The organism is Erythrobacter sp. JB1-4, assembly GCF_057365025.1.
Window position 1 is genome coordinate 3156045 of record NZ_CP200292.1, and the last position, 113397, is coordinate 3269441.

The 113397-nt window shown below is 56.2% G+C and carries 109 protein-coding genes and 4 pseudogenes (2 of these 113 running past the window's edge); 47 read left to right on the forward strand and 66 right to left on the reverse strand.

Features of this window, described 5'->3' with window-relative positions:
- The 7 genes from AC0V61_RS14770 to AC0V61_RS14800 all read left to right on the forward strand — a co-directional run.
- A protein-coding gene (locus AC0V61_RS14770; protein WP_486158754.1) for a peptidylprolyl isomerase crosses the window boundary here: on the forward strand, positions 1-344 show its 3' end. 349 nt of this gene lie to the left of the window's left edge; 344 of the gene's 693 nt are visible here — the last part of the coding sequence; the start codon falls outside the window, past its left edge; the stop codon is at positions 342-344.
- A gap of 66 nt (positions 345-410) precedes the next feature.
- A complete protein-coding gene (gene queA / locus AC0V61_RS14775) occupies positions 411-1448 on the forward strand; it encodes a tRNA preQ1(34) S-adenosylmethionine ribosyltransferase-isomerase QueA (RefSeq protein ID WP_486158756.1) in 1038 nt (345 codons plus the stop codon).
- An 11-nt stretch (positions 1449-1459) separates the two neighbouring features.
- Positions 1460-2413, forward strand: coding sequence for an ABC transporter ATP-binding protein (locus AC0V61_RS14780; RefSeq protein WP_486158758.1), 954 nt, complete (start codon positions 1460-1462; stop codon positions 2411-2413).
- Positions 2413-3192: an ABC transporter permease gene (locus AC0V61_RS14785; RefSeq protein ID WP_486158760.1), complete on the forward strand. Its 780-nt coding sequence runs from the start codon at positions 2413-2415 to the stop codon at positions 3190-3192. The genes AC0V61_RS14780 and AC0V61_RS14785 overlap by 1 nt, the downstream gene beginning before the upstream one ends.
- A gap of 8 nt (positions 3193-3200) precedes the next feature.
- Complete coding sequence (gene tgt, locus AC0V61_RS14790; protein ID WP_486159586.1) at positions 3201-4325, forward strand: tRNA guanosine(34) transglycosylase Tgt; 1125 nt, start codon at positions 3201-3203, stop codon at positions 4323-4325.
- A gap of 62 nt (positions 4326-4387) precedes the next feature.
- The gene (locus tag AC0V61_RS14795) at positions 4388-6391 is read left to right on the forward strand and encodes an alpha/beta hydrolase family protein (protein ID WP_486158762.1); all 2004 of its coding nucleotides are present in this window, start codon (positions 4388-4390) and stop codon (positions 6389-6391) included.
- 55 nt (positions 6392-6446) lie between these two features.
- Positions 6447-6761, forward strand: coding sequence for a chorismate mutase (locus AC0V61_RS14800; RefSeq protein WP_486158763.1), 315 nt, complete (start codon positions 6447-6449; stop codon positions 6759-6761).
- Here AC0V61_RS14800 and AC0V61_RS14805 read toward each other — a convergent pair.
- From AC0V61_RS14805 to rpiB, 7 genes and pseudogenes are all read right to left on the reverse strand, one after another.
- A complete protein-coding gene (locus AC0V61_RS14805; RefSeq protein ID WP_486158765.1) occupies positions 6758-7387 on the reverse strand; it encodes an NAD(P)H-dependent oxidoreductase in 630 nt (209 codons plus the stop codon). The genes AC0V61_RS14800 and AC0V61_RS14805 overlap by 4 nt on opposite strands.
- Positions 7388-7489: 102 nt before the next feature.
- The gene (gene rpsD / locus AC0V61_RS14810) at positions 7490-8104 is read right to left on the reverse strand and encodes a 30S ribosomal protein S4 (RefSeq protein ID WP_486158767.1); all 615 of its coding nucleotides are present in this window, start codon (positions 8102-8104) and stop codon (positions 7490-7492) included.
- A 153-nt stretch (positions 8105-8257) separates the two neighbouring features.
- Positions 8258-9022 carry an RNA methyltransferase gene (locus AC0V61_RS14815; protein WP_486158769.1) on the reverse strand — a complete coding sequence of 255 codons (765 nt, stop codon included), beginning with the start codon at positions 9020-9022 and terminating at the stop codon, positions 8258-8260.
- Between the two features lie 5 nt (positions 9023-9027).
- Positions 9028-9505, reverse strand: a pseudogene (nrdR, locus tag AC0V61_RS14820) (transcriptional regulator NrdR).
- A gap of 12 nt (positions 9506-9517) precedes the next feature.
- Positions 9518-9790 carry a hypothetical protein gene (locus AC0V61_RS14825; RefSeq protein WP_486158770.1) on the reverse strand — a complete coding sequence of 91 codons (273 nt, stop codon included), beginning with the start codon at positions 9788-9790 and terminating at the stop codon, positions 9518-9520.
- 27 nt (positions 9791-9817) lie between these two features.
- Positions 9818-11127 (reverse strand): annotated as a pseudogene (glyA, locus tag AC0V61_RS14830) (serine hydroxymethyltransferase).
- Entirely contained in the window at positions 11124-11603 is a 480-nt protein-coding gene (gene rpiB, locus AC0V61_RS14835) for a ribose 5-phosphate isomerase B (protein WP_486158772.1), read from the reverse strand. The pseudogene glyA and the gene rpiB overlap by 4 nt, the downstream one beginning before the upstream one ends.
- A 155-nt stretch (positions 11604-11758) precedes the next feature.
- Here rpiB and AC0V61_RS14840 point away from each other — a divergent pair, with 155 nt between their 5' ends.
- Entirely contained in the window at positions 11759-12442 is a 684-nt protein-coding gene (locus AC0V61_RS14840) for a hypothetical protein (RefSeq protein ID WP_486158773.1), read from the forward strand.
- Positions 12443-12457: 15 nt separating this feature from the next.
- On the opposite strand, the gene parA is transcribed toward AC0V61_RS14840, so the two are convergent.
- The 5 genes from parA to AC0V61_RS14865 form a co-directional block, all read right to left on the reverse strand.
- Positions 12458-13105, reverse strand: a complete 648-nt coding sequence (gene parA, locus AC0V61_RS14845) for a ParA family partition ATPase (RefSeq protein WP_486158775.1) — start codon at positions 13103-13105, stop codon at positions 12458-12460.
- A 10-nt stretch (positions 13106-13115) separates the two neighbouring features.
- A complete protein-coding gene (locus AC0V61_RS14850) occupies positions 13116-13706 on the reverse strand; it encodes a DUF2059 domain-containing protein (RefSeq protein ID WP_486158776.1) in 591 nt (196 codons plus the stop codon).
- An 11-nt stretch (positions 13707-13717) separates the two neighbouring features.
- Complete coding sequence (gene rpoD / locus AC0V61_RS14855) at positions 13718-15736, reverse strand: RNA polymerase sigma factor RpoD (protein ID WP_486158778.1); 2019 nt, start codon at positions 15734-15736, stop codon at positions 13718-13720.
- Positions 15737-15853: 117 nt separating this feature from the next.
- The gene (gene dnaG / locus AC0V61_RS14860) at positions 15854-17710 is read right to left on the reverse strand and encodes a DNA primase (RefSeq protein WP_486158780.1); all 1857 of its coding nucleotides are present in this window, start codon (positions 17708-17710) and stop codon (positions 15854-15856) included.
- Between the two features lie 75 nt (positions 17711-17785).
- Complete coding sequence (locus AC0V61_RS14865) at positions 17786-18238, reverse strand: GatB/YqeY domain-containing protein (protein WP_486158782.1); 453 nt, start codon at positions 18236-18238, stop codon at positions 17786-17788.
- Positions 18239-18388: 150 nt separating this feature from the next.
- On the opposite strand from AC0V61_RS14865, the gene carA reads away from it, so the two are divergent.
- Positions 18389-19570, forward strand: coding sequence for a glutamine-hydrolyzing carbamoyl-phosphate synthase small subunit (gene carA, locus AC0V61_RS14870; RefSeq protein ID WP_486158784.1), 1182 nt, complete (start codon positions 18389-18391; stop codon positions 19568-19570).
- Positions 19571-19593: 23 nt separating this feature from the next.
- Here carA and AC0V61_RS14875 read toward each other — a convergent pair whose 3' ends face one another.
- The gene (locus AC0V61_RS14875) at positions 19594-19929 is read right to left on the reverse strand and encodes an endonuclease domain-containing protein (RefSeq protein WP_486158786.1); all 336 of its coding nucleotides are present in this window, start codon (positions 19927-19929) and stop codon (positions 19594-19596) included.
- A 113-nt stretch (positions 19930-20042) separates the two neighbouring features.
- On the opposite strand from AC0V61_RS14875, the gene AC0V61_RS14880 reads away from it, so the two are divergent.
- From AC0V61_RS14880 to greA, 3 genes are all read left to right on the forward strand, one after another.
- Positions 20043-20597 carry a hypothetical protein gene (locus AC0V61_RS14880; RefSeq protein WP_486158788.1) on the forward strand — a complete coding sequence of 185 codons (555 nt, stop codon included), beginning with the start codon at positions 20043-20045 and terminating at the stop codon, positions 20595-20597.
- Positions 20597-23920, forward strand: coding sequence for a carbamoyl-phosphate synthase large subunit (carB, locus tag AC0V61_RS14885; protein ID WP_486158790.1), 3324 nt, complete (start codon positions 20597-20599; stop codon positions 23918-23920). The genes AC0V61_RS14880 and carB overlap by 1 nt, the downstream gene beginning before the upstream one ends.
- A gap of 128 nt (positions 23921-24048) precedes the next feature.
- Positions 24049-24525, forward strand: a complete 477-nt coding sequence (greA, locus tag AC0V61_RS14890; protein ID WP_486158792.1) for a transcription elongation factor GreA — start codon at positions 24049-24051, stop codon at positions 24523-24525.
- Between the two features lie 19 nt (positions 24526-24544).
- Here greA and AC0V61_RS14895 read toward each other — a convergent pair whose 3' ends face one another.
- The 6 genes from AC0V61_RS14895 to AC0V61_RS14920 form a co-directional block, all read right to left on the reverse strand.
- A complete protein-coding gene (locus tag AC0V61_RS14895; protein WP_486158794.1) occupies positions 24545-25021 on the reverse strand; it encodes a GNAT family N-acetyltransferase in 477 nt (158 codons plus the stop codon).
- Between the two features lie 17 nt (positions 25022-25038).
- Positions 25039-25269: a DUF4170 domain-containing protein gene (locus AC0V61_RS14900; RefSeq protein ID WP_486158796.1), complete on the reverse strand. Its 231-nt coding sequence runs from the start codon at positions 25267-25269 to the stop codon at positions 25039-25041.
- Between the two features lie 121 nt (positions 25270-25390).
- Positions 25391-25999: a hypothetical protein gene (locus AC0V61_RS14905; protein ID WP_486158798.1), complete on the reverse strand. Its 609-nt coding sequence runs from the start codon at positions 25997-25999 to the stop codon at positions 25391-25393.
- Positions 25989-26351 (reverse strand): hypothetical protein, encoded by a 363-nt coding sequence (locus tag AC0V61_RS14910; protein WP_486158800.1) that lies wholly within the window; start codon positions 26349-26351, stop codon positions 25989-25991. Before AC0V61_RS14910 ends, AC0V61_RS14905 begins: the two co-directional genes overlap by 11 nt.
- Positions 26348-26797: a phage holin family protein gene (locus AC0V61_RS14915; RefSeq protein WP_486158802.1), complete on the reverse strand. Its 450-nt coding sequence runs from the start codon at positions 26795-26797 to the stop codon at positions 26348-26350. The genes AC0V61_RS14910 and AC0V61_RS14915 overlap by 4 nt, the downstream gene beginning before the upstream one ends.
- 32 nt (positions 26798-26829) lie before the next feature.
- Entirely contained in the window at positions 26830-27486 is a 657-nt protein-coding gene (locus AC0V61_RS14920) for a hypothetical protein (protein ID WP_486158804.1), read from the reverse strand.
- A 212-nt stretch (positions 27487-27698) separates the two neighbouring features.
- Between AC0V61_RS14920 and eno the strand changes: the two genes are divergently transcribed.
- Positions 27699-28988 (forward strand): phosphopyruvate hydratase, encoded by a 1290-nt coding sequence (eno, locus tag AC0V61_RS14925; protein ID WP_486158806.1) that lies wholly within the window; start codon positions 27699-27701, stop codon positions 28986-28988.
- A 22-nt stretch (positions 28989-29010) separates the two neighbouring features.
- On the opposite strand, the gene AC0V61_RS14930 is transcribed toward eno, so the two are convergent.
- From AC0V61_RS14930 to AC0V61_RS14970, 9 genes are all read right to left on the reverse strand, one after another.
- A complete protein-coding gene (locus AC0V61_RS14930) occupies positions 29011-29643 on the reverse strand; it encodes a winged helix DNA-binding protein (protein ID WP_486158808.1) in 633 nt (210 codons plus the stop codon).
- A 464-nt stretch (positions 29644-30107) separates the two neighbouring features.
- Positions 30108-30320, reverse strand: coding sequence for a hypothetical protein (locus AC0V61_RS14935; RefSeq protein WP_486158810.1), 213 nt, complete (start codon positions 30318-30320; stop codon positions 30108-30110).
- Positions 30321-30534: 214 nt separating this feature from the next.
- Complete coding sequence (ribH, locus tag AC0V61_RS14940) at positions 30535-30957, reverse strand: 6,7-dimethyl-8-ribityllumazine synthase (RefSeq protein WP_486158811.1); 423 nt, start codon at positions 30955-30957, stop codon at positions 30535-30537.
- Positions 30958-31123: 166 nt separating this feature from the next.
- Positions 31124-32374 carry a 3,4-dihydroxy-2-butanone-4-phosphate synthase gene (gene ribB / locus AC0V61_RS14945; protein WP_486159588.1) on the reverse strand — a complete coding sequence of 417 codons (1251 nt, stop codon included), beginning with the start codon at positions 32372-32374 and terminating at the stop codon, positions 31124-31126.
- Between the two features lie 1259 nt (positions 32375-33633).
- The gene (gene rodA, locus AC0V61_RS14950) at positions 33634-34761 is read right to left on the reverse strand and encodes a rod shape-determining protein RodA (protein WP_486158813.1); all 1128 of its coding nucleotides are present in this window, start codon (positions 34759-34761) and stop codon (positions 33634-33636) included.
- Complete coding sequence (gene mrdA / locus AC0V61_RS14955; protein ID WP_486158815.1) at positions 34758-36929, reverse strand: penicillin-binding protein 2; 2172 nt, start codon at positions 36927-36929, stop codon at positions 34758-34760. Before mrdA ends, rodA begins: the two co-directional genes overlap by 4 nt.
- The gene (locus AC0V61_RS14960; RefSeq protein WP_486158817.1) at positions 36926-37483 is read right to left on the reverse strand and encodes a rod shape-determining protein MreD; all 558 of its coding nucleotides are present in this window, start codon (positions 37481-37483) and stop codon (positions 36926-36928) included. Before AC0V61_RS14960 ends, mrdA begins: the two co-directional genes overlap by 4 nt.
- The gene (gene mreC / locus AC0V61_RS14965) at positions 37483-38388 is read right to left on the reverse strand and encodes a rod shape-determining protein MreC (RefSeq protein ID WP_486158818.1); all 906 of its coding nucleotides are present in this window, start codon (positions 38386-38388) and stop codon (positions 37483-37485) included. Before mreC ends, AC0V61_RS14960 begins: the two co-directional genes overlap by 1 nt.
- Before the next feature lie 48 nt (positions 38389-38436).
- On the reverse strand, positions 38437-39480 hold the full coding sequence (locus tag AC0V61_RS14970; RefSeq protein ID WP_486158820.1) for a rod shape-determining protein: 1044 nt from the start codon (positions 39478-39480) through the stop codon (positions 38437-38439).
- A 193-nt stretch (positions 39481-39673) separates the two neighbouring features.
- Here AC0V61_RS14970 and mutL point away from each other — a divergent pair.
- Positions 39674-41561, forward strand: a pseudogene (mutL, locus tag AC0V61_RS14975) (DNA mismatch repair endonuclease MutL).
- 760 nt (positions 41562-42321) lie between these two features.
- Here the strand turns inward: mutL and ychF are convergent.
- From ychF to AC0V61_RS15040, 13 genes are all read right to left on the reverse strand, one after another.
- Positions 42322-43422: a redox-regulated ATPase YchF gene (gene ychF / locus AC0V61_RS14980; protein WP_486158822.1), complete on the reverse strand. Its 1101-nt coding sequence runs from the start codon at positions 43420-43422 to the stop codon at positions 42322-42324.
- 72 nt (positions 43423-43494) lie between these two features.
- Positions 43495-44487 carry an SDR family oxidoreductase gene (locus tag AC0V61_RS14985; RefSeq protein WP_486158824.1) on the reverse strand — a complete coding sequence of 331 codons (993 nt, stop codon included), beginning with the start codon at positions 44485-44487 and terminating at the stop codon, positions 43495-43497.
- Between the two features lie 20 nt (positions 44488-44507).
- Positions 44508-45143, reverse strand: coding sequence for a CPBP family intramembrane glutamic endopeptidase (locus AC0V61_RS14990; RefSeq protein ID WP_486158826.1), 636 nt, complete (start codon positions 45141-45143; stop codon positions 44508-44510).
- Positions 45140-45709, reverse strand: coding sequence for an aminoacyl-tRNA hydrolase (pth, locus tag AC0V61_RS14995; protein WP_486158828.1), 570 nt, complete (start codon positions 45707-45709; stop codon positions 45140-45142). Before pth ends, AC0V61_RS14990 begins: the two co-directional genes overlap by 4 nt.
- A gap of 203 nt (positions 45710-45912) precedes the next feature.
- A complete protein-coding gene (locus AC0V61_RS15000) occupies positions 45913-46572 on the reverse strand; it encodes a 50S ribosomal protein L25/general stress protein Ctc (protein ID WP_486158830.1) in 660 nt (219 codons plus the stop codon).
- Between the two features lie 132 nt (positions 46573-46704).
- Positions 46705-47652 (reverse strand): TraB/GumN family protein, encoded by a 948-nt coding sequence (locus tag AC0V61_RS15005; protein WP_486158832.1) that lies wholly within the window; start codon positions 47650-47652, stop codon positions 46705-46707.
- The gene (locus AC0V61_RS15010; RefSeq protein ID WP_486158834.1) at positions 47652-48578 is read right to left on the reverse strand and encodes a TraB/GumN family protein; all 927 of its coding nucleotides are present in this window, start codon (positions 48576-48578) and stop codon (positions 47652-47654) included. Before AC0V61_RS15010 ends, AC0V61_RS15005 begins: the two co-directional genes overlap by 1 nt.
- Positions 48579-48657: 79 nt before the next feature.
- Positions 48658-49278 (reverse strand): hypothetical protein, encoded by a 621-nt coding sequence (locus tag AC0V61_RS15015; protein WP_486158836.1) that lies wholly within the window; start codon positions 49276-49278, stop codon positions 48658-48660.
- On the reverse strand, positions 49265-49459 hold the full coding sequence (locus tag AC0V61_RS15020) for a helix-turn-helix transcriptional regulator (protein WP_486158837.1): 195 nt from the start codon (positions 49457-49459) through the stop codon (positions 49265-49267). Before AC0V61_RS15020 ends, AC0V61_RS15015 begins: the two co-directional genes overlap by 14 nt.
- Positions 49456-49914 (reverse strand): hypothetical protein, encoded by a 459-nt coding sequence (locus AC0V61_RS15025; RefSeq protein WP_486158839.1) that lies wholly within the window; start codon positions 49912-49914, stop codon positions 49456-49458. The genes AC0V61_RS15020 and AC0V61_RS15025 overlap by 4 nt, the downstream gene beginning before the upstream one ends.
- The gene (locus AC0V61_RS15030; protein ID WP_486158841.1) at positions 49914-50291 is read right to left on the reverse strand and encodes a hypothetical protein; all 378 of its coding nucleotides are present in this window, start codon (positions 50289-50291) and stop codon (positions 49914-49916) included. The genes AC0V61_RS15025 and AC0V61_RS15030 overlap by 1 nt, the downstream gene beginning before the upstream one ends.
- Positions 50292-50302: 11 nt before the next feature.
- On the reverse strand, positions 50303-50833 hold the full coding sequence (locus AC0V61_RS15035; protein ID WP_486158843.1) for a hypothetical protein: 531 nt from the start codon (positions 50831-50833) through the stop codon (positions 50303-50305).
- A 211-nt stretch (positions 50834-51044) separates the two neighbouring features.
- Complete coding sequence (locus tag AC0V61_RS15040) at positions 51045-51398, reverse strand: UrcA family protein (RefSeq protein WP_486158844.1); 354 nt, start codon at positions 51396-51398, stop codon at positions 51045-51047.
- Between the two features lie 301 nt (positions 51399-51699).
- On the opposite strand from AC0V61_RS15040, the gene AC0V61_RS15045 reads away from it, so the two are divergent.
- The 3 genes from AC0V61_RS15045 to ppdK all read left to right on the forward strand — a co-directional run bounded on the left by AC0V61_RS15045 (position 51700) and on the right by ppdK (position 57569).
- Entirely contained in the window at positions 51700-52566 is an 867-nt protein-coding gene (locus tag AC0V61_RS15045; protein ID WP_486159590.1) for a glycine--tRNA ligase subunit alpha, read from the forward strand.
- Positions 52567-52683: 117 nt separating this feature from the next.
- Positions 52684-54906 carry a glycine--tRNA ligase subunit beta gene (gene glyS, locus AC0V61_RS15050; protein ID WP_486158846.1) on the forward strand — a complete coding sequence of 741 codons (2223 nt, stop codon included), beginning with the start codon at positions 52684-52686 and terminating at the stop codon, positions 54904-54906.
- Positions 54906-57569 (forward strand): pyruvate, phosphate dikinase, encoded by a 2664-nt coding sequence (ppdK, locus tag AC0V61_RS15055; protein ID WP_486158848.1) that lies wholly within the window; start codon positions 54906-54908, stop codon positions 57567-57569. Before glyS ends, ppdK begins: the two co-directional genes overlap by 1 nt.
- 3 nt (positions 57570-57572) lie before the next feature.
- Here the strand turns inward: ppdK and AC0V61_RS15060 are convergent, their stop codons facing one another.
- Positions 57573-58304: a class I SAM-dependent methyltransferase gene (locus AC0V61_RS15060; RefSeq protein ID WP_486158850.1), complete on the reverse strand. Its 732-nt coding sequence runs from the start codon at positions 58302-58304 to the stop codon at positions 57573-57575.
- 56 nt (positions 58305-58360) lie between these two features.
- Between AC0V61_RS15060 and AC0V61_RS15065 the strand changes: the two genes are divergently transcribed.
- From AC0V61_RS15065 to AC0V61_RS15085, 5 genes are all read left to right on the forward strand, one after another.
- Positions 58361-59083 (forward strand): ComF family protein, encoded by a 723-nt coding sequence (locus AC0V61_RS15065; RefSeq protein WP_486158852.1) that lies wholly within the window; start codon positions 58361-58363, stop codon positions 59081-59083.
- A 424-nt stretch (positions 59084-59507) separates the two neighbouring features.
- Positions 59508-59909, forward strand: coding sequence for a phosphoribosyl-AMP cyclohydrolase (hisI, locus tag AC0V61_RS15070; protein ID WP_486158854.1), 402 nt, complete (start codon positions 59508-59510; stop codon positions 59907-59909).
- 46 nt (positions 59910-59955) lie between these two features.
- Positions 59956-60420, forward strand: coding sequence for a MerR family transcriptional regulator (locus tag AC0V61_RS15075; protein WP_486158855.1), 465 nt, complete (start codon positions 59956-59958; stop codon positions 60418-60420).
- Positions 60421-60480: 60 nt separating this feature from the next.
- Positions 60481-62286, forward strand: coding sequence for an acyl-CoA dehydrogenase C-terminal domain-containing protein (locus tag AC0V61_RS15080; RefSeq protein ID WP_486158857.1), 1806 nt, complete (start codon positions 60481-60483; stop codon positions 62284-62286).
- A 150-nt stretch (positions 62287-62436) separates the two neighbouring features.
- On the forward strand, positions 62437-64734 hold the full coding sequence (locus tag AC0V61_RS15085; RefSeq protein WP_486158859.1) for a penicillin acylase family protein: 2298 nt from the start codon (positions 62437-62439) through the stop codon (positions 64732-64734).
- A gap of 9 nt (positions 64735-64743) precedes the next feature.
- Here the strand turns inward: AC0V61_RS15085 and cysK are convergent, their stop codons facing one another.
- The 4 genes from cysK to tyrS form a co-directional block, all read right to left on the reverse strand.
- Positions 64744-65664 (reverse strand): cysteine synthase A, encoded by a 921-nt coding sequence (gene cysK, locus AC0V61_RS15090; RefSeq protein ID WP_486158861.1) that lies wholly within the window; start codon positions 65662-65664, stop codon positions 64744-64746.
- 4 nt (positions 65665-65668) lie between these two features.
- Positions 65669-66889: an MFS transporter gene (locus AC0V61_RS15095; protein ID WP_486159592.1), complete on the reverse strand. Its 1221-nt coding sequence runs from the start codon at positions 66887-66889 to the stop codon at positions 65669-65671.
- Positions 66890-67061: 172 nt separating this feature from the next.
- Entirely contained in the window at positions 67062-67400 is a 339-nt protein-coding gene (locus AC0V61_RS15100) for a PilZ domain-containing protein (RefSeq protein WP_486158862.1), read from the reverse strand.
- Between the two features lie 158 nt (positions 67401-67558).
- Entirely contained in the window at positions 67559-68785 is a 1227-nt protein-coding gene (tyrS, locus tag AC0V61_RS15105) for a tyrosine--tRNA ligase (protein ID WP_486158864.1), read from the reverse strand.
- An 88-nt stretch (positions 68786-68873) separates the two neighbouring features.
- Between tyrS and AC0V61_RS15110 the strand changes: the two genes are divergently transcribed.
- Positions 68874-69392, forward strand: a complete 519-nt coding sequence (locus AC0V61_RS15110) for a DOMON domain-containing protein (RefSeq protein ID WP_486158866.1) — start codon at positions 68874-68876, stop codon at positions 69390-69392.
- A gap of 194 nt (positions 69393-69586) precedes the next feature.
- Here AC0V61_RS15110 and AC0V61_RS15115 read toward each other — a convergent pair whose 3' ends face one another.
- Positions 69587-70078: a TspO/MBR family protein gene (locus AC0V61_RS15115; RefSeq protein ID WP_486158868.1), complete on the reverse strand. Its 492-nt coding sequence runs from the start codon at positions 70076-70078 to the stop codon at positions 69587-69589.
- Between the two features lie 101 nt (positions 70079-70179).
- Between AC0V61_RS15115 and AC0V61_RS15120 the strand changes: the two genes are divergently transcribed.
- Positions 70180-71400, forward strand: coding sequence for an exo-beta-N-acetylmuramidase NamZ family protein (locus AC0V61_RS15120; RefSeq protein WP_486159594.1), 1221 nt, complete (start codon positions 70180-70182; stop codon positions 71398-71400).
- A gap of 120 nt (positions 71401-71520) precedes the next feature.
- On the opposite strand, the gene AC0V61_RS15125 is transcribed toward AC0V61_RS15120, so the two are convergent.
- Complete coding sequence (locus AC0V61_RS15125; protein ID WP_486158870.1) at positions 71521-72174, reverse strand: immunity protein Imm33 domain-containing protein; 654 nt, start codon at positions 72172-72174, stop codon at positions 71521-71523.
- Between the two features lie 29 nt (positions 72175-72203).
- A complete protein-coding gene (locus tag AC0V61_RS15130) occupies positions 72204-73388 on the reverse strand; it encodes a vWA domain-containing protein (protein ID WP_486158872.1) in 1185 nt (394 codons plus the stop codon).
- A 141-nt stretch (positions 73389-73529) separates the two neighbouring features.
- Between AC0V61_RS15130 and AC0V61_RS15135 the strand changes: the two genes are divergently transcribed.
- Positions 73530-74930, forward strand: coding sequence for a methyl-accepting chemotaxis protein (locus AC0V61_RS15135; RefSeq protein WP_486158873.1), 1401 nt, complete (start codon positions 73530-73532; stop codon positions 74928-74930).
- Between the two features lie 19 nt (positions 74931-74949).
- On the opposite strand, the pseudogene AC0V61_RS15140 reads toward AC0V61_RS15135, so the two are convergent.
- The 5 genes and pseudogenes from AC0V61_RS15140 to AC0V61_RS15160 form a co-directional block, all read right to left on the reverse strand.
- Positions 74950-75812 (reverse strand): annotated as a pseudogene (locus tag AC0V61_RS15140) (AAA family ATPase).
- A gap of 126 nt (positions 75813-75938) precedes the next feature.
- Positions 75939-77249 (reverse strand): serine hydrolase, encoded by a 1311-nt coding sequence (locus AC0V61_RS15145; RefSeq protein ID WP_486158875.1) that lies wholly within the window; start codon positions 77247-77249, stop codon positions 75939-75941.
- 43 nt (positions 77250-77292) lie between these two features.
- Positions 77293-77673 carry a hypothetical protein gene (locus tag AC0V61_RS15150; RefSeq protein ID WP_486158877.1) on the reverse strand — a complete coding sequence of 127 codons (381 nt, stop codon included), beginning with the start codon at positions 77671-77673 and terminating at the stop codon, positions 77293-77295.
- On the reverse strand, positions 77666-79642 hold the full coding sequence (parE, locus tag AC0V61_RS15155) for a DNA topoisomerase IV subunit B (RefSeq protein WP_486158879.1): 1977 nt from the start codon (positions 79640-79642) through the stop codon (positions 77666-77668). Before parE ends, AC0V61_RS15150 begins: the two co-directional genes overlap by 8 nt.
- 88 nt (positions 79643-79730) lie before the next feature.
- Positions 79731-80954, reverse strand: coding sequence for a penicillin-binding protein activator (locus AC0V61_RS15160; protein ID WP_486158881.1), 1224 nt, complete (start codon positions 80952-80954; stop codon positions 79731-79733).
- Positions 80955-80985: 31 nt separating this feature from the next.
- Between AC0V61_RS15160 and rsmI the strand changes: the two genes are divergently transcribed.
- Genes rsmI through gshB form a run of 3 tightly spaced genes read left to right on the forward strand, consistent with a single transcriptional unit; the run spans position 80986 to position 83180 of the window.
- Complete coding sequence (gene rsmI / locus AC0V61_RS15165) at positions 80986-81864, forward strand: 16S rRNA (cytidine(1402)-2'-O)-methyltransferase (protein ID WP_486158883.1); 879 nt, start codon at positions 80986-80988, stop codon at positions 81862-81864.
- Positions 81861-82217 carry a YraN family protein gene (locus AC0V61_RS15170; protein WP_486158885.1) on the forward strand — a complete coding sequence of 119 codons (357 nt, stop codon included), beginning with the start codon at positions 81861-81863 and terminating at the stop codon, positions 82215-82217. Before rsmI ends, AC0V61_RS15170 begins: the two co-directional genes overlap by 4 nt.
- 12 nt (positions 82218-82229) lie before the next feature.
- A complete protein-coding gene (gshB, locus tag AC0V61_RS15175) occupies positions 82230-83180 on the forward strand; it encodes a glutathione synthase (protein WP_486158886.1) in 951 nt (316 codons plus the stop codon).
- A gap of 2 nt (positions 83181-83182) precedes the next feature.
- Here the strand turns inward: gshB and AC0V61_RS15180 are convergent, their stop codons facing one another.
- The 3 genes from AC0V61_RS15180 to hemW are packed head-to-tail and all read right to left on the reverse strand — an operon-like array spanning position 83183 to position 85988.
- Positions 83183-83929: a hypothetical protein gene (locus tag AC0V61_RS15180; protein WP_486158888.1), complete on the reverse strand. Its 747-nt coding sequence runs from the start codon at positions 83927-83929 to the stop codon at positions 83183-83185.
- 11 nt (positions 83930-83940) lie between these two features.
- Positions 83941-84840, reverse strand: coding sequence for a tyrosine recombinase XerC (locus AC0V61_RS15185; RefSeq protein WP_486158889.1), 900 nt, complete (start codon positions 84838-84840; stop codon positions 83941-83943).
- A complete protein-coding gene (gene hemW, locus AC0V61_RS15190) occupies positions 84837-85988 on the reverse strand; it encodes a radical SAM family heme chaperone HemW (RefSeq protein ID WP_486158891.1) in 1152 nt (383 codons plus the stop codon). The genes AC0V61_RS15185 and hemW overlap by 4 nt, the downstream gene beginning before the upstream one ends.
- A gap of 49 nt (positions 85989-86037) precedes the next feature.
- Here hemW and AC0V61_RS15195 point away from each other — a divergent pair, with 49 nt between their 5' ends.
- Positions 86038-86598: a CAP domain-containing protein gene (locus AC0V61_RS15195; protein WP_486158893.1), complete on the forward strand. Its 561-nt coding sequence runs from the start codon at positions 86038-86040 to the stop codon at positions 86596-86598.
- On the opposite strand, the gene rdgB is transcribed toward AC0V61_RS15195, so the two are convergent.
- The gene (gene rdgB / locus AC0V61_RS15200) at positions 86595-87230 is read right to left on the reverse strand and encodes an RdgB/HAM1 family non-canonical purine NTP pyrophosphatase (protein ID WP_486158895.1); all 636 of its coding nucleotides are present in this window, start codon (positions 87228-87230) and stop codon (positions 86595-86597) included. The two genes, AC0V61_RS15195 and rdgB, sit on opposite strands and share 4 nt — an antisense overlap.
- Positions 87227-87940 (reverse strand): ribonuclease PH, encoded by a 714-nt coding sequence (rph, locus tag AC0V61_RS15205; RefSeq protein WP_486158897.1) that lies wholly within the window; start codon positions 87938-87940, stop codon positions 87227-87229. Before rph ends, rdgB begins: the two co-directional genes overlap by 4 nt.
- A gap of 83 nt (positions 87941-88023) precedes the next feature.
- On the opposite strand from rph, the gene hrcA reads away from it, so the two are divergent.
- The 3 genes from hrcA to AC0V61_RS15220 all read left to right on the forward strand — a co-directional run bounded on the left by hrcA (position 88024) and on the right by AC0V61_RS15220 (position 90627).
- On the forward strand, positions 88024-89076 hold the full coding sequence (gene hrcA / locus AC0V61_RS15210; RefSeq protein WP_486158899.1) for a heat-inducible transcriptional repressor HrcA: 1053 nt from the start codon (positions 88024-88026) through the stop codon (positions 89074-89076).
- 20 nt (positions 89077-89096) lie between these two features.
- Positions 89097-89687 (forward strand): nucleotide exchange factor GrpE, encoded by a 591-nt coding sequence (gene grpE / locus AC0V61_RS15215; protein ID WP_486158901.1) that lies wholly within the window; start codon positions 89097-89099, stop codon positions 89685-89687.
- Between the two features lie 178 nt (positions 89688-89865).
- A complete protein-coding gene (locus tag AC0V61_RS15220; protein ID WP_486158903.1) occupies positions 89866-90627 on the forward strand; it encodes a cobaltochelatase CobT-related protein in 762 nt (253 codons plus the stop codon).
- Between the two features lie 12 nt (positions 90628-90639).
- On the opposite strand, the gene AC0V61_RS15225 is transcribed toward AC0V61_RS15220, so the two are convergent.
- From AC0V61_RS15225 to AC0V61_RS15240, 4 genes are read right to left on the reverse strand one after another with little or no spacing between them, the layout of a single operon-like run.
- The gene (locus tag AC0V61_RS15225; RefSeq protein WP_486158905.1) at positions 90640-91215 is read right to left on the reverse strand and encodes a hypothetical protein; all 576 of its coding nucleotides are present in this window, start codon (positions 91213-91215) and stop codon (positions 90640-90642) included.
- Between the two features lie 21 nt (positions 91216-91236).
- Positions 91237-91755, reverse strand: a complete 519-nt coding sequence (locus tag AC0V61_RS15230) for a hypothetical protein (RefSeq protein WP_486158907.1) — start codon at positions 91753-91755, stop codon at positions 91237-91239.
- A gap of 30 nt (positions 91756-91785) precedes the next feature.
- A complete protein-coding gene (locus AC0V61_RS15235) occupies positions 91786-92265 on the reverse strand; it encodes a vgr related protein (protein ID WP_486158909.1) in 480 nt (159 codons plus the stop codon).
- A 59-nt stretch (positions 92266-92324) separates the two neighbouring features.
- Complete coding sequence (locus AC0V61_RS15240) at positions 92325-92807, reverse strand: copper chaperone PCu(A)C (RefSeq protein WP_486158911.1); 483 nt, start codon at positions 92805-92807, stop codon at positions 92325-92327.
- Positions 92808-93005: 198 nt separating this feature from the next.
- On the opposite strand from AC0V61_RS15240, the gene dnaK reads away from it, so the two are divergent.
- The 3 genes from dnaK to AC0V61_RS15255 all read left to right on the forward strand — a co-directional run bounded on the left by dnaK (position 93006) and on the right by AC0V61_RS15255 (position 97419).
- The gene (gene dnaK / locus AC0V61_RS15245) at positions 93006-94943 is read left to right on the forward strand and encodes a molecular chaperone DnaK (protein ID WP_486158913.1); all 1938 of its coding nucleotides are present in this window, start codon (positions 93006-93008) and stop codon (positions 94941-94943) included.
- A gap of 69 nt (positions 94944-95012) precedes the next feature.
- Entirely contained in the window at positions 95013-96158 is a 1146-nt protein-coding gene (dnaJ, locus tag AC0V61_RS15250; RefSeq protein WP_486158915.1) for a molecular chaperone DnaJ, read from the forward strand.
- Positions 96159-96162: 4 nt separating this feature from the next.
- Positions 96163-97419: a putative 2OG-Fe(II) oxygenase gene (locus AC0V61_RS15255; RefSeq protein WP_486158916.1), complete on the forward strand. Its 1257-nt coding sequence runs from the start codon at positions 96163-96165 to the stop codon at positions 97417-97419.
- Here the strand turns inward: AC0V61_RS15255 and AC0V61_RS15260 are convergent.
- Positions 97416-99743, reverse strand: a complete 2328-nt coding sequence (locus AC0V61_RS15260; RefSeq protein WP_486158918.1) for a patatin-like protein — start codon at positions 99741-99743, stop codon at positions 97416-97418. The two genes, AC0V61_RS15255 and AC0V61_RS15260, sit on opposite strands and share 4 nt — an antisense overlap.
- A gap of 98 nt (positions 99744-99841) precedes the next feature.
- Here AC0V61_RS15260 and AC0V61_RS15265 point away from each other — a divergent pair, with 98 nt between their 5' ends.
- From AC0V61_RS15265 to AC0V61_RS15310, 10 genes are all read left to right on the forward strand, one after another.
- Positions 99842-100465, forward strand: a complete 624-nt coding sequence (locus AC0V61_RS15265) for a hypothetical protein (protein WP_486158920.1) — start codon at positions 99842-99844, stop codon at positions 100463-100465.
- 45 nt (positions 100466-100510) lie between these two features.
- Complete coding sequence (radA, locus tag AC0V61_RS15270; protein ID WP_486158922.1) at positions 100511-101878, forward strand: DNA repair protein RadA; 1368 nt, start codon at positions 100511-100513, stop codon at positions 101876-101878.
- 14 nt (positions 101879-101892) lie between these two features.
- The gene (locus tag AC0V61_RS15275) at positions 101893-102423 is read left to right on the forward strand and encodes a CvpA family protein (protein ID WP_486158924.1); all 531 of its coding nucleotides are present in this window, start codon (positions 101893-101895) and stop codon (positions 102421-102423) included.
- Between the two features lie 11 nt (positions 102424-102434).
- Positions 102435-102887 (forward strand): iron-sulfur cluster assembly scaffold protein, encoded by a 453-nt coding sequence (locus tag AC0V61_RS15280; protein WP_486158926.1) that lies wholly within the window; start codon positions 102435-102437, stop codon positions 102885-102887.
- Between the two features lie 61 nt (positions 102888-102948).
- Positions 102949-104607, forward strand: coding sequence for an MFS transporter (locus tag AC0V61_RS15285; RefSeq protein ID WP_486158927.1), 1659 nt, complete (start codon positions 102949-102951; stop codon positions 104605-104607).
- Positions 104591-105628, forward strand: coding sequence for an alanine racemase (gene alr / locus AC0V61_RS15290; protein WP_486158929.1), 1038 nt, complete (start codon positions 104591-104593; stop codon positions 105626-105628). The genes AC0V61_RS15285 and alr overlap by 17 nt, the downstream gene beginning before the upstream one ends.
- 105 nt (positions 105629-105733) lie before the next feature.
- Positions 105734-106324 (forward strand): polyhydroxyalkanoate synthesis repressor PhaR, encoded by a 591-nt coding sequence (gene phaR / locus AC0V61_RS15295; protein ID WP_486158931.1) that lies wholly within the window; start codon positions 105734-105736, stop codon positions 106322-106324.
- Positions 106325-106389: 65 nt separating this feature from the next.
- The gene (gene proS / locus AC0V61_RS15300) at positions 106390-107934 is read left to right on the forward strand and encodes a proline--tRNA ligase (RefSeq protein ID WP_486158933.1); all 1545 of its coding nucleotides are present in this window, start codon (positions 106390-106392) and stop codon (positions 107932-107934) included.
- A gap of 30 nt (positions 107935-107964) precedes the next feature.
- On the forward strand, positions 107965-108507 hold the full coding sequence (locus AC0V61_RS15305; RefSeq protein WP_486158935.1) for a DUF805 domain-containing protein: 543 nt from the start codon (positions 107965-107967) through the stop codon (positions 108505-108507).
- A gap of 81 nt (positions 108508-108588) precedes the next feature.
- Positions 108589-110910: a ribonuclease R family protein gene (locus tag AC0V61_RS15310; RefSeq protein ID WP_486158937.1), complete on the forward strand. Its 2322-nt coding sequence runs from the start codon at positions 108589-108591 to the stop codon at positions 110908-110910.
- Between the two features lie 10 nt (positions 110911-110920).
- Here the strand turns inward: AC0V61_RS15310 and AC0V61_RS15315 are convergent, their stop codons facing one another.
- Positions 110921-111373, reverse strand: coding sequence for a universal stress protein (locus AC0V61_RS15315; protein ID WP_486158939.1), 453 nt, complete (start codon positions 111371-111373; stop codon positions 110921-110923).
- A gap of 51 nt (positions 111374-111424) precedes the next feature.
- Positions 111425-111586: a hypothetical protein gene (locus AC0V61_RS15320; protein ID WP_486158941.1), complete on the reverse strand. Its 162-nt coding sequence runs from the start codon at positions 111584-111586 to the stop codon at positions 111425-111427.
- Between AC0V61_RS15320 and AC0V61_RS15325 the strand changes: the two genes are divergently transcribed.
- Positions 111570-112970: a 2-oxo acid dehydrogenase subunit E2 gene (locus AC0V61_RS15325; RefSeq protein WP_486158943.1), complete on the forward strand. Its 1401-nt coding sequence runs from the start codon at positions 111570-111572 to the stop codon at positions 112968-112970. The two genes, AC0V61_RS15320 and AC0V61_RS15325, sit on opposite strands and share 17 nt — an antisense overlap.
- 22 nt (positions 112971-112992) lie before the next feature.
- Positions 112993-113397, forward strand: partial view of a hypothetical protein gene (locus AC0V61_RS15330; RefSeq protein WP_486158944.1) — the 5' portion only. 102 nt of this gene lie beyond the right edge of the window; only the first 405 of its 507 coding nucleotides appear in the window; it begins with the start codon at positions 112993-112995; its stop codon lies off the right edge, out of view.

A 113397-nucleotide genomic window follows, 5' to 3' on the forward strand; every position in this document is an offset into this window, starting at 1 on the left:
CTGAACTTCCTGATCTTGAGGCAGAATTCAACCCAATGCCCCACGTGCGCGGCTCGGTTGCAATGGCGCGTGCGACAGAAGAAAACAGCGCAAACAGCCAGTTCTTTATCGTTTTCTATCCGCGCTTTAGTCTCGATAAACGCTACACCAATTTTGGCCGAGTGATCGAGAATATGGCCGCTGTTGACGCGATCAACAGAGGGGAACCACCCGCAGAGCCTACGCGCATTGTGCAGGCCTCGCTTGCGAGTGATAACCGTGCAGCTCCTGTAGGTGGGCCGGCCCCGCGTGTGGAAGCCGATGTTACCGCTGACCTTTTGAACGCGCCGCTTGGTTCGCAATAGGCGTAGGCCATTCAGCCTGTAAAAAAGGCGTTTGCGAAGCGCTAAGTCGCTCCTATGGGGCTTTTTATGCGCGTTGACCTTTTCGATTTCGACCTTCCGCCTGAGCGAATAGCTTTAAGGCCGGTTCGCCCGCGTGATTCAGCACGCATGTTGGTCGCGCGCGGGCAAGACAATGGCCTTGAAGATAAGGGCGTTTTAGACCTGCCCGATATTCTTAGACCGGGCGATGTTCTTGTCTTCAACGATACGCGTGTCCTGCCTGCACAGCTTGAAGGGCGGCGCGTCGGAGGCCAAGCTCGTATCGGCGCCACATTGCATAAGCGTTTAGACCTTCGCCGGTGGCAAGCCTTTGTGCGCAATGCCAAACGCGTAAAAGAAGGCGACCAGCTGATTTTTGGAGGCGGCGTCACTGCGATTGCAGAAAGCCGCCATTCAGATGGCTCAATCACACTGGGTTTTGAAGGTGACCAGCCTGTTGAAGTCCTCCTCGACCGTGCTGGCACCATGCCGCTGCCACCTTATATCGCGGCGCGCAGGGGCGTGGATGAACAGGATTTGGCCGATTATCAAACCATGTTTGCCAGCGAAGACGGCGCTGTCGCGGCCCCCACCGCGAGCCTGCATTTCACCACAAGGCTTGTGTCAGCATTGGATAATGCCGGGATCAAGCGTGAGATGTTGACCTTGCATGTGGGCGCTGGAACCTTTCTCCCGGTGAAGGCGAACGACACCAAAGACCACCAAATGCATTCAGAATTTGGGCGCATTAATGCAGGCACAGCCATGCGTTTGAACGCTGCAAAGAAGGCTGGTGGGCGGATTATCGCGGTTGGAACAACATCGCTTCGTCTTCTTGAAAGCGCAGCGCATGATGATGGGCGCGTGCAAGAGTTTTCAGGCGACACCGACATCTTCATTACGCCGGGGTATAGGTTCAAGGCGGTGGACGGTTTGATGACCAATTTCCACCTGCCCAAGTCCACTTTGATGATGCTGGTGAGCGCGCTCATGGGACGCGAGCGCATGATGCAGGTTTACGCCCATGCGATTGAAAACGAATACCGTTTCTATTCCTATGGTGACTCGTCCCTTTTGCTGCCCTAGCGGGTGGAGCAATGTCTGATCCAATCCTCTCCATTCGCGGCCTTTCGAAGGTCTATTCCGGCGGCACAAAGGCGCTCGATAGCGTTGATCTTGATATTCGTGCCGGTGAGATTTTTGCGCTTTTGGGACCCAATGGCGCAGGCAAGACGACGTTGATTGGGGCTGTGTGCGGTCTGGTTAGGCCTACGTCAGGCACCATGACAGCGTTTGGGCATGACTTGGCCCGCGATTGGAGAGCGGCACGCGCGCGCATCGGTCTTGTCCCGCAAGAGCTTTCAACCGATATGTTTGAGACCGTGTGGCGCGCGGTTTCCTATTCGCGCGGGCTGTTTGGGCTTGCTCCTGATAAGGGGCGAATTGAGGATGTTCTCAAATCGCTTAGCCTGTGGGAGAAAAAGGATGCGCAAATTCGCGAACTTTCCGGCGGCATGAAACGCCGCGTCTTGATTGCGAAGGCCCTTGCGCATGAACCTGACCTCCTGTTCCTTGATGAGCCGACCGCTGGCGTTGATGTGGAACTGCGCAAAGGTATGTGGGAGCAAATCGGCGCTTTGCGCGAACGCGGAACGACGATCATTTTGACCACCCACTATATCGAAGAAGCCGAGCTGATGGCGGACAGGGTTGGCATTATCCGTAAGGGGCAAATCCTGATGGTCGATGATAAAGCCTCGATCATGCAGCACATGGGGAGCACCGAGGCGGTTCTAACTTTGGCACAGCCGCTTGCGGTCATTCCTGAAAGTTTAGCGTCGTTTCCCATTACCTTGGGTGAAGGTGGACGTTCGCTGATTTATCGAGGGGGAGGGGCCAATGAGGGCGAAAGCGGCAATAGCGAGGTCGCCGCTCTCACCAAGGCGCTCACCAATGCTGGCGTGGATTACACCGCGATCGACATTCACGATTCCTCGCTCGAAGATATCTTCGTTGATCTTGTCTCAGAACGCACACAGGACCCTTCGTAATGGCTGTTTTCAGCGGCTTTAACACGCGCGGCGCATGGTCGATTTATGTCCGGGAACTGATGCGCGCAATGCGCACTGCGTTCCAGTCAATCCTATCACCTGTGCTCACCACATCGCTTTACTTTGTTGTCTTCGGCACGGTCATTGGCGCGCGGATGGAGCCTGTGGATGGGGTCGCTTACGGCGCGTTCATTATACCAGGGCTGCTTATGCTCACCCTTCTTGGTGAGACGACCAGCAACTCCTCCTTCGGCATCTATATGCCGCGTTTTACCGGCACGATTTACGAGCTGCTTTCCGCGCCTGTTGGCGTGGCAGAGACGCTTGTGGGGTTTGTGGGGGCTGCTGCAACAAAGGGTCTTATCCTTGCGGCAATCATATTGGGCACAGCGACCCTGTTTGTGGATTACGAGATCAAATATCCGCTAGCAGCGCTGGGATACATCACTCTTATCGCTGCCAGTTTCTCGCTTTTTGGTTTTATCCTTGGGCTGTGGGCTGACAGTTTTGAAAAGCTCGGCATTATTCCGCTGCTGTTCCTTACCCCGTTGACGTTTTTGGGCGGCACTTTCTATTCGATCAATGACCTGCCCGGTGTCTGGTCGACGATTGCCTATGCCAACCCGATTGCTTTTCTGGTGAGCGGCTTGCGGTGGACATTTTATGGTACATCGGATGTGTCGATCTGGGTTTCGCTTGGTCTTACGATGGGATTTCTTGCCATCTGCATCGGGGTGATTGCCTTTATCTTCAAAACCGGTTGGAGGCTTCGAGAGTAATGGGCGAGATGACCCGCTTTTCCTTTGAACTCAACGCCACTGATGGACGGGCGCGCACTGGTAAGATCACCATGCAACGCGGCGAAATCCGCACGCCCGCCTTCATGCCTGTTGGAACGGCCGCCACCGTCAAAGCGATGAAGCCTGAAAGCGTGCGCGAAATCGGTGCGGATATCATCCTTGGTAACACTTACCACCTGATGCTTAGGCCCGGCGCGGAACGGATGGCGCGGCTTGGTGGCTTGCACAATTTTATGAAATGGGACCGACCGATCCTGACCGACAGCGGCGGGTATCAGGTGATGAGCTTGTCGGACTTGCGCAAACTCACCGAGGAAGGCGTCGAATTCCGTAGCCATATCGATGGCTCTAAACACATGCTGACGCCGGAACGTTCGATGGAGATCCAGCGCCTGCTCGGTTCCGATATCGTCATGTGTTTTGATGAATGCCCGCGCGCTGACCGGCCGCGCGATGAGATTGCTGCCTCAATGGAGCTTTCCATGCGCTGGGCCAAGCGCAGCCGAGAGGGGTTTAACAGCGGCGAGGAGCACGCGGGCCGCTCTGCATTGTTCGGCATTCAACAAGGTGCGCTTGACGAGGACCTACGCCGTGTGAGCGCTCAGAAACTCATCGATATCGGCTTTGACGGATACGCTGTGGGCGGTCTTGCCGTGGGTGAGGGGCAGGAGGCGATGTTTGGCGTGCTGGACTATGCGCCCGAGATGCTGCCCAAGGATCGCCCCCGATATTTGATGGGTGTGGGCAAGCCTGATGATCTGGTCGGCGCGGTTGAGCGCGGCATCGATATGTTCGACTGTGTGCTTCCGACAAGGTCAGGTCGCAACGGGCAGGCGTTCACATGGAATGGCCCGATCAATTTGCGCAATGCCAAGTTTGCCGAGGATCAATCGCCGTTGGACGAGACCTCGAATTGCTCGGCCTCACGCGACTATTCGAAAGCGTATCTGCACCACCTGCACAAGTCACATGAGATTTTGGGCGCGATGCTGGTGACAGAGCATAACTTGGCATTCTACCAAGCGCTGATGCAGGCGATGCGCGATGCAATTGCTGCGGGGCGTTTTACTGATTTTGCAAGAGAGTTTCGACACAATTATCTTGGGGAATGAGCTTTGACAAAGCTCTGATACTTGGCAATATTCTGATCTCAGATTGCTTGGGGTATCAATTCATGAAGTTTAATGGAAAAGTCCTTTTGGGCCTAATGGCCTGCGTGTCGCTCACAGGATTTTGGAGCGCTGCGCCGCTATCGGCTTCGGATGAACAGAATGATGCGAAGCGCTTTGGTGCACGCTCTTCTGTCCTTGATATAAGTCTTTCCCCCAATGGCACTAAGCTTGCCTGGATTGCACCTGGACCAGGCCACACCGAGCAACTTCTTGTGATCGACATGGCGTCCAATAAAGGCGTCACGCCGATCACGAACAATTCTGCGATCCATGCCGATCTGTCTCGCTGTGAATGGGCAACCGATGAACATCTGGTTTGCGAAGTGTATGGCATGGGAAAATCAGGTGACGGCATTCTCCTCCCTTTCTCACGCATGTTCACCATTCGCGATGATGGCACCGATCTCACGTCTTTGACGCCGCGTCGCAGCTTCCGGGCTCTTGGTTTTAATCAAGACGGCGGTGATCTTGTTGCTCTTGATATCGAGGGCGAGGAGGGACGGGTCCTCATCACGCGAAATTATATTCCCGAAAGGGAAGTTGGCACCCGGTTTGGCAGCGATAAGGAAGGGCTGGGGGTTGATCAGGTCAATATCACGAACGGCAAACGCCGCGTTGAGCTGCAACCTGATACCGATGCTGATTATTTCCTTGCCGATGACAATGGCAATATCCGCTTCAAGGCCCGCACGCCGACCGATGGTCGCGGCTATGAAAAGGGTGAGCGTGTTTACCTTGTGCGCGCGATTGGCGAGAAAAAATGGGAGCGGCTTGAGGATGTTACCCTCGATGGCGCGGCAATTGGGTTCACGCCTGTCGCCCTTGATGCAACGAGCAATCAACTGCTTGCCTACACCACAATTTCAGGTTTCCGCGCGCTGATCGGGATTGCGCTTGACGGTTCCGGTGCGGCCACGGTGATCGCGTCCAGAAGCGATGTTGACGTTGATGGTTTGGTGCGGTTGGGGCGGCAGCGCCGCGTGGTTGGCGTGAGTTTCGCGACAGAAAAACGCTCTGTTGAATATTTCGATGAGGAGCTCGCCAAATTGGCGCGATCTTTAGGAAATGCGCTCCCCAATCAGCCGCTTATCAATTTTGCCGGGGCAAGCGCTGATGAAAGCAAACTGGTGATTATTGCGTCTTCTGACACGGACCCGGGCACGGTCTATCTCTTCGATAAGGCGCAAAAAAAGCTCGAAGTGCTTTTAGCGATGCGTGATCCTTTGGTTGATCAATCAATGGGGCAAATGCGACCTGTCTCTTATCCTGCCAGTGATGGGACACAAATTCCGGGTTATCTGACTTTGCCTGCTGGCTCCGAGGGAAAAAATCTGCCGGCGATCGTGCTCCCTCACGGAGGCCCGGCAGCGCGCGATTATTGGGGCTTTGACTGGATCGTGCAGTTCTTCACCGCGAGGGGCTACGCCGTGCTTCAACCCAATTATCGCGGATCGTCAGGCTATGGCGAGGCCTGGTTTGGCCGCAATGGCTTTCAAGCCTGGGATCTGGCGATTGGGGATGTGAATGATGCCGGGCGCTGGCTCGTATCAGAGGGGATTGCTGATGCAGATAAAATCGCAATCCTTGGCTGGTCTTACGGAGGATACGCAGCGCTTCAGTCGCAAGTGGTTGACCCCGATCTCTATAAAGCGGTGGTGGCTATCGCGCCTGTGACTGACCTTGAATATCTGCGCTCAGACGCGCGCGCCTACACCAGCTTTCGTTCGCGCGACAGGCAATTGGGGCGCGGGCCCCACATCGCGGCGGGCAGTCCAAGACGCCATGCAGAGAAGTTTGCAGCACCCGTGGCGCTGTTCCATGGCACGCTCGATGTGAACGTTGAGGTTCGCCACTCCAGAGATATGGCCGACGCGCTCGAAGATGCGAAAAAGCGCGTAACCTATGTCGAGTTTGAAGACCTCCAGCATGGACTGGGAGACAGCGATGCGCGCACGCAGATGTTGGGCTCGATTGACCAATTCCTCACCGAAAGCCTCAATCGCTGATTTTTGGGTGTACAAACTCTCGACAAATCGAATGTGAGGGGCCAAGTGGCTTGGCATGACTGATGTGCCTGCGAAACAGCCCGAACTTTGCGAAACCATGGTGGATGTGCGCGCGGGCGTGGATGCGACTGACCGTGAGCTTGTGGCTCTTTTGGAACGCCGCTTTGGCTATATGAGAGCAGCGGCGCGGATTAAGCCGACGCGCGATGCCGTTCGCGATGAAGATCGCAAGGCAAGCGTTATTGCTGCGGCCAAGGCCGAGGCTGAGGCGCGCGGTTTACCCGGTGATTTGATCGCTGAGCTGTGGGAGCAGCTTGTCGAAGGCTCAATCGCATATGAATTCGACCATTGGGACGCGGTTCGCGATTAACCTTTCCCAAGGAACGCTGCGAGGCGGGCCTTTTTCTTTTCGGGAGACTTTGGACGGATCGAGCGCGCCATGGCTTCGATCTTGGGCGTCCATTTGCCGATGTTTTTCTCTGCCGCGCCGGCTTTGATGGCACCGCATGCGAGGAAACGCACAGGCTTAAATCCGACAAAGCCCAGCACCTGACCCTTCCAGCGTTTGACGATCGAATTGCCATAAAGAAGGCGCAGGAAAAAGGGCGGGGTGTCCATCGTCGCGATCACGTCAGCTGAGCGGCCTTCGAGATATTTGTCCCACATCATGCCCTCTTCATGGAATTGATACATAAAGCCGGGAAGGAACAGCCGGTCGATGAGGCCTTTGAGTTCCGCCGGTTCTGCGCCCCACCACATGGGAAAAGCAAAGACGGCATGGTCGCATGCGTCGAACTTCTCAGCGAGCGATTGAATATCGGGCTCCCAATCGGTCCGCTTGCGATAGCCATGACGCAAGATGGGGGTGAATTCCATATCACGCACATTAACCCGCGTGACCTGGGTCCCGGCGGGGAGGGCGGCCTGATACAGATCAAGCAAATGCGAAGAAAAGCGCGCCTCGTCAGGGTGGCCGTCTATCAGAAGTACATTCATATTTAAGTTCCTCTTTGAAACCTAATTTGCATATCAGCCCACAAAAGAAAAGGGCGGCCCCGAAGGACCGCCCTGAATTCTCTACTAACGACTTGTCGTCGATTAGCGCGAATAGAACTCGACCACGAGGTTGGGTTCCATCGTCACCGGATAAGGCACCTCGTCAAGCTTCGGTACGCGGGTGAACTGAACTTTGTCGTTGCCATCGGGGGCAACATAGTCCGGAATTTCACGCTCTGGCAGGCTTTGCGCCTCGATGATGAGCGCCATTTCTTTGGCTTTCGTGTTGAGGCTGATCACATCACCAACATCGCAGCGGCGCGATGGGATGTTACACTTAACGCCGTTCACAAGGATATGGCCGTGGTTGACGATTTGACGCGCGGCAAAGATCGTTGGCGCGAATTTCGCACGGTATACGATCATGTCCAAACGGCGCTCAAGCAGACCGATGAGGTTCTGACCTGTATCACCCTTCATGCGGGTTGCGTCTTTGTAGGTTGAGCGGAACTGCTTCTCGGTTACGTCGCCGTAATAGCCTTTGAGCTTCTGTTTTGCGCGAAGCTGAAGACCAAAGTCGCTCATCTTGCTCTTACGACGTTGACCGTGTTGGCCCGGGCCATAAGAACGCTTGTTAACTGGAGAATTGGGACGGCCCCAGATGTTTTCACCCATCCGGCGGTCGAGCTTGTGCTTGGCGCTTGTGCGCTTCGTCATGGTCTTTCCTTACATTTTGCAGGCCCACCCATTTGGCGAGCGTTGAACCCGGCAGCGCACCGTTGAGGCGTAAACTCTCAACGCGGCATCCGCTTCACCGGGGTGCGGAGCCAAACTTGCGTGAGCGCGCGTATACAGCGGTGGCTCGCGAAATCAACCCTTATCGGGCGCATCCTCGCCAGTGTCTTTATCCGGGCGGCCAAGCGAGGAAAGCACCCCGCGCAAGGTGCGTATCTCCAGATGGTTCCAGGCAGGTTTCGTCAGCACCGTGCGAAGGGTGCGCCGTGTGGCTTCTGCGCGCGCTTCGGGGAAAAAATACCCTTTGGGTGCAAGCATGCCTTCAAGATGGGTGATGAGGCCTTCTAAGTCTTCTTGCGGAGCAGGCGGAAGGGCCGCTTCCTCAGCGGTGGGTTGAACCAGCTCGCTGGCTTCCAATTCGCGGCCGATACGCGACCACTCATAGGCGGTGAGGATCACAGCCTGCGCTAGGTTGAGTGAACCAAATTCGGGATTGATCGGCACGGTCAGGATATGCCGGGCAAGCGCCACATCTTGCGTCTCAAGACCCGATGCCTCGCGCCCGAACAACACGGCATGACGGCCGCTTTGGGAGTGCATCAAACGCGCAGCGCCATCTGGTCCAACAACAGGCTTAGTCACCCCGCGCTTGCGCACCGTGGTGGCATAGACATGCTCGCAATCCGCAACAGCCTCTGCGGTGCTTTCGAAAATCTGCGCCTGATCCAGGACGATATCAGCCCCCGCCGCCGCTGGCCCGGCGCTAGGGTTTGGCCAACCATCGCGCGGGTTCACTATGCGCATTTCGGTAAGCCCAAAGTTGAGCATAGCGCGGGCCGCTTTGCCGATGTTTTCTCCCAATTGGGGGCGCACCAGCACGATAATGGGTTTGTCGGTCACGGGCCTTAGTCTTTAGCAGCGTCTGCCACAGTGCTCGCAAATTCTTCAAAGTCCTTGGCTTCTGAAAAATCGCGATACACGCTGGCAAAGCGAATATAGGCAACCGTGTCGAGTTGTTTGAGCCCGTCCATCACCATCTCACCAATGCGCGATGATGGGATTTCAGGATCGCCAGCGGTCTCAACTTGTCGCTGAATGCCTGACACCAATTGGTCAATCCGCTCAAGCGAGATATCGCGTTTGCGACAGGCGAGGGCGACGGACTTTTCAAGTTTGGAGCGGTCAAAGGGCTCGCGCTTGGGTTCTGTCCCATCCGGGCCTGCTTTGACGATAACCACTTCGCGCAATTGCACGCGCTCAAACGTGGTGAAGCGGGCGCCGCAAGAATTGCATTGGCGGCGCCGCCTTATCGAGGTGTTGTCCTCGGTCGGGCGCGAGATCCTTTACTTGCGTATCTTCATGGGCGCAGAAAGGACAGCGCATGGTGTAGGGTGCTTACTTTCGAATGGCGTGGTGAAGCGCAAGGCCAGCGCCTGCGACAACGCCAGCTGCCAGGCCGACACCTGGAAGAACAACGCCAGCAACCGCGCCAACAGCAGCGGCTTTCAGAACAGGTTTGGTGTTTTCGTGATCAAAGCCGTCCTTGACCATCATCGCGAGTTCATCGCGCGTGTCCTGGACCCAATCCTTCTCTGCCTTTTTCTTCTTTCCCATCGTATCCTCGTCTTGGTTGATAATGACAGCGTCATTTTTCACTAGTTTTGTCATAGCGGATATTCTTCTGTCTTAATGAATTTATCCTTCGGGATATACAGGGAAATTCTTGCAAAGTTGTGAAACTCGATTGCGAACGCTTTCTTCGACTTGCGCATCGCCTTCGGGTCCATTCTTCGAAAGGCCATCGACCACTTCGGCAATCAGCGCGCCGACTTGGCGGAACTCCATCGGGCCAAAACCGCGCGTCGTACCCGCCGGGGTCCCAAGGCGAATGCCAGAAGTCACAAATGGCGAACGTGTGTCGAACGGGATACCGTTTTTGTTGCAGGTGAGCCATGCCCGGTCGAGACCCGCTTCCGCTGCTTTGCCGGTCACATCTTTAGCGGTGAGATCAACGAGCATTGAGTGGTTGTCAGTGCCCCCTGAAACAATGCGCAAGCCGTTTTCCTCAAGGCTCGCGGCAAGCGCGCGGGCATTTTCAACAATGCGGTGTGCGTAGGTTTTGAACTCAGGGGCCAACGCCTCTTTGAACGCGACCGCTTTGGCCGCAACAACGTGCATAAGCGGACCGCCTTGAAGGCCTGGGAAGACCGCCATGTTCAAGGGCTTGGTGTACTTCTCATCATTCCAAAGAATAATGCCGGAACGCGGCCCACGAAGCGATTTGTGGGTCGTTGAGGTCACAATATCACAATGCGGGAAGGGGAGGGGTGCGCGCCGCCTGCAACGAGGCCGGAGATGTGGCTCATATCGCAAAGAAGGATAGCCCCCACTTCATCGGCGATTGCGCGGAACGCTGCAAAATCCCAAACCCGCGAGTAAGCAGTGCCGCCGCAGATAATCAGCTTTGGCTTGTGCTCGCGAGCGGTCGCGGCAACTGCGTCCATATCGATCAGCTCTTCACCCTCAGTGACGCCATAGCTGACCGGGTTGAACCATTTACCGCTCATGTTGACAGGAGAACCATGCGTGAGGTGTCCGCCTGAGTTGAGATCGAGCCCCATAAAGGTGTCACCCGGCTCAAGCATCGCCAAGAAAACCGCCTGGTTCATCTGGCTGCCGGAATTGGGCTGAACATTGGCAAAGTTGCATCCAAACAGCTGCTTGGCGCGCTCAATCGCCAGAGTTTCGACAACATCAGCATAATCGCAGCCGCCATAATAGCGCTTGCCGGGATAGCCTTCTGCGTACTTATTGGTGAACACGCTGCCGGTCGCCTCAAGCACGGCCTTAGAAGCAATGTTTTCAGACGCGATCAGCTCAATCTTGTCCTGCTGACGTGCAAGCTCTTTGCCGATTGCTGCCGCGATTTCGGGATCAGCGCTGGCAAGATCATCATGCCAAAAGCCTTGCATAAGGTCGGGTGTGTAATCTGGCTGAGTGCTCATTGATGGGTCTCGATATGGTCAGGGTCAATTGGCGGATTGCCGAGCTTTGCAACGCGGCGTTGATGACGGCCATTGGCATCGCCCTCATCAGCAAATTTCGTACTTAGGAATGTAGCTACGCAAGACTTCGCCATTTCGATGCCTGTCAGCCGCGCACCAAGCGCAATGCAATTGGCATCGTTGTGCTCACGGGCAAGGGCTGCGGACAAAGGTTCAGAGACCAGAGCGCAGCGAACGGCGGGATGACGATTGACGCTGATCGAAATGCCGATACCCGACCCGCAAAGGGCAACGCCATATTGAGCAGTGCCATCGGCAACCACATCGGCAAGTTTGTATCCATAGTCGGGATAATCGACGCTTTCGCCAGCTTCAGGGCCAAGGTCTGCGACCTCGTGTCCTTCTTCCATAAGCCACTCGGCAAGCTGAGATTTGAGCTCGGTGGCGGCGTGATCAGAGGCAATGGCTATACGCATAGGCACGCTACATAGTGTGCTCGCCAGCGCGACTCCACCCCGAAACATGTGCTTTTCGACGATTCTGGCTCGCCTTGGGACGCCCTATCTTGAAGCTATGCATCGCATGTTTCATGCCCTAATACGAACCTTGCGGGTCCTTTAGGTGTAATTCGATGCGATTTTTGTGTTTTCTTGCAGCTGCGCTTGCTCTTGCTTTGTCGGGAGCGAACGGCGCTTTGGCCCAGTCACCGGCTGTGAATGCAGAACAGATCAAGCGGGCATCAGCTCTAAACGAGGGCAATGGCGCTGTACTCATTTCGATCCGCAGCGAGCTTTACCTTGAAGAACCACTCGATGTGTATTTCCTGCGTGAAGGAGGCGATGTCTCAAACCCTGCTGACGTCATCAGCTTTGGCCGCAAGCAGAGCTTTTTCGCCTTTGGCAATTCGACCGTAAAGTATCAGGTGCGTGCCTATCAGCTGCCTGCGGGGACCTATCGTCTTGTCGCCCACGGTATTGAATGCCCCAAGATCCCGGCACAGGACGAACGCTGCCTGATTGATCGCCCCGGATTGTTGATGGGAACAGTAGAAGTCTCACGCCCGTCACGCGGATACCCTGAGGATGCGCCCCGCTTTGAGGTGAAAGCGGGATCGATGACAAACGCGGGCGATTTTGCGCTGACATCGCGCAATACGATTGAATGGTCTGAGATACCGGCAAGCGAATTGGGCAAAGATGCGCGCAGACTACGATCGCTTGCTAACGGGCCAAAGCCCACGATCCCCGAAGGCTATAAGCTAAAATACGGATTGTTCCCGCGCAGTTTTGAAGATGATCGCTATCGGCGGTATTGATGGGCTAACTTGTGCCTACTCTTTGGCCTTTTTGAGCGTTTTACCCAACCATTTCCAAAGCTTGTCGATTTCCTTCGCGGCCTTACCATCAGGGGCAAGTTCGCCTGCGGTTTCGCCTTTAGCGCTGGAGCGATGAAAGTCGGCACGCTCACCCAATTCCACAGGGCACATCTCCAGCCCCATTTCCTTGGCCGCCTTCTTTGCCTCTTTGGCGATTTTCGTTGCGCCCGACGGTACGCCATTAAGAACCACAAAAGCGGGCGTCTTGGCGTAATTGACAAGGTCAGCGATGGGCTCGAGCGCGGCCAAATCAAATGCGCGTGGTTTGGTTGGGATGAGGACGACGTCAGCGATTTTGATCGCCTCGCGCGCTGCTGCATCGGCATGAGGCGGGGTGTCGATTACGACGAAGTCCACGCCGTTTTTCCGGGCGCTTTCAATCGTGCGGCCAAGCCGGGCAGGGGGTGCGGTTACCACCACGGGGAGAAAATCCCCGCGCCAATCGCTCCATGCCGCAGCGGTCGCTTGCGGGTCGGTGTCGACGACGCAGCTTTCATGCTTAGCGTTTGCTGCACGCGTCGCGAGGTTGACGGCGAGAGTTGTTTTGCCCGAGCCGCCTTTTTGGCTGACGATAGCGATCGTGGTCATGTCAGATACGGGCACGAGACGGCCTTCACTGTTCGTCTGACTTAGACGTCTGATATTCCACCAACTCTTGCATTAGATTTGGTATGCTACCCATGACCAGCTCCATTGTTTGATCAATATGGACCTGATTTGCATCGGCGAAGGCTGTATGGGCCAAAACATCGGTTGAACGTTGCATAAACGCTTGCCCGGAAGGCGTGGAAACAAAGGCGAGGATGTCTTCAAGCTCTTTTTTGCTGTGCACCTCAGCATATGATGTTGCCCATGCATCCATGATGAGCGGGACATTTCGCTCCAGGATCGCTTGAGTTTGTGGCCGAATGTCTTCTTGCCACTTGGTGATCAAGGCGAGCGCGCCCTCATCAGTGATCTGCCGACTTAAGCTCTGCATCATCTGGGCTTCCATCTGCTCGCTGGTTTTTTCGAAGATAGAAAGCCGCATATCCTGCGGGAATGAGATGTCCATGATGGCAACGGCCAGAGCCAAACGCTCGGCGTCAGCGTTGCTTGGTCCTTCTCCCTCTTGGGCCTCAATCGCCTGCGCTGCAACGCCGGATGAGACCGAAGAAAAGGCAAGAGCCGACGAATACAGCAAGCATTTCAGGAGACTCTTCATGGCGTTATATCCTACTGATCCAAGAAGCTCCGCATCTTGCGCGAACGGCTTGGGTGCTTGAGCTTGCGCAGCGCTTTTGCCTCGATCTGACGGATACGTTCACGCGTCACGGAGAACTGCTGGCCGACCTCTTCGAGTGTGTGGTCAGTGTTCATGCCAATACCAAAGCGCATCCGCAAAACGCGCTCTTCACGCGGGGTTAGCGAGGCCAGCACACGGGTGACGGTTTCCTTGAGGTTTGCCTGAATGGCGGCATCCACAGGAATGATCGCGTTCTTGTCCTCAATGAAGTCGCCAAGGTGCGAATCTTCTTCGTCACCAATCGGAGTCTCAAGCGAAATCGGTTCTTTGGCGATTTTCATCACCTTGCGAACCTTCTCCAATGGCATGGAGAGGCGCGCTGCCATTTCTTCTGGCGTAGGCTCGCGGCCTTCTTCGTGGAGGAATTGGCGCGAAGTGCGCACCAGCTTGTTGATCGTCTCGATCATATGGACCGGGATGCGGATCGTACGGGCTTGGTCGGCAATCGAACGCGTGATCGCCTGACGGATCCACCAGGTCGCATAAGTGGAGAATTTGTAACCGCGGCGATACTCGAACTTGTCGACCGCCTTCATCAGGCCAATGTTGCCTTCCTGAATAAGATCAAGGAATTGCAGGCCACGGTTGGTGTATTTCTTGGCAATAGAGATCACCAGACGAAGATTGGCCTCCACCATTTCCTTCTTGGCAATCCGCGCCTCACGTTCGCCCTTTTGTACCATGTTGACGATGCGGCGGAACTCAGGAAGTGACATGCCGGTGTTTGCAGCAATATCGGTGATCTCGGTGCGGATACGGTCGACCGCGCCTTCCTCTTTCTCAAGGAAAGCGGCCCATTTCTTGTCCTTCGCCGCGCGCTCTCTAATCCAGCCATCGTCAAGCTCGTTGCCGACGTAGGATTTCAGGAAGTCGATGCGCTTAATCTTGTGACGCTCTGCCAGGCGCAGCATTTGACCACCCAAAGCGGTCAGGCGGCGGTTGAAGGCATAGAGATTGTCGACGAGGAACTCGATTTTCGCCGCGTGGAATTGCACGCTTTCGACTTCGGCCGTCAGCTCGTCGGAAAGCTGCTCGTACTTGTTTTCTTTAGCCTTGGGGAAGATGTCGCCAGCGGCCAAAGTGTCAACGCGCTCAAGCTGAAGTTTTTCGAACTTTTTGAACAGCTTGGTGATCCGGGCAAAACGCTCAATCGCGTCAGGCTTAAGGGCGGCTTCCATCTGAGCAAGAGAGAGGGTGTTGTCCTCCTCCTCTTCCTCTTCTTTCTTGGCGCCTTCGCCCTCTTCGCCTTCTTCGCCCTCTTCCTTGTGATCTTCGACTTCATCGTCGTCATCAACAATAGTAGGGCCAGCGGTCTCTTCGGAAATCTCGCCGCCTTTTTCAGCTTCCTCGTTCTCCTCTTCCATCTTGTCAGGCGGAGGCTCTTTGGAAAGCATCGCGTCAAGATCGAGGATTTCGCGAAGCTGCATATCTTCAGAATTCAGCGCTTCGGACCATTGGATGATCGCGTGGAAGGTGATCGGGCTTTGGCAAAGGCCCATGATCATCATGTCGCGGCCTGCCTCGATACGCTTGGCAATTGCGATCTCGCCCTCGCGGCTGAGCAGTTCCACCGCGCCCATTTCGCGCAGGTACATGCGAACCGGGTCATCGGTACGTTCGCCCGTGCCGGTTTTCTTTGCAGCAGGTTTGGCAGCGGCGGGCTTTTTCTTCTCGTCGTCGACTTCCATCGCTTCGACTTCGGCTTCTTGTTCAGCCTCCGCTTCTGCTTCCTCGTCATTTTCGACGATCTGGACGCCCATTTCAGACAGCGCGGTTTGAATGTCCTCGATTTTATCCGGGCTCATCTCTCCCGAAGGCAAAGCGGCGTTGAGCTCATCATAGGTGATGTAGCCCTTCTTCTTTGCCTTGGTCATAAGCTTCTTTACCGAAGCTTCATTGAGGTCGATCAGCGGTGCGTCGTCTTTGTCGGCTTTTGCGGTCGAGGCCATAAAATCTGTCAGTCCGTATCATGGGCTAGTCACGTCGGCTTAAGGTCCCCCTACTGAACCCCGGCCTTTGCAAGTCGCCAAACTGTTAATCCCGTTGCCGGAAGCGAAACTCCCAGCTTATTCCTGTGTCGCCGGAGCCCCGGCCTTTTTGCGCCCAAATTCCTTGAGGCGCTCATCAACTGTATGGAGCCGTTCTCGCAATCTGGCCTGCTCTGCCAAAGCCCCTTCCGGGTCTTCGTCAAACCGCGCGATTGTCGCTGCCATAGCAGCTTCAAGCGCTGGTTTGAGGGCCAGCAGCGATACAGCTTCGGACAATTCCTCGCGCGCTTCACCGGGGTCTGTGCCTTCTCGAAGAAAGGCGAACTGATGGTTTTCCGGTGGGGCAGGAATGCCTTCGAGCCTCGATATGGCGTTTGTGACACCCGAATCAAGTGTTTCTGACAGCTCCATCAACGATTCTATCGCAGGCGCAGCATTTGGGTCAGCAGAGGCGAGGCGCGAAAGAGCTTCGGAATGGACCGCGATTTCGTCTGGATGGCGCACAAGTCCGGCGATCACGGCTGACATTAAGGACGCGCGCTGGCCGCCTGACATCGCTCGCCCGAGGGTGTCGCGCGCTTCGCCTGAAAGGCCTCTGGGGGCGGCGCGGCCGCCTTGCCATTTGCCGCCAGAACCTTTGCTCCAAGCCTTGCCGCCAGAGCTTTCGCGCCGGGGGAAGGCGAATGCCGAAAAGCGGTCCAGCAATTCGCGGCGGTAGAGTGCCTGAATATCCTTGTTCTCGATGGTGTCGACATGGCTCATCAGCCGGGCTTTGAGCCCAGCTTTGGATTCTGGCGAGCTGAGAGACTGTGCATCGCGCTCGCCCTCCCACAAGGCGTCAAGCAAGCTCTTGGGATTGTCGAGCAATTCGCCCATCGCCTTGGGGCCTTGGGCATTAATGAGATCGTCAGGGTCCATACCGCTGGGTAGGCGGACGATGGAAAGAGAGCGCATCGGAGCAAGGAGGGGCAGGGCGCGGGAGATCGCTCGCATGGCTGCTCGTTCGCCTGCTTTGTCTCCATCAAAGCACAGAACCGGCACCTCAACCATGCGCCACAGCATCTCTAGCTGCGTTTCGGTAAGAGCGGTGCCAAGCGGCGCAACAGCATCCTCAAAGCCCGCCTGAGCAAGCGCCACCACATCCATGTACCCTTCGACCACCACAATCCGCCCCGATTGGCGCGAAGCGGGCGAAGCGCGGTGGAGGTTGTAGAGCGTGCGGCCTTTATCAAAGAGGGGCGTGTCGGGGGAATTGAGATACTTTGCGACGCCATCCCGCTTGTCCATGATCCGCCCGCCAAAAGCAATCACTCGGCCCCGTGCATCTTGGATCGGCAACATGACCCGGCCACGGAAGCGGTCATAGGTCGTGCCGTCATCGGTTTTGATCCGCATGCCGGTTTCAACCAGCATTTCGTCATCATAGCGTGCGAGGGCGCGGTTCAACGCCTGCTTGCTCTCAGGCGCATAGCCAAAGCCAAACTCTTGCAAGACTTCTGGTTTGAGCCCGCGATTTGTCAGATATTGCATGGCCTCGCGGCCATCGGAGCTGCGCAGATTATCATAAAACCACCCTTGCGCATCGGTGGTCACATCAATCAGCTCAGCGCGTTTCTCTGCCTTCTTCGCAGCCACTGGGTCCGGGGCAGGGACCTCCATCCCCGCTTCGCCTGCAAGCTCTTTACAAGCGTCGATAAAGGACAGCCCGCGCTGTTCCGTCATCCATGAGATCACATCGCCATGCGCCCCGCAGCCAAAGCAGTGGTAGAAGCCTTTCTGATCATTGACATAGAAGCTTGGCGTTGCCTCATTGTGGAAAGGGCAACACGCCTTAAACTCGCGCCCCGCACGGGTGAGCTTGGTCGAACGATTGATCACGGTTGATAACGTGATCCTCGCGCGCAGCTCATCCTTCCATTGCGGGGTGATAGACATAGGAACAAAATGCTCGCAAATGCGCCCCGCTTCAAGGCGGTGACGTGGACAAGTCTGTGCTTAGCGCACGAAAGCTTAGCTCAGTGCCGCCTTCACAAGCCCGCTCGCCAGTTTCCCATCGAGCACTGCGCCATGTTTCGCTTTCAAAGCGCCCATAACCTGACCCATATCCTTCATCGAAGAAGCGCCGGTTTCTGCCTTGATCGCCTCAATCGCAGCCTTGGTTTCCTCTTCGGACATCATCTGCGGCAGGAAGCCTTCGATCACCGCAAGTTCTGCCTTTTCCGCGTCGGCAAGCTCCTGACGGCCTCCGTTCTCGTACATCTCAATCGATTCGCGGCGTTGCTTGGCCATTTTCTGGAGCACGCTTGTCACCAGAGCATCGTCGTCGATATCCTTGCCCGACGTGCGCTCTTCAATATCGCGGTCCTTGATCTTAGCGCTCATCTGGCGAAGGGTTGCGGTGCGCTCCTTCTCCTTGGCTTTCATCGCGGTGATGGTGGCGGCCTTAATGTCGTCGCGGATCATGAGAAATTGGTCTTTCTTGTGGAAGGAATTACGTATGCGGGCCGCTTAGCCCAAATATGCGCTTCTAGATAGGTTGACGTGAGCCCCTCGCAAGCTTAGCGGGTGGGACTTAGCGACATTGCTGGAAAACCTTATCTCGGAGAGCCCCAAATGGCTTCTGCTGCCACTATTCCTGCGCAACCTGAAGGTGCGACGGGTTGTCTTGTTTTGGCCGATGGAACGGTGATCTGGGGGCGCGGGTTTGGCGCGGCCGGTGATGCAGTGGGTGAAGTGTGCTTCAACACATCGATGACGGGATACCAAGAGGTGATGACCGATCCCTCTTACGCGGCGCAAATTGTCACTTTCACATTTCCCCATATCGGAAACGTCGGCACGAACGGCGAGGATATTGAAAGTGTTGTTGAAGGCGCCGTCGGCTGCGTGGCGCGCGAGGATGTGACCGAGCCATCGAACTTCCGCAGCTTGGAGCGTTTTCAGGATTGGATGGAGACAAACGGCAAGATCGGCCTGTCGGGCGTCGACACAAGGGCGCTCACCCGCCGTATCCGCAAATCAGGCGCTCCCAACGCGGTGATCGCCCATTCGCCTGATGGCAAGTTCGACATTCCCGCCCTTATCCAACGCGCACAGGAGTGGGCGGGGCTAGAGGGCATGGACTTGGCCGTGCGCGTCACCCGCGAGCTTCAGGAAGATTGGGACGGAGCCCATTGGCGCTTGGGCCATGGCTATGGCCGCGCCGCCCACGATGCGACCCCGCATGTGGTGGCCATCGACTTTGGCGCGAAGGACAACATCTTTAGGAACCTCGTGCGCGCCGGTGCCAAGGTGACCGTGGTGCCCGCCAAGACATCCTATGACGAGATCATGGCGCTAAAGCCCGACGGCGTGTTCCTCTCCAACGGCCCCGGAGACCCGGCGGCGACAGGCGAATACGCGGTGCCGGTGATCCAGAAACTGCTCGAAGCCGACATGCCGCTTTTCGGCATATGCTTGGGCCACCAAATGCTGGCTCTCGCGGCAGGTGCAAAGACGATCAAAATGCACCAAGGGCACAGAGGGGCTAACCACCCGGTTCAGCGGGTCGGCGAGGGCTGGGGCGAGACCACGGGTCTCGTCGAGATCACCAGCATGAACCACGGTTTTGCGGTGGATGCGGACACTTTGCCCGAGACGCTGGAGCAGACCCATGTGAGCCTCTTCGACGGTTCCAACTGCGGGATTGCGGTGAAGGGCAAGCAGGCGTTTGGCGTGCAGTATCACCCGGAGGCAAGCCCGGGCCCGCAGGATAGCTTCTACCTCTTCGAGAAGTTTGTTGGGGGGCTGGGGTGAGACGTCTCTCGGCTATTCGGCAGCTATTGCAGCGCCTCGCGGATCGCATCGACGACTTCGTCAGTACGAGAGAGGACGTCGATCTCCCAGAAGTAGAGGACATCAAATTTCGTCCGTACATCGGGTGTTATTCTTCTGAAGGCATTGGGGCTGTTATTCGTGCCGCCACGATCAACCTCGACTGCCACATTACGCGAACGCGCTACGAAGGTTGCGTAACGGGTCCCAATACGTCCTTGGCGAATGAAGGTGGCTCCAAGTTGCTTCTTGGACAGGCGGTCCCAGAGAATCCTTTCCGCAGCGGTCGCGTTTTCCCTGAGTTGGTGAGCGAAATGGTTGCGGCCCGGTCTTCGTTTCACGTCATTTCCCCGGTCTCGCGCAACCTAAAACAAAAGCGTATCCCAATTTTCACAGAGCTAGCAAATATCCCGTCAGTAATATTCGCTCGCAACGCTGACTGCGGAGCTGTCCGATGATCCGCACTGCTTTGTCCTCAATCGCCCTCTTAAGCCTCACCGGCTGTCACATCCTCTTCCCCGAGGACCCGCGCGAAGGCACTGAACTGAGCGCAGAATGCCCGGCCCGTGTCGCTGGCCTCCTCGGTCCCATGTCCCAGTTCGCCAACTACACAGAGGAAATGGGCGTCCCCACCTTCACCTTCGACATCACCAAGATGGCGTTCGAGGACATGCAGCGCCTGATGGTGGAGGGAAGCGACGACACCGCTGGCAATCGTGCGATGACCTCGACCAATGAAACCTCCACGGCCGTCGATATCTTCATGCAAACACCCGTCGATGAGAAGGGCGCTTTCTTCACTGGCCGCGACCCTGCGCTTTATCGTGTGCGCGGCGGGCTCCAGCCCAAATCCACCATGATCGCAAGCGGCTGTGCCCGGCAGCAAGAGGGCATGCGTCTTATCATGATCGACGTTGGTCCTGTGCCCGCTGAGCCTGAGCCCGAAACTGACCCCGACACCACCGAAACAACTCCCCAAAACGCCAGCCCCCAAAACGAGAGCGAATAATGCCCAAACGTAATGACATCTCCTCTATTCTTGTGATTGGCGCAGGGCCGATCATCATCGGGCAGGCGTGCGAGTTCGATTACTCGGGCACACAGGCGATTAAGGCTTTAAAAGAAGAGGGTTACCGGGTCATTCTGGTGAACTCGAACCCGGCAACGATCATGACCGATCCTGAGTTCGCCGATGCGACCTATGTCGAGCCGATCACGCCGGAAATCGTCGCCAAGATCATCGCGAAAGAAAAGCCCGACGCGTTGCTCCCCACTATGGGCGGGCAGACGGCTCTAAACTGCGCGCTGGCTTTGGAGGAAATGGGCATCCTCGAAGAGCACGGTGTTGAGATGATCGGTGCAAAGGCGGACGCTATCGACAAGGCGGAAAACCGTCAGCGTTTCCGCGATGCTATGGATAAAATCGGGCTGGAAAGCGCTCGCAGCGGCGTTGCGAACACCATCGAAGAAGCCCGCGAAATTGTGAAGCGCACAGGCCTTCCCTCGATCATCCGCCCAAGCTTTACCCTTGGCGGCACAGGCGGCGGGATTGCTTACAACACGCAAGAATTCGACCGGATCGTGCGCGAGGGGCTCGATGCCTCTCCCACCACCGAGGTTCTGATCGAAGAATCGCTGCTAGGGTGGAAAGAATATGAGATGGAGGTTGTGCGCGACAAGGCGGACAATTGCATCATCATCTGCTCGATCGAAAACGTCGATCCCATGGGCGTGCACACTGGCGATTCCATCACGGTGGCCCCGGCGCTGACGCTGACGGACAAAGAGTATCAGATCATGCGCAACGCCTCGATTGAGGTGCTGCGCGAGATTGGCGTTGAGACGGGCGGCTCTAACGTCCAATTCGCGGTGAACCCCAAGGATGGGCGGCTCATTGTGATCGAGATGAACCCGCGTGTGTCGCGCTCATCAGCCTTGGCATCCAAGGCAACCGGCTTCCCCATCGCGCGCGTCGCTGCGAAACTGGCGGTGGGCTATACGCTCGATGAAGTCACCAATGAGATCACAGGGGCAACGCCTGCGAGCTTTGAGCCCACAATCGACTATGTCGTCACCAAGATCCCGCGCTTCACGTTTGAAAAATTCAAAGGCGCAGAGCCCTATCTTGCTACCGCGATGAAGTCGGTTGGCGAGGTGATGGCAATTGGCCGTAACTTCCAAGAGAGCGTGCAAAAGGCATTGCGCGGCCTTGAAACGGGGCTGGACGGCTTCAACCGGGTGACCGAGATTGAAGGCGTCCACAAAGATGTCATCACCGCCGCTTTGTCCAAGCGCACCCCGGATCGTTTGCTGCAAGTGGGGCAAGCGTTTCGCGAGGGGCTTTCCCTTGAGGATATCCAAAACGTCACCGGATACGATCCCTGGTTCCTGCGCCAGATCGAGGCGATTATCGCGGCTGAAAAAGGCGTTCAGGCCGACGGTCTGCCGCGCGATGCAGCGGGCCTTCGCAAGCTTAAATCGATGGGCTTTTCTGACAAGCGCCTTGCGACCCTTGCCGTGCGCTCGGTTGGTGTGAAAGACGGGCTTGCCGAAACACAGGCCAAGCGCTCAGGCCTTCTGCATACCGCGCTTCAAGCCATGGCTGGGGCGACCAGCGAAGAGGAAGTGCGTGAGCTTCGCCAAAAACTTGGCGTGACCCCGGTGTTCAAACGCATCGACTCTTGCGCCGCCGAATTCGAGGCGATCACGCCTTACATGTACTCGACCTATGAGGCCCCGACTTTCGGCAAGCCTGAGTGCGAAGCGGATGTTTCTGACCGCAAGAAAATCGTCATCCTTGGCGGCGGTCCCAACCGGATCGGGCAGGGCATTGAGTTCGACTATTGCTGTGTCCACGCTTGTTTTGCGCTGGCTGAGCAGGGTTTTGAGACGATCATGGTCAACTGCAATCCAGAGACCGTCTCGACCGATTACGACACATCCGACCGCCTCTATTTCGAGCCTCTGACAGCCGAAGACGTGCTCGAAATTTTGCGGGTCGAACAACAATCGGGAGAGCTTGTTGGCGTTATCGTGCAATTTGGCGGTCAAACCCCGCTCAAACTCGCACAGGCGCTTGAGGATGCTGGCATTCCGATCCTTGGCACATCACCCGATGCCATTGACCACGCCGAAGACCGCGAACGGTTTGCCAAGCTCGTTAATGAGCTGGGACTGAAACAACCCGATAACGGTATCGCATACACCCGTGATGAAGCAGCGGCGGCAGCGGCGCGTATTGGCTATCCCGTGCTTCTGCGTCCCTCCTTCGTACTCGGTGGCCGCGCGATGGAGATCGTCGATAGCGAGGCGCAGCTTGATGACTATATCAAGACCGCAGTGAACGTGTCCGGTGACAGCCCTGTACTCGTCGACCAATACCTCCGAGACGCAATCGAATGCGATGTCGATGCGCTGTGCGACGGCGACGAAGTCCGTATCGCAGGCGTCATGCAGCACATTGAAGAAGCGGGCGTCCATTCCGGCGACAGCGCCTGCACCTTGCCGCCTTATTCACTGCCGCAAGAGATCATTGAGGAAATGGAGCGTCAGGCGGAAGCGCTGGCCACCGCCCTCAAAGTGCGCGGCCTTATGAACGTCCAATTCGCGGTCAAAGATGGCGAGGTCTACCTCATCGAAGTAAACCCGCGCGCAAGCCGCACCGTGCCATTCGTCGCCAAAGCCATCGGACAACCGGTCGCCAAAATCGCAGCCCGCGTCATGGCTGGCGAGAAACTGGCTGATTTCGAACCCTTCCGCCGCGATCTGCCGTACATGGCAATCAAAGAGGCCGTGTTCCCCTTCGCCCGCTTCCCCGGCGCAGACCCTGTGTTGTCGCCCGAAATGAAGTCCACCGGCGAGGTGATGGGCATGGACGTCGCCTTTGAGCCCGCCTTCTTCAAATCGCAATTGGGCGCTGGGATGACCTTGCCTCAGAGCGGCACGGCGTTTGTCTCGGTCAAGAATTCGGACAAGGCGGTCATAATCCAAGCAGTGCAAGACTTACTCGAACACGGATTTAAAGTGATCGCCACGGCCGGTACGCAAAGCTATCTTAGCGAACAGGGCCTTGCGGTGGAACGCGTCAACAAAGTCGCCGAGGGACAGCCGCACATCGTTGATAAGATTATCGATGGAGAAATCGCGCTTATCTTCAATACGACCGAAGGTTGGCAATCGCTTCTCGATTCCAAATCGATCCGCGCTAGTGCGTTGGAAAAGAAGGTTCCTTACTACACAACAGCCACCGCCTCGCGCGCGGTCGCAGCGTCAATTAAGGCGCTTGAGCCCTCACAACTTGAAGTTCGCTCGTTGCAAGACTACTATAGCTGAGAATTACAGACGCTTTTCCCCTCATTTCGCATGTACGAGACCGCTTCTCATGAGGCGGTCACAGGCGAAATTTCCCGGATGAAATGGGGCCTAGATGGGACAGCGCGTCCAGAGAGAAAGAACGATGAATGGCTACGATGGATAAGGTTCCGATGCTCGCGGAAGGTTATGAGCGTCTAACCACCGATCTTAAGGCACTTCGCGAGGAGCGGCCAAGGATTGTTGACGCGATTGAGGAAGCGCGCGCGCATGGCGATCTTTCCGAGAATGCCGAGTATCACGCGGCGAAAGAGCGTCAGGGTCAGGTCGAGGCGCAAATCGGTGATCTTGAAGGTAAGATCAGCCGCGCGCAGATTATTGATCCGACAACCCTGTCTGGTGACAAGGTGATCTTCGGGGCGACTGTGACCTTGCTTGATGAGGACGACAAACCCGTCAAATATCAAATCGTGGGTGAGACCGAAGCGGATGCATCGCAGGGCCGCATTTCCTATTCCTCGCCAATCGCGCGTGCGCTTATCGGCAAGCAGGTTGAGGAAGAGATCGAAGTCTCTGTGCCGTCTGGCGATAAGTTCTACCTTATCGAGAAGATCGAATTTATCTAAAGTTTGGGGTGCGAAGGCCTTATTTCAAAGGCTTTTCCATCGCATAATTGTGAATGGCAACGCCGTGCATTTCAAAATCCCGGCGCTCTAGCATCACATATCCCGCACGCTCAAAGGGACCGCGCGCAAGTTCGCTTGCCTCGGTATAGAGCTTTCTCACACCCATTTTGATCGCCTCGCTTTGTGCATGATCGAGCAACCTTGCAGCCAACCCGCGACCAGAGTGGTCGGGCGAGCAATAGAGCATGTCCAGATGGCCATCAGGCTCAAGCAGGGCATATGCGGCAATCTCGCCGGTCTCATCGATCATCACATAAATGTGATGTCCTGCCTCAGCGCGCGCGGCAAACCGCTCTGCCTGGATATGCCCTGCTGACCAAACCTTCACCTGTTCAGGCGAATATCCGCGCGCACCAATAGTCTGGATCGCGTCCAAAGTAAGGGCGGCAAGGGCAGGGGCATCGCCCACTTCGTAAGGGCGAAGCGTGTAGGACATCTCAGTGAAAGCTGCGTTTAAGCGTCTGGGGTGAGCAGCTTGTGAATGTGCACGATGACATACTTCATCTCTGCATCATCCACCGTACGCTGAGCCTGCGCGCGCCATGCGTCTTCGGCGGCTTCATAAGAGCTGAATATGCCCACGACGTGCAGGCTTTCCGGGTCTGCAAAATCGTGACCGCGCGGGTCAGTGACACGGCCACCCATCACGAGGTGGAGGCGCTGGCTTGGGGTTGCTTCTTCCATTGAACTTTTCCTTGGGGAGGAGACAGAAAGGCGAGATGGAGGCGAAAGCCTCGGTTATGAATGCCGGTTAGTGGAACCAAACCCCAAGCACAAGTTCAGTGCATACTAATGTCTAACGCAGTTAGTGGCGCACTTTGTCGGTAAGGTCACGCACGGCGCGTTCTGCACGGCGCCTGGTCTTGCGCGTCGCAGTGCGGCTTTTGTCAGCGACATTGCCAGCCATATAGCTCGCCTCGCGCCGAAGGTTTCGTGCTTTGGAGGCTGCGCTGTCGCCAAGATCTTCAAGAGTATCTTTTCCTGCGTTTGCCCCGCCAAGCGCGTCATCGATCAGCTTGATCGCATAGCCGACGACTGCATCGGCAAAAAGCGTCCAGATCGCGCCTGTTCGGTCTTTGGCTGCATTCTTGACGGTATCAGCCGCGGTGCCCGCAGCGCTGCTTGCCGCGCCGCCAACCTTTGTGGCAGCACCCGTCGCAGCGTTCGCCGCACTGGTCGCAGCCTTGGCCGCCACGCGTTGCCCTGGCTGGGTCATGAGGCCAATTGCAACGCCCACCACGACTGCCCCGCCAATAACCTTCAGCGGGTTTTCACGTGTGTAATTCACAGCAGCATCGACAGTTTCCTTGGCCTGCTCGCCCAAAGTGCGTTCCGCAATTCGGCGCTCATTGGCCTCGATCTTCTGGCGCAATTCATCGCGCTTGATGGCGTCGGGGGTAGTCTCAATTGTCATTTGTATCTCCGGAAGAGGGCTCTTCTGGCATTGGGTCGGTTTCACTCAGCTGAACGTCGTCATTTGACATATCGTCCAGCTCTTCAGCCATAGCAGCTAACAAAGGTTCCCGGCCAAACCATAGGGCAAGGGCGCCAAGGACAATGGCGATGATCCCGCGATTATCGACCGTGTGGACTTTCGCGACTTCAAACACATCCTTAGCCCCCTCAGCCACGCCGCCGAGATAGCGTGTGGTGAGCCCCTTGGCAGAAAAAGTCGTCCGCGCGTGCTCGACCTCCGCCATGAGCTGTTCTTTCGAGGTATCGCGTAGCGCACGATAATCTGCGAGGCGCTGTTCGATATTGCTCATGCGCCCTCCTCTTTGGGGGATGCAAAAAGGGAGGCGAGCTTTTGAGCCCGTGTATATGCGCCGTAACCAAGGAGGCCTACAACCAGTATCAGCCCTCCAACGACGATCCCAATTGCTCCCCAAATGCCTACAAGCGGCGCAAGCGCGAGGACTAGGCCCACTGCAAGGGCCAAAAGTGCGATGTGGAGTATGACGATGGCCAGAATAACGAGGCCAAGCGAGACACCGATCAACCGGCCCGCAAAAGCGGCCCGGGTTTTCTGAAAACCCAGCTCTGCCTCGGCATAGGTGCGCGCATTGTCGATAAGCGCGCCCGCTTCTTCCAGCAAAGAAGGGTCAAAAGGAGGCTCAGGGTTTTCCTGCGCCTCCTCAAGATTGGTATCGTCCATTTCAGTAGCAGCACCTTCGACGCTTTTGACGTCAACGGGCTTTCGAGCCTCCTCCATTCAGTCCCCCTTTGGGTCCGCCAAATACGGTCTTAGCGGTTGCGGAATAGGCGTGCGATAAGGAAACCGACCACAGCGGCAATACCCACTGCGGTGGCAGGGCTCTTGCGGATGGCTGCTCGTGTGTCGTCGCCAAGCTCTTCGATACTCTTCGCCTCAAGCTTGGCCGAGGTTTCCGCCAGAGTACGCGAGGCTGAGCGGGCGTAATCGCCATATTGCTCGCCGAAACGCTCATCAATTTGGGCCGCGGTATCGCCCACAGCTTTACCGACCGAGGCAATCGCATCGCTAGCCGCAGCTTTGCCCTCTACTGCCAGGTCGCCTGCGCGCGCTTTGGCCTTGTCGCCATATTCTTTCACATCGGACATTACGTCATCTCCGCGGGTTTTTGCATTGTCACGCACTTCATTGGCTCGGTTGCTTGCTTCATCACGAAGCGCTGCGGCACCCGCTTTGGCTTCTGCAAGAGCGGCATTGAACCGGCTCTTCGCTTCGCCTGAACCGGTGCCAGCGCTTGCGGTTTGCGCCTCAGTTTTTTTGGCGGTCGCGGCGGTCTTAGTCGCGGGAGCCTTAGTCGCGGCAGTCTTCTTGGGAGCCGCTTTTCGTGTTGTTGTGCGTTTTGCGGTTGTCTTGGCGGGCGTCTTGCCAGCAGTTGAGCGCGTTGTCTTTGTCGTCTTTGTTTCTGCCATGGGGTCTTTCAGCCTTCGAATTTTGTGCGTTGCACTATAACCTAAGTGCAAGCGTGTGTCATGCAAGGTTGTCTCATGCAAACCTATGTGTCTTGCACCCTGAACCTCGCGCGCATAAAGGGCGGGGCGAAGCAGTGATGCGGGCATCCGGGGTAGGGGATAACACCGGGCGTCCCCTGGTTATATACGTTTCTCACCCCGGAGTTCCAATAATGACAACGATAATTGACATTCATGGCCGCGAAATTCTCGACAGCCGGGGTAATCCGACGGTCGAAGTGGATGTTTTGCTCGACGACGGTAGTTTTGGCCGCGCGGCGGTTCCATCGGGCGCTTCCACCGGAGCACACGAGGCGGTTGAACTGCGCGATGGCGACAAGTCCCGCTACATGGGCAAAGGCGTTTTGAAAGCTGTTGAAGCGGTCAACACCGATATCCGCGATCTGCTCGTTGGCGCATATGATGCCGAAGATCAGCGCGACGTCGATTTGTCGATGATCGCTCTGGATGGGACCGAGAACAAGGGCCGGCTTGGTGCAAACGCTATTCTTGGCACCAGCCTTGCGGTGGCAAAGGCAGCCGCCAATGCACGCGGCCTTCCGCTTTATTCGTACCTTGGCGGCGTGGCGGCGCACGTACTGCCCGTGCCGATGATGAACATTATTAATGGGGGCGAGCACGCCGATAACCCTATCGATATCCAAGAATTCATGATCATGCCTGTGGGTGCCAACAGCATTGCCGAAGCGGTTCGTTGGGGCTCTGAAGTGTTTCACACGCTGAAAAAGGGCCTCCATGATAAAGGCCTGGCAACCAGCGTTGGTGATGAAGGCGGCTTTGCTCCTGACCTTGCCAGCACGCGCGCGGCGCTCGATTTCATCATGGCCTCAATTGAGCAAGCAGGCTTTACACCAGGCGAGGACATCGTGCTCGCACTCGATTGCGCCGCGACCGAATTCTACCGCGATGGCAAATATGAGATTTCTGGCGAGGGGCTCAGCCTCGATGGACAAGGGATGGCGGACTATCTTGCAAAGCTGTGCGATGACTATCCGATCTTGTCTGTCGAAGACGGGATGAGCGAAGACGATTTTGAGGGCTGGGCAGCTGTCACCAAAGCTATTGGCGACCGGGTCCAGCTTGTGGGTGATGACCTGTTTGTCACCAACCCGGCGCGCCTGGGGCAGGGGATTGCAGACGGGCTTGCCAACTCGCTTCTGGTGAAGGTCAATCAGATCGGCACGCTGACCGAGACACTTGCCGCTGTCGATATGGCGACCCGTGCGCGTTACACCTCGGTGATGAGCCACCGTTCAGGCGAAACCGAGGATGCAACAATTGCAGACCTAGCGGTGGCCACGAACTGCGGCCAGATCAAAACCGGATCGCTCGCACGTTCGGACAGGCTGGCGAAATACAATCAGCTCATCCGTATCGAAGAAGAGCTTGGCGACAGCGCTGTGTACGCAGGTCGCGGTTGTTTTGGTTCGCTGAGTAAGTAGCGCTAGCAGCAAACCCCACAGCTTAAGCGGTGTGTGCGATGCTGTTGAAATATTCGTCCATTGCGCCAAGGCCTTTTTCCGTAAGACGCACCAGCACGCGGCGTTGGTCCTCGGGATCATGTTCGCGCAGGATAAGGCCATGGTCAGACAAGACGCCAAGCCAGCGAAGGCCCGTTGTTGGTGGAGCAGCTGAGCCAATACAGGCGCTAGAGACGGAAACCGGCTTGCTTTCGCTGTGCGCTATGTAGAGGTCCAGGAGAATATCCCAGGCAGGCTCGCCGAACAGGTCTTCGCTCTTAAAGAGGATGGCGCGCCTTCTGCGCACAGCGTAAGCTTCGCGGGCTAAGGCTGAAAACTTTCTGCGCCGCATTTTTGCATCAAAGTGCACATCCGCTGCAGGGGCCGTGCTGGGGCTAACGGCGTATTGTGCGACGGCTTTGGCGATGTCGCTTGAGGCTTTGACCAAGGCGCTTGTGCCATCCACTTGCTGTGTTCCTCCGGCATGGAGGTTGCTTTGGGTGGTCTTGCGCAAGGCATCGGCGATAACAGCCAAGTGTTCAGCCAATGCGCCCAGATCGGTTTCGGAAGCGGAGCCGTTAACTGTGGCAGTGTTTGGCGTAATTTCCGGCTGGGGTTGAGCAATGTCTTTAAGCATCAGCTCCTCCTTAAATATCTATCTCATCGAGCCGTGTGTGCCCGGTGCGATCTAGGGGATTGCTCTTTTTGCTAGCGCGAAGCTCGCCCGGCTTATCGAACAGCGCTTTCGCCAACATAAAAAGAGATGCGAAGGGCCCATTTAAATGAGCATTTTTGTGGGGTTGTGCCCGGCTTCTTAAGTAAAATAAGAAGTTGAGGGAGGGGGCGATAGGCCGCTCATCCGTATAACGGAACAACACCTTGCTCGGTGCCCTTGCGTTTTGAATGAAGACACAGTCCATTGCCCCAGCCCACCTTCAAGCGGGCGGCGCCAAGCCGGATTGGCCTGATTAAGTGGATCGCTCGCCCTCGGAAATGCTAGGCAAAACCACTAGAGCGTACATTACGGGACACTGCGTAGATTGGGCTTAAGTTTGCGCCGATTTGGCTCGAAAACGATGGTTTTAAGCCATTTCGGAGGAGTTAGCCTTTGTTTTCAGGAAAGAAGAACGGTCCCTCGCCGGGTCCATCTGATCCGCCAATCGCGTCAATGTTCTTCTTAAGCTGTTCGATCGCAGCATTGACATGGATGGCGGCGATGCCTGCGCCTGCCGCGTCAAGCAATCCCAAAACGCGCTCAAGCTCGCGTTCGCAATACTTTAGCTCATCGATTTCGCATGCGGTGAGTTGGATCATCCCCTCCTCCATCTCCATAACCGGTGGCTGATCGCGTCAGCACCCGTCTGTATTTGTGTGCACCAAGGCAATCCTAACCAGATCCCCAAGTAAGGAGTTATACGCGCCTGAGGTAAACCAGTATATACGCAAAATCACGTAGAGCGGTGCATAAGTCGAGGCACTTTAAAGGCTTTTACAACTCACAGCGCGATGGCGGCATGTCTGATGCGCTTTATGCATCAAAGCGCGATGCAAGCTCCAGTAATGCAATGGCCGCTTTGGCCGCCTCACCGCCTTTATCCTTTTGGGCAGGGTCAGCACGAACCTGTGCCTGCGCTTCATTCTCGACGGTGAGAATACCGTTTCCAATCGCGATCCCATCCATAGTAAGCGCCATGATGGCACGGGCGCTTTCCCCGGCGACAATTTCAAAATGGTAGGTTTCACCCCGGATCACCACACCGATGGCGACGAATGCGTCATACTCTCCGCTCTCGGCGGCAAGCGCAATCGCACCCGGGATTTCAAGCGCTCCAGGTACGCTTAAGACCTCACTATCATGCCCTGCAGCAGTGAGTGCGGCCTTCGCGCCAGCGATGAGTTGATCATTAAACGCTTCATAGAAACGCGCCTCGACAATGAGAAACTTCGCCATGGATGGATGTCCTTTGATTAAACGGGATGGGGCCTCACTGCGCCAAATGGGCGAAATAAAGCCAGAAAGCTAGTGAGGATGCGCGATGGCCGCTGGTTAAATCCAAACGCGGCTCATGGGCCTTGTTTTGGGCCTTGTCTTGGGCCTTGTCATGGGCCCTGCCAAATCAGCTGGGTATCGGCTGATGACCCACAACAGAGATGCCGTAGCCTTCAAGAGCCACGAGGTCCGGGCGCGAATTGGACAAAAGGGTCATCTCTTGCACACCCAGATCAGCGAGTATCTGTGAACCGATCCCGATGTTGCGGTGCTCTTCATCCGCGGTCCATTTCTCCCCCTGACCAACGCGCTGGGTAAGGATCACAATCACGCCGGCCCCTTTGTCGCCAATCGCACCCATTGCTCGCTGCAAAGTGCGCTTACGAGGCCCAGGAGCCCCAAGCACGTCGTCAAACACCGAAATCGGATGAACGCGGGTGAGGGTGGGCTCATCGGGCGTGATATGCCCTTTTTGCAGCACGTATGCCTCGTTATCGGACACCGTGTTGCGATATGTGATCATGCGCCATTGGCCGCCATAATCGCTCTCAAAACTGCGTTCATCGACGCGTTCAATCAAATGGTCGTTGCGCATCCGATAGGCGATAAGGTCGCGGATGGTGCCGATCTTCATGTCGTGCTTGCGGGCAAACTCAATAAGGTCATCAAGCCGCGCCATGGACCCATCATCATTCATGATCTCGCAGATGACGCCAGATGGGTTGAGGCCCGCAAGACGCGAAATATCAACCGCAGCCTCCGTATGACCTGCCCTTACCAGAGTGCCTCCTTCGCGCGCCATAAGCGGGAAGACATGGCCCGGTGTGACGATGTCATTGGCGCCTTTGCTTGCGTCAATCGCGACTGAAATCGTTCGCGCGCGATCTGCAGCTGAGATACCGGTGGTCACCCCCTCCTTCGCTTCGATAGAGACGGTGAAGGCGGTCTGCATGCTTTCCTTATTGTTTCGGCTCATCGGGTCGAGGCCCAATTGGTCCACCCGCGCTTTATCGAGTGCCAAACAGATTAGGCCACGCCCATAGGTAGCCATGAAGTTGACAGCCGCCGGTGTTGCCATTTGCGCAGGAATGATCAGATCGCCTTCATTCTCGCGGTCTTCATCATCGACAAGGATGTACATTCGTCCATTTCGCGCCTCATCGATGATTTCCTCCGCTCCGACGAGGACTGGAGAATTGTCATTTGCGTCGAGAAATTTCTGCAATTTAGCGAGAGTTTCGGCCGTGGGGTTCCAATCAGCCTCACTTGCATCGCGCAGTGTATTGGCGTGAAGGCCAGCAGCGCGTGCAATTCCGGCTTTTGAATGTGTACCTGATTCGATCAGGGTGCGGACTTGTGTGATTGTCGATGTGCTCATGGCGTCGGTGTAGCACATTTCAATGTGATCGCAAGTCTGGTGGTGTGAGCTGTTGGTGGAGCGTGGTCCTGAAAGCTTGCGAGCTGCTTTTGGTCGCTCTGACACCGTACCTGAAGTTTTTCCATCAACAAACTGCAAGTAAAGGATTTTTTGCAGGTCGTCCGTGTGCATGTCTTGGCTTTGCTGAGAAGCTGCACGATGGTCGAACGCTATGGAGTTTTGCGAAACTTTCGCCGCCAACCGGTCCAGGCCTTGGGCGGGCACTTCGGAGATGAAGGCCGGGTTGTCAAAGGGCGCTAGAGCGTTCCCTGCTTGATTGGACCGAACATCGAAGTGCTCCAGGGCCTTGTCGATCTTTCTCTCAAAGTGCTCAAGAACACCTTGGAGGCTGCGCGCACTGCCGGCAGATGTGTAAAAGATTGACCGGTTAGACCGCGCCGCTCTTGTGAACATTGGCGCCGCTGCACGGTTTGGATCACGGCTCCAAGCCGACATAAACCGAGAGGCGCCGCCGCTTCCAAGGAAATGTGCTAGGTAAAGTTCCGTGCTGTTGGCTGAACGTCCAAGGACATTCTTGAGCCGCTTCCCGTTTTCCATGGCGTAGGCGGCAGCGACCAGCGATGCGAGGCGAGGGTCGTGGCGAAGTTCAAGCAATTGCGTTCGAGAAGCGCCAGAGGCCTCAAACGCCATCGACCCCCAGAAGGTGTCATTGCCGTTTGACTGTTCTTCGCTTGCATAGGTGGCGAGTTGCCCTCGGTAACGCTCAAGGCTGCGCAACCAAGTGCCTTCGATGAATTGATAGAGCCCTGCCGCGCTAGACGTGCGGGCTTTTGCCTGCGGGTTAAGTCCCGATTCAAGGTGAGCTTGAGCAAGCAGGTAGTTGTAGTCGACCCCGGTGTGCTCTGCTGCACTCCAAATCGCATCCATTACCTGTTGTTGGGATACGGTTTTAGCCGATCCGGCAGAGCGTTTGATGGCGTGCTTTGCGGGCACAAGACTGCGATTTTGTCCCGGTTTTCCAAGAGTGTCATACAAGGATCGGTCAGGGTTGAACGCTGCTTGATCTTGAGCATTGGCGGGCAGGGCGGCGGCGAGCACCCACGCACTCAAAAGAACCCTGAAAATTGCTGCCACCCTAACCATCGCAGGTTTTTATCTGCGCGCGGGTTAAGATGTGGATGATGCAAAATAGTAAATTTCACCCAAACGACGCGGGACACTTGGCGAAAAATTTGCTCGGCGAAAAGGGGGGCGTGGGCTTAGCTCGAAAGCCCGGATCGAGGGGCCTCACGGTTCCAGCGGTTCACCATTAGCAGCGCGCCAATACAAATCATGTTGGTCATCATCGATGATCCGCCATGGCTCATAAAGGGCAAGGGGATCCCTACCACTGGCGCCATGCCCATCACCATCATGAGGTTCACCGCCACGTAGAAGAAAATCGTTGCCGTCATTCCAGCGGCGAGCAAGCTGGCAAATCGGTCGCGCGATGTTCGGGCGACGCGAAGGCCCCAGCTCAATATGATAGTGAAAACGGCAAGCACGAACAGTCCGCCCGCGAGCCCCCATTCCTCGGCCATGGTCGCAAACACAAAGTCTGTTTGGGGTTCGGGCAGATATTGCAAGTGGCTCTGCGACCCATTGTTAAAGCCTTTTCCGAAGACACCGCCAGAACCTATTGCAATCTTTGATTGATTAATGTGGTAACCAGCGCCAAGCGCGTCAGCCTCCGGGTTGAACATCGTCATGACCCGTCGCTGTTGATAATCTTGAAGGCCAAAGAAATAGACGAGAGGTGCCGCGGCCACAGCGGCTACTGCGCCGCCCGCAAACCACTTTAGAGGAAGGCCTGCAAGGAGCATGACGACCGCCCCGCCAAACGCAATCGCAAGTGAGGTCCCAAGGTCTGGCTGAAGCAGCACAAGCGACACTGGCAAGGCGATCAGCACTCCAGGGACTACCAAAGCGCGCCATCCGGTGATCAATCCGACAGGCAGGCTGGCATAAAACTGGGCAAGGGTCACAACGATGACAGGCTTCATCAGCTCTGAGGGCTGCAACACCATGAAGCCAAGATTGAGCCACCGCTGGCTTCCGCCCCGGACATTGCCCAGTATCTCCACACCGATAAGCAGTAACAGGACCACGACATAGGCGGGATATGTCATGAACCTCACGAAGTCCCTGGGAAGAGACGCGATGACCGAGGCCATGACAAGAAAGACGCTAAAGCGGATGAGGTGCGATGATGCGAAGGGGTCCATCTTCCCGCCGGCCGCTGAATAAAGAACCGCAGCTCCGAACGCGACGAGCAGGAACAAAGGTATCAACATGCCCCAGGGTTGGCGGGCTATCGGTTCAGGGATGACGCCAGTGCTGGTGTTCATTGCTGGGCTCCGGCAGGTGGCCCAGAAGTTGGCCCAGAAGTGGCAGGGGACGTTGGCCCAGTAGGAGAAGGCGAGGTTTCCGCTGTTGGAGGCAAAGGCGAAATCGCATCCGGGGGCGGCGAGCCGGATGCTGTCTGATCCTCGCGCGGTTTAACGAAGTTCTCTCCGATTTCCTGTGTTTGTTCAGCTTCAAGCCGCGCTTCTGCCTCAACTTTGTCGAAGATGTCCTCGTCGCGTTGAGGGGGCGGGGTGACCACTGCGCCGCGCTCAGCTGCGTAAGCGGCGTATCGCCTCTCCAATCGTTCTTGAGCAGTTCCACCCCATTGGCGCTCCAGGCCTTTGAGAGCATCGACGCCTTTGGCAGGGTCAAACATGAAGGTGACGACATCGCGCGCAATTGGGTATGCAGCGCCTGATCCGCCGCCGTGCTCGATTACGACGGCCCCGGCGTAACGTGGGTTTTCAGCAGGGGCATGGAAGGTGAAGAGGCCATGATCGCGAAATTTCCATGGACCACTTCGCCCGTCCGAAACACTCAGCGAGACAACCTGCGCGGTGCCGGTTTTTCCTGCAATCTTCACATTGTCGATGGGCAAGCGGGCGCGGCGGGCGGTGCCGGCACCGTTGACCACATTGCTCATGCCCTGATGGACATAGCCAAGTTGTTCAGGATCAAAGCCGTAACTTTCAGGCTTCACCACTGGATCGTCCAGAAGCAGACGGGGGCTCACGCGTTTACCGGTGGCAAGCCGCGCGCTCATCACGGCAAGCTGTAGGGGACTTGCCAGATAATAGCCCTGGCCGATTGAGGCGTTGACCGTATCAAACGTTTCCCACTCGCGTCCGAACTTGTTGAATTTCCAGTCTGATGTGGGGACGGTGCCATAAAACTGGCTGGTAACGGGAAGGTCGAATTCCTGCCCCATGCCCAAATCTTTGGCGAGCGCTGCCACCTTATCGAAGCCGATTTGCTGAGCGAAGTGGTAGAAATAGCTGTCGCAGCTTTGCGCGATGGCCTTGTCCATATTGACCACGCCGTGGTTGGAGTGGCAGTTGAAGAACCTGCTCCCGATCCGGCGCCCACCGCCGCAAACGATTGTGTCTTGCGGTGATACCCCGGCCTGTAGAAATGCCAAGCAGTGCATCGGCTTAACTGTTGATCCTGGCGGATAAAGTCCCTTCAGGACTTTGTTGCGCAAGGGCACGCGTTGATCCTCGCGCAGCATTGAATATTCAACAGAGCCAATGCCATCGGAGAAGCTGTTGGGATCAAAGCTTGGCATGGACGCCATGCACAACAGGTCGCCCGTCTCGCAGTCCATAACCACGACCGAACCGCTCTCAAGTCCAATGCGGCGTGCGGCATAATCCTGAAGCGGGCCATCGATCGTGAGCTTTACTGCATCGCCTTGGATATCGTCGCGCGTTTCCAGATCGCGCACAATCCGCCCGCCTGCGGTTACCTCGACGCGGCGCGCTCCGGGCGTCCCGCGAAGTCCTTGTTCAAATTGTTTTTCAAGACCATCCTTGCCGATCTTATAACCCGGTGTGATGAGAATGGGGTTGCGATCTTCCTCATACTCCTCGGCAGAGGCGGGGCCTACATAGCCTATGAGATGCCCGACAGAGGACGCTGTTGGATAATATCGTGAGAAGCCGCGCTGCGGCACAACGCCCTGCATGTCGGGAAGGCGAACGCTAAGGGCTGCAAACTGTTCGTATTTGAGGCCGCTTGCAACTTCGACCGGGGCAAAGCCGCGCGCGGTTTCAACTGTGTTCTGCAAATCAGCGATGCGGTCAGCTTCGAGCCCGAGGAGACCTCCGATTTGCGAGATCATTTGCTGAGGATTGGACAAGCGATCCGGGACAACATCGACGCGAAAGTCGGCTCTATTGGATGCAAGCGGTGCCCCATTGCGATCCAATATCCAACCGCGCCGGGGTGGAATGAGCGTCAGATTGACCCGGTTACTCTCTGATTCAAGGCGATATTTCTCATTTTCGGCAATCGCAAGATAGCCCATGCGTCCAGCGAGCAGCAATGCAACCGAGGCTTGGATACCACCGATCACCACGGCCCGTCGCTCAAATGTATTGCGCAAGGTGGACGCATTGACCACCGGGCCCGCGCGCCGGGTGCCAGTCTTCAGTTTGAAGAAACGCTTCATCCGATCCTCCGAGCTCGGGAAAGGCGGAAGCGGTCAGCGCGGGCAATAACGCGTGCAAGAAGTGGATAGAGCAAAACGGAAAGCGCGATCTGCGGTAAGATCACGCTGAGCAGTTTTGGGGATAGAGTGGCACCAGAAACTATCATCGCAACAACGATATAGATGGCAATTCCAAGACCTGCGGTGAACCAGTCTTGCCAGAACCCACGCCATGGAAAGCGCGTCTCGATCACCTCAAGCGCGATCATCGTGAGTGACCAAAGCAAAATGGCGCTGCCAAACGGTTGTCCGCTAAACAGGTCGTCCAACGCGCCAAGCGGAACGCCTGCCCACATCGGTATGAGCCCGGGACGCATGAGGCGCCACCCAAGAAAGATCATAAAGCCCAGCGGTGGAGCGATCGGCATAATATCGGCCATCACAAAGAATGGCAGCAGTGAGCCCAAAGCGATTGTAATGTAATGAACAGAGTTGGTGCGCCAGGGGTCTTGCACCCGGTTAATCTTGGCACCGCCATAGGCCCGGCGTTGGAGAGGGGGATCAAGCCCGTCCATCAGTCGGAAAGCTCTTCTTCGGTTAGCTGGTCGCGTTCTCTAACCCCTGCAGCTTCAACTGCTCTGGGCTCATAGATGGGTTCGACGCTGACGAAATTTGTCGCAGCCGGTTCTGCGATAAGCTGTGCGATACCGCCATCGGGGGTCACTTCTGATAGAACGGCAACCGCAACGCCCGGGCGGTAGTACCCGCCAGCCCCGCTGGTTACAAAAACATCCCCAACTTCAAGGGGATTGAGCCCAAGGTTGATAAGCCGAATACGCAAGAACCCGTCACCGCGCCCTTCTGCAAAAGCCACCGTTTGATCGGATGCGCGCCGGACTGGCAAGACACTCTCTGTGTCAGTGAGAAGCAAAACTCTTGATGAGGCAAGGGAGGTCTCTAGCACCCGCCCAATCACGCCGCGCTCTGAGTGCACGGGCATACCGATGACGACGCCATCGTTGTTACCCACTCCGATATAGGCGAAGCGGCGGACCGATGAGGCGCTCGATGCAACCAGCCGGGTTGTGGCAACCGGAGCGCTTTCTTCGCTGTAGAGCCCAAGCAATGCCTTTAGCCGGTCGTTTTCCGCCTCGACGGCTTGGGCCTCGGCTAACCTGATGCGGGCAAGTTCAACCTCTTCGCGTAAAGCTGCGTTTTGGCTTCCTGCTCTCCAAAAGCCGCTCACTGTAGCCCAAACACTTTGCCGCTCGGTGCGGACTGCCGCGGTCACCTGACCAGCAGGGCTGGCGACCGAAGTCGCACCGCCGCGCAGCGGCTGCATGATGGAGGGTTGCCAAAGGGAAATAGCAAGGAGCCCAAGACCAATCAAAGCGCCAAGGGTCGCCAACAAGTATCCGGTGAAGACCGAATATTGCTGCTTTTTCGAAAAGCCCGATCGACGCGATTTGGGCGACGCCATGGCCTTAGCTAATCCCTTGCTTCAAATGTTTCCAAAGACTGTATCCAATCAGGCGGTCATCAAAACGCCGCGGTACACCGGATCCTCCATCGCGCGACCGGTTCCGATAGCGACACAGGTAAGCGGATCTTCCGCGATTGAAACGGGCAAACCTGTCTCTTCGCGAAGATGTTCATCCAAACGGCGAATGAGTGCGCCCCCGCCGGTGAGGACAATACCCTGATCAACAATATCTGCTGCCAGCTCAGGGGCTGTGTTTTCAAGGGCAATACGAACACCCTCGACGATAGCGCCGATTGGTTCTGAAAGTGCCTCTGCGACATGCGCCTGGTTGATCGTAATTTCTTTTGGCACCCCGTTCACAAGGTCGCGGCCTTTCAACGTGATACTCTCACCAGCGCCATCTTCAGGGACCACTGCGATGCCATAGTCCTTTTTGATGCGCTCTGCCGTGGTGTCACCGATGAGCAGGTTGTGGTGTCGTCGCACATAGGAGACGATTGCTTCATCCATCTTGTCACCGCCTGTGCGAACCGACGTGGTGTAGGCAAGCCCGCGCAGTGACAGCACCGCAACCTCGGTTGTCCCACCGCCGATATCAACCACCATCGAGCCCACAGGCTCGGTCACAGGCATATCAGCGCCGATCGCCGCCGCCATAGGCTCAAGGATGAGATGCACTTCCGAGGCCCCAGCGTTCGATGCTGCATCGCGGATCGCGCGTCGCTCAACCGATGTCGAGCCAGATGGGACACAGATAACAATCTCCGGATAGCGGAACAGATTGCGTTTGCCGTGCACTTTGCGGATGAAGTGCTTGATCATTTCTTCCGCGATTTCGATGTCAGCAATAACGCCGTCGCGAAGCGGGCGGATGGCCTCAATCGTATCGGGCGTTTTGCCCATCATCATCTTCGCGTCATCGCCCACGGCTTTGACGCGTTTGATACCGTTGATCGTCTCAATCGCGACCACCGAAGGCTCATTCAAGATGATCCCTTGGTCCTGAACATAGACCAGCGTGTTTGCGGTCCCCAGGTCGATCGCCATGTTTTGCGATCCGAATTTAAAAAGATTGGCAAAGAAGCTCATTTTGCAGTGTTTCCGTGATGTCCCAAAGTGGCATGCCGCACAAACGGCTAGCCCCCCACTGATCGTGTTCACACGATGTATGCACTCCGCCTAGCGAAACACAGGCAAAAAGGGAAAATTTTTTGTTGAGAGTGGAGGGGATTTTCCCCGGTGATACTCGAAATTGCGCCGATTAAGCGCTAGCTTGCGACAAATGGCCCAAATCCGACGCCTTCCTGAAACGCTTGTTAACCGTATTGCCGCTGGTGAAGTGGTTGAAAGGCCTGCTGCGGCGCTCAAAGAGCTGGTTGAAAACGCGATTGATGCAGGCTCTTCGCGAGATCGCTATTGCTCTTGTGGATGGTGGCCTGACCCGGCTCGAAGTGACCGATGATGGCTGCGGGATGAGCCCACAGGATATGGCGCTGGCCCTTGAACGTCACGCGACCTCGAAACTCCCTGACGAGGCCATCGAGATGGTGGCAACTTTGGGCTTCAGGGGTGAGGCTCTGCCATCCATTGCAAGCGTTGCACGTTTGACAATGGAAAGCCGGGCAAGGGGCGCGCACGATGGCTGGCGCCGCGTCGTTGACCATGGGGAAGTGGTGGAAGAGGGCCCAGCAGCGTTGCCGCACGGATCGCGCATCCGTGTAGAGCAAATATTCGCCAAAGTGCCCGCGCGCCGCAAGTTCCTGCGCACCGCGCGTAGTGAGTACATCGCATGTCTGGACTGTGTCAGGCGTTTGGCCATGGCGCGGCCTGATATTGCGTTCACGCTTGAGAATGTGGTGGAAGGAAAGCTGCGTAAAGGTCTGACGACACAAGGTGAAGAAGAGCTTGCCACAAGAGTGTCGCAGATCGTCGCGCGCGAACTCAAAGACAATGCGGTCGAAATTGAGCTGACCCGCGAAGGCCCGCATGGCCCCTTGCGCCTGACGGGTTTGGCAGGCCTTCCCACGTTCAACCGCGGGGTCGCAGACCACCAATATCTTTTCGTGAACGGCCGCCCTGTCAAAGACAAGCTTCTGACAGGAGCGGTCCGCGGTGCCTATTCCGATATGCTCGCCCGTGATCGTCACGCGGTTTTGGCTCTGTTTCTTGAGATCCCACCCCAGGATGTGGATGTGAACGTCCACCCCGCCAAAACCGAGGTTCGGTTTCGGGATGCAAGCGGCGTGCGCGGTTTTATCGTATCAGGCCTGCGTCAAGCGCTCGCAACGGGGGACAGGCGCAGCGCGCAAGGGCCGGACCGTAACGCAATGGGTCGTTGGGAGGCGGAGCCCGTTAGCCCAACACCTCATGAAGAGCCTTCGCCTGCCCTGCGATCCATTTTCGACGACCAAGATTGGTCCGCCTCAAGGCCCCGTGTCGCTGATGCGAGACCCGCGTTTGATGCAATGGGCGCTGTGCAAGGAGCAGATCAACCCCATCCTCAGGCCCTTCCTCAGGCCCTTCCTCAGGGGCGAGCGGAGGAAGCCGTTCCCTTGTCACAAGAGACCCAAGACTATCCTCTTGGTATTGCGCGCGGCCAAGTCGCAAACACGTACATTGTCGCCGAAAGCAAAGATGGGCTCATCCTAGTCGATCAACACGCAGCTCATGAACGCCTTGTGTTAGAGCGCCTTAAACGGTCCGGAGCAGAGAAGGCGGTGCAACGCAGTCAGGCGCTGCTTGTCCCTGATGTGGTCGAAATGGATGAGGCGGATTGTGATCGACTTGAGGAAGCTGCTGATGGCCTTGCAAGGTATGGCCTATCGGTTGAGCGTTTTGGCCCGGCCGCCATGCTGGTGCGCGCGGTGCCTTCCGCGATTGCAAAAGCTGATACCGGCAAGCTGCTGCGCGATCTCGCCGACGACATCGCCAAGCACGGCAAACAGGAGGACAGCGGCTCGCTGCTTCTTGCTGAACGTCTCGAATATGTGCTCGCCACCATGGCTTGCCACGGATCAGTGAGGGCAGGGCGGGTCCTCTCGGTCGCCGAGATGAACGCCCTCCTACGCGAAATGGAAGCCACCCCAAGATCGGGGCAATGCAACCACGGGCGGCCCACCTGGGTGAAGCTTTCCATGGATGATGTCGAAAAGCTCTTTGGGCGGCATTAGCACGGTGCATGGCGAAGTTATGTGTCCAACAGGGGCGACAACATCCTTGCAAATTATTGAAACGAAACGCTCGATCTAAAGTGGACGAGAATAGCATCCATTCTCGACCTAACCATGGTATCGATGATCATAACGATGTCGGAAGACGCAGCGGGGGTGCCTGGGTGCGCTCCAAAAGGGGGTTATAATGCGGCCGGGTTGGACTCACACATTAGTCGATCCGATAGTTTCTCACGCTGAAAGAGTATTCGATCACAGGCAAGCGAGATGCACCTTTCTTGACGCGGACCTATTAGGAGAGCCTGCTTGGGATATTCTCCTTATCGCATTCATAGCGAACGCAAGAGGAGAGACACTCACCTGTGAGGAAGTGGCGAAAGAGCTAAGGCTTGGGCCTGACACCCTGAACAGGTGGCGCGCTGTACTCTCGGCGAGATGCCTGCTGGTCGACCACGCCGGAATTGTTGAATTGAGTGATCAAGGTGAGACACGCATGCGTAAAATGTTGGCCTCATCAATCAAAGATATGGCGCCCGAGTTTGGCGACGATGATGGTATTTTAAAATTCTCTAGCGGACCGATTTCATAGCTTCATCCAGCGAGATAAGCGCCATATCGTCCGGCTGTGTGCCCGTGCACGTCAACCTATGATCGACCGTGAGGTCTCTGCCATAGTTCCCAATCTCTCTCGCAAGGTCGCAAATTCGCCGTGCCGGTCCCTGATAAGGTCCTGCGACAGATACGGTGTGGAGCTTGAGAATTAGACGTTAAATTTGAAAAGCATGATATCCCCGTCTTGGACGAGATAGTCTTTGCCTTCCTGACGCATCTTTCCAGCGTCCTTTGCCCCTGTCTCACCGTTTAATTCGATGTAGTCATCGTAAGCGATGGTTTCTGCGCGGATGAAGCCTTTTTCGAAATCGGTATGGATTTCGCCCGCAGCCTGCGGGGCCCTTGCGCCATCGGGGAATGTCCAAGCGCGAGCCTCTTTGGGGCCTGCGGTGAAGAACGTCTTGAGACCAAGCAGGGTGTAGCCAGCGCGAATGACGCGTGCGAGACCGCTTTCTTCTAAGCCGAGTTCGGTAAGATACTCAGAGCGATCTTCTTGAGGCATTGCGACAAGTTCAGCCTCGATAGCTGCTGAGACGACCACCGCCTGGGCACCTTCGCTTTTCGCTTTTGCGAAGACTTGTTCCGAAAGGGCATTGCCGGTTGAGGCTTCGTCCTCGGCAACGTTGCAAACGTAGAGGACAGGCTTTGCGGTCAAAAGCTGTGCTTGCGAGAGGACGCGCGCTTCTTCCTCGTCATTGGGTTCGACTAGGCGTGCTGGCTTGCCGTCTTTGAGCAGTTCGAGTGCTTGACCCAATACGGAAGCCATAATCTTGGCTTCTTTATCGCCAGCGGTAGCGCGTTTTGCAGCGTTTGCGACGCGTTTCTCAAGGCTTTCAAGGTCGGAAAGCATAAGCTCCGTTTCGACCACTTCGGCATCGGCGATCGGGTCCACATGGTTCGAGACGTGCTGGATATCATCATCTTCAAAGCAGCGCAGCACATGCACAATCGCGTCAACCTCGCGGATATTGCCGAGGAACTGGTTACCCAGACCTTCACCTTGCGCCGCGCCTTTTACAAGACCAGCGATATCAACAAAGGAAAGCTGAGTTGCGATGACCTTTGCGCTTGAGGCGATTGCAGCGATTTTTTCCAAACGCTCATCGGGTACAGCGACCTGGCCTACGTTGGGCTCAATCGTGCAAAACGGATAGTTCGCAGCCTGCGCGGCCTGCGTCTCGGTGAGAGCATTAAAGAGAGTGGACTTGCCAACATTAGGCAGCCCAACGATCCCGCAACGGAAACCCATGGATCAGTTCTTTCGCTAGTGACGTTTCGGCCAATTAAACTCGCAGCGCCTTAGCCGCCGGTTTGCCTCAAATCAAACGTTATGGACTGACTTGATCCAGGGCCCATAGGGGCTCTCACCCAGCCATTCGACTTGTGTTTGTGCACTTACGGTATTGACCGCAATTTGCGGTTTGGCACCGGGGTGAACCGGACGGCGCAGGGGCCGCGTTCCTGCTGGCATTGAAATGATCTGTGCCATAGCATTTGGCACGTCCATCGGATCGGTTGAGCCACCACCCGTGCGCCCGCCCAGGCTCGATATCAACGCCTCATAACCGTCTGTATGCTTTTCTTCTGCTCGCTCGAGCAGCGCGAGGCTGTTCTCGTTTGAGTTTTTCCAGATCATGGTCGGATAGCCGCCGGGCTGAATGATATTTATATCAATGCCGTGTGGGACAAGCTCATAGGCGAGGCTCTCGCTCATCGCTTCAAGCGCAAATTTGGTTGGCGAATACTGCGCATAAGCAGGCACGATCACGCGGCCAAGCTGCGATGACACATTGATGATAAGGCCGCTTTTTGCTTTGCGCATTGCTGGAAGAACGGCGCGGGCCATACGGTGAGGGCCAAACACATTGACGTCAAAAAGGTGCTGCGTTGCCTCCATATCCTGTATCTCAATCGGCCCGCCATAAGACGTGCCCGCATTGTTGATCAGAACGTCGAGCGTACCGCCGGTTGCCGCAAGAGCCTGCGCAACGCCTTGCTCCACCTGTTCGTCCGAGGTCACATCAATCTCGATCACTTGAAGGTCGAGCCTTTCAGAAAGAGCGAGAACCCGAAGCTCCTCTGCTTCTTTGCGCGGCAGATTGCGCATAGTGGCAAACACCTTTGCCCCTTTGCGGGCAAAATCCTCAGCTGCGAGGCGTCCAAAGCCGGTTGAGCAACCCGTGATCAGGATCGATTTGCCTTCAAGATCAGGCTCAACGTCGATCATATCCTTGGCCGCGACGCCTGCCGTGGCAGCAAGAGCTCCGGTTGCGGCGGCACCTGCAAGAAGGTTGCGGCGATTGAGGTCAGGCATTGGGGGCTCCTTTGGGATAATTACTCTTGCGCTTTTAGCGCTTCTTCAGCTTCAAGCTTAGTCAATTCGCGCAAGAGATACCACAGCGCGAAAATGTCATAGAGGAAATGCGCCAGCATCACGCCCAGAAGGCTGCCTGTTTGCCAATAGATGGCACCGAAAAGACAGCCGATTAGGAATTGCAGAAAGCCGATGATGGGCTTGGTCAAATGGACCGCGGCAAAGACGGCGGATGCTATGAGGATTGCAAGCGGGGCGCCGATGTAATCGGTGAGCAAGACCTGTAAACCGCCGCGAAACAGCGCCTCTTCCCAAACGCCTGCGAAGAACGAAATAACGATAATCACGCGCCATGAATTGAACCGGGTGAGCCAGCCGTAACTCTCTCGCTGCATGCGGATGAGATATTCTGAAACGCGCGGGAAGAAGAACCCGGCAAGAGCAAGCGCGATTAAGGCGAGGGTGGTCGCGATCCCGATCAGGACATCTTGAAGGGTGAAGGTCACCCAATCTGCAGTCTCGCGTCCAGAAAGCCACCAGAGCGATAGGCCAAGGAAGGTCAAGCCGACCCCTTGAAGTGCGGTTATCCCAAGGAGCGATCCCTCGGTAAGATCGGCCTGCGACGTGCTGGCGGTATGGCCAGTCTCGGCGCTCATCCTTGCTGCCTGAGCGCCACATCGCTCATGAAGCGGGGCGCATTTCCTTGCGCCAACCACTGAGCCTCTGCTCCCACCGCGCCGAGCATATCGACGAGGGGGTTTTGTTCAGCCTTTGCGTAATTGCCCAGCACATAAGAGTTCACCGCGTCCTTGTGCCCGGGATGGCCAATGCCAAGGCGAATGCGGCGAAAGTCTGCACCCAGATGCTTGTCAATTGACCGAAGCCCATTGTGGCCAGCATGCCCGCCGCCCTGTTTGACCTTCACTTTGAACGGGGCAAGGTCGAGTTCGTCGTGAAAGACGGTGAGGGCGCTAAGATCGAGCTTATAAAAACGCATTGCCTCACCCACGCTGCGTCCGCTTTCATTCATGAAGGTCGCAGGCTTAAGTAGCAGCACTTTTTCGGTGCCAATGCGCCCCTCTTGCACCCAGCCTTGGAACTTCTTTTGCTCCGGACCAAACCCATGCATCTCGGCGATCACGTCGAGCGCCATAAACCCCACATTGTGCCGGTGAAGGGCATATTTGGGTCCGGGATTTCCAAGGCCTGTCCAGATCTGCATTGAGGTCCTTTAACTCGGTTGTTCAAGCAACCGCAAGGCCGACCGGCCGCCCGCAGGCGCCCCGCAGCGTAGCGGAGGGAATAGCGCCGAGGATGCTCGCCCGGATGGGTGAGCGTAAGTCAAAAACGCAAAACACCGAGCTCCTTGCGGAAGCCCGGTGCCTTGGTGATTTCATAAGGGAAAAGAGGCTTAGCCCCCAATGACTACTCGGCGTCATCACCCTTTTGCGAGGTTGCTTCAACTTCGTCAGCTGCTGGAGCTTCTTCGTCGGTGGTGTCACCTTCAGACTGCTTGAGAGCTGATGGTGCAACAAGCGTAACGATCGTGAAGTCGCGGTCTGTGATCGCGCTTTCGCTGCCTTCAGGAAGCTGAACTTCGCTGATGTGGACCGCATCGCCAACGTCTTTGCCAGCAACCGATACTTCGATTTCGCCGGGGATCTTGTCCGCTGCACAAACCAGTTCAAGTTCGTGGCGCACAACGTTGAGAACGCCGCCTTTAACAAGGCCGGGCGAGTCCGCTTCGCCAACGAAGACAACTGGGATCGACACGTCGATCTTGGCGTCTTTCGAAAGGCGGAAGAAATCAACGTGTGTCGGGCGGTCAGAGACCGGATGAAGAGCGACATCTTTTGGAATGGTGCGAACGGGCTTGCCGTCCAATTCGACCTGGACAATCGAGTTCATAAAGTGACCGGTCATCAGCTGACGGACCAGTTCCTTTTCCTCGACGTGGATCATTTGGGGTTCTTCCTTGCCGCCATAGATAACAGCGGGGACCCGACCTTCGCGGCGAAGTGCACGGGAGGCTCCCTTGCCTGCCCGTTCGCGCGCTTCAGCGGGCAAATTCAGAGCGTCGCTCATAACATTAGCCTTTCGAATGCATAATCATTTAAGTGCCTTGCGCGTCCCGCCTCCAGGGATGACCAGAACGCCAAGTTGGGCGCACATACAAGGTGGGGCGCAGAATACAACTCAAAAGTCGCAGCGCGAAGGTTAGGATGAAGGCAGGCGAGTGACCGTATACCCGGCCTTTTGTAATAGCGCGACCATCCCATCAGGCCCGACCAGATGTGCAGCGCCCACAGCGACCATGGGCCTTGGCTCTTCGCTCAGCAACGGCAGCAGCTGCTCCATCCAATCAGTATTGCGGTTCACAAGTAAGGCTGCGCGAAGCTCAGGGTCGCTCATAATGCCTTGCGTTGTCGCGGCCTCCAATATCGCCTCATCGCCAGAAAGCCATGCGCGCAAAAGTCGCTCAAGGGTTCCGTTTGAGGAAGACCACTCCTCGATTGTCCCTTCAAGAAGCGCGCGTTGATCCTCAGGCGCCAATTGATCGAAAATACCCAGCTGCTCGCCAGCTGTCTCGAACCCGGTGACATTGCGACCTTGAAAGTCTGCAATCAGGGCTCGGTCAACGCCAAACTCGGGCTCTCCGGGGGCATCGACCTGTGCCAGCATGATGGCTGCGGCCCAATCCTCGCTCGTTCGAAGATGCGCTCGTGAGACACTAGACCGCTCGACCATGGCCTTAGCATCAGCGCGAAGTTCTGGCTTAACGCGCTCAACAATCGGAGGCAGGCCTGGGCTGCGTGACAATTCGAGAAAGGTCTGCCTGATCGATGTATCCTGCCCAAGCCCTGCGACTTCGACGAGGAGGAGGTCTGCTTCCTCGGTCGCTTGTTCAATCGCAGCTGTGCGCCATAAAACGCCTTCGGGGAGGGCGTGGATGGTGCCTAGCAACCATCCCTCGACCTCCCCGTCATCGTTTGCGAGCTCATAAAAGAGCGGATCAGGGGGCGGGTAAGGCTTAGCTTCACCCGCCGCCGGTTCACTGCTGCACGCACCAAGCAAAAGCAGCAGGCCAAGGGTGAGTGCAGCCAGCGAAGCGGTCCAAGCCTTTGAGAGGTTGGATTGCGGCGTATTTGCACTCACCTTGCCCATTATTGGACGCGCTCGCTTTGGATGCCGCGCGCCTCGAGGTAGTCTTGCACGCTCTTATCGCCTGCAAGGTGCCCTGCGCCCACCGCCATAAAGACAGTGCCCGGCGTGCTTTCAAGACGGCTTTCAATCCATTCGGCCCATGTCGCATTGCGCGAATAAAGGAGCGATTCAGCCAGAGCCTCATCATCGAGGTCTTCGTTCATGATCGCAGCAAGGCCATCGGAATCGCCTTCGACCCATTCTGCCACCATGGCATCAATCGTGTCTTTGACCTTCGGCATGCCCTCAACCGCTTCCATCATGAAGGCGACTTGCGAGTCTTGGGGAAGACCATCGAAAATGCCGATCTGGAATTCTGCTGTTTCCAGCGCGTCTTGCGTTGCCTCACCGGCTTTTGAAAGGATCACCTTGTCGACACCTGAGTTGGGGTCATAACCCTGCTGCATCAGTGGGATGAGTGAAAGTGTCAGACCTGCAAGCCATGGTTTCATAGGGTCAAACGCCTGTGGCGGCGCGCCAAGCCCTGCGAGCGCTGCTTCATAGGTTGCCGTTTGCTCTTCGTTCAGAAGTGAGCGCAGCGTTGTTCCATCGGTGAATACACCGCGCGATTGCGCCAGCTGACCCATGGCTGCTTCGCTTTCGGGGTCCATCTTGATCTCGGTCACAACCGTGTCAGACGATTTCAGAGCCGTGTCGATTTCAGCATCATACCATTTGAGCTCTTTTGGCAGGACGTGAACCGTGCCGAAGAGGTAAATCGTCGTGTCTTCATCGGACACCTTCCAAAGGGCTGGACCGTCTGGCCCGCTTGGCAGTTCCATCGTCGCATCGGCGGTTGCCTCTGCGTGGTGATCGGCGAGGGCGGGACTTGACGCAAAAAGCGCAAGGCCTGCGACGCTGGCGGTTAGAATTGAGTTCAGTTTCATGGATGGGATCCTTTCTTGGGGGTGACTTAGAATTACAAAGGTGGGCAAGAGATGAATGAGATGTTTTGTCGGGCGAGCTTCAAGCAGAGCGCTTGTACGCCCATAGACCTGAGAAAGCCGTCAAAACGATGGCGAAAAGCACTAGGCTGTTAAGCGGTGGCAAAAGACCGGCGTACTCAGCAAAGGTCCAGCCAATATATCCGTAGAAATAGACGTAGAGCGCGGCCATCGCCGATGAGTTCGCAGCAGCTGCCTCGTGCTCATCGATAATACGGTGCCAGAAAAGCGCGACCGGAGCGAACGCGAACAGGATAACCAGACCAATTATAGCCTCTGTGCGTGCCAGCACGAATGTGCCCTCAAGCACATCATCAACGCGGCCGGTCAGGTTGAAATAAATTCCAATGACCAGACCTAAACCTGCCGAGCACAGCAAAATGACCTGATTGATGCCAGCCTTGCTCGACAAGTTGGGGGGATCAAAATTGCCGATCTTCAGCGCATATCGAACAAGGGCAAACCCGCCGATAGCAAAGAGCGCTCCAACAGTGATCAGAACCCAGTCAAACCCGCGCTCCATCCCTATTGCGACAAGAGAGGCAAGCGCGCCCGGCGTTCCAGCTGCTCCAAGATATAGCAATACCTGAGCCAGAAATGGACGGCTTGGGGTTTCAGTTTCCAGTTCGTCAGATTTCGTCATAGAATATCTCTTCAATTGGCATGGCGAACAAACGCGAGATGCGAAAGGCGAGGGGGAGGGACGGGTCGTGCTTGCCGGTTTCGATGGCATTGACCGCTTGGCGCGAGACATCGAGATGCCCGGCAAGGTCTGCCTGCGACCAATCGCGCTCGGCGCGCAGCACTTTGAGGCGGTTTTTCATTTGTCCGCCCCGATCGTATCCCTGGCCCAGGCAAAGGCGTAGCCAGCATAAAATGAAATGCTCAATGCTATTGCAACGATCAATCCATTGGTGGCGATCAATTGGGTTGAACTTGGTTCATCATCAGGCTCTGCCCCGCCCAGGATCATACCAAGATCATGCGCCACATCCCCGTTTGCTAAGATAAACAGGGCTATAAGATACACACCAAGGCAAGCACACATCCAGCGCACGCCCATCATTTGCAGGCTCTTCATATATTCATCCGCGCGGGTACTGAACGCGACTGTAAGGGGCCCGCCGGCCATGCCGCCAAATGCGATTGCGCTGAGCATATTGTCCATACCGATGAAGAGATTGGCCGCGCTGAACACCGCGCATCCCGCACCGAACCACATCCATTTATAGAGATGTGATCTTTGATCATAGTCATAAGCGGTTGGGTCATATGTCATCAGGCATCTCCCCTCATGCGTTTCCAAAAAAGGCCAATATAGAACGCTCCAAAGGCGAGGAGTGCGCCATGTTCGGGGCCAAGGTCACGCTTGGCGTCAGCGCCCATCAACCCATCAATCAATCCTTCGCTAAAAGGCATGGCGATTAGCAGAACCAAAAGCGATGCGAAGGAAAAGCTGGCACCTGCATTCCATAGACCAATAGTGTATTCGTCAGCCTTGCGGGATGAGAGCAGTGCGACGCTGCTCCAGAACACGACAAAAGCGCCCAGTGTAGCGAGGCTGTATGTGCCGGGAGCAAAAGGAGCGACCGCTACCAGGGCGACGCCAGCCAAACCGATCCAGCTTGCGCACATGAAGACTGTTGCTTTGGTCATTACCCGGGCCCTTACTCGCTCACCGCGCGCGCATCGCGCCAGCGGTTGAATTGAAAGAGGATCACGAAGCCGAGCGTATAGTACCGCCACAAGCCAAATACTGTGTCGAACCAATTTTGATCGGCATAAATGGTGTCTAGCCAATCAGGGCGATCAGGGTCTGGATCACCACCTGAAAGCATGAAATACAAAAGCCACAAGAGGCCGAAGGTCAATGGGGGCAGCAGAACAACCAAAACCGTCAATTGCTTGACCGTGCGGGTCCAAATTAGATCTGCATATTCATCCCTGATCCAAGGCACCACGATGAGCAAAGGCAAAATTATGACCGTCACAATCAGTACAAAGACGGCAATGCCAATGTTCAAGACCCTCGGTATCGTGTCCGGGTCGGTCCCAGTGACCATTATGTAAATGGCCATCGCAACAGCCAGAAGATACACGACAGAGGAAAAGTCCATCAACGGGAAATAAACCCGAAACCGGAGCGGCTCTTTGCGCACAGGAGCCTTTTCAGATGTGTTGTTGCCAAGATCAGTCACTGAAATTTACCTTGTCTGGAAACCGGGTTCATATCGATTGCCGCTCTGACGGACACAAGGTCGGGGAAAGCGACCGTCAGAGCAGGCAGGGGGACATTGGGGCTGGCTCGCATTCAAAGGCGCTTGCCAACACCACATTATTAGCGCCGCCTCTCTTGCAAAGTGTATGCGGGGACTGGTTGCACTTCGCAAAGAAAGGCGGCGTCACTCCTTACCCGCGAGGGGCGGAGATTTCTGTGCCTTGAGCGTTCAGCGCAAGGGTCGTGCCTTTCGCCTCAAGGATAGCGACGCGCACTTGCGGCTGCGCTGACGCCCGTGCGGCAAGGCGGCACTCGGTTGCGCGGCGCCGTGCAGGAGCGCTGCGGTCCTTCGTGTTGCAGAGCGAGCGAACAGCCTGATTGACCCGGCGCTCAAGCGTGTCGCGGCCGCTTTGTGAATTGAGATCGAGGTCGCCAATTTCGACAGAGGCGCTTGGGGTTTTGGTGCTGTCACTATCGGCCAAAGCTGGGGTCGCCACAAAGGTAGCGGCAATGAGGGCGGCGGCGAATGCGTTGGGGGTTTTCATGTCAATTTCCTTTCAGCGGGGAGCCTCAAAAGCGGGGTGTGTGTCTCATCAACCTTCCTTTGTGTCAGGTTGCCCTTACTTTATGTAGCGATTCGCTGACAATGTCAACATGACCTGACATTTTGTCGCCATAGGGTGACTAAAAGCGCAGAAAAGCTGACTTTTTGGGCATGGGATTGAGGCATGGTGCGGCGCACCATTGACGCTTCTCGGGCCATCAGCCATTGGCCACAGCGCTATGGCTACAGTGCTTTCTAATCCCGCGATTCCTGCCCGCGATCCGTCCAAGAGCTTTCAGGACATGATCCTGACGCTGCATGATTTCTGGGCGGCCAATGGCTGCGTCATTCTTCAGCCTTATGATATGCGCATGGGGGCAGGGACTTTTCACACCGCGACGACCTTGCGCGCGCTTGGTCCCGAGCCATGGAATGCCGCATTTGTGCAGCCTTGCCGCCGCCCGACTGACGGGCGTTATGGCGAGAACCCGAACCGCTTGCAGCATTACTATCAATATCAGGTGATCCTGAAGCCTTCGCCCTCGGATATCCAAGACCTCTATCTTGAAAGCCTTCGCGCGATTGGCATTGACCCGCTTGCCCATGACATCCGCTTTGTTGAGGATGATTGGGAGAGCCCGACGCTGGGCGCTTGGGGTCTTGGCTGGGAAGTGTGGTGCGATGGGATGGAAGTCACCCAATTCACGTACTTCCAACAGATGGGCGGCTTTGACTGTAAGCCTGTCGCGGGCGAGCTCACCTATGGGTTAGAGCGGCTTGCGATGTACATCCAAGGCGTTGATAATGTGTACGATCTCGCGTTCAACAGCCACGGGGTCAGCTATGGCGAAGTGTTCCTTGAGAACGAACGCCAGATGTCCAAATGGAACTTTGAGGTCGCGGACACCGAGGGTCTCTTCAAGGCTTTTGAAATGGCAGAGGCTGAGTGCAAAAACGCTCTTGCCGCTGACGTTCCTATCGCTGCTTATGAACAAGCAGTGGAAGCCAGCCATGTGTTCAACCTCCTCCAAGCGCGCGGCGTGATCAGCGTTCAGGAACGCGCATCCTACATGGCGCGGGTGCGTGATCTCGCGCGCTCATCCTGCGAGAAATATGCGGAGAAGATGGCGCCCGAGTGGCAGAAAAATTTTCCGGAGTGGTCGCTATGATCTTCATCGGTAGTCTGTGCGCTCCTGCGAAAGCAGGGGCCCATCTCCGGACCTTGGAAACTGGACTCCTGCTTTCGCAGGAGATCACGGTCAAGTTCACAACTGGGAGTGAGCAAAATGGCTGATTTCCTGCTTGAACTTCTCACCGAAGAAATCCCTGCGCGCATGCAAAAAGGTGCGCGCGCTGAGCTGGAAAAGCTCTTCACCCGCGAATTGTCGGCAAGCGGCGTTGCGGCCGGTGACATCACCATATGGTCGACCCCGCGCCGTTTGGCTTTGATCGCGCGTGATTTGCCGACTGAGACTCAAGCCGTGCGCGAAGAGGCCAAGGGGCCTCCCGTTGGTGCTCCCGATCAGGCCGTCGATGGTTTCTGCCGCAAGAACGGTGTGACCCGCGACCAACTTGAGGAACGCGAGGTTAAAGGCCGCGCGACCTATTTCGCCGTGATCGAGAAGCCGGGTCAGCAAGTCTCTGATCTCCTCGCCTCCGCGATCCCCACGATGATCCGCGACTTTTCATGGCCCAAATCCATGCGCTGGGGCGAGGCGTCGATTTCGTCTGAAAGCCTGCGCTGGGTGCGGCCATTGTCAGGCATCGTCGCCTTGCTCGACGGTGAAGTTGTGCCGGTGGTGATGGACGGTTTGTCCAGTGGGCGTGAGACGATGGGTCACCGTTTCCACTCGGAAGGGCCTATCACAATCGATGGCGCGGACGACTACGCGCCAAAACTGCGCGCGGCCCATGTGATCGTCGATCACGACGAGCGCGCAAAGATCATCCGTGAGGGCGCCAAGAAAGCCGCCGAAGACGCCGGGCTCGCCCTTGTCGAGGATGAGGGACTTGTGGTCGAGAACGCTGGGCTCACCGAGTGGCCGGTGCCGTTGCTTGGCCGCTTTGACGAGGAATTCCTCGAAGTCCCACCCGAAGTCATCCAGCTCACTGCACGGGTGAACCAGAAGTATTTTGTGTGCGAGGATGCAGCCAATGACGGCCTGAACCGCCTCGCCAATGCCTTTGTGTGCACAGCCAATATTGAGGCCGTTGATCCCGCAGTCGTTGTGGATGGCAACCGCAAGGTGCTTGCAGCACGCTTGGCTGATGCGCGGTTCTTTTGGGAGCTGGATCAGAAGACGTCGCTTGCCGATCACGCCAAGGGTCTTGAGCGGATCACCTTTCACGAGAAGCTTGGGACGGTTGCCGATAAGGTTGAGCGGGTGGCGAAGCTCGCGCGTTGGCTCTGTGAGGAGGGGATTGTTACCCCATGCTCTCCTGCGAAAGCAGGAGCCCAGCTCCAGAGCGCAGATGATGGGCTCCTGCCTCCGCAGGAGATCACAAGGGAAGCGCTCGCAGACCTAGCCGAACAAGCTGCACACCTGTGCAAAGCGGACCTTGTCACCGAAATGGTCGGCGAGTTCCCCGAGCTGCAGGGCCTGATGGGCGGATACTACGCCGAGAAAGAGGGCCTACCGCAGGAGGTCGCAGACGCAATCCGCGATCACTACAAGCCGGTGGGGCAGGGCGATGATGTGCCGACTGCTCCTGTGACGGTTGCGGTTAGCTTGGCGGATAAGTTGGATACGCTGGTTGGGTTCTTCTCGATCGATGAAAAGCCAACAGGGTCCAAAGATCCGTTTGCTCTTCGGCGCGCTGCAATCGGGGTGTTGCAACTTCTTGAGGTGAATGAGCTTCGTCTAGCGATCCGTCCGGCCGCGATGCAGGCAATCGATGCGATTGGGTCGAAGGGGACACCAATCAAAATGATCTCTGGTAAGTTCGAGGCTTATACTCCTGAAGAGCAGAATCAAATTCTCGATGCAAAGCGCACAATAGCATCCGGTGAAATACTCGAGTTCCTCGCAGACCGCCTAAAAGTCCAACAACGCGAGGCTGGCGTTCGCCACGACCTCATCGAAGCAGTGTTCGCGCTGGGCAGAGAGGACGATCTCGTCCGGCTCCTCGCCCGCGTCCACGCGCTCCAAAGTTTCATCGAAACAGACAACGGCGCAAACCTGCTGGCCGGCTACAAGCGGGCGGCGAATATTCTCAAGAAAGAGGAATGGGAGGCGGGCGCTACAAATCCTGCTCCCGAACCTGCCGAAACCGCTCTGATTGAGGCGCTTGATACAGCAGAGCCCAAAGCCGCTTCGGCCATCGAAGCCGAGGATTTTGAGGCCGCTATGGAAGCGCTTGCATCCTTGCGCGCGCCCATCGACGCTTTCTTTGAAGGCGTCACGGTGAATGATCAGGATACGGTTAAACGTGATAGTAGGCTTGGTCTCCTAGCGCGCCTACGCAATGCGGTGCACGAAGTTGCAGATTTCTCAAGGATTGAAGGTTGATGGTCCAAACAGTCTACCCCTTTGGCGGCGATGCCGCTCACGACGATCCCCGCCAGGGCGACAAGACGATCACCGGCGGCAAAGGCGCGAACCTTGCTGAAATGGCTAGCATCGGCCTGCCTGTTCCTCCCGGCTTCACCATCACGACCGAAGAGTGCGTCGCTTATTTGCAAGACGGCGCGGAGTTCTCTGATGCGCTGCGCGAAGCGGTTACGGCTTCGATTGGACATATCGAGAAATCGGTAGGCAAAAGCTTTGGCGATGCGGCCGACCCGATGCTGGTCTCAGTGCGTTCCGGCGCGCGGGTTTCCATGCCGGGGATGATGGACACGGTCCTCAACTTGGGGCTCAACGATCAAACGGTTGAGGGGCTTTCAGCGACCTCCGGCGATGAGCGTTTCGCATGGGACAGCTATCGCCGTTTCATCCAGATGTATTCCGATGTGGTGCTCGGCCTTGACCACGGACTGTTCGAAGAAGCGCTTGAAATCTGCAAGGAAGACAACGGTTTCTACGCTGATACAGAGCTGTCCGCCGACGATTGGAAGGCGCTGGTTGCCGAATTTAAAGGCATCGTGGAAAGCGAATGGGGCAAACCCTTCCCGCAAGATGTGACCGAACAATTGTGGGGCGCGATCCGTGCTGTGTTCGACAGCTGGGATTCAGATCGCGCCAAGGTATATCGCCGCCTCAACGACATCCCCGGCGACTGGGGCACTGCCGTCAATGTGCAAGCGATGGTGTTCGGCAATATGGGCGACACGTCCGCGACCGGCGTTGCCTTCACCCGCGACCCAGCAACCGGTGAGCGCGCCTATTACGGCGAATATCTCATCAACGCGCAAGGGGAAGACGTTGTCGCTGGCATTCGCACGCCGCAATATCTGACCAAGGCTGCACGCGAGACCGCAGGCGCAAAGCCGCTCTCCATGGAAGAGGCGATGCCAGAGGCTTATGGCGAGCTGGCACGCGTGTTCGACCTGCTTGAGGGTCACTACAAAGATATGCAGGATATCGAGTTTACCGTTGAGCGCGGCAAGCTTTGGATGCTGCAAACCCGTTCGGGCAAGCGCACTGCGAAAGCGGCGCTGCGCATGGCGGTGGATATGGAAGGCGAAGGCCTCATCACGCAGGAAGAGGCTGTGCGCCGGGTTGATCCCATGGCGCTGGACCAGCTGCTTCACCCGACCCTTGATCCTGACGCAGAGCGCAACGTTCTGGGCAGCGGCCTGCCAGCATCGCCGGGCGCGGCTGCGGGTAAGATCGTGCTTGATGCCGATACCGCTGAACAATGGGTTGAGCGCGGGGAAAAGGTGATCCTTGTCCGCGTGGAAACCTCTCCTGAAGACATCCACGGTATGCACGCAGCACAGGGCATTTTGACTGCGCGCGGCGGTATGACCAGCCACGCAGCCGTAGTGGCGCGCGGTATGGGACGGCCTTGCGTTTCTGGCGCAAGCGCGGTGTCGATCGACCTTGCCTCGCGCACTTTGCGCATTGGTTACGAGGAACTCAAAGAGGGTGATGAGATCACTCTCGATGGCGCTAACGGTCAGGTTATGCTGGGTATTGTGCCCACGGTTGAGCCTGAGCTTGCCGGTGACTTTGGCACCCTCATGGTGTGGGCTGACGCTATTCGCCGCATGAAAGTGCGCACCAATGCAGAAACACCAGCGGACTGCAAGATGGCGCGTTCGTTTGGCGCAGAAGGCATCGGCCTTTGCCGCACGGAGCACATGTTCTTCGATGCAAGCCGCATTAAGGCCGTGCGCCAGATGATCCTTGCTGAAGAAGACGCAGGCAGGCGGGCCGCTTTGGACATTCTGCTCCCCGAACAGCGCGCAGATTTCACCGCGATTTTCGAAGTTATGGCGGGGCTGCCTTGCACGATCCGCCTGCTTGATCCGCCTTTGCATGAGTTCTTGCCCACACAGGACGCCGAGTTCGAAGAGCTTGCCGATGTGACAGGGCTGGGCGTCGACCACCTCAAACGCCGGGCAGGGGAGCTGCACGAGTTTAACCCAATGCTGGGCCATCGGGGTTGCCGTTTGGGGATCACTTTCCCAGAGATTTACGAGATGCAAGCGCGCGCCATTTTTGAGGCGGTTTGCGATGTGAAGGCATCCTCTGGCGAAGCGCCTTTGCCTGAGATCATGATCCCGCTGGTCGCGACTTCAAAAGAACTCGCTATCTTGAAAGCGCTTATCGATGAGACCGCGCAAAAGGTCTTTGCCGAGAAAGGTGCAGAGGTTGAATACCTTGTGGGCACCATGATCGAGCTGCCTCGCGCAGCTCTTATGGCAGGTGAAATTGCGCAGGAAGGCGCATTCTTCAGCTTTGGCACCAATGACTTGACGCAGACCACCCTTGGGGTGAGCCGCGATGATTCCGCGCGCTTCCTTGCGCCCTATGTCGAAAAAGGCATCTTCGCACGCGATCCATTCGTTAGCCTCGATGTTGAAGGTGTTGGGCAGTTGGTCGAGCTTGCCGCTGAGCGGGGAAGGGCGACGCGCCCTGACATCAAGCTTGGCATTTGCGGTGAGCATGGGGGCGACCCTGCATCCATTGCCTTCTGCGAAAGCGTTGGCCTCGATTACGTCAGCGCCTCGCCTTACCGCGTGCCGATCGCGCGGCTTGCGGCGGCTCAGGCGGCATTGAAGTAGCCCTTACCGCCAACCTGTCAGAACGAGGATGTTGAAGGTTTCTGTGACCTTTCCATCCTTTTCGCGCAAGCTATCAAAGGCGACTTTAGCGCGGTCGATCCATTCGCGTGTCAAAGGCGGGACGGGGCTGTTGAGGCTCCGCGTGAGGCCATGGTCTCTCAGATCGCTAATCAACTGATGTAGCGACGAAAACCGCACATTTAGCGGGAAGCTGTCCACCACTTTGCGAGTGAACCCCGCGCGCTCAAGCAAGGCGGTGCCTGCGCGGTTATCGACCAATGGATGCATGCGTGCCGCGGGCCTGTCGCCGTCGGCCTCAAGCACGATTTGGCGCAGCGCAGGAAGAGATCCAGCCCCGGGAAAAGCGGCAATAAAAAGACCGCCGTCCTTAAGCGCATTGCGCGCATGGATGAGAGCGCCGGGCAGATCGTTCACTGTGCCAAGGCCAAGGACATGCGCGATAAGGTCATACTTCTCAAATGCGCCCGGTGTCTCCTCGTCAAATTCGCCCAAAGCCATGCGGGTTTGGGCAGGCAAACCGCCCGTTTCATCACCCACGACCAAGGCGGCCTCTGCCTCAAACCGCATAAAGTCCAAGCGGTCGGCAATATCCTCAGCAATCGAAGCGGTGAGATAGGATGCGCTGCCTGCGCGCACCTGCCGCGTCCGGCCACGTGCCCACTTGGCAGCTGCCGCTTTGCGATCAAATATCTGAGGAACGGGGGTGGCGGTCATGGGTCAACGCATTGGCGCGCTTGCAGCGCAAGCGCAAGAGGTGCAAACCATGCCCGATGGCTTCGTCTAAAACTCTTTTGGCCAAGCAGTTTGGCAAAGACCTTAAAGAAGGCCTGAGGCCAATCGTCGACCTCGTTTATCCGCCGCGTTGCCCATCATGCGGCGCTGCTACGGCCAATCACGGTGCGCTTTGCCTCGATTGTTGGGGCGAGTTGGAGTTTTCCATCGGCGAGGGGGATGCCGCTGACGATATATCCGGGCATTCAGGAATCATCGCGGCAACCCTCTATAACGATATGTCACGCAGCTTGATCTTGAAATTCAAGCACGGCGGCAAACTTGCGCTGGCCCCATTGCTTGGCAAGATGATGGCCTCGCGCATCCATGTTGAGGAAGGGGCGAACCCTCTCATCATTCCCGTACCGCTTCATCGTACCCGCATTTGGCAGCGCGGTTTCAATCAATCCGCCATGCTTGCGCGTGAAATTGCGAAAGCGGGGAAGGGTGAGCTTTTGATCGATGGCCTTGTCCGGCAAAAGCGCACGCCAAGCCTTGGCAATATGAGTTCGGACGAGCGCCACAAGGTTTTGAAAGGCGCCATCGCGGTGCGCAAATCGGCACAAAGCCTAATTAAGGGGCGAGCGGTGATCCTCGTGGATGATGTTCTGACAAGCGGCGCAACAAGCGGCGCGAGTGTCGAAGTCCTCCTGGCAGCGGGTGCATCCGAGGTTCGCATTGCATGTTTTGCCCGGACGCGCGCAAGCCTTGCGAACCTTTGATTTGAGCCAGGCATTGGAATGAAAAAGGGACCCAAAAACCGAAACGCCCGAGGTCGTTAAACCCCGGGCGCCACGTGACGAAACGGTTTAGATCCGCTCTAAAGAGCTCAGAAAGCGACCCCCTAACTTCGCTTTCAGGATCAATTCCCTCATTCGTTCAATCGATCCTACCAACACCCCGCTGTTGGCTTGAACCGACAACCCCCTGAACCCGGCGTTTGACAACACCGTTTGTTAGGTGGATGGACGCTTCTGACGGCGTCCGTGGGATGCGTTGTTCCATCAGGGTTCCCTCACGGAAAGGCGCTTTGCGGAAATTCACGTATTTTGGCTTTCATATGTGGTTATCTTGCAACAATTGGTCGCATGACATGAACCCTTGAACGCATTATGTGTCATTTTATTACTTTGCTGGAGACCTTTCTTGCCTGCCGATACATCAATCAGCTCGGAGACGCGCGAGGAGGGTACGCTTTTTGCACCCAAGTTTGACGATAAAGGCCTTTTGTCAGCGGTGGTGCTCGATTCTCTAACCAAGGAAGTGTTGGTGGTGGCCTTCATGAACGCAGCGGCGCTCGCCAAGACGCGCGAGAGCGGTAACGTCACATTCTGGTCGCGTTCACGCCAAGAGCTTTGGATGAAGGGTGAGACATCGGGCAATGTGCTCAAGGTGGTTGAGGTCCGGGTTGATTGTGATCAGGATGCGCTGGTCATTTATGCCAAGCCCGCCGGGCCAACCTGTCACACAGGGCGCACATCATGTTTCTACAGAAGGCTCGACATAGAGGCGGATGATGCTTCCGCTCTCGTAAAGGTTCTCCCGTAGGGGTAAGGACTTGACGCTCACGTAAAGGTAAGGTAGTCCATTGAGCATGGACACCCAGACTGACTCGCTCGCCAAAACCCACACCGATGCTGATGAGCCGCGCCGCAATGGTGCTCACCTTGATCGCCCGGATGATTTGGCGCGGGAGCAATTTTCGATTTCCGACCTTACCACCGAGTTTGGCTGTACCGCGCGGGCTTTGCGTTTTTACGAGGATGAGGGGCTGATCAGCCCGGCGCGCGTGGGTTTGACCCGCGTTTATTCAAAGCGTGACCGCGCGCGGCTTGCGTGGATTATGCGGGCAAAGAATGTGGGCTTTAGCCTCACCGAAATTCGCGAGATGATCGACCTGTATGACCTCGACGATGGCCGGGTGGAACAGCGCCGCGTCACTGTTGAGCGCTGCCGTGCACACATCGCAAAGCTGAAAGAGCAACGCGATGACATTGAATCATCGATCAAAGAACTCAGCGATTTTGTGGTGGAAGTTGAGAAGCTCGAATTGGGCTGACGCCGACCAAACGCAACATCGCTTATAACACTATACGCATTCCAGAAGAGGGATCACCTGATGCCAACATATACCGCTCCTACCCGCGACACCCGTTTCGTTCTGAACGAAATGCTCGATCTTGCAAGCTACGGCAATTTGCCGGGTTTTGAGAACGCCACACAGGACATGATCGACACGATCGTGAATGAGGCAGGCAAGTTTTGCTCCGAGGTCCTCGCGCCGATCAATCAGTCGGGCGACGAAGAAGGCTGCACCCGTCACGAGGACGGCAGCGTGACCACGCCAAAAGGCTTCAAAGAAGCATACAACGCCTATGTCGAAGGCGGTTGGGGCACTCTGGCGAAACCGGAAGAGTTCGGCGGTCAGGGCCTTCCGCACACGCTTGGCATGGTGGTTGAAGAGTTCACGGCGTCTGCAAACCAAGCGTTTGGCATGTATCCCGGCCTCACCAATGGCGCCTCGGCTGCGCTTGAGGCGGCGGGCACGCAAGAGCAGAAAGAAGCCTATCTTCCTAAGATGATTTCAGGCGAATGGTCAGGCACTATGAACCTGACCGAGCCGCATTGCGGCACCGATCTGGGTCTCATCCGCACAAAGGCAGAGCCGCAGGCGGATGGCTCTTACAAGATCACCGGCACCAAGATTTTCATCTCTGCTGGCGAGCATGACCTCACCAGCAACATCATCCACCTGGTTCTTGCGAAAACTCCCGGTGCCCCCGACAGCTCAAAAGGCATTTCGCTCTTCATCGTCCCTAAATTCGTTCTCGATGAAAATGGTGAGCCCGGTGAGCGCAATGGCGTGTCATGCGGCTCTATCGAGAAGAAGATGGGCATCCACGCAAACTCAACCTGCGTCCTCAACTATGATGAGGCGACCGGCTATATGCTGGGCGAGGAGAACAAGGGCTTGGCGGCCATGTTCGTCATGATGAACGCAGCGCGTTTGGGTGTGGGTCTTCAAGGGCTCGCGCAGGCGGAAGTGTCCTATCAAAACGGCGTGACTTATGCGCTTGATCGTCGTCAGGGTCGCGGGCTGACGGGGCCTGCTGAGCCGGAGGCGAAAGCCGATCCAATCTTCGTCCACCCTGACGTGCGCCGTATGTTGATGGACGCCAAAGTCTTCAACGAAGGCATGCGCGCACTGTGCCTATGGGGCGCTCTCCAAGTCGACCTCACCCACAAGGCGCAAACCGAGGAAGAGCGTCAGCTTGCCGATGACCTCATCGGTCTTATGACCCCGGTCATCAAAGGCTACGGCACTGACAAGGGCTATGACATCGCTAACAACATGCAGCAGGTGTACGGCGGCCACGGCTATGTGCGCGAGTGGGGCATGGAGCAGTTTGTGCGCGATAGCCGCATTGCCATGATCTATGAAGGCACCAACGGTGTTCAGGCGATGGACCTTTGTGGACGCAAACTCGCCAGCAAAGGCGGCCGCGCGATCCAAGCCTTCTTCAAAATGATTGATGATGAGATCGCCGAGGCCAAAGGCAATGAGGCCCTCGCAGACATCGCGACCAAGCTTGAGAAAGCCTTGGGCGAGCAGAAAGCGGCCACCATGTGGTTCATGCAAAATGCAATGGCGAACCCGAACCACCTTGGCGCAGGCGCGCACCACTACATGCACATCATGGGCATTGTGACGCTCGGCTTCTTCTGGCTCAAGCAAGCCAAAACCGCTTCGGCGGCGCTGGCGGGCGACCCCCAAGACAAGTCGTTTTACGAGGCGAAAATGACATCGGCTGCTTATTACACAGAGCGTTTCTTGCCAGATGCAGGGGCGCTTCGCCGCAAGCTTGAAGCGGGCAGCGAGAACATGATGGCTCTTCCCGAAGAGGCATTCTCAACCGCTGCGTAATTCACAGCGATAACGCAATAGAAACCCCCGCTGGCTGCGCGCTGGCGGGGGTTTTCATTTGTCCAAAAGGTTGATGCAGATCACAGACACGCTTGCCACAGGTCCTCACTCTCAATAGCTTCGCATCGACAAAAATGAGGGAGAGAGACAATGCGCATACTGGCTTATGGTTTAGGGGCGCTTCTGGCATCAACCGCATTGACCGGGGCGGCAATCGCCGACGATCACAGTTCATCTGACGATGGGTTGTTCAAGGCAAAGATCACCCGCACCACCCATAATATCGCCCATATCGAAGCCGACAGCTGGGAGGGCGTGGGCTACGGCGTCGCCTATGCTTATGCGCAGGACAATATCTGCATGCTGGCCGAGGAATTCGTTAGCGTGCGCGGCGAACGCTCGCTCTATTTCGGGCCAGAGGGCAAGAACACGCTTGGGCTGAGAGGCGCGGACAATCTCACCTCTGACATCTTCTTTCGCAGCCAGATCAATTTGGAGGACCTTCGCGAAGGGTTGGTCAATTCCAGCGCTGTAAACCAAGCGCTGATTGCGGGTTATGTTGCGGGCTACAATCGCTTTCTCTTCGACAATCCCGTGGCCACCTTGCCCCAGGAATGCCGCGATGCGCAGTGGGTTCGCCCGATCACCACCGATGACATGCTGCGCATCAATGAAAAGACGATGCTGCTGGCAAGCTCGCTGCAATTCGCAGGCGCGATTGCCAATGCTGAACCGCCCAGTAATGTTTCGGGCGGTGGCCAAGCGGCAGCCAATGTCGAAACGCTCAACTTTCCTGGTCCGCCAGAGCCCAATTATGGCAGCAATGGTTGGGCCTTTGGCTCAGAGGCAACGGCGGATGGGAAAGGTCTTCTCATCGGCAACCCGCACTTCCCGTGGGAGGGCCCAGCGCGGTTTTGGCAAATGCATGTTCGCGGGCCCGATGGTTATGATGTGATGGGCGTGGGGATCGCGGGCACGCCGCTCCCGACACTTGGTTTCAACAAGGATATTGCCTGGACACACACGGTAACCGCAGCGCGGCATTTCACCGTCTACATGCTGCAATTGGCACCCGGCGATGTCACCAGCTATGTCGTCGATGGCGAGACCATTGCGATGGATGAAACGATTGTAAGCGTTCCCATGCCCGATGGTGCGGAGCCACATGAGACTGTATTGTATTCCACTCAGTTTGGTCCGGTCGTAACCCTTCCAAGCGCCGGGGCTCAATGGACCAATCAAATGGCCTTCACCTTGCGTGACGCCAACACCGGCAATCAGCGTGGGATGGACGCGTGGCTTGGCATCGGGCGTGCAAGCAATGTCGCCGAGATTGAGACCGCGATCAGCGACACTTTGGGCATTCCATGGGTGAATACCATTGCGGCCGACCGTCACGGCGATGCGCTGCATGCTGATATCACTGCGGTGCCCAATGTGAGCGCTGAGTTTGCACAAAGCTGTGGGACGCCGTTCTCGCAGATGGTGTCGGGGCAGGTGACGTTGCTCGATGGGAGCCGTTCGCAGTGCGATTGGGCGACGATGCGCACCGAGGGACCTGTCCCAGGCTTGCTTCCGGCAATCGACCAAGCCTCGCGCACGCGCAAAGACTATGTGACCAATTCCAACGACAGTTACTGGCTAAGCCATGCGGGCGAACCTTACCGCGAATTGTCGCCCATCCTTGGTGGTCACAAGACGCAGCTGTCCTTGCGCACCCGCTCCAATTTCCTTGAGACCGAGGCGCTGCTTGCCGATGGTCCGATTGACCACAAACGCGCTGCGGAATTGGTCTATGGGAACAAGATCCTCTCCGCTGATTTGGCCTTGGACGCCATTTTGGAGGCGTGCGAGGGCACCAATTCGCTCGCCGAGCCGTGCGAGGTTTTGTCCAAATGGGACCGCCGCGTCGATAATGACAGCAAGGGCGCGCATCTCTTCTTGACGTTCTGGTCAAAAATTCGAAATCGCGGCGATCTTTGGGAGGTCGCTTTTGATCCGGAGAACCCTGTGGCCACACCTACAGACTTTGAAGTCAGCGAAGATATCAGGACGGCTTTGGAGGAAGCAGCAGCAGAGATAACCACCAGCGGTATCGCGCTCGATGCGCCATGGGGCGAGGTCCTCACACGGGCAGATGGCGATGACAAAATCGCCATTCACGGCGGTCCCGGTACTGCGGGGATTTTGAACATGCAGATCGGCGTGCCCACGCAAAGCGGCCTGACGCCGCGTCATGGTTCAAGCTACATCCAAATCGTCGGCTTTGATGAGGATGGCCCGGTTGCCGATGCAATTCTCAGCTATTCGCAAAGCACCAATCCCGCATCGCCCTTCTATGCGGATCAAACGCGGCTGTACTCCGCCAAAGAATGGCACCGCCTGCCGTTTAGCGATGCCGAAATCGAGGCGGCGCGCATTGGCGAGACGGTGACGTTAGCCGAGTGAGGTTAGCCTTCACTCCACCGGCAAGAAGTCGGGCACGGAGAGGTAACGCTCGCCCGTGTCATAGTTGAAGCCCATCACGCGGGTTCCACCGTCCAATTCAGGCAGCTTTTTAGCAATCGCGGCCAAGGTTGCGCCCGAGGATATGCCGATCAGCATGCCTTCTTCGCTCGCGGCTCTGCGGGCCATTTCCTTGGCATCATCAGGGTCCACCGTGATCGCGCCGTCGATGGCGTCGGTGTGAAGGTTGCCCGGAATAAAACCTGCGCCAATTCCTTGGATCGGGTGAGGGCCGGGTTCGCCGCCATTGATGACGGGGGAGGCTGTGGGCTCAACACCGTAGGCCTTGAAATCCTTCCAGTGCTTTTTAAGCTCTTCCGCACAGCCTGTGAGGTGGCCGCCCGTGCCAACGCCGGTGATCATCACGTCAATCGGCGTGTCGATAAAATCGGCGAGGATTTCCTGAGCCGTCGTGCGGGCATGAACAGCGGGGTTTGCGCCGTTGTCAAACTGGCTCGGCATCCATGCGCCGTCCGTAGTCTCAACGATCTCAGTCGCGCGCGCAATCGCGCCTTTCATGCCCTTTTCCTTGGGCGTGAGGTCGAAGGTTGCGCCATAGGCCAGCATCAAGCGGCGGCGCTCAATCGACATGCTTTCAGGCATGACGAGGATGAGAGTGTAGCCCTTGACCGCTGCCACCATGGCAAGGCCGATGCCGGTGTTGCCAGACGTGGGCTCAACAATGGTGCCGCCGGGTTTGAGGAGGCCTTTTTCCTCAGCATCCTCGACCATGGCCAGCGCAATCCGGTCCTTGATCGAGCCGCCAGGGTTAGCGCGCTCTGATTTGAGCCAAACTTCATGATCGGGAAACAGCTTGGACAAACGGATATGCGGTGTTGCCCCGATGGTTTCGAGAATGTTTGCAGCTTTCATGGGTTCAGGCTCCTGACGATTCTTTTGTTGCCTTGTCTTCTACCATGTCATCTGGCGGATCGAAGGTCTTTGTTGTTCTGAGTACTGGGAATATACGGCTCCACAGCGCAACGGTTACAATTGCTCCCACTCCGCCTGCGACCAAAGCCGCCACTGGACCGATCGCAAAGGCAAGCGCGCCGGAGAAGGCATCGCCGCCTTCATTGGATGCGCTGATGGTCATTTGCGACACTGCAGACACCCGCCCGCGCTTGTCATCAGGGGTGTGCAATTGGACCAGAGACTGGCGCACATAGACGCTGAACATATCAGCTGAACCGATGATAAAGAGCATCGCGAGGCTCAATGCCATATTGCGCGAGAAGGCAAAGGCAATCGTCGCAAGCCCAAAGACGAACACAGCCCAGAGCATTTTGGGACCCACTTGCGTCTTAAGCGGGCGGAAGGAAAAATAGGCGGCGGTAAGGGCTGCGCCGATACCCGGCGCCATGGCAAGCTGTGCCAAACCGTCTGCACCCACTTGCAAAATGTCGCGCGCGAATACCGGCAAAAGCGCGTTTGCGCCTGCTAGAAACACGGCGAACAAATCCAAAGTGATCGCGCCCAAGACCATCTTGTTGCGGCCCACATATTGGAGGCCATCAACGATTGCACCGATTGGGCGTTGGTCTTTCTTCATCGCAGGTTGGGGGACTTTGCCAACACTGCTGAGCGCAATGAACCCGGCCACATACAGACCAAAACCCACGGCATAGGGAAGGGCAGGTGCGAGCGAATAGAGATATCCCCCCATGGCCGCGCCCAGGATCGTGCCCAATTGCCAAGCGACGGTGGAGACAGCGATAGCCGTTGGCAAAAGCGCTTTGGGAACAAGATTGGGGGCAAGGGCAGAGTAAGCGGGCCCTGCAAACCCGCGCGCTATTCCTAAGAGCACTGCAACGGCGAACAGGATCGGTAATGAGAGCGTACCAGCATAGGTGAACCACCCCAGCACCCCTGCGCAAACCATCTGCAAAAGAACGGTCAGAAGGCCCAGCGTTCGCCGGTCAAACCGGTCTGCGGCAAGCCCTGTAAACGGGGTCAGCACAAACAGCGGCAGAAACTGCAAAAGGCCAATGAGCGCCAATTGCCCAGAGGCCGCCGCAATGCTCATCCCTGCATCACGCGCCAGATTGTAGGTCTGCCACCCGATGATCAAAATCATCGCATATTGGCCCAGCGTCATCGCAAATCGCGATGTCAGATAGGCGCGGTAATTATGGACCTGGAGGGGATGTGTGGGCGCGTTTGAAGTCACGCAGCCGCCATGACAGGCGCGCCCGCCAAAGCCAAGCGCAGCGTTTCGTCAGGGGTGTAAAGCTAGAGTTTAGTGAGCGTTGTCCTAACGGTTCCGGCGCTCAACGATTCCGGCGAAGGCGTGGATTGGGCTGGAGCGTGTCGATCATCGCGACGAAATCGTCGAGGCGCACAATACGCTCAAACTGAAAACCTGCGCGTTTCTCGCGGGTCCAGATCACATAAGCCTCGATCCGGCCAACGACAGGAAGGCGGATAATCACTCGCTCACCGCGCCCAAGGCCATCGGCATCGTCCACCATGAAACCATGGGCAGAAATGTTGCAGACATGCAGATTGAGGTCACCCTTCGAGTAATGCTCGACGATAACCGGAAAATCCACCGGGTGACGCGCAGCGCGGCGCATGTCTGTTACACTTAAATTTGCTCCGGCAGCCACAGGCTTAGCCCTCCATTACGTCAAACCCGAATTCTTCGGACAATCTGTAAAATGGCGAAAAAAGGCTGATATTTGGTAAAGCGCCTGGGACAGTTACGAAGTTAACCCTTTCGCCTAGGCAAAAAGACCAAGCTAAGGGGTTCTACAAGGCCCTGTGATTACACAGTAATCAGGCCGTGCTTCTTTTTGCCAAGGCTGATTTTTAGCGGCCGGTCCTCTTGTGGATGCACTACAAAGCCCGCGTCCAAAATGACGTCCCCATCGATCTTGACTGCGCCTTCTGCAATCTTGCGTTTCGCCTCGCCATTGGACGCGGTAAAGCCAATTCCGGTAAGTATTTCAAGCAGCCGCGCGCCGCCTGAACCCGCTTGAAATGTCGGCAAATCATCACCAGCACCGCCGCCAGCGAAGGTCTCTTTCGCGGTCGCCTCGGCAGCCTTTGCAGCCTCAAATCCACGCACCAGAGCTGTGACTTCATTGGCAAGGATGGTCTTTGCAGCGTTGATTTCAGAACCCTCAAGCGCCTCCAGCTTGGCGATCTCATCCAGCGGCAGATCAGTGAACAGCCGCAGGAACTTGCCAACGTCGCGGTCATCGGTGTTGCGCCAATATTGCCAGAAATCGTACCCCGGAAGCGCGTCTTCATTAAGCCAAATCGCGCCATCGACCGACTTACCCATCTTTGCACCATCTGCACGCGTGATGAGGGGCGCGGTCACACCGTAAACCTCGCGGCTATCAATACGCCGGTTCAATTCAATCCCGTTGACGATATTGCCCCATTGATCAGAGCCGCCCAGCTGGAGCGTGCAATCATAATCGCGCGCCAGCACCAGGAAATCATACGCCTGCATGATCATGTAATTGAATTCGAGGAAGCTCAAAGGCTGCTCACGCTCAAGCCGGGTTTTGACCGAATCAAAGGTCAGCATCCGGTTAATCGTGAAATGCGGGCCAACATCGCGCAGCATCTCGACATAGCCAAGTTTACTGAGCCAATCGTCATTGTTGATCAGCAACGCATCGGTTGCGCCATTGCCAAACTCAAGGATGCGCTCAAAGCTGCCCTTGATCCCTGCGATGTTGCCGGCAAGCCGCTCGTCGGTCATCAGCTGGCGGGTTTCATCCTTGCCCGAAGGATCGCCCACTTTTGCCGTGCCGCCGCCCATGATCACAATCGGGCGATGGCCTGCCTGTTGAAGGCGGCGCAGCAACATGATCGAGGCAAGATTGCCGATGTGCAGCGAAGAGGCCGTGGGATCAAAGCCCACATAGCCGGTGATGACCTGTTTCTTTGCGCGCGCGTCCAATGCGCCCGGATCAGTGATTTGGTGCAAGTGGCCGCGTTCTTCGAGCAGGCGCAACAGGTCAGATTCGTAGGTCATGGGAGCGCGCTTAACAGTGTGCATCGCCATGGGCTAGTGGCTTGCAAGCGCTGTCCCTGTTCGCGATAGGGGAGGGATGAAACCTTTGATGCTCCACAACTCCTGCGACCTTGGCCCCATTCGCTCTGTCACCGCTGAGGTCGAAGAAACCGATGTGGGATGCGATGCGCGCTTTAAACTGGAAGGCGCAGTGGACCGCATTCGATTGCCAGAGCCGGGCCCTTATGTTCGCACAGACGATTTGTGGAAGACGACCTGTTTTGAGATTTTCTGGCAACCGATAGGCGGAACCTATTATCGCGAGTTCAATCTCTCGCCGTCCGGGCGCTGGGCCGCGTATGACTTTGATGCTTTTCGCGAAGGGATGCGTGATGCGCCAGTGGATGCCATTTCATTGAGCGTTGCGCAGGCGGCAAACGATGGCGCAGGCGAGCTTGTTTTGGCTGCCAGCATTGCGTGCGATCTTCCCACACCAGCTCAAGTCGCGCTTAATGCCATTGTTGAGCATCAAGATGGCGCGCTGCAATTTTGGGCCTTGGCGTTTGCTCCTGGTAAAGCTGAATTTCACTCCGAGGCGTGCCGTCAATGGGTGCTTGACCGGGATTAATGCACCGCCCGGTTTTCCTACTCCTGTCTCTTTGAGGTAAGGCCCATTACCCGGGTAACTGATGCGCAGCGCAAAACGCTTTTTGCAAAGTGTCACCTTATTCCAACAAGCAAAATGCAGGATATTCAGATGCTTAGATTAGATCGATGTAGGGAAAAGGTGACACATGTGTCACTTTATCGAACGCAAGGACCTTAGGTGGATCGCGCTCCAAATGGGCCGTTTAGCTGTACGATTTTCCAGTTGAGGAGAAGCGCAAAGCTGACCCAACAAATATATGGGACGTTGAGCCAACCAGCGAGCGGTGAGTACCGCGGCAACACGATACAAAGCGCCAAAACCGACAGCCAAAGCGCAACATTTTCCACTAGGGCCAAGTCAGGACGTTTAACTTTAAAAAACAGGGGCGACCAGGCGAAGTGGAGGATAAAATTGGCCGCGAAGAGTCCGCCAATTAGCAAGGCGTCACTGGTGGTTTCAGCCTCTATGGAAGCGAGATAGAAGCTCCAGCCAGAGAGGCCCAGGATGACAGTCCAAGCGGGCCCGAAGAGCCAATCAGGCGGTTGCCAGCTGGGCTTTTTGAGATTGTGATACCACTCACCGATCTCAGTCAAAAAGCCGCCTGCGCCGCCGAGTATGATAGCCCAGCTTGCGGCCAAGATTGCGAGAGACCAGTCGATATCCATAATACTAAGACAAACCGATGGAGCTCCAATATGGTTCCGAAGTCCTTGCAGGGATTGCGTTTCAAGCGTCCTTACGCCAATCCATAACCATGACTTCACGAGTGAAATTTGGCATCGATCGTCTGCTTTCTAGCCCTGAGCTTTTGGATGACTTGAAAGGTCGGCGCGTCGCATTGGTAGCGCATCCCGCGAGTGTGACGCAGGATTTGACGCACAGTTTGGACGCATTGATAGCAGCGGGCGTAAACGTCACTGCCGCCTTTGGCCCGCAACATGGCCTGAAAGGCGATAAGCAGGACAATATGGTCGAAACGGCTGACGAGGTTGACCCGGAATACGGCATTCCGGTGTTCTCGCTGTACGGCGAGGTGCGGCGGCCAACGCAGCAGATGATGAGCACAGCCGACGTGTTCCTCTATGACCTTCAGGACTTGGGCTGCCGGATATACACCTTTGTGACGACGCTCCTTTACCTGCTCGAAGAGGGGCAGAAGCTGGGCAAAGAGGTGTGGGTATTGGACCGCCCCAATCCTGCGGGCCGCCCGGTGGAGGGCACGATGCTGGTGCCGGGGCATGAGAGCTTTGTCGGCGCTGCTCCAATGCCGATGCGCCACGGGCTCACCATGGGCGAGATGGGGCAGTGGTTTATCGAGCATTTTGGCCTCGATGTGACCTACAAAGTGGTGGCGATGGAGGGCTGGGAACCGACTGTTGGCGGTAGCGCGGTGGCGAGCGGCTATGGCTGGCCCGCAGACCGCATTTGGGTAAACCCATCGCCCAATGCCGCGAGTGTGAACATGGCGCGATGCTATGCCGGAACGGTGATGATCGAAGGCGTGAACCTGAGCGAGGGCAGGGGAACCACGCGGCCGCTGGAGGTGCTGTTCGGCGCGCCTGACATTGATGCAAAGGCGGTGATGCGCGAGATGCTGAGCCTAGCGCCCGATTGGTGTGAGGGCGTGACGATGCGCGACTGCTGGTTCGAGCCGACCTTTCACAAGCATGCTGGAACCTTGTGCAACGCGATTATGCTCCACGCCGAGGGACCGGGGTATGACCACGAGGCGTTCAAGCCATGGCGGATGCAGGCCCTCGCGTTCAAAGCGATCCGGCGGCTTTACCCGGACTATGAGCTGTGGCGGGGCACGGACTTTAAGTATGAGTACACGAACGATGTGCTGGCGATTGATGTGATCAATGGTGGGCCAAGTTTGCGGGAATGGGTCGATGATGCGGGAGCGACGCCTGATGATCTGGATGCGCTTGCGTCAACCGACGAGGCGGCGTGGGTGCAGGCGGTGAAGCCGCACCTCCTCTACTGATCTCACACCATCAAAGCCCGTCACCCCGGCCCCCGAGCCGGGTTCCAGCTTCTTCTTGTGCCGCCAAAAGTAAGCTGGATCCCGGATCAAGTCCGGGATGACGAAAATGAGAAAGTGACGCTAGTCCGCTTTTCTCTCAAGTAGGTCTGGGCGATCAAACCGAATATAGTCCTGCGATGCATCGTCCCATTGAAAGGCAACACCGGGTTCTTCATCGATAAGGTGCAACCAACGGTCATCTTGATTGAGGACTTTGCCGATAGCGATGTAGACAGGCGGTATATCGTTGGCGGCGTCGGCTTCGACCGCCTCATTGGTTCCACGGAAACGCCATCCACTATCCGGATGTTCGTCGTCGTCTTGGGTCATGTCCGGTACTTCGCGATAGAGATAATCGACATGACTGTGGCCTTCGACAACACATGCGTCAACAAAACACCGATCCCAAAATTGCCGACGAGTGGGAATTTGTGGACGAGGATTGTTCTTGTGAAACGTCGTTGAGATCACATGCGTGAACGGGACGGAAACAGGCATACCGAGCTCGATCAGAGGCATATCATAGGGCTCGTTATCGAGTGTGCCATAGACAACCTGATCTTCAATGCGTTCAATCGTGACCCACAGACGTTCTGCACTATATTTCGTCTCACCTTCTGTTTGGCGAAATATTGCTTTCACACCGTCACCGGCTTGCAGCGCTGCCAGCTCAGCTTCATGCGGCATCTCGAATGTATAAGGCGCTTCAGCCGCAATCGGGCGCGGATCATTCAAAGCTATGCCGGGCGGGAGACCGCTAATCTTTAATGCCCCTGTTTCCTACTCAGCTCCCGCATGGCATCATCCAGCCCCTCTAGCGTCAAACCATACATCCGGTCGTTCACGAGCTCCTTGAGCATCTTGGTGGATTGCGAATAGCCCCATTGCTTTTCGGGCACGGGGTTTAGCCAGACGGTTGCGGGATAGGTGTCGGTCACACGCTTCATCCACATGGCGCCAGCCTCTTCGTTCATATGCTCGACTGAGCCGCCTGCATGGGTGATTTCGTACGGGCTCATCGCGGCATCGCCCACGAAGATCACTTTATAATCGTGGCCGTACTTGTGGAGGATGTCCCAGGTCTTAGTCCGCTCTTGCCAGCGGCGTTTGTTGTCCTTCCACACGCCTTCATAAAGGCAATTGTGGAAGTAAAAGAATTCGAGGTTTTTGAACTCAGTGGTGGCCGCGCTGAAGAGTTCTTCGCAAAGTTTGATGAAAGGATCCATCGACCCACCCACATCGAGGAACAACAGCAATTTCACCGCATTACGGCGCTCAGCGCGCATATGGATATCGAGAAAGCCTTGTTTCGCTGTGCCATCAATCGTCGCGTCCAAATCAAGCTGATCTTGAGCGCCTTCGCGGGCGAACCGGCGCAGGCGGCGCAGCGCCATCTTGATGTTGCGGGTGCCAAGCTCCTTGGTGTTGTCGAGGTTTTTGAACTCTCGCTTTTCCCAGACTTTTACGGCTTTCTTGTGCTTGCTCTCACCACCAATGCGCACGCCTTCGGGATTGTAGCCTGAATTGCCAAACGGAGATGTACCGCCTGTGCCAATCCACTTGTTCCCGCCCTCATGGCGCTTTTCCTGCTCGGCGAGGCGTTCTTTGAGCTTTTCCATCAGCTCATCCCAATCGCCGATCTTCTCCATCTCGGCCATTTCCTCTTCCGTGAGGAATTTTTCAGCGACAGCTTTCAGCCAATCCTCGGGCACATCGACCGGGTTTTGGCCGTAGTCGGACATAATACCTTTGAAGACCTTGTGAAACACCTGATCGAAGCGGTCGAGCATCCCTTCGTCTTTCACGAAGGTCGCGCGGCTGAGGTAGTAAAACGCCTCAGGCGTCTGTTCGATCACGTCTTTGTCCAACGCCTCAAGCAGCGTCAGATGCTCTTTGAAACTTGCGCCAATGCCCGCTTCGCGCAGCTCGTCCATGAAGTTGAAAAACATGAGCATCGTCCTAATCGCGAATTTCTAAGGTTACCAGCCCCTTGTCACGTCAGCTTACGGGCGGCTTTCATGCAAGCGTCCTTAAGTCTTCGATAACCATATTTTGACAAAGCGAAGCCAGTACAGGGGACTAGATACACCATGAAGCCAATCGCTATCGATCCAAGCCAGGCCACGGCCCTCGAAACGATCCCGGAGAAATGCGGGAAAGTAACCGTGGGCTGCACCGATGTGGCAGGCATTGTCGATGCCGTTATCAGCTCGTCAGAATCGCTGCGCGCCGAGCACAGAGCGCTTAGCAAGACCGTTAGCGCCCTTGAAGATGATCAAAAGAAGGTCTCTGAGGCGAGTGATGAGGCGCGTTTGCTTTCCGAACGCGCAATTGAGCGGCTCAATGAAGGAACAGATTTGATCCAATCGTCATTGGGGCAAATTGCCTCGATGCTCGATTTGGTCGACACCTTGGGGCAACACGTCACAAGTTTCTCAGCCGCGATGGACCAAGTGCGGCGCAGCGCCAAGGACATCGAAGAGATTGCCGAGACAACAAACATCCTTGCGCTGAATGCGACCATTGAGGCCATGCGCGCTGGTGATGCCGGGCGCACATTTGCAGTGGTCGCTGACGAGGTTAAGAGCCTTGCCAACGACACCAGACGAGCCACCGAAGAGATTGGCGCGACGATTGACATGCTCGACTCCGAGGCAAGTCTGGTGATTGATCAGATCGAAGAGGGCTCAAAGGCCAGTGACCGGGCGAAAGCGTCGGTTGCGCAGATTGAAAGCACGATCACACGGGTCGGCGGACTGGTTGAAGAGGTCGACAAACAGAATGACGTAATCGCCAGAGCAACAGGGACGATCAGCAACCACGTTGATGCTGTGCAGCGCGGCCTTGTCACTTTTGACGAGGCGGGTGCTGCGAGCGAAACTCGCCTAAAAGATGTCCATGAGCGCATGGGCGATTTGGAAGACACAGCCAATGAGATGTTTGCATCCATGGTCGATGCAGGGCTCAGCCCGCAAGATAGCCAATGGGTGCAAGAGGTTCAAAACGAAGGCAAGAAGATTGCGCAAATGGTGGAAGAGGCCATTGCGAGTGGTGACCTTACACAAGAGCAGGTCTTTGACGACGAATACACGCCGATTGAGGGGAGCAATCCGCCCCGTTTCCGCAACCGGTTTAGCGACTGGGCCGACCGCAATTGGCGGCCGCTGTTCGACAAGCATGTTGCTGATAATCCGGAGCTGATTGCATCGGTATGTTCTGACGTTAACGGGTTTTTGCCGACCCACACTTCGCGATATTCAGCCCGGCCAACCGGCGACCTTGCCCATGACACGATGCTGTGTCGTAACGGGCGGATTTTGGATGACCCCGCGACCAAAAAGGCAAAGCGCAACACTGCGCCTTACCTTATGTCGATATCACGCCAAGAAGGTGACGGGGTGAACTTCGTGCTGTCGCGCGCGGTGTTTGTGCCGCTGTTTATCAACGGCAGGCGTTGGGGCGACTATCTGGTTGGCTACAGCGTGGACTAAAGCTTGATGAGCTGGACCGTTAACTGGGGTTCCGGCGCGCCATAAAAGCGAGGCGTTCAAACAGCATTACGTCCTGCTCGTTCTTTAACAGAGCACCGTGAAGCGGCGGGATCGCGCTGTTGGGATTGGCGTCCTGCAGCACGTCGAGCGGCATATCTTCATTGAGAAGCAGCTTCAACCAATCGAGCAATTCGCTGGTTGAAGGCTTCTTTTAAGACCGGGCACTTCGCGCAGTTCATAAAAGATATCCATCGCCTTTTTGACGAGGGTTTTCTGGATGCCGGGAAAGTGCACGTCGATGATCGAGGACATCGTGTCGCGGTCTGGGAACTTGATATAGTGGAAGAAACAACGGCGCAGGAACGCGTCGGGTAGTTCCTTCTCATTGTTCGAGGTGATCACCACAATCGGGCGTTCTTTGGCTTCAATGCGCTCCTGCGTTTCGTAAACATCAAAGCTCATCCGATCGAGCTCTTGCAGGAGATCGTTTGGAAACTCGATATCGGCCTTATCAATCTCATCGATCAGAAGGACTGGAAGCTGTTCAGATGTGAAGGCCTCCCACAGCTTGCCCTTCTTGATGTAGTTGCTGATATCGTGAACGCGCTCATCGCCAAGCTGACCATCACGAAGCCGCGCAACGGCGTCATATTCATAAAGGCCTTGCTGGGCCTTAGTTGTGGATTTGATGTTCCACTCAATAAGCGGCGCGTTCAAAGCTTTGGAAATCTCGTGAGCGAGCACCGTCTTACCTGTGCCCGGTTCACCCTTCACAAGCAGCGGCCGGCGAAGGGTCACCGCAGCATCGACGGCAACCTTGAGGTCGTCGGTGGCAATATAGTTGCTGGTGCCTTCAAAGCGTTGGCCGTTATTGTCGCTCATGGGTTTTCCTTCAAAACGCAAATTTCTTCCGCGCCGCGATAAGGGGCTCGCCGCCGCTTCGCAAGGGGCGTTACGATATTGGCGACAATGGCAATATCGGCAAAGAAGAGAGCGCTCTGCGTCTCTTTATAGCTCGAGCGAGAGCATACGTTGCGCGATGAGTTCTAAGTTTGTCGGGTCAAAGCGCTTGTCATCATCACGCCAGCTTAGGACCAGTGCATAATCCTGGCCCTCATTATTTTGGAGCAACCAACTAAGGTTCAACACACCGGGCTCAGAACCGCCTTTGAAACCGGTGTAGGCCCACTTTTCTTGGAGGTCGGGCGACATCGAGGGATTGATTGACATGATCGCGAAGGCCTCTGGGTTAGAGGTCCTGCGCATGAACGCAAAAAGGTTTGCAATATCATCGGCGCTCGCAAACCATTCGACATCCAATGCAAGTGGGGCGCCCGAAAACGCTTCTTCAACCTTGCCCGGCGACATGGGAATGTCTTCGATACCATTGAGTATCTGTTGCCTTACCCCCGAACTGGCACTGCGATAGGTCCGAAGTCTTCCTTCTGGACCGCCTTTCAGGAGGAACAACTCACGGGTCTTTAAAAAGGGATCATTCAGCAACGGGTTGGAGTGTCCGCTTTCCACTAACGTGTTCAGAACGGCATCACGACCGAGCTCTTCAATCAAAGTGTCAGTAGCCGTGTTGTCGCTGATCGATATCATCAAGCTTGCTAAGGTGTGCAGTGTGATGGGCGAACCATTGGGCCAATCCTGCAACATCCCGCTTGGAAAGCTGCGATTGTCGCTGAGTGTGACCGTGTCATTCCAAGTGCGCTTTCCATCAGCGATCTCACGGGCAAGGGTCGCCAGAACATATAGCTTAAACGTTGAACCAATAGGCATTTGCACGTCGGACCCGAATGAGCTGATATTGGACGATGCATCCCCAACAGGACCGAACTGCCAGACCACATTCCCCGCAAGAGCTTGTAAATCTGCTTCAATCTTGGCGACGCTATCGTTGGTGGGTTCGAAGGTTCGGAAGAGCAGTTCGCTCACCTTGCCGTCATCGCTAGGGTCGATCACAATACCACCCTTCGCAATGGCCCGCTCCATCCGCACCTCAAGCACAGCGCGGTTGCCCGTAGATGGGTCAAGGGTTTCCACCGAAAGCGCTTTGCCAAACTGTGTCGTCAGCTGATTGGCGATAGTTTTGAACTGGGCTGCAGGTACAGCCTTTAAAAAGCCATCTGTGAAGACTTCCTCCGGCTCCAAATCACCGTTCACCAGAGCGACGACTTGATTTGCGCGTATCTCCAATGGCGACTTTTGCGATGCCTGCGCCGTGTCGCCATCACCATCCTGCGCAGTCGCAGCCTGAGGAAAGAGGCAAAAGGCTGTCAAAGAAAGCGCGATTGATCGGGTTAAGCTCAACATTTGCCGGGTTCCTCTTTTTTGGGACAGGCGCGAATTACGCAGCTCAAAGCCTATCGCTTACCCCCATCGCGATAAAGCTCCACTGCACTACCATCACGCAAATCGTCGCAACTTGCCAGCCCAATCCTGCCGCGCCAATGCCGCGCTGCCAGCTCCAGGTGGCAATACCGATAGACGCAAGACCCGACAGAGCCAGGGTAAGCCAACCGCTTTGCGCTACCAGGATAAAGAACAGGGCTGAAACAGCGACTGTTTGCATAAGAACAGCCGCGGCAAACCAGGCGATGGGAATGGGGCGGTACTTTGCATCGGGAATATACCAGTCGGGAAAAGCGCTATCAGGCCGTGAAATGCGCCTGTCGCCAGCGTAGATATCTTCCTCGCGAGGGTCAGGGTACTCCGGGTTGTCCTCGCGATCAGGCATCAATCATATCGCGGTCCATCTCGCCCGCTCGATTTTGGATGAAGTTGAAACGATGTTCTGGATTGCGGCCCATGAGTTGATCGACAAGCTCTTTGACGCCTGCGCGTTGTTCAAATTCTTGGGGCAAGGTGATGCGAACAAGGCTCCGGGTGTCGGGGTGCATCGTGGTCTCACGCAATTGCTGTGGGTTCATCTCACCAAGGCCTTTGAAGCGGCCCACCTCGACTTTTTTGCCTTTAAACACCGTGGCCTCAAGCTCCGCACGGTGAGCATCGTCACGGGCGTAGCGGCTCTCTTTGCCTGCGGTAAGGCGGTAAAGTGGGGGCTGCGCCAGGAACAGGTGACCTTTGCGAACGATGTCCGGCATCTCTTGGAAGAAGAATGTCATCAGAAGCGTTGCGATATGGGCCCCGTCTACATCAGCATCAGTCATGATGATGATGCGGTCGTAGCGTAGGTTTTCTGCGTCGCAGTCCTTTCTAGTCCCACAACCCATGGCAAGGGAAAGGTCAGCAATCTCCGAATTTGCGCGGATTTTGTCTGCGGTGGCGCTGGCAACGTTCAGGATCTTGCCCCGGATTGGCAAAATAGCCTGCGTCTTACGGTCGCGCGCCTGTTTTGCCGAACCGCCTGCAGAATCGCCTTCCACGATAAAGAGTTCGGTTTCGCGGTCCCCTTCGCCTGAGCAATCGGTGAGCTTGCCAGGAAGGCGCAGCTTCTTTGCATTGGTTGCGGTTTTGCGTTTGATCTCGCGCTCTTGCTTGCGCTTCAAACGCTCATCCATGCGCTCCATGACTTCACCAAGGAGCGCTTTGCCGCGGTCCATATTGTCGGTGAGGAACAGGTCGAATTGATCGCGAACCGCATTCTCCACGAGACGGGCAGCTTCGGGCGAGGTCAAACGGTCTTTGGTCTGAGACTGGAATTGCGGATCGCGGATAAAGACACTGAGCATCACTTCGGAGCCGGTCATTACATCGTCAGCGGTGATGTCTTTTGCTTTTTTGACACCGGTAAGTTCGCCAAACGCCCTTAGCCCTTTGGTCAATGCTCCGCGCAGGCCTTGTTCATGCGTTCCACCATCGGGCGTGGGGACAGTGTTACAATACCAGCTGGTCGAGCCATCGGAATAGAGCGGCCACGCAATTGCCCATTCCACCCGGCCTGCCTCGTCCGGAAACTCTTGGCGTCCGGTGAAAGGCTGTGCCGTCACACATTCACGCGCGCCAACTTGTTCTGCAAGATGATCCGCAAGTCCGCCCGGGAATTTGAATACGGCCTCCGCTGGAACGTCATCGGAGGTAAGTGCCTCGGCACATTTCCAGCGAATTTCAACGCCTGCGAAAAGGTACGCCTTTGAGCGGGCCAGTTTGAAAAGGCGATGCGGCTTAAACTTACGATCGCCAAATATCTCGCTATCGGGCGTGAAAGCCACCGTAGTACCACGCCGATTGGGAGCAGCGCCGACGACCTCAATCGGGCCTAGAGTTTGCCCTTTGGAAAATTCCTGAGCGTACAACTGCTTGTCGCGTGCAACCTCCACTCTCGTCGCAGAGGACAGCGCATTCACGACGCTGACGCCGACCCCATGAAGGCCGCCACTGGTGGCATATGCTTTTCCTGAAAATTTGCCTCCAGAGTGAAGGGTCGAGAGGATCACCTCAAGCGTGGATTTACCCGGAAACTTGGGATGCTCATCAACGGGTATACCGCGCCCATTGTCCGAGATACTCAGCCTGTTGCCCTCTTCCAGACGCACTTCAATTCGGTTTGCGTGCCCTGCGACCGCCTCATCCATCGAGTTATCGAGAACTTCCGCCGCCAAATGGTGCAGAGCGCGGTCATCGGTCCCGCCTATGTACATTCCGGGGCGGCGGCGAACGGGCTCTAATCCTTCGAGGACCTCGATTGAGGAGGAATCATAGTCACCGCTTGACGCGGGCGCATTTTCAAACAGGTCGTCAGACATCTTTCCAATATAGGCGCGCCTACCGCCAACTCACAAGGTGAGCCACCGGTGTTTTGCGCCGATATTGCCCAGAAACTTAGCCCCTGGATTATTCGCTAAAGGTGCGAGGGGCAGCTTCCACGGCTACAACCTGATTGCCTTGAACCTGCCGCACTTCGAGAGCCCGTTCTGCCACCCCGTTTCGCATAAAGCGGAAAGCTCCATCGACACCGAGAAATCCGCCGCGATCATACAAGCGCGTTTTGGGGAATGTATCGCCCACACGCCAATCACGTGCAATTCTCAAGGTGAGAAGAACTGAATCATAACCAAGCGTCGCGATGCGGAAGGGTTTAGAGCCAAATCGTGCCTCATAGCTGTCAGAAAAGCGCCGGAAGCGTCCGTCAGATACAGCCGAGAAAATGGCGCCCTCTGCCCGGTCTGAGCGAGTGATCGCGCTTTCGCCGCTCCACAGTTCGGTGCCCAAAAGACGCGTTCCTTCTGCGCCTTGGCTGCGCAATTGTCCGGTAGCCTGCATGGCCAGCCGAGCGCTATCAGCGATCAGCACTGTGTCATATCCACCACGCTGACGAAGGCGCTGAGCTGCACCTACGATTGATGTGTTTCCGCGGGCATAGCGCTCGAAACCGACCAGATTGCCGCCATAATCGCGCAGGGAATTTTGCAGAGCGCTATAGGCTTTTTGGCCGTAATCACCTTCTGGGAGAAGGGCTGCAAAGCGTGTCGAACCGTTGGTACGAGCATAGCGCACAGAGCGGGCAACTGATTGTTCTGGAACATGGCCCATGACGAATACGTCGCCGCTTGCAACGCTTGCATCGTTGGAAAATGCTATAGCGGGGACGCCTGCTGGCGCTGCTGCTGCTTGAACCGCTGGAACATTGTCGGCCAACAAAGGCCCAAGGATAAGCTTATTGCCATCGGCGATTGCGCGCCGCGCAGCCCCACCAGCACCGCGCGAGGTGTCATAGGTTGTGATGCGAATGTTCTCCGCATTGGTATCAAGCAGCGCCATAGTGGTGGCGTTTGCGAGCGCCTGACCAACATCTGAAGCGCTCCCGCCCATCGGCACCAATAAGGCCACGCGGTGGCGCGATGCATCAGATGGCAGAGTTGTTGCACTGGGCTGAGGCGTTGGCGATGGGGGCGGGGCGCTCATCACTGTTTCGGTGCGCGGCACCACTTGGCAACCTGCGACAAGGATCGCTGACCCTGCCAAAACCATGTTACGGCGGTTGAGACCGCTTGCGACCAATTTAACACACTTGCGCATCGCAGCGCTGCCGAAAACCGACTGTACCATCCGCTTCATTCTTGAAGACCCCTCAAACCTGCTTACTAAGATGGGCATCGTGAACGAGCCACCCACAGAATCACTTGATCCGTCAACCGGACCTGAAACCCTTGAGCCGGGCTTTTACATTGTTGCGACCCCGATTGGCAATCTTGGCGATGTAACGATACGTGCGCTCGACGTATTGCGCCGTGTGAGCGTAATTGCTTGTGAAGACACCAGAGTTACAGGCAAACTCCTCAAGGCTTACGATATCAAAACGAAGATGCAGCGTTACGACGACCATGCATCATCTGCCGTTCGAGAGCGGCTTATACAGACAGCGCAAAGCGAGCCTGTGGCTTTGGTGAGCGATGCTGGTACGCCGCTGGTTTCTGACCCGGGCTATCGATTGGTCAGCGAGGCAAGGGCTGCAGGCGCTGCGATTACCGCAGTTCCAGGAGCATGCGCGGCTATTGCAGGGCTGACCTTATCTGCCCTTCCTAACGACCGGTTCCTTTTTGGAGGCTTTCTCCCGGTCAAGGAGAAGGCAAGAGGCGATGTCCTTGAAGAGCTGGGCTCGATTGCAACAACACTTATCTTCTATGAAACCGGGCCTCGCCTCGCGAAGTCGCTTGCGGCAATCGCAAAGGTTTGGCCCAACAGGGACGTTGCGGTGGCGCGTGAGCTGACCAAGCTTCATGAGGAGTGTCGAACGGGAACCGCCGCCATGCTTGCCGAGCATTACAACCAGCACCCGCCAAAAGGTGAGATTGTGCTGCTTGTCGGCCCACCAGTGGAAACCAAGTCGGACGCTGATCCCGATGGGCTATTGCGCGAGGCATTAAAGGCGATGAGCGCGAGCAAAGCTGCAGGGACGGTCGCAAAGGCAACAGGCCTTGACCGGCAAACACTGTATGCCCGCGCGGTTGAGCTGAAGAAGCAATGAGCGAGAAACGTGTCAGAGCCGACCGAAAAGGGCGCGAGGCTGAAGCACAAGCGGCACAATACCTTATGCAAAAAGGCTTCGAAGTCATTGGTGAGCGCCGCAAGACGAAGCTTGGCGAAATCGATCTGATAGCCAGAACGCCGGGCCTTGTTGTCTTCGTTGAAGTAAAGTGGCGGGCGCGCAAAGCTGATCTTGCCACCGCGATAGATGAACATCGTTTGGCGCGCGTTGCGGCCGCTGTAGAGATTGTGGCTTATGAGTACGCAGGGCCTAGCGACGATATCAGGATCGACGTAATCCTCCTTGCCCCGGGGTCGAGACCAACCCACATTGAAAACGCTTGGATGCCTTAGGAATATTCTCCAATGACACTAAAGATCGCGGTCCAGATGGACCCCATCGAGACCGTTAACATCAAAGGCGACAGCTCCTTTGCGCTCATGTTGGCAGCGCAAAAGCGCGGGTATGAGGTATTTGAATATCACGTAGAGAGCCTCTCGCTCGATCAGGAAAACCGGCTTTATGCCGAGTGTTTCCCGGTGAAGGTTAAGCCGGTTCAAGGCGACCACTTTGAAAAAGGCGATGCGCAAAGGCTGGATCTTGGCAAGGATATCGATGTCGTTCTGATGCGCCAGGATCCGCCTTTCCACATGGGCTATATTACTGCCACCCATCTGCTCGAGCGGATCAAGGATGAGACGCTTGTGGTCAATGACCCAGCGAGCGTGCGCAATGCGCCTGAAAAGGTGATGGTCTTGGACTACCGCGAATTTATGCCGCCCACTCTCGTCACCCGCTCAGTCGATGAGGTCCGCCGCTTTATGGCCGAGCACGGCGCGGTGGTGGTCAAGCCCATCCACGGCAATGGCGGCAAAGCGATCTTCCGCGTGCCCGCCGATGGCGACAATCTGACCGCGCTGTTCGAGGTCTTCAACCAAACCTGGCCTGAGCCGCATATGGTGCAACCCTTCCTTCCCGAAGTGGCAGAGGGCGATAAGCGCATCGTCCTCATCGACGGCGAGGTCGCAGGCGCTATCAACCGCATTCCGGGCGAGGGTGAGTTCCGCTCAAACCTTGCAATGGGCGGGAGCGCTGAGAAGACGGAGCTGACTCAGCGCGAAAAAGAGATTTGCGCCGCGATGGGGCCGGAGCTTAAGCGTTTGGGACTGACCTTTGTGGGTATTGACGTGATCGGCGGGAAGTATCTCACCGAGATCAATGTGACCTCGCCCACGGGAATTGTGGCGATTTCTGAGTTTGATGGGACCGATTTGGCGGGGATGATCTGGGATGCGATTGAGGGGCGGTTGGGATAGACTTACTGACTATTCTTAAGCACTGCTTGCGTGGTCGCATGGCTTATCTTTGCAATAGCGGCGATCCATTCGTTTCGGTCGCAGGTGTAGAGAGCTTGAATAGGATCGAGCCTAGCCGACTTGGCCTTGTGATAGGCAGAGGTTTCGTATGTGAGGCGGCCGAGCAGCCATATAAGCCGCACGCGAAACTCGCTTTCTTTGCCTAAATGATCCGTCTCATGTCCGAGAGTTTGGAGCTCGGCTTCCACTGGGAAAATGCCCTCTGCCGACGGATGAGCAAGAATCTCGGAAGCCTCCGCTAAATCCCAATCATGCGACAGGCGGTTTCTTAGTTTGCGCAATCTATCGAGGTCATTGAGCACTTCTTTAGATACGAGATCAAACGAGAAAGCCATCTTTATGCGCTTCGAAAAATCCGAAAGTGGACCGTATCCACCGACCAAGTTCTTCACACCGCCCGGAACGTCACTTGGTAGGCAGTCGAGAAACATCTTTTGGATTGCCTCGTCTGCATATGAGCATACGACAATTGGCAAGAACCGCACGTCCTCGGCGGTCAAAATCTCGAGGACACGCTCTAATGCTGTCAAATTTAATGCTCGGCTAAATGTCTGATCGCTAAATTCTTTTATCGCCCTTTGCGTGAAAGCACGTTGATAGTTTCGAAAGACTTGAAGTCCCGATTTCTCGGTGTAGTCAAGTTCTAGAGCTTCGATGTCAGGATCGATCCAATCGCTCTTTCTCGTCATTGTATGTCCAATTATCCCTTCTTCGCTCTCGGATGCGCACCGCGATAAGTCTCCAGCAAGCTCGCTGCGTCGACCTTGGTGTAAATCTGCGTCGAACCCAGCGAGGCGTGCCCCAAAAGCTCCTGCAAAGACCGCAAATCCGCGCCTGCTCCTAGCAAATGCGTCGCGAAGGAGTGCCTCAACGCATGAGGCGTCGCCGTGTCGGGCAAGCCTAGGGCCATCCGCGCGCGGGCCATCGCCTTTTGCACCATCCCTTGCGAGAGCGGCCCGCCTTTGGCCCCGCGAAACAGCGCTTCATCACGCGCCAAGGGGTAGGGGCAGGCATCGACATAGGCCGTCACTGCCTCACGCGTAATGGGGAGGATGGGCACGAGCCTTTGCTTGCAGCCTTTGCCGGTCACTCGGAGCGTCTCTCCCAAGGGCACATCGGCCCCTTGCAGGGACAGCGCCTCGGCAATCCGCAGGCCAGAGCCATACATCAAGAGCAGCACCGCGCGGTCTCTTGCGCCGATCCAATCTTCAGCGGCAGTGCCGTCGATCAAATCAGCAATATTGACCGCCTCATCGGGCGTAACAGGGCGGGGGAGCCCTTTCTTGAGGCGCGGTCCGCGAAGGCGAGGGGGCGCGGGGTCGGGATCACCCGTCTCGCTGCGGGCAAAAGCAATCAGGGCTTTGAGGGCGGACAGCTCGCGCGCGGCGCTTGCATTGGCGAGCCCCTCGGCCCGGCGCGCGGCGAGGTGGGTGCGCAGGTCGCCTGTTTCAACCTCGGCCAAGTCTTCCCAAGACCCGACCCCGCGCGCCCGGATCAGACGCTGAGCTGCCGAAACATAGGCTCGTACCGTGTGGTGAGAACGTCGCTTCGCATCGGTCAAATGCGCGCGCCACACGGCGATGAGATCAGCTTCGCTCATGCGAGGACCAATGCCTCATGCACGAGTTCACCCAAAAGCGCATCCAACAAAGGTAGGCCCTTTGTGGTCGCGCCTAGCCGGTTGCCATCACTCCAGATAAATCCCAACCGCTGAAGATGATCGCGTTTCTTGGCATCAACAAGCCCATCACTCGGCACTTCAAACCGCCCAGCCAGCGCGCTCAAATCGACCCCTTCCGCAAGACGCAGACCCATCAGCAAGGCTTCTGAGGCTTGTTCTGATTGCGAAAGATGACGCTGCTCCTGAATGCCATGGCCGCGCGCTTCGACCGCTTTCAGATAGTTCTCAGGCTTCTTGTGCCGCGTGGTCGCAAATCCGCCTCGGCGTCCATGGGCACCAGGACCGATCCCTGCATAATCCTGATATCGCCAATAGGTGAGATTGTGGCGGCTCTCTTCGCCGGGCCTTGCATGATTGCTTATCTCGTATGCCGGCAAACCGGCAGCGCAAGTCATGCTTTGCGTGACCTCAAAAAGCTCTGCTGCCCGGTCATCATCCAGCGGTTCAAACGCGCCTTTGCGCACATCGGTTTCAAAGCGTGTGCCCGGTTCAATCGTGAGCTGATAAAGCGACAAATGCGAGGTGCCCAGGTCAATCGCGCGCGCCAATTGTGCTTCCCATTGCTCCGGCGTCTGATCCGGCAAAGCATAAATGACGTCAAAACTGACGCGCTCAAAATGACGCTTTGCCACATCAAGCGCCGCCAGCGCTTCATCGGCCCCGTGAAGCCTTCCGAGCCATTGGAGCGTTGCATCGTCCAGCGATTGCACGCCCAGCGAGACGCGGTTGACCCCCGCGCTTGACAGGCCTGCAAAATTGGCCGCTTCAACCGAGGAGGGATTGGCCTCAAGCGTGATTTCGACATCGGGTGCAAAACCCCAAAGCTTCTCAGCCTCACCCAAGAGTGTCGCCACCAATTGGGGCGGCATAAGGGACGGCGTGCCACCGCCAAAGAAGATTGACGTCAGCGCCTCACCGCTGGCAACTTGCGCTTCGGCACGCATGTCAGCCAGAAGAGCATCCTCCCACACCGCATATTCGACGCTTTGACGCACATGGCTGTTGAAGTCGCAATAAGGGCACTTCTTGGCGCAAAAAGGCCAATGAATATAAAGCGCGCGGGCCAAGGGTGTGTTCTCAGTCTTTCGTTAAGGGTTGATGGGCATTCTTTAGGGCATGAAACGGTTCTGGACAATTCAGAGTGCACTTGGTCTGAGTGCACTTGGCGCGGTGGCGATTGTGTTTGGCACCAGCGCCGCCGCGCGCGAGCGCTTGTCTCAGGACGAAATCGCTTGGCTCAGCGCTCATAACGATGCGCGTCAAGCATTCGGGAGTGCGCCCTTGAAGTGGTCAGACCGTTTGACCCGCGAAGCGCGAGAATGGGCGCACCAACTCGCTCGGGAGAACACCATCCGGCATTCGTCATCCAATGCCCGGTCGCGCGATGGAGAGAACTTATGGATGGGCACAAGGGGTTATTTTGCGCCATCCCAAATGGTCGGGTATTTTGTTGAAGAGCAGCGACACTTCCATGCAGGGCGCTTCCCTGACGTATCAAGCACTGGCAACTGGGCCGATGTTGGCCACTACACACAGATCGTTTGGGCTGAGACCCGAGAAGTGGGCTGTGCCAAGGTGACTAATGCCCAAAACGACATTCTGGTATGTCGCTATTTCCCGGGCGGCAATGTTCTGGGGCAGTATATTGCGCCCCAAAACCGCGTTGCAGGCCGTTAGGCTGCGAACTGATCTGCAACAAGCTTGGCGAAGGCATCGGCCCGGTGGCTGATACTGTGTTTTTCAGACGGTTCGATCTGGGCAAATGTCTCTGAGGCATCACGGGCAGAAGGGACAAACACTGGATCGTAGCCAAAGCCCATTTCGCCTTTTGGTGGCCATGTAAGCGCGCCCGGGCATTTCCCTTCATAGATTGCATGGTCACCATCCGGCCACGCAACCGCAAGGACGCAATGAAACGCAGCGGTGCGGTCGGTATCTGGTCCCATTTGCTGGAGCATGCCTTCAACCTTACCCATCGCCATATACCAATCGCGGCCCGGATCACCTTCGAACCATTGCCGTTCAGCCCAATCAGCGGTGTAGACGCCGGGACGACCATCCAGCGCATCGACACTTAGCCCGCTATCATCCGCAAGCGCTGCAAGCCCGGACGCCTCCGCAGCAGCCCGCGCCTTGATGAGCGCGTTTTCGACAAAGGTTTTGCCCGTTTCGGGTGGCTCAGGCAGACCCAAGGACCCGGCGGAAATGCACTTTAATCCATAAGGATCAAGCAGCGCCGAGATTTCCTTAAGCTTGCCCTCGTTATGGGTCGCAATAACAAGCGACCCGCCGCCCAATTTGCGTGTCACTTGGTTGCGTCCAACTGTGCCTTGAAGATGGCGTCACACCCGATGTTGGCGAGACGTAGCAGGCGCAAAAGCCCCTCTTCATCGTAAGTTGCACCCTCGGCGGTTGCTTGCACTTCTGCGATTTGACCGCCGTCGATAAGGACAAAGTTGGCATCGGCATCAGCGCTTGAGTCCTCGATGTAATCGAGGTCGAGCACAGGTGTGCCCTCATAGATCCCGCATGAGATTGCCGCAACTTGTCCTGTGATTGGATCGTCTTTGATTTCGCCAGCAGCCATCAAGGAATTTACCGCCAAACGCAAAGCCACCCAGGCGCCCGAAATAGAAGCGGTGCGCGTGCCGCCATCGGCTTGAATGACATCGCAATCGAGGGTGATCTGACGTTCACCAAGCTTTTTCATGTCCACAACAGCGCGAAGAGAGCGCCCGATGAGACGTTGAATTTCTTGAGTTCGGCCCGATTGCTTGCCCTTGGCCGCTTCGCGCGAACCACGGGTGTGTGTTGCACGAGGAAGCATTGAGTATTCACCCGTCACCCAGCCTTCGCCTTTGCCCCTTAGCCAAGGCGGGATGCGTTCTTCTATGCTGGCGGTGCATAAAACGCGGGTGTCGCCAAAACTGATCAGGCATGAGCCTTCTGCATGTTTGGTAAAGCTAGTCTCGATAGTAATAGCGCGCATTTCGTCAGCGCTACGTCCTGAAGGGCGCATATGGGGACTCCGAAAGTGATTTTGTTGAGGCCACCTGACATCCAAGCCTTGCCGCTGCAAGCGCAAACACTAAGATTAGGCCAATGAGCGGCCCGTCGATCACTGAACTCACCACGAGAGCGCGCGATATCTTTCAGCGTGTGGTTGAGGAGTATTTGGAAAACGGGCAGCCTGTGGGCTCTAAAACGCTCGCCGCTGACGGGACTTTAAACCTCTCACCTGCCTCCATTCGTTCGGTACTGGCTGAGCTTGAGGGGCAGGGCTTTCTCGCAGCGCCTCATACCAGTGCGGGACGGATGCCGACCGATGCTGGCTTGCGGATATTCGTCGATGGCATGATGCGGGTGGCCGAACCTTCGCGCGAAGAACAAGCTCAGATTGAAGCGCGCATTTCTGAAAGTGGCCCGGTGGAGCAAGCGCTACAACAAACGAGCGCGCTTTTGTCTGAGCTTTCAGGCGCAGCAGGCATGGTTATGGTTCCCAACCGCGAACAGCGCTTATCTCAATTCAGCTTGGTGGATTTGGGCGAGGGAAGGGCTTTGGCCGTTCTTGTGGGCGAAGATGGAGGGGTGGAAAATCGTGTTGTGGAATTGGGAACTGCTCCAACAGGTTCGCTTGAAGCGGCGAGCAATTATATCAATGCAAGGTTGTCGGGACGAACCTTGGCCGAGGCTGTACATGCCATGCGCGCTGAAATTAAAACAGGGCAAAGCCAGCTTGATGCGGCAAGCCGGGATCTGGTTGAACGAGGTCTCGCAGTGTGGAGCTCTGATGCCGATGAGCGCCCTGTGCTGATCGTGCGCGGTGCCTCAAACCTCATCGACGAGGCGGCGCTGGACGACATTGAGCGGGTGCGATCTCTTCTTGATGACCTTGAGGACAAGCAATCGGTGGCGATGCTCTTGGAAAGCGCGCGTGAGGCCGAATCAACGCGCATTTTCATCGGAAGCGAAAACCGTTTGTTTGGCCTTTCGGGCTCGTCTGTCATCGCCTCTCCCTATCGTGATATGGAGGGAAGGGTAGTTGGAGTTCTGGGGGTGATTGGTCCCACCCGCTTGAATTACGCCCGCGTGGTCCCCATGGTTGACTTAACCGCCCGATCTCTGAGCAGATCGTTGGGCAAATTGATCGCGTAACACGCAAGGTTTTTTGACAAATGAATGAAGAGAATAAGCCGCAAGAAGATGCGGCTGCCAAAGCTGAATTGAAGGGTGTGCCAGAAGAGTTCCTAGAGGGCTCTGAGTGCGAGGCCGAGGACGACGGCGCGGATGCGATGGCGCAGGCGCTTGAAGCTTTGCGAGGCGACCTTGAGGAAGCCAAACAAGACGTTCTTTACGCGAAAGCCGAAGCGCAAAACGTGCGCCGCCGTGCTGAAAAAGACATTCAAGATGCGCGCAATTATTCATCCACCGGCTTTGCTCGCGACGTTTTGAGTGTGTGGGACAACTTGTCGCGCGCGGTTGATGCCATCCCTGATAGCCTTCGTGAAGACGAAAAGATGAAGGGGCTTGTCATCGGTATCGAGGCCACTCAACGCGAGCTTGAGAAGGTCTTCAAACAGCACGGCGTTGAACGCGTTGCTGCCATGGGTATGCCACTGGATCCGAACCAACATCAGGCGATGATGGAAATTCCATCAAATGATCATGAGCCCGGTACGGTTATCCAAGAAATGCAATCGGGCTGGGTCATAAAGGATCGCTTGCTTCGTCCAGCCATGGTGGGTGTCTCCAAAAAGCCTGAGTGACAAAACATTGGGCGCAATTGAGGTTCTTTTTGCTTTAGCAATAAGCATTTTCATTGGTGGATGGATCTGGGGCGCGTTCAATAACCAGCGGTTAGTAAAGGACCGTCCTGACCTTCCCTATAAAATATACTCGACCCGGCATGATGAGGTCTGCCGCGGGGACGAGCTTGAAGAGTTGTTGAACACCCGTGCGGTGAAACGGGGTTCAGGCAGCTTTAAAGGCACGGACCCATTGGAAGAGCGTTTGGCCCTCGCTCAGAAGAGCCTTAGCGAGAGTGGCTCCTTTCCTGATTTCTTCAGCACAGGAGAGCTTTCTGATTATGCGATACTGATTTTGTTGGATCAATCCGGGTCAATGGTTGAGCGCATGCCTGTTGTTGCAGGCGAGCTTGCCGCATCTTTGGAAGCGCTTGAAAGAGCAGGTGCAAAAACAGCTCTTGTTGGGTTTACGACTGTTGGATGGCAGGGCGGTAACTCGCGGTTAGACTGGATCGATAACTGGCGTCCGGCTTATCCGGGACGGCTGTGTGACACGCTGCACGTGATCTACTCAGACTTTACCGACAGGGCGAGCACCCTTGCGCTCGATGCTATGGTGCCCGCCAACATTCTGTTTGAAAATGTTGATGGAGAGGCTCTTTTGTGGGGGCGAGATCATCTGCTTTCGCAAACCGCAGCCCGGCGCATTTTGCTGATCTTGAGTGATGGCGCTCCGGTTGACGATTCCACACTTCTTGAAAACGGACCCGACATTCTCTGGCGTCATCTGCGCCAAGTCGCGCGTGAGATTGACGGTGACACGCGGTTAGAGCTTGGAGCGCTCGGTCTGCACGAGATGGTGGCCCAAGTTTACGAGCACTACAGTCTTGTTTCTGACGGCGAACCGGTCGCTGTACCGCTCCTCAAACTGGTGAAACAGCTTAGCGCCAGTCCGCAGTAATTCAGCCACCATCTAAAACGTTAAATACACCGCGAGATATCGCAGGTTCAAAGTGGCAAGAATAGCGATGTTGATCGCGTCATTTCGCCAAATCATACCAGCGCCCATTAATGCCAACAGTGCCACAGTCAGCCAAACGGTTATGCCGTTTGCAAGCATGGGTTCAAGACCAACTTGCGCGATGAGATATCCCCATTGGACAAGAACCAGCGCGATTAGGATGCCCAAGACCACGCGTCTTACTCTGTAAAAATGGTCGTCGAGGTCGGTGAAACCATCGGGCACCGTAGGGAACACCAGCCGAGCCGCGACATAGTAGGATGAGGCAAAGGCGATGACCAAAGTCACGGTTGCAGCGCTCACCACGATGGCATCTTTGATGGTCCAGGCAAACAGCCAAAAACTGATAAGGTCGAGCATCACAAAGCCCGCCAAGAGCGGGGTCAGCCAGCCGATTGTGAAAGACTTATGCTCTGCATCGCGCGCAAATTTGTATTCCATTGCACGCCCGAGGCCTGTCAAAAGCTCTACCATGGAAAGCCCCAGGATGAGGGCGTAGAGCAAAAAGACGAATTCAAAATCAGTCATCATCGCGCGCTACCTGTGTGATCAACGACCATCTTGACGCGATAGTTCCGCTTCAAAACCGGCAACATCTGCCCCCACTTCAGAAAACGCGAGGATGGCGGGATATTCCTCACTGTTTTTGAAAGATCCAAGCCAGATGGTGTATTCGCCAGACATGGCGGGTCCGAAGATAAGCATTGGATTTTGGCCGTTAAAGCCATCGTCATTGCAATACCATTTGCCGTCGGGCGCTTTGATCAAAAGGGTGGTGTCGAATTTGGCATACGCGTGAATGAAAAGGGGGAGCGTAGATGGGCTTGGGTTTGCTGAGTAGGTCAAACGAAGGACGGGTTTTGCTGAAACAAATCCAGAGCAACCTGCGACCGTATTGGCAGCATTGATCCTTCCACCCGCTGTGACACGGGCAATGCGAGGATCTGGTTCAAATTCGGATGCTAGCAGGATTGAACCATAGACAGGCTCAAGTTGCGCATCCTGAGAAATGACAGGAGATGCCTGCATAAGCGCGCCTACACACAGCAGTCTTGCAATGGTCCTCACGTGCCCCCCTTTTTGAGCATGTTCCAGAGGCTAACCCGTAAGTGTCGCCCCGGGAAAACTTACCAGAACATCATACGCAGATTTATCCGGGACACCAGCGATGCGCGCGCCGTGCCTGAGAAGAAACGCATGCTTCACAATTTCCGCCTGCTGCTCAATCCCATAGGATTGCAGCGATGCGCCCGGTCTCAAGGCATAATCATATCGACAAAACGGATGGCGATGAAGGATGAGATACCAGCGGCCCATGGTTTGGCTCTGCCAAATGTGCGTCAACTCGTGAATGAAGAAAGCCTGCCGAAGAATTGGTGCCTTTGCAAAATCATCGCAATACGCCTCTCCGGACGGGTGAAAATACATGTGCCCGTCGGGCGCCATCGTGATGCGCTTTGGCTGAAACGGCCACCATTTGCGGCGTCTGATCCGCACAGGGGAATAGTCAATCGCATCGCCGAAAACCGTGCGCGCAAGATCAATCTCGCCTTGGGATAAGGCTCGCTCCCCGCCCACAGGGCACGTGGTCGGTGCAACCGAAGCTTGCGCAATGCCTGATGGAGCGGAGGGCGTGCTCAGCGCATATCCCCGGCAGCGCGCACTTCAGCATCGAAGGAATGTGTAATCCCATCGGAGAAGGCCAATGTAACCGGCACGCTGTTTCCAGCTGTGAGATCGGATGGCACATCAAGAACCATGACGTGCAAAGCGCCCGGTTTGAACTCCACTGTTTCGCCAGGCGCCACTTCGAAAGGCCCGTGATCCATCATGTGTGTGCCATTCTCATCCTTGCTGATGATATGGATCATGGCATTTCCTGCACCTTCAACGGTTGCGCTTTCAAAAGAGATGGTCTGTGCGCCGCCGTAGGTTAAATCGAAATAGACCGCCGCGGGGTTTCCCGAAACCGGTGCCAAAACCATACGCGCATCAGCGATTACAAATTCGTCTACCAATTGCTCGCCTGCAGTCTCGTTTGAGTCTGCAACGGGTGCCTCGGCGGCGCTGCACGCACCCAAAAGAAACAAACCAACAGCGCTTAGTCCGGCAATTCTCATGTCTTTTTCTCTTATCTCTTGGGACAATCGTCAAAAGACTGTCCTCATTGTGGATGATGCAAAAAGTAGGAAGCCTGATGCCTTGTGCCAAGCAAAACCGCACCTATATCCGCCTCATATTCGAGCCGCCGAGCTGTCTCGCCACTTAAGGGAGGCACAAAGGCGCGGTGTCCAACAATGTACTAGGATCGACAAAATATGGGTAAAGTAATCGGTATCGACCTTGGCACGACCAACAGCTGTGTCTCGGTTATGGATGGTGGCAAACCAAAGGTAGTTGAGAATTCCGAAGGCGCGCGCACGACGCCTTCGATCGTCGCTTTCACCAAAGATGGTGAGCGTCTGATTGGTCAGCCGGCAAAGCGTCAGGCAGTGACCAATCCCGACAACACCCTGTTCGCAATTAAGCGCCTGATCGGCCGCCGGTTCGATGATCCCCTGACCAAAAAGGACATGGAGATCGTCCCTTACGACATCGTCAAAGGCAAAAACGGTGATGCTTGGGTTGAAGCCAATGGCGACGATTACTCGCCTTCACAAATTTCTGCTTTCATCCTGCAAAAGATGAAAGAAACCGCTGAAAGCTATCTTGGCGAGACGGTCACTCAAGCGGTTGTGACCGTTCCTGCATACTTCAACGATGCACAGCGTCAGGCGACCAAAGACGCAGGCGAAATCGCTGGTCTTGAAGTCCTGCGTATCATCAACGAGCCGACTGCTGCGGCCCTTGCTTACGGCATGGACAAAGAAGACGGTAAGACCATCGCGGTTTATGACCTTGGCGGCGGTACTTTTGACGTTTCCATCCTTGAGATCGGTGACGGCGTATTCGAAGTGAAGTCGACCAATGGCGACACCTTCCTTGGCGGTGAGGATTTCGACAATGCGATTGTTGAGCACCTCGCTGAGGCTTTCCAGAAAAAAGAAAACATGGACCTGAAAGCCGACAAGCTCGCGCTTCAGCGTCTGAAAGAAGCGGCTGAAAAGGCGAAGATCGAGCTTTCGAGCTCGGCCACGACCGAAGTCAACCTGCCCTTCATCACCGCACGTATGGAAGGCGGCGCATCGACCCCTCTGCACCTTGTTGAAACCATCAGCCGCGCTGACTTGGAAAAGCTGGTGGGTGGTCTCATCGACCGCACGCTTGAGCCTTGTAAGAAAGCGCTCAAAGACGCTGGCGTTTCCAAAAGCGAAATCGACGAGGTTATCCTTGTCGGCGGTATGACCCGCATGCCGCGCGTTCGCGAAGTGGTTGAGAAATTCTTTGAAGCCAAGCCTCACACCGGCGTGAACCCTGACGAAGTGGTCGCAATGGGTGCAGCCATTCAAGCCGGCGTTCTTCAAGGCGACGTCAAAGACGTTCTGCTTCTTGACGTTACGCCGCTGTCATTGGGCATCGAAACGCTGGGCGGTGTCTTTACCCGTATGATCGACCGCAACACGACGATCCCGACGAAGAAGACACAAACCTACTCCACCGCCGAAGATAATCAGAACGCAGTGACGATTAAAGTCTTCCAAGGTGAGCGTGAGATGGCTGCGGACAACAAAATCCTCGGCAATTTCGACCTCGTCGGCATTCCGCCGGCGCCGCGCGGTGTCCCTCAGATCGAAGTGACCTTTGACATTGACGCAAACGGCATTGTCTCGGTTGCTGCGAAAGACAAAGGCACAGGCAAAGAGCAGACGATCAAGATCCAAGCCTCTGGTGGTCTCTCAGACAGTGATATCGACCAAATGGTCCAAGACGCTGAGAAGTTTGCCGAAGAGGACAAAAAGCGCCGTGCAGGGGCGGAAGCTCGCAACCAAGCGGACAGCCTTGTCCACGCAACCGAAAAGCAAATTGCGGACAATGGCGACAAGATCGACGCTGAGACCAAGACTGCTGTTGAGGAAGCCATTGCTGCGACCAAGACTGCGCTTGAAGGCGATGATCCCGAAGAGATCAATGCAAAGGCTCAAGAGCTGACGCAGGCCGCCATGAAAATGGGCGAGCAGATCTACAAGCAAGAGCAAGATGCTCAGGCCGCTGAAACGCCAGCTGGTGACGAGCCAAGCGCTGCTGATGAAGCCGATGAGGACGTTGTCGATGCCGAGTTTTCGGAAGTCGACGACGAGAAGAAAGACAAAGAGTAAACTTTGCGATCCCCCTGTCCCTGGCACACGTAATGTGGCCTAGGGCAGGGAGGTCTAAAGGGCATTCTTATGGCTGATTATTACCAAACCCTTGGTGTTTCGCGCGATGTTGACGCAGGGACCCTCAAATCTGCCTATCGCAAAGCTGCGATGAAGTGGCACCCGGACCGCAATCCGGGTGATGCTGAGGCTGAGGCGAAGTTCAAAGCGCTCGGCGAGGCATATGAAGTCCTCAAAGACCCACAAAAGCGCGCGGCCTATGACCGCTTTGGTCATGAAGCCTTCACACAAGGGATGGCTGGCGGCGGTGGTCCCGGTGGCGGCTTTGGCGGAGGGGGCCAAGAAGGCTTTGGCGACATCGGCGATATCTTTGAAACCATTTTCGGCAGCGCCTTTGGTGGCGGCGGCGGAATGGGCGGCGGTCGTCAGCGTCAACGCAGGGGCGCTGATCTTCGTTACGACATGGAGATCACGCTCGAGGAAGCGTTCCACGGCAAAACGACCGAGATCGAGATCGAAGTCAGCACGGAATGCGACACTTGCGATGGATCGGGCGCAACGCCGGGTACAGGTGAGCGCACCTGTAATATGTGCCGTGGCTCAGGCACTGTACGTGCAAAGCAAGGTTTGTTCGTGGTCGAACGTCCGTGCCCCACTTGTGGCGGACGCGGCGTCATCATCGAGGACCCTTGCAAAGCCTGCCAAGGTGAAGGCCGGGTCGATAAAGTTCAAACGCTTGAGGTCGAGATCCCGCCTGGTGTCGACACAGGCACACGCATCAGGCTTTCCGGCAAGGGCGAGGCCGGTGCACGCGGCGCGCCTGCGGGCGACCTCTACATCTTCATCCACGTCAAACAGCACACCCTGTTTGAACGCGAAGGCACCACCCTTGCAACGCGGGTTCCCGTCACCTTCACCACGGCGGCGCTGGGCGGCAGCGTGGATATCCCAGACTTAGACGGTTCGACCAACACAATCGACATTCCCGTTGGCATCCAATCTGGCAAACAGCTACGCGTGCGCGGTGCCGGTATGCCGGTGCTCCAAGGGCGAGGGCGCGGTGACTTGGTGGTTGAGATCAAGGTTGAGACACCCACGAAACTCTCGCGCAAACAAAAAGAGCTGCTCGAAGAATTTCGTGAGACGGAAACCGGTGACGAATGCCCTGAAAGCCGCAGCTTTTTCAGCAAGCTAAAAGAGGCCTTCGGAGGCTAATCGGATGGCGGGTGCGGGAGACACAGCGCCGCTCCGAGAACAAGCACTTTCGGCGTTTGATCGCGGCGATGATAATGCAGGCGACTTGCTGTCAAGGGCTTTGGAAATCCACCCGCTCGATGGCCAGCTTCTGATTGCGCACGCCGCTGCGCTTTCGCGTATGAACAAGCCGCAAGCCTTTGAAAAACTCGAGCAGGTGCTCGAAAGATCATCAGATTGGGTCGACGGGCACAAGGCGCTTGTTCGCCTCAAAGCCCAGACCGACGCGCCGAACCCAATGTCCAGCATTGAGGCGGCTCTTAACCAGATGCCAAAGAACCCACGTCTGTGGATGGCTTACCTTACGCTTTTGGGCTCTGCTGGGCGCCATGTTGACGCAGCGGAACACACAGCCCGATTGCGGCAAACCATCGCAGATTTGCCAGAACTAAGACTGGTTGAGGCAAGACACAGGGGTTTCGCTGGCGAAGCCGAGGCATCGAGCGCTTTGCTGAAGGATCTGCCAACGGGCCTACCTGAGCTTACATTTGAGCGAGCAAGGTGCGCGATGCGCTTGGGTGATCTTGATGCTGCAAACATATTGCTCGAACAACTCATCACGGAGCAACCTAACGATATTGGCGCCTTTGCGCTTGCTGAGCTTTGCTGGCGAGCAACAAGCAATCCGCGGCACCGGTGGCTTTGCCCAAGTGATACGTTGTTCTTGCAGTGTGATCTTGGCTTTAATCAAGCCGAGTTGGAGCAATTGGCAGCCACTTTAAGGGCCCTTCACGTCACACGCAGCGCACCCCTTGGCCAAAGTGTCAAAGGCGGCACCCAGACGCACGGCAATTTACGGCTGCGCCAAGACCGCGTCATCCACGATCTTTTCGCGCGCATTGATCGCGCTCTTTCTGATTACACCAAGGCACTACCGGATTTGGATGAGAGCCACCCGCTTGCAGCGATTTGTGGCCGCCCGGCGACAGTTTCAGCGAGCTGGTCGATCCTTTTGCACAGTGGTGGGCGGCATGTTCCGCATTTACACGATGGCGGACGGGTCAGCTCTGCTGCGCATATTGGCGTGCCGCCTTCGCTTGACGCGGACGAAGGGCTGTTAGAATTGGGCTTGCCACCTGAGGACATCGCGTTGGCGCTGGAGCCTATTGCCCGCTTTGAACCCAAGCCTGGTCACCTCGTGCTATTCCCTAGCTTTGTTTATCACTCCACCTCGCGCTTTGCGACGGGGGAGAGGCTCACGGTCGCTTTTGACGCGGTTTAGCCGAGTTTGTCTTCGACCTCTTGGCGAAGGCCTGTCACGAGCTCGTTAGAGCAGCGTCCCACCTGTGCCTCTTCCTCCAATATCGCAAGGAATGCGCGTCGCTTGGTGGCCATGACATATTCGGATGATAACGTGTCTTCCATGGTTGAAACCACCAGATCAATCATCCGTTCAGCGCCGTGGAGGCGTCCCCAGATATAGTCATTTTCGCGATAGGCGCGGCTGAAGAAGGCCCCGAAATTGTAGAATTCAGTCCCGCGCAATGTCGCCTGCGTCCCGCCTTTGCGAATTGACAGCGCATCATCAGGTGAAATCCGATCAATCTTCACAGGATTGTATTCATCAAGCCGCTCGCTTCTGAGCAAAGGCAATGTCGCCACATCGTAAAAAGGGAAGCCAAGATAGGTAAGCAGCATCCGCCGTCTGAGATTTCGCGGCATTTCGCTCAGAGCCTCTGTCAGAAGCCGTTCGGCCTCAAGGTCAAGTTCAGGCGAGAGGCGGTTGTCAGCCAGATAGTCGAGGACAGATTGGGGTTCCTCAATCGCATGTTTGGCAACCGCTGCAAATCCCTCACCAAGGTGGGATGTATCATCAGCGCCGCTGTAAAGGCCAAGGATTTGGTAGATATTCTCCCGCGCTATATCGAGGGCGTCATCTGGAATTTCAGGATCGATTTCCCAATCGCGCGACAGTCTGCGGGCAAGCAGCTGCAATCTCCTGATACGAAAACCTACATCGTGTGACCGGAAAAAGGTGATGGCTTGTTCGCTCGCGCCGCCACCTGCATTGCAAAGCGTTTCAAGGCCGCGTGCGTAAAGCTCTTGCCTGAACCGTTCGGAAATCATCGACGTGTCTGCGTGGGCCAAGTCAGGAGATGCGGCCAATGTCAGCTCGGCAAGCCGGTCTATAATCACACCAAATTTGGTTTGAGCATAAGAGCTAAATGTATAGCCGGCCCCTTGCGCGGCGGCTTGCTGTGCCTTTGCACGCCAGGACGACAAGCGCTTTGGATTGGGGCTGTCGAGGAAGAATGTCATGCCGAAGAGTTTCTCAACCGCTCGGTCAATCTCCGGCCTCATACCCATTACAATTTGGCGCAGGCGAAGAGCGTCTCTGGATTGATTTTCGATGCGCTCAAGATCGTCGCGAATTGGCTGTTCGCGCGGGATAGTCGACAGCGAACCAAAGATAGTTCCAAACCAACTAGGCGGCTCTTTGGCCCCGGGGGTCTGCGGATTTTCAGACATGTTGGGCGAGCGGTCTGGGCGTGGTTCGATATAGACAAAGCGCCGGTCGACCTCACGCTGCGATGTGCGCCCTTCCATGGCTTTCAAGGCGGCACCAAAAGGCGCATTCACCAGGACCGCGCCATCAATCAGGGCAACCTCGTCGAGCGTGCCTGCGCCAAAGTGCCCTGGCATAATCCGCTTCAGAAAATCACCACGCGAGGCCCAATGATGGCCTTCAGAGGCAGCCAGTCGATCTATCTCGTCAAGAACAAGAGGGGGAAACGCACCTGGAAAACTGGCAGTCGCGCGGGCCGCTAGAGTGAGTTCGAGGCGATCTGCCAAACTGTGTCCTGGACCCACCGGGGCAAGGCCATCAAATGCAATTGGCATGCGGTGCTCGGTCTCTTCAACCATCTTTGGCGAGTTGAGCCGCAGCATCTCTGCGTGCCCGCGAAAGTCTGTCGCGGTCACTAGCAGGTTCAAGGGATGATTTGGCGGTACAAGGACAGGGCCCGGCTTGCCATCTCCCATACTAGTGAGTGCCTCGAACAGCATTTCGGAAAACCGTTGGCCTGAAAAAGGAGGGCCAAACCACCGCCCGCGCACAAGATAAGAGACCTTGTCGCGGACCTCTTTGCGGGTGTCGGGTGAGACGCTTTGATCGACCGCGTTTCCGTTTTGGCGAAGAAACCAATCCGCCAATGGTTGAGCCCAGAATTTCGTAAACCGCCAACCGGGCCGTGCCTCTAAAGCTGTAAGTTCACTCACATCGGCATTTTTCAGCCATAGGTCGGTGATGGGTTCAAGTGAGCCGCCGGAATAGAGTGCTTGCGCTAGAAATACTGCATTTATGCCGCCCGCGCTTGCCCCTGTCAGAATATCTGGAAGGACCCTTAAGCGCAGCTTATGCTCGTTTTCGATCTGTCCAAGCAGATCGCGGTATATCCCGGCGACCCCGGTCAATTCCTTGCCATCGATATGTGCGCGGCTCGCCCGCGAGAGGTGCCAAATCTCTTTGGTCACCCCGTGCATATAAACGGCGAGACTGACGCCGCCGTAACAAACCAAAGCGAGGCGAAGTTCCTTCTGACGCATTGTTTCTCAATACGATAATGGCAAAGCGAATAAAGCCTTTTTAAACGCAGTGAGCGGTAATGCCATGAAAGAGTATCAAGCGCGATGGAGATGTAGAGATGAGTTTTTTCGACCTTGGAATGGCGGCGAAAAACCTAGCTGACGTAATCAAAGCGGCCGATCAGGACTTGTCAGAAGAGATAAAGAACATCGTTTATGTTCATTGCGGGCTCGCTGTTGCAAGCGGTCTAATTCCCGTCCCGGGCGCTGATCTTGCAGCCGCAGCTGCCAATATCTGGGCAATGTATTTGCGCATCAACCATGCGATTGGCCTCGACCTGTCCGAAAATGCGATCAAGACAATCGCAAGCGGTATTGCCGCTAACGTTGGCGGTGCGGTCGCAGGCATGCTCCTGGTCGGCAGCATGTCCAAGTTTATTCCGGGCCTCGGCAGTGTTGGCGGAGGCCTTATTGCCGCTGGACTTATCGCCGCGATCACCATGGTGTCGGCGATCATCTATATCAACGCGATCTCTTATCTGGCTGATAAGCGAGGCGACTTGAACTTCTCAACCGACGAACTCAAGGAGGCGACTGAGAAAGAGACCCCGTCCAAGTCTGAACTCAAAGACATCGTCAAAAAGAACGTGCCCAGCAAAGAGGAGCTGGAGAAGATGCGCAAGAAGGCAAATGAAGACAAAGCCAAGAAAGACAAAGCCAAGCAAGACAAGGGCAACAAATAGCTGATGCGCCTTGCGTTCTCACTCTGTTCCTCTTAGTGAAGCGCTATGGCAAAGCCCAAAAAACGATTTGTTTGCGCCAATTGCGGTGCGGTAAGCCCGCGTTGGCAGGGGCAGTGCGCAGATTGTGGTGAGTGGAACACGCTCACCGAAGATGTGCCTGCGACTGTTTTTTCACAAAAGCATGATCTGTCGAGCGGGGGCAGGGGGATTGAATTTGTTCCCCTCAACCAACCTTCTGAATTGCCCGTACGCAAATCAACCGGTCTTGCCGAGTTTGACCGTGCGCTTGGCGGGGGCATTGTTCCGGGATCGGCCATTCTTATGGGCGGCGATCCGGGCATTGGTAAATCGACATTATTGCTTCAAACGGCGGCCACAATCGCGCGCGGGGGCAATGATGTTGTCTATGTGAGCGGTGAGGAAGCCGCTGGGCAAGTGCGCCTTCGCGCTCAACGACTTGGGGTGGCAGATGCGCCCATTCGGCTCGCATCGGAAACTTCGGTTCGCGATATTTTGACAACGCTTGGGCAGGGCGATCCGCCTGCCTTGCTTGTCATCGATTCGATCCAGACCATGCATTCAGACACAATCGAGGGCGCGCCAGGTACGGTCAGCCAAGTGCGTGGCTGCGCGCTTGAACTTATCCGCTTTGCCAAATCATCTGGCACCGCTTTGGTGTTGGTTGGACATGTCACCAAAGATGGAAATATCGCAGGTCCGCGTGTGCTGGAACATATGGTCGATGTGGTCATGAGCTTTGAGGGTGAGCGCAGCCATCAATACCGGATCCTGCGCGCGCTTAAGAATCGCTTTGGCGCCGTAGATGAGATCGGTGTGTTTTCCATGGTAAGCGAGGGGTTGGAGGAGGTTTCAAACCCGTCCATGCTTTTCCTCTCTGGCCGAGATCAGCCTCTAGCGGGAAGCGCTGTGTTCCCAGCTCTTGAAGGAACGCGCCCTGTTTTGGTCGAGATTCAAGCGCTAATCGTGCGCCTCCAGTCGGGGGCAACACCTCGCCGGGCGGTTGTGGGCTGGGATAATGGACGCTTGGCGATGCTTCTGGCTGTGCTGGAATCGCGGTGCGGTCTCAATTTTTCAAGCGCTGAGGTCTATCTCAATATCGCCGGTGGCTATCGTCTTGCGGATCCGGCTGCTGATTTGGCTGTTGCCGCTGCATTGGTTTCGGCGCTTGCTGATAAACCCCTGCCGGAAAAGTCATCGTGGTTTGGCGAAGTGTCGCTGGCTGGTGAGATACGGCCGGTGGCTCACGCAGAGCTCAGATTGCGAGAAGCTGCAAAACTTGGGTTCGCCAAGGGTTACGGTCCATCGGACGCAAAGACCGGCTCATCGAAGCTTGATTATAAAGGTCTAACTCAACTTTCCAATCTCGTTGACCAGGTGGTCACGAACGCATAATTCGCAAAATCACTATGACGGGTTTTGACATAATTGTTCTGATTATCGTGGCTGTTGCCGCGGTTGGCGGGTTTTTGAGGGGACTGGTGCAAGAGGTCCTTAGCCTTGCCGCGTGGATATTGGCCGCGTGTTCGGTCCATTATCTGCATGAAGATTTCACCGCCTATCTGCTTGAGCTTTATCCGCTTGATCCAGGGGCGGGCATCCTTGCCTTTGCGTTGCTCCTATTGATCCCTTACGCCGCCATGAAAGTGATCGCTGGCAATGTCGGCGAGGCATCGCGCGGCTCTATTCTTGGACCGATTGATCGGGTGCTCGGCTTTGGCTTTGGCGCGATTAAGGGCGCACTTATCGTCATCTTTGCATTTTCATTGCTTGTGCTCGGCTTTGATACGGTTTGGGGCTATAAGGGTCGGCCCGATTGGATATCTCAAGCCCGCACCTATCCTGCGGCCGATGCCTTTTCGCGTGAGCTGGTGGAAATGATCGCCGATCGCCGCGCAAAATTACAAGGCGAAGCTGAGAACGCCGATGAAAGCGAATAACAGAGCGCCTCGTGGCTGACCGCCCCGTCACCAAGCTTTACACGCCCAACCTGTTGTCTTTGGCAACGCAGCTTGCTGAATTCCCTCTGGACAAAGAGTTCGCCCTCAACGCAAGCGGACGCTCCCGGGCATGCGGGAGCACGATAGAACTTGGCGTTGATCTGGATACAGATGGCAAGGTTGCACGCGTGGGCATGCAGGTGAGTGCCTGTGCGATAGGACAAAGCTCAGCTGCGATTATGGCCCTTGATGTCAGGGGAAGAACACCGGCCGACATTGCTTCAACCACGCACGCTATTGAACAATGGCTTTCCTCTGATCCGGAAGATGATCGAGAGCTACCCCGGTGGCCTCTTTTGGATGCTCTTGCCCCTGCGCATGAACACCCGGGGCGGCACAGCGCTCTTTTATTGGCGTGGACGGCGATCACACAGGCGCTTTCCTCAGAGCAATCCTCGCGTTAAGCTCGCGACCATAACGAAAAGCCAAAAGGCAGGCATAAGAAGACAGGTATACGGGGAACCCATGTCATCACCATCGATAACAAGTGACGCAGCCGCGCTTGCCGCGCGTGAGCCGACCAAGAAAGAAATCCGCTTGGTCGTTGGCGCTTCAAGCGCGGGGACCATTTTTGAATGGTACGATTTCTTTATCTACGGAACGCTTGCGTATATCTTGAAAGATGCGTTTTACAATGTGGATGATCCAACGCTTGGATTGCTGCTTGTATGGTCAACCTTTGCGGTTGGTTTTGCTTTTCGCCCTATCGGTGCGATCCTTTTCGGGTTCCTGGGCGACAGGTTGGGACGCAAATACACCTTCCTCGTAACCGTCACCCTCATGGGGATAGCCACCGCAGGTGTTGGCTTTATCCCCACAGTGGACACCATCGGTATCGCCGCTCCGATTATCGTTATCGTCTTGAGGGTGCTTCAGGGGCTAGCGCTCGGCGGTGAATATGGCGGTGCTGCGATCTATGTGGCGGAACATTCGCCCCCCGATCAGCGCGGTTATTACACAAGCTATATTCAAGCGAGCGTTGCCGGCGGATTTGTGCTTTCGATTATCGTTGTGCTGGCGTGCCGGTTCCTCATTCCTGAGGATGATTTCCAAGCCTGGGGCTGGCGCGTGCCGTTCTTGTTATCGATCTTGCTTTTAGCGATTTCCTTGTGGATGCGTTTGATGCTTTCCGAAAGCCCGGTGTTCCAAGCGATGAAGGAGGCAGGCGAGACGAGCGGCAACCCCTTCATCGAAAGCTTTACCTACCCTGGAAATAAGAAGCGCATTTTCGTTGCTTTGTTTGGGGTCACCGGCATTCTCACCACCATTTGGTACACCGCGTTCTTCTCAGGCATGAGTTTCTTACGCGGGCCCATGCACGTCGATGCATTTACCGTGGAGGTCATCCTTCTGGTGGCAGGTGCTATTGGGATGAGCTTTTACATCTTCGTGGGCAAATGGTCGGACAAGGTTGGGCGCAAGCTTCCAATTATCGTGGGCGCCGTTGCTTCCCTTGTCCTTCTGTTCCCTGCTTTCTGGGGGCTTGGTAGCCTTGCCAATCCGGCCCTTGCCGAAGCGTCTGAGAAAACGCCGATTGTGGTGTCCGGACCTGAATGCGTGACCGATCCGTTCGCGGAACTTTTCGATCGGGAGCAGACCGATTGCGGCAAGATTTTGGGCACTTTGACGGCGTCGGGCGTGTCCTACACGCTGGAGCCGGCAGATACGCTTTCGATTACCGTTGATGGCAATGTCGTGGATGACGAGCCGCAATGGTATGAAAGTGGACAGGCACGCACACAGGGCCTGCAAAATGCGCTGAGCCAATACGGTTTTGACTTCAGCAAACAGCAGCCCGCTTTCGCAAATGTTGTTGGTATTGTGGCGATCCTGCTTGGTCTCGCGATGTTGTCGGCGCTGACTTACGGTTCTGTTGCGGCGCTTTTGTCAGAGATGTTCCCGCCCAAAATCCGCTATTCCTCTATGTCGATCCCTTATCACATCGGGGCAGGGTATCTTGGCGGGTTTTTGCCGCTGATTGCGGGCGTGATTGTTGCCAGCACTGGCGATATCTATGCCGGGCTTTGGTACACTTGGATCGTTGTCGCATTTGGCGTTGTGGTTGCGTGGTGGGGCATCCCGAACGGCCCTCCCAAAGATTTTGAAGATGATGCATCCTCCTGAACCGACCCTAAGCTTGCGTCTTGATCGGGAGGCTTTGGCCCACAACTGGCGCGCGCTTGATCAGTTGTCGGGTAAAGCTGCAGCAGGGGCTGCGGTTAAGGCAAACTGTTATGGGCTTGGGGTTGATGCTTGTGTGCCCGTCTTGCGGGATGCCGGGTGCCGATCCTTCTTCGTGGCGCACTGGTCCGAGGTGGCTGCTGTTGCAAAACATGTTCCACCGCCCTCGATTTCGGTTTTGCACGGCGCAATTAATGAAACCGAAATCGACTATGCGTTAGAAAGCGGTGCTCGTCCGGTCATCAACTCCTTAGAGCAAGCACGCGCGTGGAATGCCCGCAAGGGCGGCGCCTGCAATCTGATGATTGATACCGGGATCAATCGCTTGGGTATCTCGCCTGATGAAGTGCACGATCCTGCTGTCCAAGCGCTTGAAGTCGATATGTTGCTCTCGCATCTTGCATGCGCGGATGAGAACTCGCCTGAGAATGAGCGCCAGCTTGGCGTCTTTAAAGAATGCACTCAGCACATCGAACACCGGGTTTTGAGCCTTGCCAATAGCGCAGGAATCGCGTTGGGCGCTGAGTATGCTTTCGATCTTACCCGGCCGGGCATTGCACTTTACGGAGGGGTGCCGCGCGCGGAACTCGATGGGCAGATCAAGCAGGTTGCCCACCTCAAAGCAGCGATCATACAGGCGCGCACACTCAAGCGCGGTGATGCGGTGGGGTACAATGGCGAGTTTGTCGCTGAGCGAGAGATGTCAGTCGCGACAGTTTCGCTCGGCTATGCGGACGGATTCTTGCGTTCAATGGGTCCGGGTAATGCGCTTTTCCATTCTGGTTCTCGGCTTCCTATCCTCGGAAAAGTCTCAATGGATATGGTGGTCGCAGATATTTCTGCCGCACCGCAGCTAGGCGAAGGTGACTGGCTCCACGTGCCATTTGATCTGCCTCATGCTGCGCAGCAAAGCTCTCTTTCCCAATATGAATTGCTTACTGTCCTAGGGTCGCGCTGGGGTTGATACGCTGGCAAAAACGACAAGTTTGTTCACATATGTAACACTCTTGTTGCACCGCACATTGTGCACATGCTAAATGTGATACAGATCACATTCTTGGGAAATGGTATGGCTCGCAAATCTGCTGAAGCGGCGATGAATGTCTCTGAAGACACAATTGTCATAAAGAAATACGCCAATCGGCGGCTCTACAACACGGCGTCCTCGAGCTATATTACGCTTGAAGACCTTGCACAAATGGTGCGGGAAAATGTTGAATTTGCTGTGTTTGATGCAAAGTCGGGTGAGGATATTACCCACTCGATCCTGACGCAAATCATCATGGATGAAGAGGCCAATGGTGAGCAAATGCTCCCGGTTAGCTTCCTGCGCCAGCTGATCTCAATGTATGGCAATTCAATGCAGAGCATGATGCCATCTTACCTCGAGGCGACCGTTACGAACTTTCGCGAAAAGCAGGGCGAAATTCGTGAAGCGTTTGAAAAGGGGATGCAAAACAACCCAATCACCGCCATCCACGAGACCAATATGGCGATGATGCGCGCGGCTGCTGAGACATTTATCCCCGGCGTCAGCAGCACGAAAAATGCGCCCAAGTCCATCACACCGGAGACCGATGCAGGCCCAAACGATGAAATCGCTGCGCTTCGAGAACAGATGGCTGCGATGCAAAAGAAGCTGGACGAGCTTGGGAAATAGCGACAGATCCCCAACAGTATTGAAAAGCAGCCGATGTAAGAGCTGCAATTAGCAGGAAAAAATCAGTGTCCAATATTCGTCACGCGCTCGATGTGAAGCGCGAAAACGATTTCGCCAAATGGTATCAAGAAGTTATCAGCGCCGCTGACCTGGCCGAGGATTCAGGCGTGCGCGGCTGCATGGTAATCAAGCCATGGGGCTATGGCATCTGGGAACGCGTACAGCGCTTGATGGATGACCGCATCAAGGCAGCGGGCATCGACAACGCCTATTTCCCGCTTTTCATCCCGCTCGCCAATTTTGAACGTGAGGCGGACCACGTTGATGGCTTTGCCAAGGAAATGGCTGTAGTCACACACCATCGCCTCATCGCCGATGGCGATGGCGGGCTTATCCCTGATCCTGAGGCGAAGCTTGAAGAACCTCTCGTGGTGCGCCCGACGTCTGAGACCATAATTGGCGATGCGATGGCGCGCTGGATCCAGTCGTGGCGTGATCTACCTTTGCAACTCAATCAGTGGGCCAATGTGGTGCGTTGGGAAATGCGCACGCGGATGTTCCTTCGCACGAGCGAGTTCCTTTGGCAGGAGGGGCATACCGCCCATGCGACGCGCGAGGAGGCCCTTGAAGAAACGCACCGCGCGCTTGAGATGTATCGTGCCTGTGTCGAAGAAGACCTCGCTATGCCGGTGATCGCTGGCGAAAAGCCAGAGAATGAGCGTTTTCCCGGCGCAGATGAGACATGGTCGATCGAGGCCATGATGCAGGATGGCAAAGCTCTCCAAGCGGGCACATCGCATTATCTTGGTACAAGCTTCGCGACGGCAGCGGGCATTCATTATCAGGACAAAGAAGGCCAGCAGCAGCTGTGCCATACCACCAGCTGGGGCACGTCCACGAGGCTGATCGGCGGCGTTGTGATGACCCACGGTGATGACGATGGATTGCGCGTTCCCCCCCGTATTGCGCCGCATCAAATCATCATTCTACCCATGCTGCGCGATAAGCCCGAGGATGAGTCCGTGCTCGCCTATTGTGAGGATGTGTGCCAATCATTGGTAGGCGCCAGCGCATTGGGTGAACCTGTTCGTGTGCTCCTCGACAAAACACCCGGCAAGGCGGCCACTAAGCGCTGGAATTGGGTCAAAAAAGGCGCGCCTATCATCGTTGAGGTCGGCCCTCGCGATATGGAGGGCGGCAAAGTCGCTGTTCTTCGCCGTGATGCCTTGTGGAACCCGGAAACGGGCAAGCCAGCGATGGCGTTTACGCCCCGCGAAGAGTTCGCGGCGGGCGCAGCGGCACTTCTTGAGGAGATTCAAGCAGGCCTGTTTAATGAGGCGAAAGAGCGCCGCGATGCCAATATCAAACGCGGGCTCACCGACTGGCATGATGTCGTGAATTCGTTCCGCAAAGGCGGCAAATATCCAGGATGGGTTGAAGTGCAATGGTCACGGCCAAGCGGCTCGCAGCTCGAAGACATCGTGAAGAAGCTGAAAACTGACCAACTGACCTTCCGCAATGTGCCACGCGATAGTGATACAGCGGATGGCGTTTGCATCTTCACCGGCGAGCCAGCGGTTGAGCGCATTTTGGTGGCGAGAGCCTACTAAGAAGAGACATATTAACGAGAGGGGATACTCATGGGCGACGCAATCAAGCACTGCTTTGCAAATCTGACCAATTTTGATGGGCACGATAACCGACCAACCTTTTGGTGGTGGGTGCTATTCGTCTTCCTCGTGACCTTCGGCATCAGTTTTATGTCCTCTATGGTTTTTGCCTTCTCATCGATGGGCGGTGCCATCATGTCGGCTGTTGACGGCGCCAATGAGACGCAGGTTGAGGCGGAAATGCTGCAAGGTATGGCAAGCGGGATGACCACACAGGCTTGGATCGGCGCTGGTCTGTCTATCCTTGGGCTTGGCCTTATCCTGGCCGCCTTTGCGCGCAGGCTGCGTGATGCGCGTTTGCCGGTTTTGCTTGTGATTATTCCGGTGCTCACAACTGTATGGGGAGCATATGTCAGTATCAATCTCTCCACTGAAATGGGTGAGCTGATGGCCACCGGTAATGTGCAAGCGATAGAAGAGCTCACCCTTTCATCAGCAAGCGCGGGCCTCGTGACGTATGTTGGGTATTTGGTTATTCTGGTTGGCGGCCTTATCCCAACCCGGCAGGGATAATCACGAGGGGCACTAGGGTCGTGACCCAAATTGTCCGCTTTGCTTCGACACGGGAGCCGTGAGGCGCTATGGGCGCACTCAATGGCAAATAGATCCCGCAAGAGCGCATCCAATTCATCGTCAAAGCCCAATCAAGGCATGCCTTCAAAGGAGCAGATCCTTGAATTCGTGCAGACCAGCGATACCCCCGCCGGCAAGCGCGAGATTGCGCGCGCTTTTGGGCTGAAGGGGCAGGAGAAGATCACTCTCAAGCGTATCCTCAAGGATATGGCTGAAGAGGGGCTGATCGATGGTAAGAAAACCGCCTACCACCGTATGGGCGGTGTGCCCAAAGTAACGGTGCTTAGGATCGTTGAAATTGAGGATGGCGAGCCGATTGCCATCCCTGACAATTGGTCGCCCGAAGCGCCTGATAAGCCTCCGCGCCTTACGATGCGTGAGATGAAGGGGCGGGGTGGAAAGCGCCCACCCGCCTTGAAACGCGGCGATCGGGTCCTTTCTCGCACGGAAGAGACGGATGCTGGTTGGGTGGCTTACCCAATGAAGAAACTGCCCCCTCGCACCGAGGGGCTTATGGGCGTCGTCGAGATGGACGGCACTGGCAAGCCGTGGCTTGCGCCGGTCGACAAACGCGTTCGCAATTCGGCTAAGATCGTAGACTTGGGCGAGGCAGAGGAAGGCCAACTTGTTATCGCTGAACGCGCAGGGCGCTCTGAGCGGGCAGGCGTCAAAGTGGTTGAAGTGGTCGGAGACCCGCTTGCGCCCAAGAGCTTTAGCCTTATCGCAATTGCCAAACACGGCATCCCCCATGTCTTTCCAGAGGGCGTCCACGAAGAAGCTGTTCGCGCGGCGGACTTGCGCCTTTCCGAAGAAAACCGCGAAGACCTGCGCCGTGTGCCAATCGTCGCTATAGACCCTGCTGATGCACGCGATCATGACGATGCGATCTGGGCTGAACCTGATGGGGAGGGCGGCTACAACGCGCTTATCGCCATTGCGGATGTGAGCTTTTATGTGCGGCCCGGTTCAGCGCTTGACAAAGAGGCGAGGAAACGCGGCAATTCGGTGTATTTCCCGGACCGTGTTGTTCCTATGTTGCCCGAAGTTCTTTCAGCCGATGTGTGCTCATTGCGCGAGAACGAAGACCGCGCGGCCATGGTCTGTCATGTGCATATTGACGCTAATGGATCGGTCAAAACGAAAGCCTTCACCCGCGCGATTGTGCGCATTCACCACAATATCGCCTATGAGGATGCGCAAGCGGCAGTGGATAGCGGCAAGCCGCCCGAGTATCTTCAAAACCTGTGGGGCGCATGGAAGCTGCTCGCAGCGGCGCGTGAGAAACGCGACCCGTTAGAGCTTGAATTGCCCGAGCGGCGCGTTGTGCTCAACGATGAGGGTCAGATTGCCGAAATCGCTGTTCGCGAACGCCTTGATGCGCACCGCGTGGTTGAGGACTTTATGATCGCGGCCAATGTTGCTGCGGCCAAAGCGCTAGAGGCGAAGAACGCGCCAGTTGTCTATCGCAATCACGAGGTTCCGGCGCGCGAGAAGATGATTGCTCTTCGCGATTATATGGCAACGCTGGGCAAGAAACTCGCGCTTGGTCAGGTTGTTACGCCTGGTCTTTTCAACCGCCTTCTCAAAGGTGTTGAGGATGAGGCCGAAAAAGCGCAGCTCATGGAGCAAGTGCTGCGCACTCAAACGCAGGCTTATTATGGGCCTGCAAACACCGGGCACTTTGGCTTGGCGCTTGGCTCTTATGCGCATTTCACCTCGCCTATTCGGCGCTATTCCGACTTGCTTGTGCACCGGGCTCTTGTCGATGGGTATAGGCTTGAACAGCCCAAACCGCCCGGATCACTCCCTGACACCAGTGGCCTCTCCGACAAGGACCGCGCCAATATCAAAGAAGTGTGCGACGCGATCAGCCAGACCGAACGCCGCGCGATGGAGGCAGAACGCGACACCATTGACCGCTATGTTGCTGCATGGCTTTCAGGCAAAGTCGGGCAGCAATTCGAAACCCGCATCACCGGGGTTCAGGGTTTTGGCTTCTTCGCAACGATCCTTGGTCTTGGCGGTGATGGCCTTGTGCCTGTTTCCATCCTTGGCGCTGAGCACTTCCGATATGAGGAAGCCGCGCAGGCTCTCGTGGGCGAGGATACTGGCACGACTTATAAAGCCGGTGATCATCTGAAGCTTCAACTCGCCGAAGCCAACGCTTTAACAGGTGCCCTCAAATTTGCCCCGCTCGATTCCGATGGCAATGTCATTGAACCGCGCGGTAACAGGCCGCCGCCGCGATACAAACGGCCCGGTGGCGGCAAAAAAGGCAAGTTTCAAACTGGCAAACGCGGTCGTCCCGGCAATATCCGCCATCAAGGCAGGCGTAAGAAATAAGCCATTTGCGCTAGACCTCGTGGTCGCTGTTCTTCTCATCGTAGTCGGGCGGGATCACATAAAGCGGGCAGTCAAGCGACGCGGCTTTCTCTGCGAAGTGGGTGACCAATGGCCCGGGGGAGCTTCCTTTGCCAGCTCCCAAGACGAGCGCGGCGACCTCTTTGTGACCCGCTAGAAATTCGGTCACCAGCTTTGGACCGTTGCCAATCTTGACTGAGATCGTGGGGAGTACGCCGCTTTCGGCAAGCAAATTCCCCGCCACGCCATGAGCCAGCATTTCTGCCCGATCACGCGCCTCTTGTTCGATCGTTGCCTGGACCCCGCCAAAAGCGCTTACGCTTTGTTGAGCGACCAATGCGAGCAAATGCACCGCCCCTCCCACAGCGACCGCTCGCCGTGCGGCATAGCGCAAAGCGGCCCGCGCCTCGTCGCTTTCATCGATAATGACCAGAAATGTGCGCATGAACGACCCTTCGCCCGCCTCTCATTGGTGCTTGGTATTCCGCCAAACGCGTCAATTTGCAAGGTCGAGCACTTTTCGCGCAGCCTCACACCCTGCACACGTATGCAAAGTGGCATCAGGCACTTGCCCAAGGCCCAGCCAAGCCGTACCGGAAAGCAGGACGTTTGCACAAAACCGATGGGGATCATCAAAGCCGATGGCGATTGAACTCAAAATGCCTGCCCTTTCTCCGACCATGGAGGAGGGGATCCTTGCGCGCTGGCTTGTCAAAGTGGGCGATGAAATCACTTCCGGTGACATTATGGCCGAGATCGAAACCGATAAAGCCACGATGGAATTCGAAGCGGTTGATGAAGGCACTCTGGCTGCGATCCTGATCGAAGAGGGTACAGAGAATGTGTCGGTCGGCACGGTCATTGCGATGCTTGCCGAGGAAGGTGAGGATGTGGGCGATGTGAGCGCGCCGTCTGCGGCATCTTCACCAGCACCTGAGTCATCGCCGGCACCTGAACCTGCCAAAGCACCCGGTGCCGATCCTGCCCCTACTGCCAGTACTGCGGACTCCCCGAAAGCGAGCCCTCTTGCGCGCCGGATTGCGGCCAATGAAGGTGTAGACCTTTCAGGCGTCGAAGGTTCGGGTCCTAAGGGTCGCATCGTCAAAGCCGATGTGGAAGCAGCAAGCGGAGGCAATGCAAGTGTGCCGGTTCGTTCAGGCGACCGCGTTATTGCATCACCGCTCGCGAAAAAGCTTGCAGGCGACAAAGGCATCGAGCTCGCCGACGTGTCAGGTACCGGCCCCGGCGGCCGTATCATCAAGAGCGATGTTGATAATTATGTACCCGCCGCTGCACCATCACCTGCGCCAAGCGAAGCTCCCAAGACCGCCACTCAGGTGCCTGAATTCGGCGCGCCTTTCGAGGAAGAGAAGCTCTCCAACGTGCGCAAAGTCATCGCGCGCCGCCTTACCGAGAGCAAGCAGACCGTTCCGCACTACTATCTCACCATGGATATCGTGCTCGATCCGCTCCTCAAACTGCGCAGTGAGCTCAACACAGCGCTAGAGGCAGACGGTGTGAAGCTTTCGGTCAACGACCTCCTCATCAAAGCGCTCGCCAAGGCGCTCATCCGCACGCCGCATTGCAACGTCAGCTATCACGGCGACACCATGCGCAAATACACACGCGCCGATATCTCGGTGGCGGTTGCGGCACCCTCGGGCTTGATTACTCCGGTCATCACCGAGGCGGACACCAAGCCACTCGCGCAGATTTCAGCTGAGATGAAAACGCTTGCAGGCAAAGCGCGTGATGGAAAGCTGCAGCCGCATGAATATCAGGGGGGTACGGCCAGCCTGTCAAACCTTGGCATGTTCGGGATCAAGCAGTTCGACGCTGTCATCAACCCGCCCCAAGGCATGATCCTGGCAGTCGGGGCAGGGCAGAAAGTGCCTTATGTAATCGACGGCGAGATCAAGCCTGCGACCGTCCTCCACGCCAGCGGCAGCTTTGACCATAGGGCGATTGACGGGGCCGAAGGGGCTCAGCTGATGGAAGCGCTCAAGAGCCTGATCGAAAACCCGATGGGGTTGGTTGTTTGAGGTTGGACTGTAGGGGGCTCATGTGAAGCTATTCGGCTTAATCGCGGCTATTTTGGTCACCGTGGCGGCGTGTTCAGAGGCGCCCGATACCCAAGAGCCTGAGGCACTCAGTACAGAAGTGCAACAGAGCGCGGCTGAGCCTGAGTCCCAGACTGAATCTGCAAGGCCCTCGGATGAGAAATCGCCTCAAATCAAACCGGTGCCGGTGCGCATTGGGTTGGATGGGCCTGATTTGGACGCTTGTGGCGGCTATGGGCAGGTCACTGGTTTGAACCCGCAAGGGGATAACTTCCTCTCTGTGCGCAGCGCTCCCAATGTCGAGGCCGAAGTGTTGGATCGCTTACCACAGGGGGCGGGTGTCTCAATGTGCGACTACGCTGATGGCTGGGTTGGTATCGTCTATCAGGCGCAAGGGATCGATGACCCT

Excerpts from the sequence above, each read along its gene's own strand:
- queA (WP_486158756.1), top strand. The coding sequence starts at position 411 with ATGCGCGTTGACCTTTTCGATTTCGACCTTCCGCCTGAGCGAATAGCT.
- AC0V61_RS14780 (WP_486158758.1), top strand. The coding sequence starts at position 1,460 with ATGTCTGATCCAATCCTCTCCATTCGCGGCCTTTCGAAGGTCTATTCC.
- AC0V61_RS14785 (WP_486158760.1), top strand. The coding sequence starts at position 2,413 with ATGGCTGTTTTCAGCGGCTTTAACACGCGCGGCGCATGGTCGATTTAT.
- tgt (WP_486159586.1), top strand. The coding sequence starts at position 3,201 with ATGACCCGCTTTTCCTTTGAACTCAACGCCACTGATGGACGGGCGCGC.
- AC0V61_RS14795 (WP_486158762.1), top strand. The coding sequence starts at position 4,388 with ATGAAGTTTAATGGAAAAGTCCTTTTGGGCCTAATGGCCTGCGTGTCG.
- AC0V61_RS14800 (WP_486158763.1), top strand. The coding sequence starts at position 6,447 with ATGACTGATGTGCCTGCGAAACAGCCCGAACTTTGCGAAACCATGGTG.
- AC0V61_RS14805 (WP_486158765.1), bottom strand. The coding sequence starts at position 7,387 with ATGAATGTACTTCTGATAGACGGCCACCCTGACGAGGCGCGCTTTTCT.
- rpsD (WP_486158767.1), bottom strand. The coding sequence starts at position 8,104 with ATGACGAAGCGCACAAGCGCCAAGCACAAGCTCGACCGCCGGATGGGT.
- AC0V61_RS14825 (WP_486158770.1), bottom strand. The coding sequence starts at position 9,790 with ATGACAAAACTAGTGAAAAATGACGCTGTCATTATCAACCAAGACGAG.
- rpiB (WP_486158772.1), bottom strand. The coding sequence starts at position 11,603 with ATGCGTATAGCCATTGCCTCTGATCACGCCGCCACCGAGCTCAAATCT.
- AC0V61_RS14840 (WP_486158773.1), top strand. The coding sequence starts at position 11,759 with ATGCGATTTTTGTGTTTTCTTGCAGCTGCGCTTGCTCTTGCTTTGTCG.
- AC0V61_RS14850 (WP_486158776.1), bottom strand. The coding sequence starts at position 13,706 with ATGAAGAGTCTCCTGAAATGCTTGCTGTATTCGTCGGCTCTTGCCTTT.
- rpoD (WP_486158778.1), bottom strand. The coding sequence starts at position 15,736 with ATGGCCTCGACCGCAAAAGCCGACAAAGACGACGCACCGCTGATCGAC.
- dnaG (WP_486158780.1), bottom strand. The coding sequence starts at position 17,710 with ATGTCTATCACCCCGCAATGGAAGGATGAGCTGCGCGCGAGGATCACG.
- AC0V61_RS14865 (WP_486158782.1), bottom strand. The coding sequence starts at position 18,238 with ATGATCCGCGACGACATTAAGGCCGCCACCATCACCGCGATGAAAGCC.
- carA (WP_486158784.1), top strand. The coding sequence starts at position 18,389 with ATGGCTTCTGCTGCCACTATTCCTGCGCAACCTGAAGGTGCGACGGGT.
- AC0V61_RS14880 (WP_486158788.1), top strand. The coding sequence starts at position 20,043 with ATGATCCGCACTGCTTTGTCCTCAATCGCCCTCTTAAGCCTCACCGGC.
- carB (WP_486158790.1), top strand. The coding sequence starts at position 20,597 with ATGCCCAAACGTAATGACATCTCCTCTATTCTTGTGATTGGCGCAGGG.
- greA (WP_486158792.1), top strand. The coding sequence starts at position 24,049 with ATGGCTACGATGGATAAGGTTCCGATGCTCGCGGAAGGTTATGAGCGT.
- AC0V61_RS14895 (WP_486158794.1), bottom strand. The coding sequence starts at position 25,021 with ATGTCCTACACGCTTCGCCCTTACGAAGTGGGCGATGCCCCTGCCCTT.
- AC0V61_RS14900 (WP_486158796.1), bottom strand. The coding sequence starts at position 25,269 with ATGGAAGAAGCAACCCCAAGCCAGCGCCTCCACCTCGTGATGGGTGGC.
- AC0V61_RS14905 (WP_486158798.1), bottom strand. The coding sequence starts at position 25,999 with ATGACAATTGAGACTACCCCCGACGCCATCAAGCGCGATGAATTGCGC.
- AC0V61_RS14910 (WP_486158800.1), bottom strand. The coding sequence starts at position 26,351 with ATGAGCAATATCGAACAGCGCCTCGCAGATTATCGTGCGCTACGCGAT.
- AC0V61_RS14915 (WP_486158802.1), bottom strand. The coding sequence starts at position 26,797 with ATGGAGGAGGCTCGAAAGCCCGTTGACGTCAAAAGCGTCGAAGGTGCT.
- AC0V61_RS14920 (WP_486158804.1), bottom strand. The coding sequence starts at position 27,486 with ATGGCAGAAACAAAGACGACAAAGACAACGCGCTCAACTGCTGGCAAG.
- eno (WP_486158806.1), top strand. The coding sequence starts at position 27,699 with ATGACAACGATAATTGACATTCATGGCCGCGAAATTCTCGACAGCCGG.
- AC0V61_RS14930 (WP_486158808.1), bottom strand. The coding sequence starts at position 29,643 with ATGCTTAAAGACATTGCTCAACCCCAGCCGGAAATTACGCCAAACACT.
- AC0V61_RS14935 (WP_486158810.1), bottom strand. The coding sequence starts at position 30,320 with ATGATCCAACTCACCGCATGCGAAATCGATGAGCTAAAGTATTGCGAA.
- ribH (WP_486158811.1), bottom strand. The coding sequence starts at position 30,957 with ATGGCGAAGTTTCTCATTGTCGAGGCGCGTTTCTATGAAGCGTTTAAT.
- ribB (WP_486159588.1), bottom strand. The coding sequence starts at position 32,374 with ATGAGCACATCGACAATCACACAAGTCCGCACCCTGATCGAATCAGGT.
- rodA (WP_486158813.1), bottom strand. The coding sequence starts at position 34,761 with ATGAACACCAGCACTGGCGTCATCCCTGAACCGATAGCCCGCCAACCC.
- mrdA (WP_486158815.1), bottom strand. The coding sequence starts at position 36,929 with ATGAAGCGTTTCTTCAAACTGAAGACTGGCACCCGGCGCGCGGGCCCG.
- AC0V61_RS14960 (WP_486158817.1), bottom strand. The coding sequence starts at position 37,483 with ATGGACGGGCTTGATCCCCCTCTCCAACGCCGGGCCTATGGCGGTGCC.
- mreC (WP_486158818.1), bottom strand. The coding sequence starts at position 38,388 with ATGGCGTCGCCCAAATCGCGTCGATCGGGCTTTTCGAAAAAGCAGCAA.
- AC0V61_RS14970 (WP_486158820.1), bottom strand. The coding sequence starts at position 39,480 with ATGAGCTTCTTTGCCAATCTTTTTAAATTCGGATCGCAAAACATGGCG.
- ychF (WP_486158822.1), bottom strand. The coding sequence starts at position 43,422 with ATGGGTTTCCGTTGCGGGATCGTTGGGCTGCCTAATGTTGGCAAGTCC.
- AC0V61_RS14985 (WP_486158824.1), bottom strand. The coding sequence starts at position 44,487 with ATGCCTGACCTCAATCGCCGCAACCTTCTTGCAGGTGCCGCCGCAACC.
- AC0V61_RS14990 (WP_486158826.1), bottom strand. The coding sequence starts at position 45,143 with ATGAGCGCCGAGACTGGCCATACCGCCAGCACGTCGCAGGCCGATCTT.
- pth (WP_486158828.1), bottom strand. The coding sequence starts at position 45,709 with ATGCAGATCTGGACAGGCCTTGGAAATCCCGGACCCAAATATGCCCTT.
- AC0V61_RS15000 (WP_486158830.1), bottom strand. The coding sequence starts at position 46,572 with ATGAGCGACGCTCTGAATTTGCCCGCTGAAGCGCGCGAACGGGCAGGC.
- AC0V61_RS15005 (WP_486158832.1), bottom strand. The coding sequence starts at position 47,652 with ATGGGCAAGGTGAGTGCAAATACGCCGCAATCCAACCTCTCAAAGGCT.
- AC0V61_RS15010 (WP_486158834.1), bottom strand. The coding sequence starts at position 48,578 with ATGAAACTGAACTCAATTCTAACCGCCAGCGTCGCAGGCCTTGCGCTT.
- AC0V61_RS15015 (WP_486158836.1), bottom strand. The coding sequence starts at position 49,278 with ATGACGAAATCTGACGAACTGGAAACTGAAACCCCAAGCCGTCCATTT.
- AC0V61_RS15020 (WP_486158837.1), bottom strand. The coding sequence starts at position 49,459 with ATGAAAAACCGCCTCAAAGTGCTGCGCGCCGAGCGCGATTGGTCGCAG.
- AC0V61_RS15025 (WP_486158839.1), bottom strand. The coding sequence starts at position 49,914 with ATGACATATGACCCAACCGCTTATGACTATGATCAAAGATCACATCTC.
- AC0V61_RS15030 (WP_486158841.1), bottom strand. The coding sequence starts at position 50,291 with ATGACCAAAGCAACAGTCTTCATGTGCGCAAGCTGGATCGGTTTGGCT.
- AC0V61_RS15040 (WP_486158844.1), bottom strand. The coding sequence starts at position 51,398 with ATGAAAACCCCCAACGCATTCGCCGCCGCCCTCATTGCCGCTACCTTT.
- AC0V61_RS15045 (WP_486159590.1), top strand. The coding sequence starts at position 51,700 with ATGATCCTGACGCTGCATGATTTCTGGGCGGCCAATGGCTGCGTCATT.
- glyS (WP_486158846.1), top strand. The coding sequence starts at position 52,684 with ATGGCTGATTTCCTGCTTGAACTTCTCACCGAAGAAATCCCTGCGCGC.
- ppdK (WP_486158848.1), top strand. The coding sequence starts at position 54,906 with ATGGTCCAAACAGTCTACCCCTTTGGCGGCGATGCCGCTCACGACGAT.
- AC0V61_RS15060 (WP_486158850.1), bottom strand. The coding sequence starts at position 58,304 with ATGACCGCCACCCCCGTTCCTCAGATATTTGATCGCAAAGCGGCAGCT.
- AC0V61_RS15065 (WP_486158852.1), top strand. The coding sequence starts at position 58,361 with ATGGCTTCGTCTAAAACTCTTTTGGCCAAGCAGTTTGGCAAAGACCTT.
- AC0V61_RS15075 (WP_486158855.1), top strand. The coding sequence starts at position 59,956 with ATGGACACCCAGACTGACTCGCTCGCCAAAACCCACACCGATGCTGAT.
- AC0V61_RS15080 (WP_486158857.1), top strand. The coding sequence starts at position 60,481 with ATGCCAACATATACCGCTCCTACCCGCGACACCCGTTTCGTTCTGAAC.
- AC0V61_RS15085 (WP_486158859.1), top strand. The coding sequence starts at position 62,437 with ATGCGCATACTGGCTTATGGTTTAGGGGCGCTTCTGGCATCAACCGCA.
- cysK (WP_486158861.1), bottom strand. The coding sequence starts at position 65,664 with ATGAAAGCTGCAAACATTCTCGAAACCATCGGGGCAACACCGCATATC.
- AC0V61_RS15095 (WP_486159592.1), bottom strand. The coding sequence starts at position 66,889 with ATGACGCTGGGCCAATATGCGATGATTTTGATCATCGGGTGGCAGACC.
- tyrS (WP_486158864.1), bottom strand. The coding sequence starts at position 68,785 with ATGACCTACGAATCTGACCTGTTGCGCCTGCTCGAAGAACGCGGCCAC.
- AC0V61_RS15110 (WP_486158866.1), top strand. The coding sequence starts at position 68,874 with ATGCTCCACAACTCCTGCGACCTTGGCCCCATTCGCTCTGTCACCGCT.
- AC0V61_RS15115 (WP_486158868.1), bottom strand. The coding sequence starts at position 70,078 with ATGGATATCGACTGGTCTCTCGCAATCTTGGCCGCAAGCTGGGCTATC.
- AC0V61_RS15130 (WP_486158872.1), bottom strand. The coding sequence starts at position 73,388 with ATGTTTTTCAACTTCATGGACGAGCTGCGCGAAGCGGGCATTGGCGCA.
- AC0V61_RS15135 (WP_486158873.1), top strand. The coding sequence starts at position 73,530 with ATGAAGCCAATCGCTATCGATCCAAGCCAGGCCACGGCCCTCGAAACG.
- AC0V61_RS15145 (WP_486158875.1), bottom strand. The coding sequence starts at position 77,249 with ATGTTGAGCTTAACCCGATCAATCGCGCTTTCTTTGACAGCCTTTTGC.
- AC0V61_RS15150 (WP_486158877.1), bottom strand. The coding sequence starts at position 77,673 with ATGCCTGATCGCGAGGACAACCCGGAGTACCCTGACCCTCGCGAGGAA.
- parE (WP_486158879.1), bottom strand. The coding sequence starts at position 79,642 with ATGTCTGACGACCTGTTTGAAAATGCGCCCGCGTCAAGCGGTGACTAT.
- AC0V61_RS15160 (WP_486158881.1), bottom strand. The coding sequence starts at position 80,954 with ATGAAGCGGATGGTACAGTCGGTTTTCGGCAGCGCTGCGATGCGCAAG.
- rsmI (WP_486158883.1), top strand. The coding sequence starts at position 80,986 with ATGGGCATCGTGAACGAGCCACCCACAGAATCACTTGATCCGTCAACC.
- AC0V61_RS15170 (WP_486158885.1), top strand. The coding sequence starts at position 81,861 with ATGAGCGAGAAACGTGTCAGAGCCGACCGAAAAGGGCGCGAGGCTGAA.
- gshB (WP_486158886.1), top strand. The coding sequence starts at position 82,230 with ATGACACTAAAGATCGCGGTCCAGATGGACCCCATCGAGACCGTTAAC.
- AC0V61_RS15180 (WP_486158888.1), bottom strand. The coding sequence starts at position 83,929 with ATGACGAGAAAGAGCGATTGGATCGATCCTGACATCGAAGCTCTAGAA.
- AC0V61_RS15185 (WP_486158889.1), bottom strand. The coding sequence starts at position 84,840 with ATGAGCGAAGCTGATCTCATCGCCGTGTGGCGCGCGCATTTGACCGAT.
- AC0V61_RS15195 (WP_486158893.1), top strand. The coding sequence starts at position 86,038 with ATGAAACGGTTCTGGACAATTCAGAGTGCACTTGGTCTGAGTGCACTT.
- rph (WP_486158897.1), bottom strand. The coding sequence starts at position 87,940 with ATGCGCCCTTCAGGACGTAGCGCTGACGAAATGCGCGCTATTACTATC.
- hrcA (WP_486158899.1), top strand. The coding sequence starts at position 88,024 with ATGAGCGGCCCGTCGATCACTGAACTCACCACGAGAGCGCGCGATATC.
- grpE (WP_486158901.1), top strand. The coding sequence starts at position 89,097 with ATGAATGAAGAGAATAAGCCGCAAGAAGATGCGGCTGCCAAAGCTGAA.
- AC0V61_RS15225 (WP_486158905.1), bottom strand. The coding sequence starts at position 91,215 with ATGACTGATTTTGAATTCGTCTTTTTGCTCTACGCCCTCATCCTGGGG.
- AC0V61_RS15240 (WP_486158911.1), bottom strand. The coding sequence starts at position 92,807 with ATGAGAATTGCCGGACTAAGCGCTGTTGGTTTGTTTCTTTTGGGTGCG.
- dnaK (WP_486158913.1), top strand. The coding sequence starts at position 93,006 with ATGGGTAAAGTAATCGGTATCGACCTTGGCACGACCAACAGCTGTGTC.
- dnaJ (WP_486158915.1), top strand. The coding sequence starts at position 95,013 with ATGGCTGATTATTACCAAACCCTTGGTGTTTCGCGCGATGTTGACGCA.
- AC0V61_RS15255 (WP_486158916.1), top strand. The coding sequence starts at position 96,163 with ATGGCGGGTGCGGGAGACACAGCGCCGCTCCGAGAACAAGCACTTTCG.
- AC0V61_RS15260 (WP_486158918.1), bottom strand. The coding sequence starts at position 99,743 with ATGCGTCAGAAGGAACTTCGCCTCGCTTTGGTTTGTTACGGCGGCGTC.
- AC0V61_RS15265 (WP_486158920.1), top strand. The coding sequence starts at position 99,842 with ATGAGTTTTTTCGACCTTGGAATGGCGGCGAAAAACCTAGCTGACGTA.
- radA (WP_486158922.1), top strand. The coding sequence starts at position 100,511 with ATGGCAAAGCCCAAAAAACGATTTGTTTGCGCCAATTGCGGTGCGGTA.
- AC0V61_RS15275 (WP_486158924.1), top strand. The coding sequence starts at position 101,893 with ATGACGGGTTTTGACATAATTGTTCTGATTATCGTGGCTGTTGCCGCG.
- AC0V61_RS15285 (WP_486158927.1), top strand. The coding sequence starts at position 102,949 with ATGTCATCACCATCGATAACAAGTGACGCAGCCGCGCTTGCCGCGCGT.
- alr (WP_486158929.1), top strand. The coding sequence starts at position 104,591 with ATGATGCATCCTCCTGAACCGACCCTAAGCTTGCGTCTTGATCGGGAG.
- phaR (WP_486158931.1), top strand. The coding sequence starts at position 105,734 with ATGGCTCGCAAATCTGCTGAAGCGGCGATGAATGTCTCTGAAGACACA.
- AC0V61_RS15305 (WP_486158935.1), top strand. The coding sequence starts at position 107,965 with ATGGGCGACGCAATCAAGCACTGCTTTGCAAATCTGACCAATTTTGAT.
- AC0V61_RS15310 (WP_486158937.1), top strand. The coding sequence starts at position 108,589 with ATGGCAAATAGATCCCGCAAGAGCGCATCCAATTCATCGTCAAAGCCC.
- AC0V61_RS15315 (WP_486158939.1), bottom strand. The coding sequence starts at position 111,373 with ATGCGCACATTTCTGGTCATTATCGATGAAAGCGACGAGGCGCGGGCC.
- AC0V61_RS15325 (WP_486158943.1), top strand. The coding sequence starts at position 111,570 with ATGGCGATTGAACTCAAAATGCCTGCCCTTTCTCCGACCATGGAGGAG.